The 115,343-nt window shown below is 74.3% G+C and carries 99 protein-coding genes and 1 pseudogene (1 of these 100 running past the window's edge); 48 read left to right on the plus strand and 52 right to left on the minus strand.

The features are described from left to right. Positions 1-91: 91 nt before the first annotated feature. Positions 92-551: pseudogene (locus tag D7193_RS34850) on the minus strand (isochorismatase family protein). A 302-nt stretch (positions 552-853) separates the two neighbouring features. On the opposite strand from D7193_RS34850, the gene D7193_RS13900 reads away from it, so the two are divergent. The 3 genes from D7193_RS13900 (at position 854) to D7193_RS13910 (ending at position 5,786) form a co-directional block, all read left to right on the plus strand. Continuing rightward, positions 854-1,906, plus strand: a complete 1,053-nt coding sequence (locus D7193_RS13900; protein WP_120779895.1) for an AAA family ATPase — start codon at positions 854-856, stop codon at positions 1,904-1,906. Position 1,907: 1 nt separating this feature from the next. Further along, entirely contained in the window at positions 1,908-3,206 is a 1,299-nt protein-coding gene (locus D7193_RS13905) for a DUF58 domain-containing protein (protein ID WP_120779896.1), read from the plus strand. Positions 3,207-3,302: 96 nt separating this feature from the next. Then, entirely contained in the window at positions 3,303-5,786 is a 2,484-nt protein-coding gene (locus D7193_RS13910) for a transglutaminase TgpA family protein (RefSeq protein WP_120779897.1), read from the plus strand. 727 nt (positions 5,787-6,513) lie between these two features. On the opposite strand, the gene D7193_RS13915 is transcribed toward D7193_RS13910, so the two are convergent. From D7193_RS13915 to D7193_RS13945, 8 genes are all read right to left on the minus strand, one after another. Next, on the minus strand, positions 6,514-6,915 hold the full coding sequence (locus tag D7193_RS13915) for a DUF3040 domain-containing protein (protein ID WP_120779898.1): 402 nt from the start codon (positions 6,913-6,915) through the stop codon (positions 6,514-6,516). Positions 6,916-7,030: 115 nt separating this feature from the next. After that, positions 7,031-8,290, minus strand: a complete 1,260-nt coding sequence (locus D7193_RS13920; protein WP_120779899.1) for a DNA polymerase IV — start codon at positions 8,288-8,290, stop codon at positions 7,031-7,033. Positions 8,291-8,434: 144 nt separating this feature from the next. Continuing rightward, on the minus strand, positions 8,435-9,628 hold the full coding sequence (locus D7193_RS13925) for an alkaline phosphatase family protein (RefSeq protein WP_120779900.1): 1,194 nt from the start codon (positions 9,626-9,628) through the stop codon (positions 8,435-8,437). Next, the gene (locus D7193_RS13930) at positions 9,625-10,392 is read right to left on the minus strand and encodes a methyltransferase domain-containing protein (protein WP_120780396.1); all 768 of its coding nucleotides are present in this window, start codon (positions 10,390-10,392) and stop codon (positions 9,625-9,627) included. The genes D7193_RS13925 and D7193_RS13930 overlap by 4 nt, the downstream gene beginning before the upstream one ends. Before the next feature lie 9 nt (positions 10,393-10,401). Next, positions 10,402-11,325, minus strand: coding sequence for a carbohydrate ABC transporter permease (locus tag D7193_RS13935; protein WP_120779901.1), 924 nt, complete (start codon positions 11,323-11,325; stop codon positions 10,402-10,404). Further along, a complete protein-coding gene (locus tag D7193_RS33700; RefSeq protein WP_174242620.1) occupies positions 11,322-11,498 on the minus strand; it encodes a hypothetical protein in 177 nt (58 codons plus the stop codon). The genes D7193_RS13935 and D7193_RS33700 overlap by 4 nt, the downstream gene beginning before the upstream one ends. Further along, positions 11,495-12,460, minus strand: coding sequence for a carbohydrate ABC transporter permease (locus tag D7193_RS13940; protein ID WP_120779902.1), 966 nt, complete (start codon positions 12,458-12,460; stop codon positions 11,495-11,497). The genes D7193_RS33700 and D7193_RS13940 overlap by 4 nt, the downstream gene beginning before the upstream one ends. Positions 12,461-12,466: 6 nt before the next feature. Next, positions 12,467-13,816, minus strand: coding sequence for an extracellular solute-binding protein (locus D7193_RS13945; RefSeq protein ID WP_120779903.1), 1,350 nt, complete (start codon positions 13,814-13,816; stop codon positions 12,467-12,469). Between the two features lie 180 nt (positions 13,817-13,996). On the opposite strand from D7193_RS13945, the gene D7193_RS13950 reads away from it, so the two are divergent. Further along, positions 13,997-14,716, plus strand: a complete 720-nt coding sequence (locus D7193_RS13950; protein WP_158674808.1) for a sulfite exporter TauE/SafE family protein — start codon at positions 13,997-13,999, stop codon at positions 14,714-14,716. A 29-nt stretch (positions 14,717-14,745) separates the two neighbouring features. Here the strand turns inward: D7193_RS13950 and D7193_RS13955 are convergent, their stop codons facing one another. The 4 genes from D7193_RS13955 to D7193_RS13970 all read right to left on the minus strand — a co-directional run bounded on the left by D7193_RS13955 (position 14,746) and on the right by D7193_RS13970 (position 21,325). Beyond that, positions 14,746-18,117, minus strand: coding sequence for an error-prone DNA polymerase (locus D7193_RS13955; RefSeq protein WP_120779905.1), 3,372 nt, complete (start codon positions 18,115-18,117; stop codon positions 14,746-14,748). A 153-nt stretch (positions 18,118-18,270) separates the two neighbouring features. Further along, entirely contained in the window at positions 18,271-19,869 is a 1,599-nt protein-coding gene (locus tag D7193_RS13960) for a DNA polymerase Y family protein (RefSeq protein ID WP_120779906.1), read from the minus strand. Next, positions 19,866-20,651 carry a hypothetical protein gene (locus D7193_RS13965; RefSeq protein WP_241562979.1) on the minus strand — a complete coding sequence of 262 codons (786 nt, stop codon included), beginning with the start codon at positions 20,649-20,651 and terminating at the stop codon, positions 19,866-19,868. Before D7193_RS13965 ends, D7193_RS13960 begins: the two co-directional genes overlap by 4 nt. Before the next feature lie 224 nt (positions 20,652-20,875). Next, positions 20,876-21,325: an SAV_6107 family HEPN domain-containing protein gene (locus D7193_RS13970; protein ID WP_120779907.1), complete on the minus strand. Its 450-nt coding sequence runs from the start codon at positions 21,323-21,325 to the stop codon at positions 20,876-20,878. A 488-nt stretch (positions 21,326-21,813) separates the two neighbouring features. Between D7193_RS13970 and D7193_RS13975 the strand changes: the two genes are divergently transcribed. The 6 genes from D7193_RS13975 to D7193_RS14000 are packed head-to-tail and all read left to right on the plus strand — an operon-like array spanning position 21,814 to position 27,110. Further along, positions 21,814-22,302 (plus strand): YbaK/EbsC family protein, encoded by a 489-nt coding sequence (locus tag D7193_RS13975; protein ID WP_120779908.1) that lies wholly within the window; start codon positions 21,814-21,816, stop codon positions 22,300-22,302. A gap of 13 nt (positions 22,303-22,315) precedes the next feature. After that, on the plus strand, positions 22,316-23,098 hold the full coding sequence (locus D7193_RS13980; RefSeq protein ID WP_120779909.1) for a monooxygenase: 783 nt from the start codon (positions 22,316-22,318) through the stop codon (positions 23,096-23,098). Beyond that, on the plus strand, positions 23,095-23,646 hold the full coding sequence (locus D7193_RS13985; protein ID WP_120780397.1) for a GNAT family N-acetyltransferase: 552 nt from the start codon (positions 23,095-23,097) through the stop codon (positions 23,644-23,646). The genes D7193_RS13980 and D7193_RS13985 overlap by 4 nt, the downstream gene beginning before the upstream one ends. Beyond that, entirely contained in the window at positions 23,643-24,494 is an 852-nt protein-coding gene (locus D7193_RS13990) for a carotenoid biosynthesis protein (RefSeq protein WP_120779910.1), read from the plus strand. Before D7193_RS13985 ends, D7193_RS13990 begins: the two co-directional genes overlap by 4 nt. Next, complete coding sequence (locus tag D7193_RS13995; RefSeq protein ID WP_120780398.1) at positions 24,491-25,618, plus strand: glycosyltransferase family 2 protein; 1,128 nt, start codon at positions 24,491-24,493, stop codon at positions 25,616-25,618. The genes D7193_RS13990 and D7193_RS13995 overlap by 4 nt, the downstream gene beginning before the upstream one ends. Before the next feature lie 10 nt (positions 25,619-25,628). Beyond that, positions 25,629-27,110: a phytoene desaturase family protein gene (locus D7193_RS14000; protein WP_120779911.1), complete on the plus strand. Its 1,482-nt coding sequence runs from the start codon at positions 25,629-25,631 to the stop codon at positions 27,108-27,110. Between the two features lie 102 nt (positions 27,111-27,212). Here D7193_RS14000 and D7193_RS14005 read toward each other — a convergent pair whose 3' ends face one another. Together D7193_RS14005 and metF are read right to left on the minus strand one after the other, a co-directional pair. Continuing rightward, on the minus strand, positions 27,213-27,902 hold the full coding sequence (locus tag D7193_RS14005; protein WP_120779912.1) for a CDP-alcohol phosphatidyltransferase family protein: 690 nt from the start codon (positions 27,900-27,902) through the stop codon (positions 27,213-27,215). A 41-nt stretch (positions 27,903-27,943) separates the two neighbouring features. Beyond that, positions 27,944-28,861, minus strand: a complete 918-nt coding sequence (gene metF, locus D7193_RS14010) for a methylenetetrahydrofolate reductase [NAD(P)H] (protein ID WP_120779913.1) — start codon at positions 28,859-28,861, stop codon at positions 27,944-27,946. 264 nt (positions 28,862-29,125) lie between these two features. Between metF and D7193_RS14015 the strand changes: the two genes are divergently transcribed. Both D7193_RS14015 and D7193_RS14020 read left to right on the plus strand, forming a co-directional pair. Next, positions 29,126-30,577, plus strand: a complete 1,452-nt coding sequence (locus D7193_RS14015) for a helix-turn-helix domain-containing protein (RefSeq protein WP_187356254.1) — start codon at positions 29,126-29,128, stop codon at positions 30,575-30,577. A 9-nt stretch (positions 30,578-30,586) separates the two neighbouring features. After that, positions 30,587-31,669 carry a polyprenyl synthetase family protein gene (locus D7193_RS14020; RefSeq protein ID WP_120779914.1) on the plus strand — a complete coding sequence of 361 codons (1,083 nt, stop codon included), beginning with the start codon at positions 30,587-30,589 and terminating at the stop codon, positions 31,667-31,669. Between the two features lie 188 nt (positions 31,670-31,857). On the opposite strand, the gene D7193_RS14030 is transcribed toward D7193_RS14020, so the two are convergent. Beyond that, a complete protein-coding gene (locus tag D7193_RS14030) occupies positions 31,858-32,226 on the minus strand; it encodes an Rv2175c family DNA-binding protein (protein WP_120780399.1) in 369 nt (122 codons plus the stop codon). Positions 32,227-32,696: 470 nt separating this feature from the next. On the opposite strand from D7193_RS14030, the gene pknB reads away from it, so the two are divergent. Both pknB and D7193_RS14045 read left to right on the plus strand, forming a co-directional pair. Beyond that, entirely contained in the window at positions 32,697-34,679 is a 1,983-nt protein-coding gene (gene pknB / locus D7193_RS14040; protein ID WP_120779916.1) for a Stk1 family PASTA domain-containing Ser/Thr kinase, read from the plus strand. A gap of 1 nt (position 34,680) precedes the next feature. Next, a complete protein-coding gene (locus D7193_RS14045; protein ID WP_120779917.1) occupies positions 34,681-35,547 on the plus strand; it encodes a deoxyribonuclease IV in 867 nt (288 codons plus the stop codon). A gap of 135 nt (positions 35,548-35,682) precedes the next feature. Here D7193_RS14045 and D7193_RS14050 read toward each other — a convergent pair whose 3' ends face one another. From D7193_RS14050 to D7193_RS14065, 4 genes are all read right to left on the minus strand, one after another. After that, positions 35,683-36,702, minus strand: coding sequence for a threonine aldolase family protein (locus D7193_RS14050; RefSeq protein WP_120780400.1), 1,020 nt, complete (start codon positions 36,700-36,702; stop codon positions 35,683-35,685). A gap of 62 nt (positions 36,703-36,764) precedes the next feature. Further along, the gene (locus D7193_RS14055; protein WP_120779918.1) at positions 36,765-38,168 is read right to left on the minus strand and encodes a class II 3-deoxy-7-phosphoheptulonate synthase; all 1,404 of its coding nucleotides are present in this window, start codon (positions 38,166-38,168) and stop codon (positions 36,765-36,767) included. Between the two features lie 98 nt (positions 38,169-38,266). Further along, positions 38,267-38,755 (minus strand): hypothetical protein, encoded by a 489-nt coding sequence (locus D7193_RS14060; protein WP_120779919.1) that lies wholly within the window; start codon positions 38,753-38,755, stop codon positions 38,267-38,269. 168 nt (positions 38,756-38,923) lie between these two features. Next, the gene (locus D7193_RS14065; RefSeq protein WP_120779920.1) at positions 38,924-40,534 is read right to left on the minus strand and encodes a glycosyl hydrolase family 18 protein; all 1,611 of its coding nucleotides are present in this window, start codon (positions 40,532-40,534) and stop codon (positions 38,924-38,926) included. 178 nt (positions 40,535-40,712) lie between these two features. Here D7193_RS14065 and D7193_RS14070 point away from each other — a divergent pair, with 178 nt between their 5' ends. Beyond that, positions 40,713-41,207, plus strand: a complete 495-nt coding sequence (locus D7193_RS14070) for a glutathione peroxidase (RefSeq protein WP_120779921.1) — start codon at positions 40,713-40,715, stop codon at positions 41,205-41,207. A gap of 249 nt (positions 41,208-41,456) precedes the next feature. Beyond that, on the plus strand, positions 41,457-42,137 hold the full coding sequence (locus tag D7193_RS14075) for an NADPH-dependent F420 reductase (protein ID WP_120779922.1): 681 nt from the start codon (positions 41,457-41,459) through the stop codon (positions 42,135-42,137). Positions 42,138-42,192: 55 nt separating this feature from the next. On the opposite strand, the gene D7193_RS14080 is transcribed toward D7193_RS14075, so the two are convergent. After that, positions 42,193-42,999, minus strand: coding sequence for an SGNH/GDSL hydrolase family protein (locus tag D7193_RS14080; protein WP_120779923.1), 807 nt, complete (start codon positions 42,997-42,999; stop codon positions 42,193-42,195). A 229-nt stretch (positions 43,000-43,228) separates the two neighbouring features. Between D7193_RS14080 and D7193_RS14085 the strand changes: the two genes are divergently transcribed. Then, the gene (locus D7193_RS14085; RefSeq protein ID WP_120779924.1) at positions 43,229-44,074 is read left to right on the plus strand and encodes a DUF4397 domain-containing protein; all 846 of its coding nucleotides are present in this window, start codon (positions 43,229-43,231) and stop codon (positions 44,072-44,074) included. Further along, a complete protein-coding gene (locus tag D7193_RS14090; RefSeq protein WP_241562980.1) occupies positions 44,071-44,766 on the plus strand; it encodes a class F sortase in 696 nt (231 codons plus the stop codon). The genes D7193_RS14085 and D7193_RS14090 overlap by 4 nt, the downstream gene beginning before the upstream one ends. 53 nt (positions 44,767-44,819) lie before the next feature. On the opposite strand, the gene D7193_RS14095 is transcribed toward D7193_RS14090, so the two are convergent. Both D7193_RS14095 and D7193_RS14100 read right to left on the minus strand, forming a co-directional pair. After that, a complete protein-coding gene (locus tag D7193_RS14095) occupies positions 44,820-46,112 on the minus strand; it encodes a hypothetical protein (protein ID WP_147434382.1) in 1,293 nt (430 codons plus the stop codon). Positions 46,113-46,132: 20 nt separating this feature from the next. Beyond that, entirely contained in the window at positions 46,133-46,483 is a 351-nt protein-coding gene (locus D7193_RS14100; RefSeq protein WP_120779926.1) for a DUF2203 domain-containing protein, read from the minus strand. 113 nt (positions 46,484-46,596) lie between these two features. Between D7193_RS14100 and D7193_RS14105 the strand changes: the two genes are divergently transcribed. Beyond that, entirely contained in the window at positions 46,597-47,889 is a 1,293-nt protein-coding gene (locus tag D7193_RS14105; protein ID WP_120779927.1) for an exo-beta-N-acetylmuramidase NamZ family protein, read from the plus strand. Between the two features lie 135 nt (positions 47,890-48,024). After that, complete coding sequence (locus tag D7193_RS14110; RefSeq protein ID WP_120779928.1) at positions 48,025-48,612, plus strand: flavoprotein; 588 nt, start codon at positions 48,025-48,027, stop codon at positions 48,610-48,612. 10 nt (positions 48,613-48,622) lie between these two features. Here the strand turns inward: D7193_RS14110 and proC are convergent, their stop codons facing one another. The 4 genes from proC to D7193_RS14130 all read right to left on the minus strand — a co-directional run bounded on the left by proC (position 48,623) and on the right by D7193_RS14130 (position 51,823). Then, a complete protein-coding gene (gene proC / locus D7193_RS14115; RefSeq protein WP_120779929.1) occupies positions 48,623-49,441 on the minus strand; it encodes a pyrroline-5-carboxylate reductase in 819 nt (272 codons plus the stop codon). Positions 49,442-49,513: 72 nt separating this feature from the next. Then, on the minus strand, positions 49,514-50,542 hold the full coding sequence (locus D7193_RS14120) for a 6-phosphofructokinase (protein WP_120779930.1): 1,029 nt from the start codon (positions 50,540-50,542) through the stop codon (positions 49,514-49,516). A 195-nt stretch (positions 50,543-50,737) separates the two neighbouring features. Continuing rightward, positions 50,738-51,238 carry a pyridoxamine 5'-phosphate oxidase family protein gene (locus tag D7193_RS14125; protein ID WP_120779931.1) on the minus strand — a complete coding sequence of 167 codons (501 nt, stop codon included), beginning with the start codon at positions 51,236-51,238 and terminating at the stop codon, positions 50,738-50,740. A gap of 87 nt (positions 51,239-51,325) precedes the next feature. Then, positions 51,326-51,823 carry a polyadenylate-specific 3'-exoribonuclease AS gene (locus D7193_RS14130; RefSeq protein WP_120779932.1) on the minus strand — a complete coding sequence of 166 codons (498 nt, stop codon included), beginning with the start codon at positions 51,821-51,823 and terminating at the stop codon, positions 51,326-51,328. 379 nt (positions 51,824-52,202) lie between these two features. On the opposite strand from D7193_RS14130, the gene D7193_RS14135 reads away from it, so the two are divergent. Next, positions 52,203-52,895 carry a Crp/Fnr family transcriptional regulator gene (locus D7193_RS14135; protein WP_091596564.1) on the plus strand — a complete coding sequence of 231 codons (693 nt, stop codon included), beginning with the start codon at positions 52,203-52,205 and terminating at the stop codon, positions 52,893-52,895. A 117-nt stretch (positions 52,896-53,012) separates the two neighbouring features. On the opposite strand, the gene D7193_RS14140 is transcribed toward D7193_RS14135, so the two are convergent. Further along, positions 53,013-53,264, minus strand: a complete 252-nt coding sequence (locus D7193_RS14140) for a hypothetical protein (RefSeq protein WP_120779933.1) — start codon at positions 53,262-53,264, stop codon at positions 53,013-53,015. A gap of 133 nt (positions 53,265-53,397) precedes the next feature. Between D7193_RS14140 and D7193_RS14145 the strand changes: the two genes are divergently transcribed. Then, positions 53,398-56,883 carry an ATP-binding protein gene (locus D7193_RS14145; RefSeq protein ID WP_377456355.1) on the plus strand — a complete coding sequence of 1,162 codons (3,486 nt, stop codon included), beginning with the start codon at positions 53,398-53,400 and terminating at the stop codon, positions 56,881-56,883. A gap of 596 nt (positions 56,884-57,479) precedes the next feature. On the opposite strand, the gene D7193_RS14150 is transcribed toward D7193_RS14145, so the two are convergent. Continuing rightward, positions 57,480-58,172 carry a lysophospholipid acyltransferase family protein gene (locus tag D7193_RS14150; RefSeq protein ID WP_120779935.1) on the minus strand — a complete coding sequence of 231 codons (693 nt, stop codon included), beginning with the start codon at positions 58,170-58,172 and terminating at the stop codon, positions 57,480-57,482. Between the two features lie 645 nt (positions 58,173-58,817). On the opposite strand from D7193_RS14150, the gene D7193_RS14155 reads away from it, so the two are divergent. Together D7193_RS14155 and D7193_RS14160 are read left to right on the plus strand one after the other, a co-directional pair. Further along, positions 58,818-59,660 (plus strand): DUF308 domain-containing protein, encoded by an 843-nt coding sequence (locus D7193_RS14155; RefSeq protein ID WP_120779936.1) that lies wholly within the window; start codon positions 58,818-58,820, stop codon positions 59,658-59,660. 184 nt (positions 59,661-59,844) lie between these two features. Then, complete coding sequence (locus D7193_RS14160) at positions 59,845-61,332, plus strand: alpha,alpha-trehalose-phosphate synthase (UDP-forming) (protein ID WP_241563114.1); 1,488 nt, start codon at positions 59,845-59,847, stop codon at positions 61,330-61,332. Positions 61,333-61,335: 3 nt separating this feature from the next. Here D7193_RS14160 and D7193_RS14165 read toward each other — a convergent pair whose 3' ends face one another. The 6 genes from D7193_RS14165 to D7193_RS14190 all read right to left on the minus strand — a co-directional run bounded on the left by D7193_RS14165 (position 61,336) and on the right by D7193_RS14190 (position 66,681). Continuing rightward, on the minus strand, positions 61,336-62,130 hold the full coding sequence (locus D7193_RS14165; protein ID WP_120780402.1) for an alpha/beta hydrolase: 795 nt from the start codon (positions 62,128-62,130) through the stop codon (positions 61,336-61,338). A gap of 173 nt (positions 62,131-62,303) precedes the next feature. After that, complete coding sequence (locus D7193_RS14170; protein WP_120779937.1) at positions 62,304-63,704, minus strand: flavin-containing monooxygenase; 1,401 nt, start codon at positions 63,702-63,704, stop codon at positions 62,304-62,306. A 96-nt stretch (positions 63,705-63,800) separates the two neighbouring features. Further along, positions 63,801-64,508 (minus strand): endonuclease/exonuclease/phosphatase family protein, encoded by a 708-nt coding sequence (locus D7193_RS14175; protein WP_120779938.1) that lies wholly within the window; start codon positions 64,506-64,508, stop codon positions 63,801-63,803. 16 nt (positions 64,509-64,524) lie between these two features. Further along, a complete protein-coding gene (locus tag D7193_RS14180) occupies positions 64,525-65,472 on the minus strand; it encodes an ROK family glucokinase (protein ID WP_120779939.1) in 948 nt (315 codons plus the stop codon). 71 nt (positions 65,473-65,543) lie between these two features. Next, positions 65,544-66,185, minus strand: coding sequence for a hypothetical protein (locus D7193_RS14185; protein ID WP_120779940.1), 642 nt, complete (start codon positions 66,183-66,185; stop codon positions 65,544-65,546). Between the two features lie 40 nt (positions 66,186-66,225). After that, positions 66,226-66,681 carry an SRPBCC family protein gene (locus tag D7193_RS14190; RefSeq protein ID WP_120779941.1) on the minus strand — a complete coding sequence of 152 codons (456 nt, stop codon included), beginning with the start codon at positions 66,679-66,681 and terminating at the stop codon, positions 66,226-66,228. A gap of 164 nt (positions 66,682-66,845) precedes the next feature. Here D7193_RS14190 and D7193_RS14195 point away from each other — a divergent pair, with 164 nt between their 5' ends. The 7 genes from D7193_RS14195 to D7193_RS14225 all read left to right on the plus strand — a co-directional run bounded on the left by D7193_RS14195 (position 66,846) and on the right by D7193_RS14225 (position 75,107). Next, a complete protein-coding gene (locus D7193_RS14195) occupies positions 66,846-68,654 on the plus strand; it encodes an AMP-dependent synthetase/ligase (protein WP_120780403.1) in 1,809 nt (602 codons plus the stop codon). Positions 68,655-68,668: 14 nt separating this feature from the next. Next, on the plus strand, positions 68,669-70,360 hold the full coding sequence (locus D7193_RS14200) for a sensor histidine kinase (protein ID WP_120779942.1): 1,692 nt from the start codon (positions 68,669-68,671) through the stop codon (positions 70,358-70,360). 7 nt (positions 70,361-70,367) lie between these two features. Further along, positions 70,368-71,036 carry a response regulator transcription factor gene (locus D7193_RS14205; protein WP_007072219.1) on the plus strand — a complete coding sequence of 223 codons (669 nt, stop codon included), beginning with the start codon at positions 70,368-70,370 and terminating at the stop codon, positions 71,034-71,036. A 195-nt stretch (positions 71,037-71,231) separates the two neighbouring features. Next, complete coding sequence (locus tag D7193_RS14210; protein WP_120779943.1) at positions 71,232-72,041, plus strand: SAM-dependent methyltransferase; 810 nt, start codon at positions 71,232-71,234, stop codon at positions 72,039-72,041. Further along, a complete protein-coding gene (locus D7193_RS14215) occupies positions 72,016-73,797 on the plus strand; it encodes a putative bifunctional diguanylate cyclase/phosphodiesterase (protein ID WP_120779944.1) in 1,782 nt (593 codons plus the stop codon). The genes D7193_RS14210 and D7193_RS14215 overlap by 26 nt, the downstream gene beginning before the upstream one ends. Positions 73,798-73,844: 47 nt before the next feature. Then, entirely contained in the window at positions 73,845-74,426 is a 582-nt protein-coding gene (locus D7193_RS14220; RefSeq protein WP_120779945.1) for a TetR/AcrR family transcriptional regulator, read from the plus strand. 9 nt (positions 74,427-74,435) lie between these two features. Then, positions 74,436-75,107, plus strand: a complete 672-nt coding sequence (locus D7193_RS14225; RefSeq protein ID WP_120779946.1) for a lysophospholipid acyltransferase family protein — start codon at positions 74,436-74,438, stop codon at positions 75,105-75,107. Positions 75,108-75,446: 339 nt separating this feature from the next. On the opposite strand, the gene D7193_RS14230 is transcribed toward D7193_RS14225, so the two are convergent. The 4 genes from D7193_RS14230 to D7193_RS14245 form a co-directional block, all read right to left on the minus strand. Beyond that, the gene (locus D7193_RS14230; protein WP_120779947.1) at positions 75,447-76,571 is read right to left on the minus strand and encodes a glycosyltransferase family 4 protein; all 1,125 of its coding nucleotides are present in this window, start codon (positions 76,569-76,571) and stop codon (positions 75,447-75,449) included. Next, on the minus strand, positions 76,568-77,827 hold the full coding sequence (locus D7193_RS14235) for a M48 family metallopeptidase (RefSeq protein WP_120779948.1): 1,260 nt from the start codon (positions 77,825-77,827) through the stop codon (positions 76,568-76,570). The genes D7193_RS14230 and D7193_RS14235 overlap by 4 nt, the downstream gene beginning before the upstream one ends. Before the next feature lie 332 nt (positions 77,828-78,159). Beyond that, entirely contained in the window at positions 78,160-78,381 is a 222-nt protein-coding gene (locus tag D7193_RS14240; protein ID WP_120779949.1) for a hypothetical protein, read from the minus strand. Positions 78,382-78,662: 281 nt separating this feature from the next. Continuing rightward, positions 78,663-80,090 carry an NYN domain-containing protein gene (locus D7193_RS14245; protein ID WP_120779950.1) on the minus strand — a complete coding sequence of 476 codons (1,428 nt, stop codon included), beginning with the start codon at positions 80,088-80,090 and terminating at the stop codon, positions 78,663-78,665. A 127-nt stretch (positions 80,091-80,217) separates the two neighbouring features. Between D7193_RS14245 and D7193_RS14250 the strand changes: the two genes are divergently transcribed. The 5 genes from D7193_RS14250 to D7193_RS14270 all read left to right on the plus strand — a co-directional run bounded on the left by D7193_RS14250 (position 80,218) and on the right by D7193_RS14270 (position 85,678). Further along, on the plus strand, positions 80,218-81,975 hold the full coding sequence (locus D7193_RS14250) for a DEDD exonuclease domain-containing protein (protein WP_120779951.1): 1,758 nt from the start codon (positions 80,218-80,220) through the stop codon (positions 81,973-81,975). A 130-nt stretch (positions 81,976-82,105) separates the two neighbouring features. After that, a complete protein-coding gene (locus D7193_RS14255; RefSeq protein ID WP_120780404.1) occupies positions 82,106-83,899 on the plus strand; it encodes a RelA/SpoT family protein in 1,794 nt (597 codons plus the stop codon). A 42-nt stretch (positions 83,900-83,941) separates the two neighbouring features. Continuing rightward, a complete protein-coding gene (locus D7193_RS14260; protein WP_120779952.1) occupies positions 83,942-84,484 on the plus strand; it encodes an NUDIX hydrolase in 543 nt (180 codons plus the stop codon). Positions 84,485-84,486: 2 nt separating this feature from the next. Next, positions 84,487-85,356: a nucleotidyltransferase family protein gene (locus D7193_RS14265; protein WP_377456354.1), complete on the plus strand. Its 870-nt coding sequence runs from the start codon at positions 84,487-84,489 to the stop codon at positions 85,354-85,356. Between the two features lie 34 nt (positions 85,357-85,390). Continuing rightward, the gene (locus D7193_RS14270; protein WP_120779953.1) at positions 85,391-85,678 is read left to right on the plus strand and encodes an Lrp/AsnC family transcriptional regulator; all 288 of its coding nucleotides are present in this window, start codon (positions 85,391-85,393) and stop codon (positions 85,676-85,678) included. 208 nt (positions 85,679-85,886) lie between these two features. Here the strand turns inward: D7193_RS14270 and D7193_RS14275 are convergent, their stop codons facing one another. The 5 genes from D7193_RS14275 to ctaE all read right to left on the minus strand — a co-directional run bounded on the left by D7193_RS14275 (position 85,887) and on the right by ctaE (position 91,225). Further along, positions 85,887-86,582, minus strand: coding sequence for a DUF4142 domain-containing protein (locus tag D7193_RS14275; protein ID WP_120779954.1), 696 nt, complete (start codon positions 86,580-86,582; stop codon positions 85,887-85,889). A 354-nt stretch (positions 86,583-86,936) separates the two neighbouring features. After that, positions 86,937-88,565, minus strand: a complete 1,629-nt coding sequence (gene qcrB, locus D7193_RS14280; protein WP_120779955.1) for a cytochrome bc1 complex cytochrome b subunit — start codon at positions 88,563-88,565, stop codon at positions 86,937-86,939. Further along, positions 88,562-89,650, minus strand: coding sequence for a cytochrome bc1 complex Rieske iron-sulfur subunit (qcrA, locus tag D7193_RS14285; protein WP_120779956.1), 1,089 nt, complete (start codon positions 89,648-89,650; stop codon positions 88,562-88,564). Before qcrA ends, qcrB begins: the two co-directional genes overlap by 4 nt. 67 nt (positions 89,651-89,717) lie before the next feature. Beyond that, entirely contained in the window at positions 89,718-90,554 is an 837-nt protein-coding gene (qcrC, locus tag D7193_RS14290; RefSeq protein WP_120779957.1) for a cytochrome bc1 complex diheme cytochrome c subunit, read from the minus strand. Between the two features lie 71 nt (positions 90,555-90,625). Continuing rightward, positions 90,626-91,225 carry an aa3-type cytochrome oxidase subunit III gene (ctaE, locus tag D7193_RS14295; protein ID WP_120779958.1) on the minus strand — a complete coding sequence of 200 codons (600 nt, stop codon included), beginning with the start codon at positions 91,223-91,225 and terminating at the stop codon, positions 90,626-90,628. 108 nt (positions 91,226-91,333) lie between these two features. Between ctaE and D7193_RS14300 the strand changes: the two genes are divergently transcribed. The 4 genes from D7193_RS14300 (at position 91,334) to D7193_RS14315 (ending at position 95,329) form a co-directional block, all read left to right on the plus strand. Next, positions 91,334-92,320: a cytochrome c oxidase assembly protein gene (locus D7193_RS14300; RefSeq protein ID WP_120779959.1), complete on the plus strand. Its 987-nt coding sequence runs from the start codon at positions 91,334-91,336 to the stop codon at positions 92,318-92,320. Positions 92,321-92,490: 170 nt separating this feature from the next. Further along, positions 92,491-92,886: a response regulator gene (locus tag D7193_RS14305; protein ID WP_120779960.1), complete on the plus strand. Its 396-nt coding sequence runs from the start codon at positions 92,491-92,493 to the stop codon at positions 92,884-92,886. 85 nt (positions 92,887-92,971) lie between these two features. Continuing rightward, entirely contained in the window at positions 92,972-94,018 is a 1,047-nt protein-coding gene (gene trpD / locus D7193_RS14310) for an anthranilate phosphoribosyltransferase (RefSeq protein WP_120779961.1), read from the plus strand. A 1,107-nt stretch (positions 94,019-95,125) separates the two neighbouring features. Beyond that, the gene (locus tag D7193_RS14315) at positions 95,126-95,329 is read left to right on the plus strand and encodes a hypothetical protein (protein WP_120779962.1); all 204 of its coding nucleotides are present in this window, start codon (positions 95,126-95,128) and stop codon (positions 95,327-95,329) included. 715 nt (positions 95,330-96,044) lie between these two features. Here D7193_RS14315 and D7193_RS14320 read toward each other — a convergent pair. Beyond that, positions 96,045-96,470 carry a cytochrome c oxidase subunit 4 gene (locus D7193_RS14320; RefSeq protein WP_120779963.1) on the minus strand — a complete coding sequence of 142 codons (426 nt, stop codon included), beginning with the start codon at positions 96,468-96,470 and terminating at the stop codon, positions 96,045-96,047. A gap of 10 nt (positions 96,471-96,480) precedes the next feature. Beyond that, positions 96,481-97,452 (minus strand): aa3-type cytochrome oxidase subunit II, encoded by a 972-nt coding sequence (gene ctaC, locus D7193_RS14325; RefSeq protein ID WP_120779964.1) that lies wholly within the window; start codon positions 97,450-97,452, stop codon positions 96,481-96,483. Between the two features lie 197 nt (positions 97,453-97,649). On the opposite strand from ctaC, the gene D7193_RS14330 reads away from it, so the two are divergent. Further along, positions 97,650-98,801 carry a cysteine desulfurase family protein gene (locus tag D7193_RS14330; protein ID WP_120779965.1) on the plus strand — a complete coding sequence of 384 codons (1,152 nt, stop codon included), beginning with the start codon at positions 97,650-97,652 and terminating at the stop codon, positions 98,799-98,801. Next, a complete protein-coding gene (locus tag D7193_RS14335; RefSeq protein WP_120779966.1) occupies positions 98,798-99,031 on the plus strand; it encodes a sulfurtransferase TusA family protein in 234 nt (77 codons plus the stop codon). Before D7193_RS14330 ends, D7193_RS14335 begins: the two co-directional genes overlap by 4 nt. A gap of 117 nt (positions 99,032-99,148) precedes the next feature. Here the strand turns inward: D7193_RS14335 and D7193_RS14340 are convergent, their stop codons facing one another. The 3 genes from D7193_RS14340 to D7193_RS14350 form a co-directional block, all read right to left on the minus strand. After that, positions 99,149-100,126: a carbohydrate kinase family protein gene (locus tag D7193_RS14340; RefSeq protein WP_120779967.1), complete on the minus strand. Its 978-nt coding sequence runs from the start codon at positions 100,124-100,126 to the stop codon at positions 99,149-99,151. 163 nt (positions 100,127-100,289) lie between these two features. Next, positions 100,290-100,658 carry an iron-sulfur cluster insertion protein ErpA gene (erpA, locus tag D7193_RS14345; protein WP_120779968.1) on the minus strand — a complete coding sequence of 123 codons (369 nt, stop codon included), beginning with the start codon at positions 100,656-100,658 and terminating at the stop codon, positions 100,290-100,292. A 163-nt stretch (positions 100,659-100,821) separates the two neighbouring features. Next, a complete protein-coding gene (locus D7193_RS14350; protein ID WP_174242621.1) occupies positions 100,822-101,979 on the minus strand; it encodes a glycerate kinase family protein in 1,158 nt (385 codons plus the stop codon). A 44-nt stretch (positions 101,980-102,023) separates the two neighbouring features. Between D7193_RS14350 and nadA the strand changes: the two genes are divergently transcribed. The 4 genes from nadA to D7193_RS14370 all read left to right on the plus strand — a co-directional run bounded on the left by nadA (position 102,024) and on the right by D7193_RS14370 (position 106,149). Then, the gene (gene nadA / locus D7193_RS14355; protein ID WP_120779970.1) at positions 102,024-103,223 is read left to right on the plus strand and encodes a quinolinate synthase NadA; all 1,200 of its coding nucleotides are present in this window, start codon (positions 102,024-102,026) and stop codon (positions 103,221-103,223) included. Between the two features lie 212 nt (positions 103,224-103,435). Next, entirely contained in the window at positions 103,436-104,791 is a 1,356-nt protein-coding gene (murA, locus tag D7193_RS14360; protein WP_120779971.1) for a UDP-N-acetylglucosamine 1-carboxyvinyltransferase, read from the plus strand. Positions 104,792-104,868: 77 nt separating this feature from the next. Beyond that, positions 104,869-105,471, plus strand: a complete 603-nt coding sequence (locus D7193_RS14365) for a DUF3043 domain-containing protein (RefSeq protein ID WP_120779972.1) — start codon at positions 104,869-104,871, stop codon at positions 105,469-105,471. 117 nt (positions 105,472-105,588) lie between these two features. Further along, a complete protein-coding gene (locus D7193_RS14370; RefSeq protein ID WP_120779973.1) occupies positions 105,589-106,149 on the plus strand; it encodes a helix-turn-helix domain-containing protein in 561 nt (186 codons plus the stop codon). Positions 106,150-106,156: 7 nt separating this feature from the next. On the opposite strand, the gene D7193_RS14375 is transcribed toward D7193_RS14370, so the two are convergent. From D7193_RS14375 to D7193_RS14385, 3 genes are read right to left on the minus strand one after another with little or no spacing between them, the layout of a single operon-like run. Continuing rightward, positions 106,157-107,269, minus strand: a complete 1,113-nt coding sequence (locus D7193_RS14375; RefSeq protein WP_187356255.1) for an ATP-binding cassette domain-containing protein — start codon at positions 107,267-107,269, stop codon at positions 106,157-106,159. Beyond that, entirely contained in the window at positions 107,266-108,081 is an 816-nt protein-coding gene (locus D7193_RS14380) for an ABC transporter permease (protein ID WP_241562982.1), read from the minus strand. The genes D7193_RS14375 and D7193_RS14380 overlap by 4 nt, the downstream gene beginning before the upstream one ends. Next, a complete protein-coding gene (locus tag D7193_RS14385) occupies positions 108,074-108,925 on the minus strand; it encodes an ABC transporter permease (protein WP_120780407.1) in 852 nt (283 codons plus the stop codon). Before D7193_RS14385 ends, D7193_RS14380 begins: the two co-directional genes overlap by 8 nt. A 239-nt stretch (positions 108,926-109,164) precedes the next feature. On the opposite strand from D7193_RS14385, the gene D7193_RS34235 reads away from it, so the two are divergent. Then, positions 109,165-114,996, plus strand: coding sequence for a WG repeat-containing protein (locus D7193_RS34235; RefSeq protein ID WP_241562984.1), 5,832 nt, complete (start codon positions 109,165-109,167; stop codon positions 114,994-114,996). 88 nt (positions 114,997-115,084) lie between these two features. Next, on the plus strand, positions 115,085-115,343 hold the 5' end (the start) of the coding sequence (locus D7193_RS14405) for an aldo/keto reductase family protein (RefSeq protein ID WP_120779977.1). The gene runs 740 nt beyond the window's last position; the window shows 259 of its 999 coding nt (coding positions 1-259); the start codon lies at positions 115,085-115,087; the stop codon falls past the right edge of the window.

Here is a 115,343-nt window from a genome sequence, read left to right on the forward strand (position 1 = left end):
GACGGGTCATCGGGTGGCGGGCCATCGAATGGCGGGCACAAAAAAGCCCCTCGCGCAGGAGGGGCCGCCGTGCTGTCGCGCGTTCAGCGCATCAGCACGGCTCGGTAAGAAGCAGGAAGACTCCGGCCATGACGGCAGTGTACCCCCAGGCCGGAGGCGGGCGGCGTCCCACGTCCACGCGTCGGGACGCCGGGGCGTCAGCCGCCTCCCGTGAGGTGCGTGGGCTCGGCGAAACGGTCCGTGCTCGGATGCCCTGGGCCCGCAGCACCTGGTCGAGGTGGGTGTCGTGGAAGCCGTTCATCCGGTACTTCGGCACCCGGATGTCGTCGGCCTCGACCAGCTCCCGGAGCTCGTCGACCAGCTCCGCGCCCCACGACCCAGAGGACCGGCATGCCGTGCCGGCGGGCCGCCCGCACCGCCCGCACCGCCCCCGGGACCGCCGCCCGGCAGGCCGTTGGTCCAGGCCCGACCGCTCCGTCCAGCCCCCCGGGTGAGCAGAAGTCGTTTTGGACGTCGATGACCACGAGCGCGCACGCGTCGAGGTCGGCCACGAACGGCAGCAGCTCGGCGTCCCCCGTCGCCCGTGTCGCCGTAGATGTCCCGTTGCCGGTGCATGCCCGCCCCCTCCGCAGCCGATCGGGTTACCCGCATGGGGATCGCTGATGTTCCCCCGACCCGGCGAATATTCGGGGCGTAACCGGCGGTCTCGGTGCGGGGGTCGGCGACGACGAGAAACATGGTTAGCCTGAGAGGCCAGTGAATGGTGCGGCAGACGAGGCTCGGCGTCGCGAACCCAACGGCGGGTCCAGGTGCTCTATTACAGAGCTGCCGTCCGGCGACGAGGAGGAGGCCCGTGACACAACAGACCTGGGACGAGGTCGGCGGCCTGCTGCCGCATGACGAGTTCCGCGCCGCCAGCGAGGCCATCGTGGCCAACATCGAGCAGGTCATCGAGGGCAAGACGGCGACCGTCCGCCTCGCGCTGGCCGTCCTGCTCGCCGAGGGTCACCTCCTCATCGAGGACGTCCCCGGCGTCGGCAAGACGAAGCTCGCCAAGGCCCTGGCCCGGTCCATCGACTGTTCGGTGCGCCGGATCCAGTTCACGCCCGACCTGCTGCCCAGCGACGTCACCGGCGTGAGCGTCTACAACCAGGAGACGCACGACTTCGAGTTCCGTCCGGGCGCGGTCTTCGCCAACCTGGTGGTCGGCGACGAGATCAACCGGGCGTCGCCGAAGACCCAGTCGGCGCTGCTGGAGTGCATGGAGGAGCGCCAGGTCACCGTCGACGGCGTGACCTACCAGCTGCAGACCCCCTTCATGGTGATCGCCACCCAGAACCCGATCGAGATGGAGGGGACCTACCCGCTGCCCGAGGCGCAGCGCGACCGGTTCACCGCCCGGATCGCGATGGGCTACCCGGACGCGGGCGCCGAGCTGGCCATGCTCGACGGCCACGGCGGCACCGACCCGCTCAACGAGCTGCGCCCGGTCTCCGACGCCGACACCGTCCGGCAGCTGATCGCGACGGTCCGCCAGGTGCACGTGGCCGACGCGGTCAAGCAGTACGCCGTCGACCTGGTCACCGCCACCCGCGAGGCCCCCGACCTGCGCCTGGGCGCGTCCCCCCGCGCCACCCTGCAGCTGCTGCGCACGGCGCGCGCCGTGGCCGCCCTCGAGGGACGCGACTACGTGCTCCCCGACGACCTCCAGGTCCTCGCCGTGCCGGTGCTGGCGCACCGCATCATCCCGACCGCCGACGCCCAGCTCGCCCGGCGCACCACGGACGCGATCGTGTCCGAGCTGGTGCACCGGCTGCCGCTGCCGCACGACCGCAAGCGTTCCCCCTACGACACCCGGCCGGCACCCAACAACGGGCGCGGGCCGTACGAGCCGCGGAGGCCGTGACGTGCGCGAAGGGCTCCGCGGGCTGACCACCCGGGGCCGCTCGTTCCTGGCGGCCGCGATCGCCGCGGCCGTCTCGGCGGGGATCCTCGGCGAGAAGGACCTGCTCCGGGTGGCCGTGCTGCTCGCCGTCCTGCCGCTGCTGGCGGCGGCGTACGTCGGCCGCAGCCGCTACAAGCTGGCCTGCAACCGCTCGCTGGACCCGCACCGGGTGCCGGTGGGCGCCAGCTCCCGGGTCGTGCTGCGGTTGCAGAACATGTCCCGCCTGCCCACCGGCACGCTGCTGCTGGAGGACCGGCTGCCGTACGCTCTCGGCAGCCGGCCCCGCGTGGTGCTGGAGCGGCTCGGCGCCCACCAGGCCAGCTCCGTTGCGTACACCGTCCGGGCCGACGTGCGCGGCCGCTACGAGGTGGGGCCGCTCGTGGTCCGGCTGACCGACCCCTTCGGGCTGTGCGAGATGAGCCGTGCCTTCCCGAGCATCGACCACCTCACGGTGATCCCGCAGGTCACGCCGCTGCCCTCGGTGCGACTGCCCGGTGAGTACGCCGGCAGCGGCGACAGCCGGGCCCGGTCGGTGGCCGTGCACGGCGAGGACGACGCGGCGACCCGCGAGTACCGCAGGGGCGACGACCTGCGCCGGGTGCACTGGAAGTCGACGGCGCGCACCGGCGAGCTGATGGTGCGCCGGGAGGAACAGCCCTGGGAGAGCCGGGCGACCGTCGTCCTCGACACCCGCGCGTACGGCCACCGGGGCGACGGGCCGACCGCCAGTTTCGAGTGGGCGGTCTCGGCCACCGCGAGCATCGCCGTGCACCTGCGCCAGGCCGGCTACAAGCTGCGCCTGGTCACCGGCTCCGGCGCGGACGTGGACGCCTCCGAGGCCGGCGGCGACGGGCTGCTGCTCGATCAGCTCGCCGAGGTCCGCCTCGACCAGCGGGCCGAGGTCACGGGCCTGGTGCAGCGGGTCCGGCAACGCGCCGACGGCGGCCTGATCATCGGCGTCTTCGGCTCGCTCACCACGGCCGAGGCGCAGCTGCTGGCCGGGTTGCGCGCCAACGGCGCCACCTGCGTCGGCTTCCTCATGGACAGCACGACCTGGCTCAACCTGCCCGACAAGGCGCGCACCGAGGCCGAGCGGGCGCACGCGGCCGCCGCGCTGGCGCTGCTGCAGAGCGGCTGGCGCGTCATCGGTGTCGACCACGGCAGCCGGCTGCCGGCCATCTGGCCGCAGGCGGCCCGGGGCTCGCAGGGCTTCGCGGTGCGCGCCGCGCTCGCCGAGACGGTGGCCGGAGGGATGCGATGAGCGGAGGGACGCCGACGTGAGCGAGCGGAGCGAGCGAACCATTCGGCACAGCAGCGTGGCGCCTCGCGCCGCCGCGAAGCGGAGCGGAGCGGTGGCGTGAGCGGCAACCGCAACCTGGGCCTGGTGGCGGCCGGGGCGACACTGCTCGCCGCCGCGCCGCTGTCGGCCATCTTCGAGCGCTGGACGTGGCTCATCGAGTCGGCCATCGCGGTCGCCGTGGTGGCCGGCGTGGCCGCCCTGACCCGCGCGCTGCGCGCCCCGCTGTGGGGGCAGGTGCTCGGCATGCTGGCCGGGCTGGTGCTCGCGCTCACCTGGCTGTTCCCCAGCGGCAGCGAGCTGCTCGCCGTCATACCCACCCCGGCCACCCTCTCGCACTTCGGGGAGCTGGTCCGCGGCTCGGTGCAGGACATGCGCTCGTACGGCGTCGAGGTGCCCGACACCGATCCGCTGCTGTTCATCACCGTCCTGGGCGTCGGCGCGGTGGCCGTGGTCGTCGACCTGCTGGCCGTCGGGCTGCGCCGCCCGGCTCTGGCCGGCCTGCCGATGCTCGCCATCTACTCCGTCCCGGTGGCGGTCTACGTCAACAGCGTCCCGCCGGTCCCCTTCGTGATCGGCGCCGTCGGCTACCTCTGGCTCCTCGGGGCCGACAACGTCGACCGCGTCCGCCGGTTCGGCCGGCGCTTCACCGGCGACGGCCGCGACGTGGACGTCTGGGAGGCGTCCCCGCTGGCCGCCGCGGGCCGGCGGCTCGCCGTGCTCGGCGTGGCGGTGGCGGTGCTCCTGCCGCTCGTGCCCGTGCCCGGGATGAGCGGAAGCCTGCTCGACACCCTGACCGCCGGGCCGGGCAACGGCAACGGCAACGGTCGGAACGGCCAGGGCGGCCCACCCGGCCGGATCGACCTGTTCGCCGCGCTCAGCGGCCAACTCAACCAGTCCGAGGTGGCCGACCTCGTGAAGGTCACCACCGACGAGCCGGACCCGTTCTACCTGCGGTTCGGGGTTGCCGACGACCTGGAGCCGGACGGCTTCCGCGTGACCAACCCGAGCGGGCGGCCGGTCAACCGCGACATGCCCGACCCGGCCGCACGCGGCGAGGGCGACGTCCGCCAGCAGCGGTTCCGGGCGACCGTCGAGATCACCCGCGACCTCACCATGCCGCTGCTGCCGATCTACTCGGAGCTGGCCGGCACGGAGGACCTGAACGGCAACTGGCTCTACGACAACGACCGCCAGCTCGTCTACTCCAACCGGGAGAACTCGCGCGGCAAGCGCTACTCCTTCGAGTACGTCCGCTCGACGTACAGTCCGGCGGCGCTGCGGACCGCCCGGCCGCTGCCCGCCGACCACCCGCTGATGCAGCGGCGGCAGACCGAGACCCCGCCGGTGCCCGAGGTGGAGGACCTGGTCAAGCGGCTCGTCCGCGACAAGGCGACCGAGTACGACAAGGTCCGCGCGATCTACGACTACTTCTCGTCGGACAACGGGTTCAGCTACCGGCTGAGCACCGAGGGCGGCACCAGCGGGAAGGACATCGTCGACTTCCTCACCAACAAGGTCGGCTTCTGCCAGCAGTACGCGGCGGCCATGGCCTGGCTGGTGCGCGAGGCCGGCATCCCCGCCCGGGTGGCGTTCGGCTTCACCAACGGCAGCAACCGCAACGGCAACACGTTCACGCTGACGAACCGCAACCTGCATGCCTGGACGGAGGTCTACTTCGACGGGATGGGCTGGGTGCCGTTCGACGCCACCCCGGCGTACGGGGTCGCCGGTTCCACCCGCTCGGCGTGGGCGCCCGACACGGACGCCCCCGACCCGGTCAGCGACGAGCCCGGCGCGCCGAACACCCCGCAGACGGCCGAGGAGTCCCCCGGCGCCGCCGGCCCGGACGCCGCCGACCGGGACACCGACACCGGCCTGTCGGTCGGCTCCGACACCCCGACCGAGCAGGCACCGGTCTGGCCGTGGTGGCTGGCCGGTTCACTGGCCCTGCTCCTGCTGCTGGCCGTACCCGCGCTGCGCCGCCTCACGCTGCGCCGCCGCAGGGGCAACCGGGCGGCGACGCCCGCCGCGGCGTCCGTACCCGACGTGGGGGTCGGCCCGACCGACACCCCGCGGGTGGTGGTGGTCGGCGCCGACGCCGACCAGGCCCGGGCCGACGCGCACGCCGCGTGGGACGAGCTGCTGGACACGCTGGTGGACTACCGGGTGCGGGTCGACCGGACCGAGACGCCCCGGTCCACCGCCGACCGGCTGGTCCGGGACACCCTCTCCGACCACGCCGAGGCCGTCACCGCCGTACGGCTGCTCGGCCGTGCCGAGGAGCGGGCCCGGTACGCGCGCGATCCGCTCGCCGGCCAGCCGCTGGCCCCGGCGCTGCGCGCGGTCCGCGGTGCGCTGGCCGCGGGCGCCGACCGGCGCACCCGGCTGCTCGCCGCGTTCCTCCCGCCGTCGGTGCTGCTGCGCTGGCGGATCGCCCTGGCCGACACGTCCGCCCGCATGGTGGCGCTGACCGGCCGCAACAGGCACCGCCTGCTGCGCTGGAACCCGCGCCGCCTGCTGGCCGACCGCGCCGCCCGCTGACCCGTCCGGGGCCGGGTGGGGGTGACCCGCCCGGCCCCGGCCAGTCCGGGCTCAGACGGTCGCGCGCCTGGCCGGCTGGGCAAGATCGACTCGGGTTCACTGAAGTCGCGGTGTCCCACGCCCCCGGACACCGCGACATCACGGAAGCCGAGTCGATCAAGCGGCCGCGGGCGACGCGCCGGGAACGGACTCGCGCCCGGTCAACCCGCCCGTCGACGCCCAAGATCGACACCAGATCGCCGATACGGCGGTATCCGCACGGCTCGGACCCCGTCACATCGCCGATCTGGCGACGCTGAGCGGCGAGCCGGATGAGCCGGCCGCGCCCGACCGCCGCGGCCCGGTCACGACCCGTATCGACCGGTGACCAGCCGATACGCCGCCGGTCAACGCGGCGGCGGGCCGATCAGCCGGGCGCCCTCGTCGGCGCGGGCATCCCCGGCGGGCACTCGGGAAAGATCGACTCGGGTTCACTGAAGTCGCGGCATCCCACGCCCCCGGACACCGCGGCATCACGGAAGTCGAGTCGATCAAGCGCGTGGAACGCGGCGGCGACGCGGCCGGACAAAACCAGGCCGCCCCCGACGACGCCAGGCCGAACACCGGCCGACTAGAGCCAGGCCACCCGACGAGGGCCGACCCGAACGGCGGTCGGACAAAACAGCGGCCGGCCCGGTGCGACGGCCGGGCCGGTGTGACCGCTGGCTGGTTCAGCGGCCGGGGCTGCTCAGCGGTGTCCCTCCGGGCGCTGACGCCACCGGTCCTCCATGCGGTCGAGGAACGACAGGCGTCGGCCTGTTCGGCTACGACCGCGACCACGACGCCGGCTCGTGGTGCCACCCACCACGTGGAGGTCGGGTGACTGGGCCCGGCGGTGCGACTGCACGGCGAAGGCGGCCGACGCCAACATGACGACGAAACCCGCCACTGCCAGCGGCGGAGTTTTGATCACCGCGCCGTAGACCAGCAGGGCCAGACCAGCGATGATGACGCCGGCAGCGACGAGCAGGCGACGCCGCGCGTGGAAACGCGGGTCGCTGGCGCGCACGGCCGAGGCGAATTTGGGGTCCTCGGCAAGCGACCGCTCGATCTGCTCGAACAGCCGCTGCTCGTGCTCCGAGAGCGGCACGGCACTCCTCCCCGGTCACGTTGGTCGGCCCGTTCGGACCGACAGACCGTGGCAGCCAACCGGCTGCTTACCCGCAAGTCTACGAGGGGGGTCGCGCGTCGGAAAGCGGGACGACCTATGGCCGGCGTGGATTTTCATTTCGGCGAGCATCACGGTTGCCGAGCAGACTGGCCGGACCTATGACGGACCGCCCGAATCGGGCAGCGGCGGCGTCCGCAGCAGCTTCCGCCTCCCGCCAACCCCGCTCGGGAGCGCCGAGGGCGAGCTGCCGGGGGGTGTCGCCCGCCGCGGCGAGCCCTTCCATGCGTACGCCGACGAGCCGCACCCGCTCGCCCGGATCGAGCGCGGTGAAGAGCGCCCACACCGTGTCGAACATCTCCCTGGCCGTGTCGGTCGGCACGGGGAGGGTGCGGGAGCGGGAGAGCGTCCGGAAGTCGGCCAGCCGCACCTTGAGCGACACCGTCCGGCCCACCTGACCTGCCCCGCGCAGCCGGGCGCCGACCTTATCGGCCAGGGCGAGCAGGGCACGGCGGATCTCCAGCGGGTCGGCCACGTCGGCGTCGAAGGTCACCTCCGCCCCGATGGACTTCTCCACGTGCTCGGGGCTCACGGCGCGCGGGTCCCGGCCCCAGGCCAGGGCGTGCAGGTGGCCGGCGGCGGCCTCGCCGAGCGCCTTGCGCAGCATGGCGTACGGCGCCTCGGCGAGATCGCCGATCGTGGCGAGGCCGAGCCGGCGCAGCGCCTCCGCCGAGCGTTCACCGACCCCCCACAGCGCGTCGACGGGCAGCGGGTGGAGGAAGTCGAGCACCCGGTCGGCTGGTACGACGAGCAGGCCGTCGGGCTTGGCCCGGGTCGAGCCGAGTTTCGCCACGAACTTGCTGGGCGCCACCCCGACCGAGCAGGTGAGCTGCTGGTCGGTGGCGACCCGGGCGCGGATCGCGCGGGCGATCTCCGCCGGCGAGCCGAAGAGCCGGCGGGCGCCGGCCACGTCGAGGAACGCCTCGTCGAGGGAGAGCGGCTCCACCAACGGGGTGACGTCGCGGAAGATCTGCATCACGGCGCGGGAGGCGGCCGTGTAGGCGGAGAAGTCGGGCGCCAGGTAGACGGCCTGCGGGCAGAGTGCCCGCGCCCGCATCATCGGCATGGCGCTGCGTACGCCGTAGCGGCGGGCCTCGTAGCTGGCCGAGCTGACGACGCCACGGGCGCCGAGGCCGCCGACGATCACGGGCCGGCCGCGCAGCTCGGGCCGGCTGCGCACCTCGACGGAGGCGAAGAAGGCGTCCATGTCGACGTGCAGGATCGGGCTGCCCGAGTCGTCGGCGTCCGGCCCGAAGCGCGGATCACCGCCTCGTGGCAACGACTGGCTGCGGCCCATCCCGGCAGGTTAGCCCGGGGGTACGACCAGAAGCGGCCAGCCCGGGGGTACGAGAGGAAACGGCCAGCCCGGGGTACGAGAGGAAACGGCCGGCCCCGGACCGGCACGACCGGAAACGGCCCCGGACCGGACCGCCGGGAACGGTCAGCCGCGGACGACCAGCAGCGGGATGGTCATCTCGGCCGCGGTGTCCGACCCGTGGTAGGCCACCAGCCGCGACGCGAGGGGGCTCTCCGACCGGGTGGCCAGAACGGCGTACGTGTCGTTGCACGTCACCACCACGTCGCCGATGCGCGCGAGGTGGTCCTCCGGAACCGGCCCGAACCAGCCGGCCGCGACGGCCTCGTCGCGGGTACGCACCCGCGCGGCGTCACCGAGGACGGCCGACCAGGCGGCCACCACGTCCTCGACGGCTCCCGGCAGCACGTGCAGGTAGCGCACCCGCGCCTCCCCGGCGACGACCTCGATTCCGGCCCGCAGCCGGGGGTCGGTGTCGAGGTCGAACCGGTGCCCGGCCGGCACGTCGAGCTGGCCGTGGTCGGCGGTCACCAGCAGCGCGGCGTCCGGCGGCAGCCCGTCGACGAGCCGGGCCAGCAGCGCGTCCACCTCGGCCGCGGCGACCCGCCACGGCGCCGAGTCGACGCCGGTGAGGTGGCCGTGCCGGTCCAGGTCGGGGTGGTACCCGGAGACGAGGGTGGGGCCGGTGCCGGCGGTCAGCGCGGCGAGCATGGCGTCGCCGAGCGCGTCGACGCCGGCGGCGCCCCGGAAGTCGCCGCCCCGGTTGGCGGCGAGGGTGAGCCCGCTGCCGCCGAACTCGGGCCGGGTCACCACCGTCACCGCGACCCCGGCCGCGCGGGCCCGCTCCAGCTGGGTCGGGACGGGCTGCCAGCGCAGCGGGTCCGGGTCGGCGGCCCACTCGATGTGGCTGAGCACCCGGTCGGTGCCGGGCACCCGGACGGTGAAGCCGAGCACCCCGTGCGCGCCGGGCGCGGCGCCGGTGCCCAGGGTCACCAGGCTCGTGGGGGTGGTCGACGGGAAGCCGGAGGTGAGAGGGCGCCCGACGGTGGCGGCGAGCCCGGCCAGCGTCGGGGCGTACGGCGTGGCGGTGGGGATCTGGTACCAGCCGAGCCCGTCGACGAGCAGCACGGCCACCCGGCGTACGCCGGCGAGCCGCTCGGTCAGGCCGAGCCGGTCGACGGCTCCGGGCACGCCGAGCACGGCGAGCGCGCTGGGCAGCACGTCGGCGAGGCTGCCGTCGCCGTACCGGGGCGCGACGGGCGCGAGCGGGCCCGGGTCGGGGGCCGCCGGGCCGGACGGCGGCGGGGTCTGTCGCGTCATGCGGGCCGGCGGGCGAACAGGTGCAGCTGGGCGGCGAGGTCCCGGTACGGTGGCCGGCCGGCGAGTGCCCGCTCCAGGTCGACGAGGGCGCCCGGCTGGCCGTCGGCGACCGTGGCCGGCAGCAGGTCGGCCAGGACGCGTACGCCGTGGATCTCCTCGACCACGAGCCCGGCGGCGCGCAGCAGCGCGGCGGCGCCGTCGGCGTCGTAGCGGCGGTGCAGCGTGTCCCGGGGGCCGGCGGCGCCGGTCGGGGTGGCGGCCAGGGCGGCCGCGACGTCCAGGTGGCCGTTCATGGCGCGGGCGAGCACGGCGGCGGCCCGGCCGGCCACCAGCACGCTGGCCGCGCCGCCGGGGCGCAGCGCGGTCGCCAGTGCGGCCACCACGGACTCCGGATCGTCGACCACCTCGAGGACCGCGTGGCAGAGCACCAGGTCAGCCGCGGCCGGTTCGACCAGGCCGGCGAGGGCGTCGCCGTCGCCCTGCACGGCACGTACCCGGTCGGCCACCCCCGCCTCGGCGGCCCGGCGGGTCAGCGCGGCGAGCGCGTCGGGGCTCGCGTCGACCACGGTCACCCGGTGCCCGGCCTGGGCGAGCGGGACGGCGAAGCCGCCCGTGCCGCCGCCGACGTCGAGGACGGTGAGGTCGTCGCCGCCCCGCCGGTCGAGTTCGGCGCGCAGCACGGACCAGATCACGGCGGTACGGGGGGTCAGCGGCGGCCCGGCGAACCGGCCTCGGGTCTGCTCCACCCGGTCGAGCCTAGTCACCCGGTCCACTCAGCCCTTGCGACCGGTCGTGGCGATGCCCTCGATGAAGTGGCGCTGCGCAAGGAAGAACAGGATGATCATCGGGACGGTGGCGATCACGCTGCCGGCGAGCACCACCTCCCACTGCTGTTCGCCGCCGTACCCGAACCGGTCCAACACGACCTTGAGCCCGCGGGGCAGGGTGTAGAGGTGCTCGTCGCGGAGGTAGATGAGCGGCTTGAGCAGGTCCGTCCAGCTCGCCTTGAACTCGAAGACGAACGCGACGAGCAGCGCCGGGCGGATCAGCGGGAAGGCCAGTTTCCAGAACAGCTGCGGGTAGCTCGCCCCGTCGACCCGGGCCGCCTCGAAGTACTCGCGGGGCAGCGAGAGCAGGAACTGCCGCAGCAGGAAGATGTAGAAGGCCGAGCCGAACAGGTTGCCCGCCCACAGCGGCACCTGCGTGTCGGTGAGCCGCAGCTCCGACCAGATGAGGTACGTCGGGATCATGGTGACCGCGAACGGCAGCATCATGGTGGCCAGGACCAGCCCGAACAGCAGGTTCCGGCCGGGGAACCGGAAGTACGCGAACCCGAACGCCACCCAGGCGCTGGAGAGCGTGACCGCGGCCGCGGCGGCCACCCCGACCACCACGCTGTTGAGCAGCCAGGTGACCAGGGGCGCCGCGCGCCAGGCGTCGGCGTAGTTGTCCGGCGCGAACGGCACCGGCAGGAACCCGGGCGCGAAGACGTACTCGCGGGGGCGCAGCGAGGCGCCGATCAGCCAGACGAACGGCAACATGAAGATCACCGCGGCGCCCACCAGGGCGCACACGAACAGCACGCGCTGCCACACCGGGCGGCGCCCCTCCTGCGCCGCCGGTCGGCGGAGCGCCGTCCCGGCCGGCTCGACGCCGGATACCGGGGCGACGGCGCTCCGCTCGACCGCGGCCGTCACGACTCGGCCCCCGCCGCCGGGTCGCGCTCGGCCCGGGAACGCCGGGCGTTGGCCACCGGGCCGTCGGTCACCTCGTACTCGCGCGGCTCCGTGTGGTGCTCCGGCACCCAGCCGGCGGCGAGCCGCGTACGACGCGCGTTGGCCACACCGTTGTGGCCGTTGATCCCCGTCACTTGTCTTCCCCTTCGTAGTACACGAACCGGTTGCTGAGCTTCACCTGCACCAGCGTGATCACCATGATGATCAGGAAGAGCAGCCAGGCCATCGCCGAGGCGTACCCCATGTGCAGGAACTGGAAGGCCTCCTGGAACAGGTGGATGACGTAGAACGTCGCGGCGTCGCTGTTGAACCTGTTCTGCGTCTCGCGGTTGCCGAAGTACATGGTGTAGACCTCGGTGAACATCTGCAGCGACGCGATCGTGTTGACGATCAGCGTGAAGAAGAGCGCACCGGAGATCATCGGCAGGGTCACGTGCCGGAACCGGGCCCAGCCGCCGGCCCCGTCGATGCTCGCCGCCTCGTACAGGTCGCGCGGCACGTTCTGCAGCGCCGCCAGGTAGATGATCACGGTGGAGCCGAGGCTCCAGAGACTCATGAGGACGATGCCCGGCATCACCCAGTGCGGGTCCGTGGTCCAGCTCGGGCCGTCGATCCCCACCAGGGCGAGCCCCCGGTTGATGAGGCCGTCCTGGGTGTTGAGCAGCAGCAGGAACAGGATGCCGACGGCCACCGCCGGCGTCATCACCGGCAGGTAGAAGACGGTCCGGAAGAAACCCTGCAACCGTCCCACCCGCTTGAGCAGCAGCGCCAGGCCCAGCGAGATGACCATCACGAGCGGCACGTGCAACGCCGTGTAGTAGACGGTGTTGCCGAGGGCGCGGGCGACCTGCGGGTCCGCCATCAACTCCCGGTAGTTGTCCAGCCCGGTGTACTCCGGCGGGTTGATCACGTCGTACTCGGTGAGGCTCAGCCAGGCGCTCGCGATCATCGGGCCGGCCTGGAACACCAGGAACCCCACGATCCACGGCGCCAGGAACAGCCATGCCCAGCGGGCCTCCCGCCGGGCCAGCGACGGACGACGTCGCCGGCCCGGAGCGGGAGCGCTCGGTGCGGGAGCGCTGACGGTGGTGGCCATGACCGGCTACTTCGCGGCCTTGTCCAGTGCGGCCGTCGCCTCCTGCTGGGCGCGGGCCAGCGCCTCCGCCGGCTGCGCCTGGCCCGCGAGCACCCGGTTCACGGCGTCGTACCAGGCCTTGTCGAACTCGGCGCCGGCTGGCGAGGCCGGCATGGCGAACGCGACGTCCTGGACCGACCGGATGGTCGCCACGGCGTCGTCGAAGCGCTTGTTGCCCGTCGGCTGGTACAGCTCGTCGAAGATCTTCTTGTCGGCCTCGACGTTGCCGGTCCACACCCCTGTGAACGGCTGGCCGGCGGCCTTGCGGGCGTCGGCGCGCGCCTTCGCGGCGGCGAGCCAGGTGTCGGTGGCCGTCATCTGCTTGGCGAAGGCGCAGGCGGCGTCCGGGTTCTTGGCGCCCTTGGTGATCACCCAGGCCTGCCCGGAGGACATGGTCAGCGGCTTGCCCTGCCGATCCACGAACGGCTTGACCACCAGCTCGGCCTTCGGGCTGTTCTTGGACGCCTGGTTGAGGAACCACTCCTCCATCGGCCAGGCGACGATCTGCTTCTTGACCAGCGGGTTCTGCGCCCCGAAGAAGTCGAACGTGTCCCGGAACGACTTGAACCTGCCGAACCCGCCCTGGTCCTGGACGAGCTTCAGGCCGGTGGTCAGCGCCTCGACCACCTTGGGGTCGTCCAGCCTGGCGGTCCGCCCGTCCTGGCTGATCATGTCGACCCCGTTCGCCCTGGCCCACATGGGCAGGAACTCGGGGATCTTCGGGTCTATTCCGATCCGGTCGAGCCGGCCGCCGGAGACGTGCGCGAGCTTCGCGTTGAGCGCCGGCAGGCCAGCCCAGTCGGCCAGGTTCACGTCGGCGGCGGTGAGGCCGGCATCCTTGAGCAGGGACTCGTTGAGGTAGAGCACGCGGACGCTGGAGAACTCGGGGATGCCGTAGACCGTGCCGTCCAGGGTGACCTGGTCCTTGGCGGCCGGCCGGTACTGCGCCATGTCGATGTTCTGCTTCTCGATACAGTCGGTGAGCGGCTGGATCGAGCCCCGGGTGGCGTACGTGCCGATGAGCTTGCGGTCCATGTAGACCAGGTCCGGCGGGTTGCCCGAGGCCACCGCGGAGAGAAACTGCTGCTCGTCGAAGGAACCCTCGGTGATCTTCAGGTCGACGTCCGGGTGGTCACGCTTGAACGCGTCGACCCGGGTGCTGGCGATCTCGTCGGAGAGGCCGAAACCCATCGTGCTGAGCGTGCCCTTGGCGGCGGTGCCACCGCTGTCCTTCCCGCCACCGCCGACTCCCCCGCAACCGCTGACCGCCAGGGCGAGCACCCCGGCGAGCGCGGTCGCCCGCAGTTTCCGTGACATGGCATCCTCCTGAGACCGCACGGGCCACCCTGCCCGCGCGGACCAGCACTTCTCCTCTTCTCCGAAATTTCAAACCCCCGATGCGGCGATTCCGCCTCTGCCGGTAAGCGCCTGTGGCCTGGGTCTCGCGGGAGGTGGGCCGTCGCCCGGTCCGCCGACCCAGCGGTCAGGCTCGTCCGCGTGATCCTGCCGCTCGTCGCGTTCGGCATCGTGCTGCTCGGCGCCTTCGCCCAGGCGGTCAGCGGCTTCGGCTACGCGCTGGTGACCGTACCGTTGCTGGCCGCGACGATCGATCCCCGCTCCGCGGTCGTGGTCTCCGCGCTGACCAGCATCGGGCTGACCCTCACGGCCGCCGTCCGGGAGCGCGCGTACGCCCGGTGGCGGGTCGCGGCGATCCTCAACGCCGCCGCGCTGCTCGGCCTCCCGGTGGGCCTGCTCGTGCTGGCGCGGGCGCCGGAACGGGCGCTCAGCGCGATCATCGCGGTGGTGGTGCTCGGCTGCGTCGCCCTGGTCTGGTCCGGCGTCCGGATCCGCACCGGGCCGGTGGGGCTCGGCGCGGTCGGCGTGCTCGTCGGCGTGCTCACCGCCGCCACCGGCACCAACGGGCCGCCGCTCGTCGCCGCCTTCCACTCGCTCGGCTACGAGCCGCGCGTGTTCCGGGCGACGGTGGCCGCGACGTTCGCCGGCACCGGCCTCATGGGACTGGCGGGATTCCTGCTCGCCGGTCAAGTGCACGCCGACGTGCTGCGGCTCTCCCTCGTCGCGCTGCCCGCCGTGCCCCTGGGCTGGTGGCTGGGCAACCGGGTGTTCCACCGGATCGACCCGAGGGTGTTCCGGCGGATCGTGCTACTGGGGCTGATCGGCAGCGCCGGCACGGCGCTCGCCGCCCTGGCCGGCTGACGGCCGGTCGGCCGCTGCGGGGTGGCGGGTCAGCGGAAGTCGCGGGAGGCCGGGCTGACCGGCGGCTCGATCGCGTCCAGCCGGTCGGCGACCAGGTTGAGCACGCCCTCGTGCCGCTCCAGCCGGCCCCGCACCACGAGACCGGCGCTCGTGCGGGCCACCCGCCGGTAGCGCTGCCACAGCCCCGGCGAGCAGGTCACGTTGAGCATGCCGGTCTCGTCCTCGAGGTTGAGGAAGGTGACCCCGCTGGCGGTCGCCGGCCGCTGCCGGTGGGTCACGATCCCGCCGACCCGGATCCGCTGGCCGGGCTCCACCCGACCGAGCCCGGCGATCGGCACCGCGCCGACGGCGTCCAGCCGGTCACGGATGAACCGGGCCGGGTGACTCTCCGGGGACAGGCCGGTGGCCCAGACGTCGGCGACCAGCCGGTCCACCGCCTCCATCCCGGGCAGGGTGGGCGGGGACGCGCCGGTCACCGTGCCGGGCAGCCGGCCCGGCCGGTCCTGGGCCGCCGCGCCGGCGGCCCAGAGCGCCTGCCGGCGGCTCAGCCCGAAACAGGCGAAGGCGTCCGCGGTGGCCAGCGCCTCCAGCTGCGCGGCGGTCAGGCCGACCCGCCGGGCCAGGTCCGGCATGTCCCGGTACGGCCCGCCGGCCGTCCGCTCGGCCTCGATCCGCTCGGCCACCTCGTCGCCGAGGGTACGCACGCTGGACAGTCCGAGCCGGACGGCGGGCCCGCCCAGCCCCCACGCGTGCGGCGGCTCCCCCGGCACGCTGCCCCAGCGGGTCTGGGGGGTGGACTCCAGCACCGCCTTCGCCCCGCTCGCGTTGATGTCCGGCCGGCGTACCTCCACCCCGTGACGGCGGGCGTCGTCGACCAGGGTCTGCGGCGAGTAGAAGCCCATCGGCTGGGCGTTGAGCAGCGCCGCCAGGAACGGGCCCGGGTGGTAGCGCTTGAGCCACGAACTGGCGTAGACCAGGTAGGCGAAGCTCATCGCGTGGCTCTCCGGGAAGCCGTAGCTCGCGAACGCGGTGAGCTTGCGGTAGACGTCGTCGGCCAGCTCGCCGGTGATGCCCCGCTCCGCCATGCCGGCGTAGAGGCGGTCGGCGATCTTCGCCATCCGCTCCACCGAGCGCTTCGCCCCCATCGCCCGGCGCAACTGGTCGGCGCCGGCCGCGTCGAAGCCGGCCAGGTCTATGGCGAGCTGCATGAGCTGCTCCTGGAACAGCGGCACGCCGAGGGTCTTCTCCAGAGCGTTGCGCATCAGCGGGTGCGCGAAGGTCACCGGCTCCTGGCCGTTGCGGCGCCGGATGTACGGGTGCACCGAGCCGCCCTGGATGGGGCCGGGCCGGATGAGCGCCACCTCGACCACCAGGTCGTAGAACTCGCGGGGCTTGAGCCGGGGCAGGGTGGCCATCTGCGCCCGGCTCTCCACCTGGAACACCCCGACCGAGTCGGCCCGGCAGAGCATGTCGTAGACCTCCGGGTCGTCCAGCGTCATGTCGCCGAGGTCCAGACTCATCCCGATCATGTCGTAGCCGTAGTGCAGCGCGGAGAGCATGCCGAGGCCGAGCAGGTCGAACTTGACCAGGCCGACGGCGGCGCAGTCGTCCTTGTCCCACTGGAGCACGCTGCGGCCGGGCATCCGCCCCCACTCCACCGGGCAGACCTCGATCACCGGACGGTCGCAGATCACCATCCCGCCGGAGTGGATGCCGAGGTGCCGGGGGAACGTCTGCAGTTCGTTGGCGTACTCGACGACCTGCTCGGGGATGTCCGCCACGTCGACCGCGGCGACCGAGCCCCACCGGTCGATCTGCTTGCTCCACGCGTCCTGCTGGCCGGGCGAGAAGCCGAACGCCTTGGCCACGTCCCGCACCGCCGAGCGGGGCCGGTACGAGATGACGTTGGCCACCTGGGCGGTGTGCTCCCGGCCGTAGCGGGTGTAGACGTGCTGGATCACCTCCTCCCGGCGGTCGGACTCGATGTCCACGTCGATGTCCGGCGGCCCGTCCCGCTCCGGTGCGAGGAACCGCTCGAAGAGAAGCTGGTGCCGGACCGCGTCGACGTTGGTGATCCGCAGCGCGTAGCAGACCGCCGAGTTCGCGGCCGAACCCCGGCCCTGGCAGTAGATGTCCTGTTCCCGGCAGAACGTGACGATGTCGTAGACCACCAGGAAGTAGCCGGGGAAGCCCAGCGACTCGATCATGTCCAGTTCGTGGTCGAGCTGCGCGTACGCCGTCGGGTGCGCCTCCCGCGGGCCGTAGCGCTCCCGGGCCCCCTGCTCGGTCAAGTGGCGCAGCCAGCTCATCTCGGTGTGCCCCGGCGGCACCGGGTACGCGGGCAGCTCCGGCGCGACCAGCTGGAGGTCGAAGGCCAGCTCGGCGCCGAACTCCGCGGCCCGGGCCACCGCACCCGGGTACGCGGCGAACCGGGCCGTCATCTCGGCCCCGCTGCGCAGGTGGGCGGTGGCGGCGGCGGGCAGCCAGCCGTCGATCTCGTCCAGGCTGCGCCGGGCCCGGACGGCGGCGACCGTGGTGGCCAGCCGGCGTCGCCCCGGGGTCGCGTAGTGCACGTTGTTGGTGGCCACCGTGGGCAGGCCCGCCGCGGCGGCCAGCTCGGCGAGCGCGTCGTTGCGGTCCGCGTCGACCGGGTGGCCGTGGTCGGTGAGTTCCACCGCGACGGTCTCCGCGCCGAAGAGCGCGGTCAGCCGGTCCAGTTCGCGGGCCGCCGCGTCGACGCCCTCGGTGAGCAGCGCCGCCGGCACGTGCCCCTTGCGGCAGCCGGTGAGCACCAGCACGTGGTCGCGCAGTTCATCGGCCACCTCCTCCAGCTCGCCGTAGACCGGCCGGCCCTTCTCTCCGCCGCGCAGCTGGGCCCGGGCGATCGTGCTGGCCAACCGGGCGTACCCCTCGTGGCCGTGGGCCAGCACCAGCAGGTGCCGCCCGAGCGGGTCCGGTTCCCCGTTCTGCGGGCCGGGCAGGCCGAGGGAGAGTTCGGCGCCGAAGATGGTGGGCAGGTGCAGCGTCCGGGCCGCCTCGGCGAAGCGCACCACGCCGTAGAAGCCGTCGTGGTCGGTGACGGCGAGCGCGGTGAGCCCCAGCCGGGCCGCCTCCTCGGCCAGCTCCTCCGGGTGGCTGGCCCCGTCGAGGAAGCTGAAGTTGGTGTGGGCGTGCAGCTCGGCGTACGGGACCGCGCCCTCCGGGCGGGTCACCGCGGGCGGCTGGTACTGCTCCCGCTTGCGGCTCCAGGCGGGGCTGTCCCCGCCGTCGGCGTCCACCGCCAGCGGGTCGACCACGTGCAGGTGCCGCTCGTCGCGGGACCGCCCCCGGCCGCCGCCGGGGCGGCCGGAGAGCACCCGTTCCAGCTCGGACCAGGGCATCTTCGGGTTGTGGAAGCTCATCCGGCCACCCGTGTCGCCGTCGGCCCACGCCCCGCGGACGGCGCCTTCGACGAGCGTGATGCCTCAGGGGCACAGTGATGCCCCAGAGGCATCAGGTCGTCGGGCGCGGGTGCCCACCGCCGGGACACGCCCGGGCACCACACCCCGCCGTGCTCAGTCATAGACCGCCTCCACCAGCCACTGCCCGGCCTCGACCGCGAGCAGCAGGGCGGTGCCGTCGGCGAGGCCGACCTGGAACCGGGCCCGGCGCCGGGCCTCGACCGGCGCCCACCAACGCTCGTCGACCGGCCACGGCCCCGCCCAGCCGGTGATCTCCACCGGGCGGGCGGTGCCGACGGCCAGCCGGGCGGGGGCGGCGCTCAGCTCGAGCCGCGCGCTGACCACCACGGGCTCGCCGGCGGCATCGTGCACGGTCGCGGTGAGCGGGGCGGGCAGCACCACGGCCGGTGCGGGCGGCGGCAGCCGGCCGGGCCACGGCGGCTCCCCCGGCCGGGCCGGCTCACCGGGCGGCGAGGGCTCACCCGGGCGCGCCGGCAACCGCTCGTCGCCCCACGGCACCAGCCGCACCTGGTCGGCCGGGGACCGCCCGCCGCCGAGCACCGCGGTGAGCACCGCCTCCGGGCCGAGGATGCCCTGCACCCGGCTCAACGCCCGGTGCGCCCGCTCCCGCTCCTCGCCGGTCTCCCCCCACAGGCCGGATTGCAGGCCGGCCTGGGCGATCACCCCGTCGGGGATCAGCCGCAACCGGATGATCCCCGCCGTCGGGCGGGGCCGGCCGGTGCCGCCGCGCCCGCTGCTCCCGGTGAGCCAGCCGTCGAGCTGCCAGCGCACCCGGTCGGCGATGGCCGCGGCGGTGAGCAGGCCGTCGTGCCGCCAGACCCGGTGCAGTTCCTGGCCGTGTGCGGTGACCGCCTCGATGCCGAGCCGGGTGCAGGCCAGCCCGTGCCCGGCCAGCCGGTCGTGCAGCTGTTCGGCCAGCGCCCGGGCGGCGAACGCCGCGGCGTCGACCCGGTCGACCGGCTCGTCGTACTCGGCGGTCACCGTCAGGTCGGCCGGCGGCTGGCGGACGGCGAGCGGGCGGTGGTCGCGCCCGGCGGCCAGCCGGTGGGCGAGCGACCCGTCGAACCCGAACCGGGCCAGCACGTCGCCGGCGGGCAGCGCGGCGAAGTCGCCGAGGGTACGCACCCCGAGCCGGCGCAGCAGGTCGACAAGGGCCGGCCGGCCCAGCGCCTCGACCGGCAGCCCGGCGAGGAACGCCGGGGTCCCGCCGGGCGGCACGATCCGGCCGGTACGGGCCGCCAGCCCGGCGGCGAAGACCCCGTCGGCGATGCCCACCTGGCTCTCCACGGCGCAGGTCTGGGCGACGTGTTCGATGATGCGTTCGGCGGCCGCCTCCTCTCCGCCGAAGTAGCGGCTCGGCCCGCGGGCGGCCAGCGCGCAGGCGCCGGGACGGACCACCTCCACGCCGGCGACCAGTTCCTCCACCGCGGCGAGCACCGGCTCGAACGCCCGGGCGTCCCGCCCCGGGTCGTACTCGACGACGGTCAGCTGGGGGCAGCGCCCCTGCGCCTCCCGTTTGCGCAGGCCCCGTCGCACCCCCTCGGCCCGGGCCCTCTCGGAGCAGGCCACCACCCGGTTGGCGTGCAGGACGGCCACCGGGCCGGTGGCCGGCACCCCGTCGACGATCTCGGCGGCGAGGACCGGCCAGTCCGGGCACCAGAGCAGCAGGGTGCGCGCCGGCGTGTCGGTCATGTCGGGCCGACCAGGGTGAGCGCGCCGCGGCGGGACACCCCGGCGACGGCGCGGCCGGGCGAGGCCACCGGGTGGGGCCGCGTGGCGGCCGGTCGACCGGCGGCGGCTGCCACGGCGCGGGGGATCACCCGGGTCAGCTCGTCGCCGGGCAGCCAGACCCTGATCTCCTTGGGCCGGGCGGCGGCCCCGCGGCCCCGCGCCGAGACGGTGACCTCCCGGCGGCGCAGGCGGCCCCGGCCCGGGCCGAGCCCCTCCCAGGCGCCCCGGACCACCTGCAACGTCACGTCCGCGCCGTCCCACCGGCCGTACGGGACGAGGACGCACCCGCGCTGCCGGGCCCGGGCGGCGAGCCGGTTGGCGACCGAGGCGGAGACCGTGGCGGGCACCGCGGTGACCACGACGTCCACCCCGTCGATCAGCGCGGCGATGACGGTGGCCCAGTCGGGCCCGGGGTTGGGCACCAGGGCGAGCCGGTCCAGGGCGATCCCGAGCTCGGCGGCCGCGGTCGCCCCGAACGTCGGCACGCCCACCACGGCGCACCACGAACCGGCCCGGGACGCCTCGGCGAGCAGGGCCAGCACCAGCGAGGTGCCGCCGCTGCGCCGTGGCTGCCCGGTGGCGACCGCGATCGTGCTGCCCCGGCGCAGCCCCCGGCTGGGCAGCAGCCCGGTCAGCTCGGGGGTCACCGGCAGGACCCGGTGGCCACCCGCCGGATCCGGCGCGCTCGCCGGACGGACCAGACCGGCCAGTGCGGCGGAACCGACCACCATGCGGCCCGCCATCGGACCAACCCCCCGTCGTTGCTGCTGGATCAGGTGTTGCTGTCGGGCCCGGCGCCCGGCCGTCCGGCTCCCCCCGCCGGACGGCCGGCCACCGCGGCCCGCCGTGGCCGGACGCACCGAGGCGCCCGGCTCCCGGCGGGGAGCGGGGCCGGTGGACGTTCCGACCGGGGCGAGGCTTGGACGCTCCGGCCGGTGTGGACCGGCGGACGCGCCGAACCGGCGGGTCAGGCGGCGAGACCGTCGAGTGCCGGTTGGTGGGCCACGCCGAGCGCGGTCTCCACCACCGAGACGAACTGTTCGGCGGCGCGGAGCAGGTCGTCGGCCTCCCGGGCGCTGACCACCCGGGGTATGCCGGCCTCGGCGGCGGCACGCTTGCCGGCCCCGGCGGCGAAGTAACGGGCCCACTCGTCGAGCTCGGGGGCGACGGCGGAGAGGAGGACCCAGACGCTGGTGATGCCGTTGCGCCGGGTGGGCGCGGGCCGGGCGCGGGCGGCGAGCATCGCCGCCGCCGCGCGCAGCGCGGCCAGGTGGGCGGCGGCGTAGCGGAGGCCGTCGGGACGGGTCTGGCCGGCCTCGGTGAGCCCGTGCCGGGCCACCGCGAGGAGCTGGGCGGGGGTGCGGTGCGGCAGCACGTGTGCCGGCACCGTCGGTGGCTGGGCCGGGTTGGTCGGCATGGGACTGTCTCCTCCACGTGGCCGAGGCGGCCGGCCGGCGGCGGACGTTCCGCCGGCGGACGCCGGGTCGAGGTGGTGCGGAGGAAGACGCACCGGGTGTGGGGCCGGCCGGGTGTGGATGCTTCCCCACACCACACCCGGCCGGCGTACCGGCGGGTTCGTCGCCCGCCGCCCGGGGGTCGTGGGCGGCGGGCGACGCTCCTGCCTGGCGGGCCCGGGCTCGCGACTGCCCGGATCCCAGGTGCGGCCCGCGGTGCCGCACCGGCCCGGAGCCGCGCCGCGAAACACCGCTCCGGGGAGGTTGGAACGAACGTTCGAGGCAATCGAACACTCGTTCTAACTACTGCTGACAGTACACCTCCCCTCCGACGAAAATGCAACGTGTGACGCGCCGCTCCGCCAGGCTGGTGGAGAGGTGATCCCGTCGAGGGGGTGGGTGCGGCGTGGCCGGGCGGAGCCGCCCGGAACCGACCAGCGAGAATGACCGCATGCAGCCACACCCGAACGTACGGGCGGTACAGGACGCGCTGGCCGGCGCGGACGCGCGCGACGCGTCCGGCGCCCCCAGCGCCGTACGCCTGCTGCCCGAGGCGGTGCACACCGCGGCGGCGGCCGCCGAGGCCCTCGGCGTCGGCGTCGGCCAGATCGCCAACTCGCTCATCTTCGAGGCCGACGGCGCGCCCCTGCTCGTGCTCACCTCCGGCGCGCACCGCGTGGACACCGCCGGCCTGGCCGCGTCGATCGGGGTCACCCGGCTGCGCCGGGCCACCCCGGAGTTCGTCCGTGACCACACGGGGCAGCCGATCGGCGGCGTGGCCCCGCTCGGGCACCCCCGACCGCTGCGCACGCTGGTGGACACCGCGCTGGCCGCGTACCACGAGATCTGGGCCGCCGGCGGCGTGCCCCAGGCGGTCTTCCCGACGACCTACACCGAGCTGCTGCGGATCACCGGCGGCGCCCCGGCCGAGGTGGCGTGAGCGAGCGGAGCGCATGCACCGTCCGGCGCGGCGGCCGGCCGTCGCGCGGCGGAGCGGCGGCGTGACCGCCGTCCCAGGCCTGGTCACCCTGCACGTGTGGCGGACCGGGCCGGCCGCGCTGCCCCGGGCGCTCGCCCGGATGGCGGTCGATCCGCGCCGCCTGCGCGCCACCCCGGGCGTACGGTTCGCCAAGCTGCTCGGCACCGGGACGGGCACCGGTTTCGGGCCGGGGGACGCCGACCCGACCCGGTGGGCGGCGCTGACCGTCTGGGACTCCCCCGCCGCGGCGGCCGGCTTCGACGCCACGCCCGTCGGCCGGGCCTGGGCCCGGATCGCCCGCTCCGCCGTCCGGGTCGACCTGCGCCCGTTGAGCAGCCGGGGCGAGTGGTCGCGTCGGCGCCCGTTCGGCGAGCCGTCCGGCGGCCGGGTCGACGGCCCGGTGCTGGCGCTGACCCGCGCCCGGCTGCGACCCCGCCGGGCGGTCACCTTCTGGCGGGCGGTCCCGCCGGTGGCCGCCGCCCTGCGCACCGCGCCCGGGCTGCTGGCCCGCTTCGGCGTGGGCGAGGCGCCGCTCGGCTGGCAGGGCACGGTGAGCGTGTGGCGTGCCCCGGCGGACCTCGTGGCGTTCGCGTACCGTCACCCGGAGCACCGTTCGGCGATCACGCGGACCCCCACCGAGGGCTGGTACGCCGAGGAGCTGTTCGCGCGGTTCGAGGTGCGCGACGTGGTCGGTGACCGCACGGTGCTGGGCTGGGTCGCGGACGACGACCGGGACACGAGAGGTGGGTGGGCATGAGGTTGGTGCGGTGGACCCCGGACGATCTCGTCCGACGGCTGGACGACGTGGTGGCCGTCTACGGCGAGGCGATGGGTTACCGGACCGACCTGCTGGAGGCCCGGCGCGGGTACATCGCCACCCACGTACGCCGGCCCGGGTTCCGTGCCGTGGCCAGCCTCACCAGCGAGGGGCACCTCGCCGGGTTCGGGTACGGCTACCTCGGCGCGCCGGGGCAGTGGTGGCACGACCAGGTGCAGCGGGCACTGGACCCGGCGGCCCGGCGGCGCTGGCTGACCGACTGCTTCGAGGTCGTCGAGCTGCACGTCCGCCCGGCGGCGCAGGGGCACGGCCTGGGCGCCGGGCAGCTGCGCGCCCTGCTCAGCATGGCCGAGGGGGCCACCACGCTGCTGTCCACCCCGGAGGCCGACGAACAGACGTCGCGGGCCTGGCGGCTGTACCGCCGGTTCGGTTTCGTGGACCTGCTGCGCGACTTCCACTTCCCGGGCGACGAGCGGCCGTTCGGCGTGCTCGGCCGGGACCTCCCACTCGAGCAACCCGCCGCATGATCCGGCGGCGACTGCCCTGGGCGCTGCTGGCCGTCCTGGTGCTCGCCCAGATCTGCTACCCGCTGACCGCCGGCACGACCCGGGCGCGGCTCACCGTGGCGACCGTCGTCCTCGGCTACCTGCTCTCGGTCGGTCACGCCCTGCTCAGCCGGGGGCCACGGGCCGCCGCGGCGCTGGTCGCGGTGGCCACCGGGGGCGGGTTCGCCGTCGAGGCCGTGGGCGTGGCCACCGGCGTGCCGTTCGGCGGCTACGACTACTCCGGCGAGCTGGGGCCGAAGCTGGCCGGCGTACCGCTGATCATCCCGCTGGCCTGGACGTGGATGGCCTGGCCGGCCTGGCTGGCCGCGGTGCGGCTCACCACGCCGCCCGCCGGGTCGGCGGGTCCGTCCGCGGGCCGGCTCGCGGCCGTACGGGTCACGCTGGCCGCCGTGGGACTCGCCGCCTGGGACCTGTTCCTCGATCCGCAGATGGTCGCCGAGGGCTACTGGCGCTGGCGGGACGCCACCCCGGCCCTGCCCGGCCTGCCCGGCGTCCCGGTCAGCAACTACCTGGGGTGGCTGCTCTTCGCGGTGCTGCTCATGAGCGCGCTGCGGCCCCTCGCCGGGGCCACCGCGGGCGCCACCGACGGCCGGGACGCACCGATGCTCGCGCTCTACCTCTGGACGTACGCCTCCAGCGTGCTGGCCCACGCGGTCTTCCTGGGCCTGCCGGCGTCGGCGCTGTGGGGCGCGCTCGGCATGGGGGTGACCGCCGTGCCGCTGGCGGTCGCGCTGGCGCGGCCCCGGTGGCCGGGCGGCGGGCGCCCGCAGCCGCGACCGCAGCGCTCCGGTGTGGACGCGGCGGCGTGACGTACCTGGTCGCGCTCGCCCTGGGCGTCGCCGTCCTGACCGGCCACACCCTGGTCAACGCCACCCGCTGGCTGCGCCGGCCGGCCGCGCCCCCGGCCGGGGTGGCCGAGCCGGTGGCGGTGCTGCTGCCGCTGCGCGACGAGGCCGCGCGGGTCGGCCCGTGCCTGCGGGCGCTGCTCGCCCAGCGGGACGTGTCCGACCTGCGGATCGTGGTGCTCGACGACGGCTCCACCGACGGCACGGCCGACGTGGTCCGTACGATCGCCGGCGACGATCCGCGGGTCACCCTGCTCACCGGGGCGCCCCCGCCACCGGGCTGGCTGGGCAAGCCGTACGCCTGCTGGCAGCTGGCCACCCGGGCGGACCCGGCGGCCACCGCGCTGGTCTTCGTCGACGCCGACGTGGTGCTCGCCCCGCACGCCGTGGCGGCGGCCGTCGCCGAGCTGCGCGCGGCGGGCGCGGCGCTGCTGTCGCCGTACCCCCGGATCGTGGTGGCGACGGCGGCCGACCGGCTGGTCCAGCCGCTGTTGCAGTGGCTGTGGCTGACCTTCCTGCCGCTGCGGGCCGTGGAACGCTCGTCGCGGCCGTCGCTGGCCGCGGCCGGCGGGCAGTTCCTCGTAATGGACCGGGCCGGCTACCTGCGGGCGGGCGGCCACGGCGCCGTCGCCGACCGGATCCTCGAGGACATCGAGCTGGCCCGCGCCGTCAAACGCTCCGGCGGCCGGGTCGCGCTCGCCGACGGCTCGCGGCTGGCCGACTGCCGGATGTACGCGGACTGGCCGCAGCTGCGCGACGGCTACTCGAAGTCGCTCTGGGCCACCTTCGGGCACCCGGCCGCCGCGACCGTGGTGGTGGCCCTGCTGCTCCTGTTCTACACCGCGCCGCCGCTGCTGGCGGTGGCGGCGCTCGCGGCCGGGTCGGTCCCGGCGGCGCTGGTCGCGCTGGCCGCGTACCTGCTGGGGGCGGCCGGGCGGGTGGTCACGGCCCGGGCCACCGGGGGCCGGTGGTGGCCCGACGCGCTGGCACACCCCGTGTCGGTCGGGTTACTCGGTTGGCTGACCCTGCGGTCGTACCATCTGCGCAAGCGGCGGCTGCTGTCCTGGCGGGGCCGCCCGGTCAGCTAGGAGGCGCGGGATGGCGCGGATCGTGGTCGTCGGCGCCGGCGTGGGCGGGTTGGCCACCGCCGCCCGGCTGGCCGCCATCGGGCACGAGGTGACCGTCTTCGAGCGGGCCGACACGGTCGGCGGCAAGCTGGGCCGCCACGTGCGCGACACCCCCGCCGGCGCATTCCACTTCGACACCGGGCCGAGCCTGCTCACACTCCCCGACGTCTTCACCGACCTGTTCGAGGCCACCGGGGCGAAGCTCGACGAGTACCTGGACCCCGTCCCGCTGGACCCGATCGTCCGGCACGTGTTCCCGGACGGGACGACCCTGGACTCCTGCGCCGACCCGGCCGAGTTCGCCGCCCGGATCGGCGCGGCGCTCGGTGACCGGGCGGCCGCCGACTGGCAGCGGCTGTGGCGCCGGGCCGCCCGGGTGTGGGCCGCCTCCTCCCGGGACGTGCTGCGCCGCCCCGTCGACTCGCCCCGGGACCTCGCCGCGCTGGCCTGGCGGCTCGGCGACCTGGCCGCCATCGCGCCCGGCCGCACGCTGCGCGGGCTCGGCCGCCGGCACCTCACCGACCCGCGGCTGCGGATGCTGCTCGACCGCTACGCCACCTACACGGGCGCCGACCCGCGGCGCGCCCCGGCCGCGCTGGCCGCCGTCCCGTACGCCGAACTGACGTACGGCGGCTGGTACCTGCGGGGCGGGCTGGCCACCCTCGCCGACGCGCTGCTGTCGCGCTGCCTGGACCTGGGCGTGGTCGTGCAGACCGGCGCCACGGTAACCCGCATCGACGCCGCGGGTGGCCGCGTCCACGGCGTACGCCTCGACGGCGCCGCCGTGCCGGTCCCGGCCGACGCGGTGGTGGCCAACTGCGACGCGCTCACCCTCTACCGGGACCTGCTGCCCAACCCGCGCCGGCTGGCTCGGCTCACCGACCGCAGCCTCGCCGGTTTCGTGCTGCTGCTCGGAGTGACCGGCTCCTCCGGGCTGGCCCACCACAGCGTGTTCTTCCCGGGCAACTACGACGCCGAGTTCGACGCGGTCTTCGGCGACCCGGGCCGGGGCGTACGGGCCCGGCCGGCGCCCGACCCGACGGTCTTCGTCACGGTGGCCGACGACCCGCTGGTCCGGCCCGACGGGCACGAGGCGTGGTTCGTGCTGGTCAACGCGCCCCGGCAGGGCAACTCGACGGGCGCCGTGGACTGGCGCCGCCCGGGGCTCGCCGAGGCGTACGCCGATCGGGTCCTCGACGTGCTCGCCGCGCGTGGCGTGGACGTACGCGACCGGCTGCTGTTCCGGGAGATCCGCACCCCGGCCGACCTGGACGCGGCGACCGGCGCGCCGGGCGGGGCGATCTACGGCACCGCGGGCGGCCTGCTCCGGCCGGCCAACCGTGGCCCGGTGCACGGGCTGTGGCTGGTCGGCGGCTCCAGCCACCCCGGCGGCGGCCTGCCGATGGTGACCCTCTCCGCCGAGATAGTCGCCACCGAGATCGGCCCCGCGTAGCTCGCGGCACCCTCTCCTTCTCCCCGCGATCTTGCAGTTTCGGCCCCTGGATCGTGGCTTTTGGGGCGGTATGCCGGGGCAGAAGGTGCAAGATCGCGGGGGTTAGGGTGCTTCCAGGAGCGCACGGCGGACGGCGGCCAGGAGTTGGCCCAGGCCGAAGCCGGCGAGCAGCACCCAGACGGCCGTCGCCATGGTGATGGTGCCGGCCGCGAGATCCGGATCGATCAGTCCGGCGAGCCCGGCCACCAGCAGCCCGCCCAGCGCCACCAGGACCCGGGTCGGGCGCTCCCCCACCGTCACCGCGCCGATCTCCCGCATGCCGGCGGAGACCGCCCGGGCGCGTACGTACTCGTGCAGCCAGGACAGCGCGCCGGCCGCGGCCGCCAGCGCGCCCGGCGCCCCGACCAACCAGAACGCCACCAGCCAGGCGGCCTCGCCGAGCCGGTCGGCCACCGAGTCGTAGACGTAACCGAGCCGCGTGCTGCGGCCAGTCACCACCGCCACCGCCCCGTCGACGCTGTCGGCCACGCCGGCGAGCAGCACGAACAGGGCACCGAGGAAGGGCCCGTCCTCCGGTCGTACGGCGAACACCGGCACGCAGACGCAGAGCAGCACGCCGACCACCGTCACCGCGGTCGGGCCGACCCGCAGCCGACCCAGCACGTACCCGACGTGGTACGCGAACCGCAGCCAGGCGCGCACCACGGGAGCGGCCGAGCGGGGGTCGAAACCTCCGTGCAGCCGCGCCCAGGCCGTGGCGTACTCGTCCCACTTCAGCTGTGTGCCCACCACGGATCAACCGTCGCAGCCGGGCGCAGGTGTCGCGGGGACCTTCACATCCGCGCGTCCACCCGGAGGTTCTGCCAGACCTCACGGGTGGCCGTCGAGCGGTTGAGGGTGATGAAGTGGATGCCCGGCACGCCCTCGTCGAGCAGCCGGCCGCACATCTCGCTGGCCTGCTCGATGCCGAGCCGGCGTACCGCCTCGGGATCGTGCGCCACCCGCGCGAACCGCTCCGCGAGCGCGGGCGGGAACGGCGCCCCGGAGAGCTGGACGGACCGCTCGATGGTGCCCATCTGGGTCACCGGCATCACACCGGCGAGGATCGGGGTGTCGCAGCCGGAGGCGGCCACCCGGTCCCGCAGTCGCAGGTAGTCCTCGGCGTCGAAGAACATCTGGGTGATCGCGAACTCGGCGCCGGCCCGGCACTTGCGGACGAAGTGCGCGGTGTCGGTGGCCACGTCCGGCGAGCGCGGGTGCTTGTACGGGAAGGCCGCGACGCCGACGCTGAAGTCACCGGCGTCGCGGATGAGGCGGACCAGCTCCTCGGCGTACAGCACGCCCTCGGGGTGGCGCACCCACTCGCCGCCCGGGTTGCCCGGCGGGTCGCCGCGCACCGCGAGCACGTTGCGCACCCCGACCCCGGCCAACCGGCCGATCACGTGCCGCAGCTCGGCCACGGAGTGGTTGACCGCGGTGAGGTGGGCCATCGGCAGCAGGGTGGTCTCGGTGGCGATCCGCTCGGTGACCGCGACGGTGGTGTCCCGGGTCGATCCCCCGGCGCCGTAGGTGATCGACACGAAGGACGGGCGCAGCGACTCCAGCTCCCGGATCGCCTGCCAGAGCAGGCGCTCGCCCTCCGGCGTCTTGGGCGGGAAGAACTCGAACGAGAAGGTCGGCTGCCGCTCACGGATCAGCTCCCCGATGGCCGGCTGGGGGTTGGGGAGGACCGAAGGGAGACCGAGCGCCACGTTCCGACTCTAGCGGTCGTGACGCGCCGTCCCACGATCTTCCCATCCCGTGGCGGGCGGGTCGACCCGGTGGGGTGGGCCTCGGGCGTCGGTGTGCCCGGCCGCGCGGGAAAGCGTCGTACCCCCGGGATATCCATACGGAGCGCGGGTGGAGCCGGCCGTGGTGGTCCGGTCTCCGCGGGGGGTCCGCGCGGGGGTCACCACGTCAGCGTCGCCGTCCGGCCGGTCCGGCCGGCGCCGCACCCGTTCCCACCGGAGGGACCGATGACCTCGACCCCGCCAGCCGGCCCGCGGCTGCTCGGGCCGCTGCTCACCCAGCTCCGGCTGGCCCGCGGCTGGAGCCAGCGGCGCCTCGCCGCCGAGCTGTGCGCCGCCGCCGGCGTGCCCACGCTCAGCCGGCACGAGGTGTCCCGCTGGGAACGGCAGGTACGGCTGCCGGGCGACTTCTGGCTGCGCTGGCTCGCGGCGGTCCTCGCCGCGCCGGTCGAGCTGCTGACGGACGCTGCGGCGCGGTCGCGGCGGCTCGCCCCGCCCTCCGCGGAACCGGCCGGGGGCGGTCGCTCCCGCGCGGCACTGCTCGCCCTGGCCCAGCGCTGGCTGGCCGATCCCCACGCCACCCTGCTGGTCGCCGGGCCGGGCCTCGCGGTCGCCCGACCCGACCCCGCCGGGCCGGGCTTCGGGGTCGCCGGGTCCGACCCGGCCGCCGGCCCCGGGCCGTCGGTCGCCATCGGGGGTACGCTCCGCGACCCCCGCCCCGGGCGACCCGTCGACCTGGCCGGGTTACGCCGCCTGGACGACCTCGTGGGCGGCGCCGACCTCGCCCCGCTCGGCGCGGCCGCGCTGGGCCGGGCGGCGCGCGCCCTGCCCCGGTCCGGCCGGACCGGTCGCCGCCGGCTCCTGCCGCTGCTGGCCGAGTCGGCCCAGCTCGCCGGCTGGCTCGCCGCCGACGCGGGCGACCCGGCCGGCGGTCTCGACGCGTACCGTCTCGGGCTGCGCGCCGCGGCGGCGGCCGGGGATCCGGCCCTCGGCGGGCACGTGCTCGGCTCGGCCAGCCACCTGCTCGCCGGGGCCGGCGACGCGGAGGGGGCGCTCGTGCTGGCCCGGACGGCGTACGCGGGCAGCCGCCGGTCGGCCAGCCCGGGCCTCCGCGCCCTGCTGCTGCACCGGGTGGCGCTCGCCGCCGCGCTCGGCGGCCGGCCGGACGCCGGCGCGCGGGCCCTCGACGCCGCCAAACGGGTCACCACGGCGCCCGACCCCCTGTGCGAGCCGCCATGGCTCTACTGGCTCGACGGCGCGGAGCTGGCCGCGATGACCGGCCGGACACTCGTGGCGCTCGGGCGGCCACGGCGGGCCGAGGCGCTGCTGGGCGTGACCCGGGAGCCGGGCCGGCCCCGCCGCGCCGCGATCTACGGCGGCTGGCTGGCGCGCGGCTACCTCCAGCTCGGCGAGGTGGAACTCGCCTGCGAGGCGGCCGGCGCCGCGCTGGTCGACGCGGTCCGCGCGGGGTCGCCCCGGGCGGTGACCGAACTCACCGACGTACGCCGCCGGCTGGCCACCCACCGGCGGGTGCCCGCGGTACGGCGGCACGCGGCGCTGGTGGCGGCGGCCCGCCCGTACCTGCCCCGACCTCCCGCGTCCCCGGCCCGGAGGCGTCCACGGGATCGGGCCGGCCCTTCGGATACCGGCGGGTACCAAATGCGCGACCCGACCGGCTAGCGTTCTGGCGTGACTGACGCTGCTCCCGTCTCCCCGGTCGACCGCGCCGGCCTGCGCCAGAGGATCGACAAGGCTCTCACCGAGTTCCTTGCCAACCAGCGGGTGTGGATGGCCGGTGTCGACGACGCGCTGGCCCCGCTCGCGGAGGCGATCGAGGCGTTCGTGCTGGGTGGCGGCAAGCGGCTCCGCCCCGCGTTCGCCTACTGGGGCTACCGGGGCGCCGGCGGGGTGGACAACGACCACGTGCTGGCCGCCCTGGCCGCACTGGAACTGGTGCAGGCCAGCGCCCTGATCCACGACGACCTGATGGACCGCTCCGACACGCGGCGCGGCGAGCCGGCGGTGCACCGGCGGTTCGCCGCACGGCACCGCAGGTCCGGCTGGGGTGGTGACCCGGACGGCTTCGGCGACGCCGCGGCGATCCTGCTCGGCGATCTCTGCCTGGTCTGGTCCGACGAGCTGCTGCACTCCGCCGGGCTGGACCCGGGCACGGTCGCCCGGGCCCGTCCGGTCTTCGACGAGATGCGCACCGAGGTCACGGTCGGGCAGTACCTCGACGTCCTCACCCAGGTGACCCGCGACACCTCGGTGGAGCGGGCCGGCAAGGTGGCCCGCTACAAGTCCGCGAAGTACACGGTCGAGCGGCCGCTGCTGCTCGGCGCCGCGCTGGCCGCCGCGCCGGCGGACGTCCGGGCGGCGTACTCGGCGTACGGGCTGCCGCTGGGCGAGGCGTTCCAGCTGCGCGACGACGTGCTGGGCGTGTTCGGCGACCCGGCCCAGACGGGCAAGCCGGCCGGGGACGACCTGCGCGAGGGCAAGCGCACCTATCTGGTGGCGGCGGCCCTGGAGGCGCTCGACGACGCCGGGCGCGAGGTGCTCCTCGCCGGTCTCGGCGACCCGGCGCTGGCCGAGGCGGGCGTGACCCGGATGCGCGAGCTGATCACCACAAGCGGAGCCCTCGCCCGTACGGAGCAGCGGATCGACACGCTGACCGACACGGCGCTGGCCGCGCTGGCCACCGTCGACCTCGACACCGAGGCTCACCAGGCGCTGGTCGACCTGGCCATCGCCGCCACCCGCCGCACCGACTAACCCGGCGCCGCCCCACCCGGGTCCCCGCCCGCCCGGCCGGCCCGGCCCGCCCCGCCCCGCCCCGGCCCGGCCCGGCCCGGCCCGGTGATCATGAAGTTATTGTCACGACACGCCGGTGCCGAGGGCAATAACTTCATGATCACCGCGGAGAGAGCGGGGGCGGGGGCGGCAGGCGGGAGGTGCGGGGGTTAGAAGCCGAGGGCTTGGGCTCGGCGTTTGACCTCGCGGGCCTGGTCGCCGCCGAGTGCGGCCGCCGGGGTGCCGGGGAGGGTGTCGTCGGGCTCGTAGAGCCAGCGCAGGGCGGCCTCGTCGTCGTACCCGGCGTCCGCCAGCAGGTTCAGCACGCCGGGCAGGTGCTTGAGTACGGTGCGGTTGGCCACCAGGTCGGCCGGCACCCGGCGGACACCGTCGCGGCGGACCGCCAGCAGCTCCCGGTCGCGGATCATCTGGTGCACCTTGCTGATCGACACGTCGAGGCGCTCGGCGACGTCGGGCAGGGTCAGCCAGCCCGCCGCGTCGGCGGGCCCGGCCTGGTCGGCGGGTACGGATTCGGTCACCCGAACACCCTGCCACGCGGTCACGCCGGCGAGCCACCGGCACCCCGGGACGCCGTCCACACGAGCGGGACCGGCACCGGCCCCGGACACGACCACACCATCGCCACAGCCAGCACTCGGCCCGAGACGCCGCCGGCGCCGCCCACCCGACCGGACCAACGCGGGACACCGCCGACGCCGTCGACCCGACCGGGACCGGCACGGGCCCGGACACCGCCGACCCCGACCAGACCCGGCACGGGCCCGGACACCGCTGGCGCCGCCCACCCCGCCGGCACGGGCCCGGGACACCGCCGACGCCGGCGACCGACCCCGACCAGAACCCCGTCCCCGACCACCCGGAACAGCACGTCCGGGCAGGTCAGGCGGGTGTTCGGCGGGTTGCCGAGCGCGGCGGGACGGGGTGTGTCGCCCTCCGGCTGTAGCATCCTGTTCAACCCTCACCCTCTGGACACATAGACTCCCTGCCGATGGACACACAGGTCGCCGACACGTTGCTGGGCTCGCTGATCGACGGGCGCTACCGCATTCGCGGTCGCGTGGCCCGTGGCGGCATGGCGACCGTGTACACCGCCACGGACGAGCGCCTCGAGCGCACCGTCGCCGTCAAGATCATTCATCCGGCCCAGGCTTCCGAGGCCCGGGCGCGCGTCGCCGGGTTCGTCGAGCGGTTCACCGACGAGGCGAAGACCATCGCCCGGCTCACCCACCCCAACGTGGTGGCGGTCTACGACCAGGGCACCCACGCCGGTCTGCCGTACCTCGTCATGGAGTACGTCCGGGGCCGCACCCTGCGCGAGGTCCTGGCCGAGCGACGGCGGCTCAACCCCGACGAGGCGCTGGCGATCTTCGAGCAGATGCTCGCCGCGATCGCCGCCGCGCACCGGTCCGGCGTGGTGCACCGCGACGTCAAGCCGGAGAACGTCCTGGTCGCCGAGGCGCCCACGGGCGGCATGGCGAACCTGGTGGACAGCGTCGTCAAGGTGGCCGACTTCGGCCTGGCCCGCGCCGTCGAGGCGAGCGCCGAGGAGGAGAGCGGCAACCAGCTCATGGCGACGGTGGCGTACGTCGCTCCGGAGCTGGTCACGAAGGGCCACGCCGACCCGCGGACGGACGTCTACTCGGCGGGCATCGTGCTGTTCGAGATGCTCACGGGTCGCGTGCCCTACGACGGCGGCCGTCCCATCGACATCGCGTGGCAGCACGTCGACCGTGACGTGCCGGCCCCGTCGACCCTCGTACCCGGCCTGCCGCCGGTCCTCGACACCCTGGTCGCCCGGGCCACCCGGCGCGATCCGGGCGCGCGTCCCGTCGACGCGGGCGCGCTGCTGGCCGAGGTGCAGGTGGCGCGCGACGACCTGGGCAACGCCAACAGCCACACCGCGGTGCTGCGCCGGGTCGCCGACGACACGGCGGTGGCCCAGCCCACCATGGTGGTCGCGGCGGTACGCCCGGCCGAGCGCCCCTCGTGGGCCCGGTTGCCCGAGGGCGGCCAGCGGGCCGGCCGGCGCCGGGCCGCGCCCGAGCAGAGCACGGGCCTCTGGTCCCAATTCCAGGAGCTGCGCGCCCGGGTGATGGGCGATCCGCGGGGCCGGGTGGCGGTGCTCGCCTCCGTGGTGGTGCTCGCGCTGGTCGCGGCGGTCGGCGGCTGGTACTTCTCGGTGGGCCGCTACACGGTCGCCCCGGAGCTGGTGAGCCTCAGCAAGGCCGACGCGGAGGCGCGCGCGGAGCGCGCGGGCCTCACCCTGGTGTACGGGGAGCCGCGCTACGACGAGAAGGTCCCGAAGGACAGCGTCCTGCTCCAGGACCCGGCCTCGTCGAGCCGGATCGTCAAGGGCGGCACGGTCACCCTGACGCTGTCCCTCGGCCCGGAGCAGTTCCCGCTGCCGGACGTGGTGGGCAAGGAGTTCGAGCTGGCCGAGGCCGACCTCGTCAACGCGAAGCTGACGGTGGTCAAGGGCGCGGCCCGCTACGACGACAACCTGCCCGCCGGGGTGGTGGTGGACACCAACCCGAAGGTGGGCACCGAGGTCAAGCCGGGCGCCAAGGTGACGGTGATCCTCAGCAAGGGGAAGGCGCCGGCCAGCGTGCCCAACCTGGTCGGCAAGAGCCTCACCGACGCCCGGAACGCCCTGTCCCAGCTCGGCCTGGTCGCGGTCGAGACCTACAAGGACTCGGACAAGCCGAAGGACGAGGTCCTCGGCCAGAGCCCGGCCGACGGCACCGGTGTGGAGAAGGGCACCCAGGTCAAGCTCGACGTCAGCAAGGGCCCGCCGCTGGTGGTCGTCCCCCGGGTGGTGGACCTGCCGTGCCAGCAGGCCCAGCAGCTCTTGCAGAGCCAGGGCTTCCCGGTGCAGGTCCAGTTCAACCCGGCCGCGGTCGTCCGGTTCCAGAGCCCGGGCGAGAACTCGCAGGTGCCCCCGGGCACCCAGATCACGATCGGATGTTTCTGACATGCCCCTGACCCCGGCCCGCCCGGTCGGCGCGCACACGCCGACCTCGGGCGGCCTGGCCAAGGCGGCCCTGCCGTACCTCGACGCGGCCGAGGCCGAGGTGGTGCAGGTCTACGTGTCCAACTCCCGCGGCTGGGCGTTGCCGCCGGGCGACCCGGCGCAGGACGCGCTGTTCCGGGCCGGCTGCGCCGAGCGGGGCATTCCGGTCTTCATCCACGCGTCGCTGCTGGTCAACCTCGGTTCACCGACCGCGGCCACGGTCGAGCGTTCGGCGCAGACCCTGGCCCACGCGCTGCGGCGCGGTGCCGCGATCGGCGCCGAGGCCGTGGTGTTCCACGCCGGCAGCGCGGTCGACGCCGGGCACGCCGAGGCCGCGATGCGGCAGGTCCGGGAGGCGCTGCTGCCGCTGCTCGACTCGGCCGCCGCGTCGGGCGGCCCGATGCTGCTGGTCGAGCCGAGCGCCGGTGGCGGTCGGTCGCTCGCCTCGCGGGTCGAGCACCTCGGGCCGTACCTGGACGCGGTGGACCGGCATCCGCAGCTCGGCGTCTGCTTCGACACCTGCCACGCCTGGGCCGCCGGGCACGACCTGGCCGCCGAGGGCGGCATGACGGCGACCCTGGACGTCCTGGTGGCCACGGTCGGGGCGGACCGGCTGCGGCTGGTGCACGCCAACGACTCGAAGGACCTGTGCGGCTCCACCCGGGACCGGCACGAGAACATCGGCAAGGGCATCATCGGCGAGCCGGCGTTCGCGGAGCTGATGGCCCACCCGGCCACCGCCGGGGTGCCGGTGGTCGTGGAGACCCCCACGGAGAAGCACGTGGGCCACGCCGCGGACATCGCCACCCTCAAGCGCCTCCACCGCTGACCACCCCCGACGACCCCGCCCGCTGGCGACGCCCGGCCCGTAGGGCCCCGGTGATCAAGAGGTTTGCGTCAGGATCCGGGCCGCGGACGACGCAAACCTCTTGATCACCGGAGCGGAAAGGCCGAACGAGAACGGTCAGGCGCGCAGGACGCGGGTGAGCGTGTCGATCGCCTTGTCGATGGCGGCGTCGTCGACGTCCATGTGGGTGACCAGCCGGGCGGTACGCGGGCCGAGCACCGAGATCAGCAGGCCCTCGGCGCGCGCGGCGGCGGCCAGGGCGTGGGCGTCGAGCGGGGACTTGGTGAGGTCCAGCGGCACGATGTTCGTCCGTGCCGCGGTCGCGAGCACGCCGAACGGGGCGATGGCCTCGGCGAGCCGGGCGGCCTTGGCGTGGTCCTCGGCGAGCCGCTCGACGTGATGCGCCAGCGCGTACCGGCCGGCGGCGGCGAGTACGCCGACCTGCCGCATCCCGCCGCCCATCCGCTTGCGGACGAGCCGCGCCCGCTCGATCTTCTCGGCGCTGCCCACGACGAGCGAGCCGACCGGGGCGCCGAGGCCCTTGGAGAGGCAGACCGACATGGTGTCGAAGAGCCGGCCGTACTCGACCAGCGGCACCCCGTCGGCCACGTGGGCGTGCCAGATGCGGGCGCCGTCGCAGTGCAGCGCGAGCTGCGCGTCGTCGGCGATGCGGCGCAGCTGACGCAGGGTGGCCAGCGGGATCACCCCGCCGCCGCCGCGGTTGTGGGTCTGCTCGACGGCGATGGCCCGGGTGGGGACCGCGAAGTATCCGTCGGGCCGGATCATGCCCGCCACCACGTCCGGGTCGATGTCCGCGCCGACCGCCGGCCACGTCCGCGACGAGATGCCGCCGTACGCGGCCGCGGCGCCGATCTCGTACGTGAGCACGTGCGCGTCGGCATCGGCGAGCAGCTCGTTGGCCGGCGGCACGACCAGTTGCAGGGCGATCTGGTTGGCCATCGACCCGCTGGGGGCGAACAGCGCCGCCTCGTGCCCGAACAGCGCCGCGACCTCGGCCTCCAGGGCGTTGACCGTCGGGTCCTCGCCGTAGACGTCGTCGCCCACCTCGGCGGTGGCCATCGCCTCCCGCATCCCGGGGGTTGGCCGGGTCACGGTGTCCGAACGAAGGTCGATCAGCTGTTCAGCCACGATCATCCTTTCGGCTGCGAACTGCGGGGCTCGCAAGCTCACTCCTCGCGTCAGCCACGAAGCATCTCCGCGACCAGGAAGGCCAGCTCCAGCGACTGCTGGGTGTTCAGTCGCGGGTCGCAGGCGGTTTCGTACCGGTCGGGCAGGTCGAGGTCCTCGATGCCCTGGGCGCCGCCGAGGCATTCGGTGACGTCCTCGCCGGTCAGTTCGACGTGCAGGCCACCGGGGTGGGTCTCCAGGCCCCGGTGCACCTCGAAGTAGCCGAGCACCTCGTCCACGATGCGGTCGAAGTGCCGGGTCTTGTAGCCGTTGGACGACTCGTGCGTGTTGCCGTGCATCGGGTCGCACTGCCAGACCACCTTGGCGCCGGCCGCGGTGACCTTGGCGACGATCGGCGGCAGGACGTCGCGTACGCGGTGGTTGCCCATCCGGCTGATCAGGGTGAGCCGGCCGGGGACGTTGTCCGGGTTGAGCTTCTCGCAGAGCTCGATCGCCTCGTCGGGCGTGGTGGTGGGGCCGAGCTTGACGCCGATGGGGTTGGCGATGCGGGAGATGAAGTCGATGTGCGCGCCGTCGAGCTGGCGGGTGCGCTCGCCGATCCAGAGGAAGTGCCCGGACAGCCCGTACGCCCGCCCGCCGGACACCCGCGTCAGCGCCCGGTCGTACTCCAGCGCGAGGGCCTCGTGGGAGCAGTAGAGGGTGACCGTCCGCAGCGCGTCGTCGTCGGTGAGGCCGCAGGCCCGGATGAAGGCCAGCGCCCGGTCGATCTCCCGCGCGATGGCCTCGTAGCGCTCGCCGGCCGGGGAGTTCTTCACGAACCCCTTGTTCCAGTCGTGCACGGCGTGCAGGTCGGCCAGCCCGCCGGCCAGGTACGCCCGAAGCATGTTCATGGCGGCGGCCGAGTTCGCGTACGCCCGGATCATGCGCTGTGGGTCGGCGACCCGCGCCTCGGGCGTGGCCTCCAGCGAGTTGATCATGTCACCGCGGTAGGCGGGCAGGCCCCGGGCGTCGGTCGGCAGCGACCGGGGCTTGGTGTACTGCCCGGCGACCCGGGCCACCTTGACCACCGGCAGGGACGCGCCGTAGGTCAGCACGATGGCCATCTGGAGCAGGGTGCGGGCGTTGGCCAGCAGGTGACTCTCGGTGTTGTCGGCGAAGGTCTCCGCGCAGTCGCCGCCCTGCAGGAGGAAGGCCTTGCCCTCGCAGACCAGTGCGAGCCGCTGCCGGAGCTGGTCGACCTCGTAGGGGGCGACCACCGAGGGCACGGTGTCGAGCACCTTGCAGACCTCGGCCACGGTGGCCTGGTCCGACCAGGGCGGGGTCTGTGCGCGGGGCAGGTCGCGCCAGCGGTCCAGACCGAGGGCCGCGTCCTCGGAGTCGAGGGTCGGACGACTGGTCTGGAGCCCGGGGCTGTCCACCGACGGATGGCTCAGCTGATGCCACTCATGGCGCATGACTGAAAGCCTACGGCGACCGCCAGGGGAGGTGGTCGGCGAGGGGGACCGTTCCGGCAGCTGGGAGATCGCCGGCCCGCCGCCGGCATCGACGCAGCTCAGGCCGCGGGTTTGGCCGTGGGGCTGGTGGCGGCGGTGGCGGGCGCCTCGCCGGCGATGCACCAGTCGGCGCCGTCGCGGGTGACGGTGAACACCAACGGGCGGGTGGCCTTGCGCGAGCCGGCGGTGACCGAGATCGAGACGTTCACCTCCTGCCCGTGCGGGCCGGACCGGATGTCCGTGATCTCCGCCTGCGGCACCTCGAAGTGATCGGCGAAGTCGCCGTTCGGGCCGGTGGCAGCCGCGTCGAAGGCGTCGTGCATGGTCGCGCAGAGCTGGCTGCGCCCGGCGGCCGCGTCCTTGGCGATCATCGCGTCGAGGTACGCCTGCACCCGCTCGCGGGACTTCGCGGACGCCTCCTCGGCGGGCGCCCGGTCGGGCTTGGCGGGCTCCTCGTCCGACCCGCCGAGGCCGCACCCGGCCAGGACGAGCGGCAGGATCGCGAGCGCGGCGGCGGCACCCGCCAGCCTCCGGTGCGTTCCGCCCATCAACCCCTCCCCTCGACAGGTGCGGCATCGAGACATGCCGAGCGGCGAGTCTGTCACATCGGCCTGTGCGACGGGGAGGGTGTCCCGCGACACTCCGGCAGACACGCCGGGCGGGGAGGGACGGTGCATGTCCCTCCCCGCCGTGTGGGTGGTGCGTCGGCCTACGGCTCAGCCGAGACCGCCCTTGATGGCGCCGATCAGCTCGCCGTTGCCCGTGTCACCGGAGAGCTCCCAGAAGAAGGCGCCACCGAGGCCCTGGTTCTTCGCGTACGTCATCTTGCCGTTGATCGTGGTGGGGGTGTCGTAGCTCCACCAGTTGCTGCCGCACTTGGCGTACGCCGTACCGCCGACGGTGCCGGTGGTCGGGCAGCTGTTCTTGAGGACCTTGTAGTCCTCGATGCCCGCCTCGTAGGTGCCCGGGGCGGCGCCGGTGGCGCTGCCACCCGGGGCGGCCTGGGTCACGCCGGTCCAGCCCCGGCCGTAGAAGCCGATGCCGAGCAGCAGCTTGCTGGCCGGGATGCCCTTGCCCTTGAGTTTCTGGATCGCCGCGTCCGACCAGAAGCCCTGCTGCGGGATGCCGGTGTACGAGGTGAGCGGCGAGTGCGGTGCCGTGGGGCCCTGCGGGTTGAAGGCGCCGAAGTAGTCGTACGTCATCGGCATGATCCAGTTGAGGTGCTGCGCCGCGCCCGCGTAGTCGGTCGCGTCGATCTTGCCCCCGTTGCTGCCGTCCGCGGTGATGGCGGCCGTCACCAGGGCGTTGGAGCCGAACTTCGTCCGCAGGGCGGACACCACGTTCCGGAACGCGTTCGGGCCGCTGCTGTCGCAGGTCAGGCCACAGGCGTTGGGGTACTCCCAGTCGACGTCGATGCCGTCGAACACGTCGGCCCAGCGCGGGTCCTCGACGAGGTTGTAGCAGCTCTCGGCGAACGCGGCCGGGTTCTGCGCGGCCTGGGTGAACCCGCCGGACCAGGTCCAGCCGCCGAACGACCAGATCACCTTGAGGTTCGGGTACATCCGCTTGAGCTTGCGCAGCTGGTTGAAGCTGCCGCGCAGCGGCTGGTCCCAGGTGTCCGCGACGCCGTCGACGCTGTCCGCGGCCGTGTACGCCTTCTCGTAGTCGGCGTAGCTGTCACCGATCGAGCAGCGCCCGCCCGTGGTGTTGCCGAAGGCGTAGAGGATGTGGGTCAGCTTCGCGGCCGAGCCGCTCGTGTGGATGTTCTTCACGTGGTAGTTGCGGGCGTACACGCCCCACTCGGCGAAGTAGCCCACGACCTTCTTCCCGGCCGGGTCCGGCGGCGGGGTCGTCGGCGGCGGCGTGGTGGGGGGCGGGGTGGTCGGCGGCGTCGTGGTGGGCGGGGTGGTGGTGGGCGGGGTGCTGCCGCCGCCGCACGAGGCGCCGTTGATGGTGCAGTTCAGCGGCGCCGCGTACGGGCCGCTGCCGTTGTAACCCCAGTTGAACGACGCGCCCGGGGCGAGGCCACCGGCCCAGCTCTTCTTGACCGCCACGTAGTGGTTGCCGCTGCGGGTCACGTCGGCGTCCCAGGAGCTGCTGATGCTGCTGCCGGACGGCAGGTCGAACTCGATGCGCCAGGTGCTCACCGTGGCGTCCGAGCCATTGGTGATCGTCACCCGGGTCTCGTGACCGGTCCCCCAGTCCTGCACCTTCGTGAACGTGGTCGTCACGCTTCCGGCACCGAACGCGCTGGCGACGGGCGCCAACGCGGCGGTCAGCGTGACCACGGCGCCGGCCCAGAGGGCTCGGCGGAGCGATCTCTTCATGCGGCGGCTCCCAAACAGTTAGGAAACTTTCCAAATGTTGGGGAGACGCTACTCACGACGTCATCACTTCGTCAAGATGTGCATGTTTCGATTTCTTGCGGTGCTCGAAACACCGCCGCTCGTCACTGCTCGTCACGTCGCGGCGGGAGCGGGCGTACGGCGGGGGTAGCCTCGGCCCGTGACCGTCTTCGACATCCCGATCGGCGCCCTGAACGGTGGCCCCGCCGATCTCGCCCAGTACGCCGGGCGCGCCCTGCTGGTGGTCAACGTCGCCTCGCGCTGCGGCCTCACACCCCAGTACGCGGGCCTGCAGGCCCTCGCCGAGGAGTACGCCGACCGTGGCCTCGTGGTCCTCGGCGTGCCGTGCAACCAGTTCGGCGGCCAGGAACCGGGCACCGCCGCCGAGATCAGCGACTTCTGTGAGGTCAACTACGGCGTGACCTTCCCGCTCACGGAGAAGGTCGAGGTCAACGGGCCCGGCCGGCACCCGCTCTACGCGGCGCTGGTGGGCACCCCGGACGCCGAGGGCCACACGGGCGACATCCGGTGGAACTTCGAGAAGTTCCTCGTGGCCCCGGACGGCACGGTGGCGGCCCGGTTCGCGCCGACGGTCCAGCCCGACGCGGCCGAGCTGCGGGCCGCCGTCGAGAAGGCGCTGCCCGCCGCGGCCTGACTCGCCGCCGGCGACCGCACGCGCCGGGGTCCACACCACGTCGCCGATGTGGCGAGCTCCTGTCGCACCGGATGCTGGCACATCGGCGATCTGGCGGCGATAGCGTGGGCGGGACGGCCTCCGGCGCGACCGGCCGACGGCGCCGGCGGCCCCGCGGCCGGTCGCGCACCGCCGCGACCCCGCCCTCGGCGTGGATCGGCCGGTGACCGGCCAGGAATGTGGTCACCGTGGACGGAGTTGGCACCAGACATGACGACTGTGGGATTGATCGGCAGCGGCCACATCGGCGGTACGGTGGCCCGGCTCGCCGTGGCCGCCGGTTACGACGTGGTACTCAGCAACTCACGCGGGCCGGAGACGCTGCGCGACCTCGTCGCGGAACTGGGCTCCCGGGCCCGGGCCGGGACCGTCCAGGAGGCGGCCGAGGCCGGTGACCTGGTGGTGGTGAGCGTCCCGCTCAAGGCGTACCGCGACGTGCCGGCGCAGCCGCTGGCCGGCAAGGTCGTGCTCGACACCAACAACTACTACGCGCAGCGTGACGGCCAGATCGCCGAGCTGGACTCGGGCGCCACGACCAGCAGCGAACTGCTCCAGCGCCACCTGCCCACCGCGCGGGTGGTCAAGGTCTTCAACAACATCAACTTCCGGCACCTGGCGACGCTGCCCCGGCCGGCGGGCGCGGCCGACCGCAGCGCCCTGCCCATCGCCGGTGACGACGCGGACGCGAAGGCGGCGACCACCGCGTTCCTGGACCGGATCGGCTACGACGCGGTGGACGCCGGCCCGCTCGCCGAGGGCTGGCGCCAGCAACCCGACACTCCGGTCTACGGGGTCGTCTACGCCGCCGACCCGCAGAACTGGGATCGGGAGAAGCCGGCCGACGCCGCCACCGTGCGGGCCGCGCTGGCCGCCGCCGGCTCCCCCGCCTGAGCCGACCGGCCAGACGGTCCCGGGGGCGGGTACGACCCACCCCCGGGGCCGTCGGTCAGCCGGCGGTGTTGCGGAACACCGGGTAGTAGCCGCCGGACTGGCCGGCAGCGGTCGGGTGGTAGGACACGCCGAGGTTGGTGATGTTCAGGGCGTGCAGCCACTTCTCCCCGTAGCTGCACAGCTGGTGGCCGACGAACGGGGACCGGACGTCGGCGAACGTGAAGCCCGCGGCGAGGGCGGCGGTACGGGTGATGTCGTCCACCAGGTTGATCCCCTCGTTGATCTTCGCCCGGGACGTGTCGCTGAGCCCGACGCAGATCGTGTTGAGCTGATAGAAGACCGGGTAGCCGAGAACCACGACGCGGGCCGAGGGCGCCCGGTTGCGGATTCCCGTGTAGACGTTGCGGAGCAGGGTCGGCAGGTCGGCCCGGGCCTTGTCCTCGGCGGCCTGCACGGCGGCCACGCATTCGGTGGTGCCGTACAGCACGCAGGTCGTCATGATGCTCGAGAAGCCGACGTCGTTGCCGCCGACCGTCACGCTGACCAGCGTCGTCGTGGCGCTGAGCGCCGACAGCTGGCTGTTGATGACGCTGGTGGTGGTGGCGCCGGAGCAGGCCACCGAGCGGTACGACGCGGGTCGCACGTTGGCGGCGTAGAGCGCCGGATAGGCGTTGGTGCTGCGCTGGCAGGAGCCGCTCTCGGCGGTGTAGCTGCCGGCGCCCACGCCGGAGGAGTAGGAGTCGCCGAGGGCGACGTAGTGGTCGCTCGGGGCGGCCTGTGCCGGCGCGGCGCCGAGGACCAGCGCGGCGGACAGGGTGGTGACCAGGCTCAGGGCAAGCGTTGCCAGACGGGATCTCCGCACGTCGCACTCCGGGGGTAGCAGGGACGGTAGGAGATAGATATCACTAAATATTTATTGATGAAAGATTCTTACTGGCGAATTCCCCGTGGCCGCCGGACGCCCCGCCTCGCCGGCGGCGTGTCGCGGCGACCTCGCGGCGTGTCGGGCCGGTGACAGTTGCATGTCAGTCCCATCGACGGGACGCTGTCGGTCGGACGCATCCCGTGACCGGACGCACCCCGGAGGCGACATGCACCTGCCCCGTACCGCGCCGCGCCGACTGCTCGCCGGAGCCGGAGCGCTCCTGCTCGGCGCCGGCCTGCTGACCACCACGGCCACACCGGCCAGCGCGGCGACCGTCGGCTACGTACGGCTCGCCCACCTCTCCCCCGACACCCCGAGCGTCGACGTGTACCTCGCGGCGCCCGACGCCGACGAGCCGCAGGTCTTCCCGGGCGTGGGCTACGGGGTGGTCTCCGACTACCTTCCGCTGCCCGTGGGTCGGTACGCGGTGGCCATGCGGGAGGCGGGCGCGCCAGCCAGCGACCCGCCGGTGCTCACCACCGAGGTCGCGGTGACCGGCGGCGAGGCGTACACCGTGGCCGGTGTGGGCCGCTACGCCGACCTCGGGCTGCGCGTCCTGCACGACGACCTCAGCGCGCCGGACGGTGGCCGGGCGAAGGTCCGCGTCGTACAGGCCTCGGTACGCGCGCCGGTGCTCGACGTGGCCGCGGCCGACGGGCCGACCATCGCCAACGGGGTCCACTTCGCCACGACCACCGACTACCAACTGGTCGAGCCGGGCCGCTGGCGGCTGCGGTTGTCCGGCAGCGGCGGGCCTCCCACGCAGGCGGAGGTCCGGCTGACCGGCGGAGCCGTCTACTCGCTCCTGGTGCTCGATGCGAAGGACGGCGGGCTCACCACCCAGCTACGGCGCGACGCCCAGGGCGGCACGGTCGTGCCGGCCGGCGGGGTGGACACCGGCGCGGGCGGCACCGCCGGGCGCGGGGCGTACCCCCTGGTCGCCGGCGGGTTGGCGGTGCTCGCGGTGGTCACCGGCCTGGCGCTGCTGCGCCGGCGGCGTACCACCTGGTGAGCGGGCGGCGCAGCCCGGCGATCCGGCGGCACCGGCGCCGCCGGACGCCGGTCACGGCGTTGGTGGCGTTCGGTGCCGCGCTCGGCCTGGCCGCCGGGACCGGGGTCGGGCTGGCCACCCCCGCGCCGCCCGCCGCCACCGGGACGACCGAGGCCGCCGCCGGGGCTCCGCCCGCCGCGTCGTGGTCGCCCGGCTGCGCGGGCGACTGCCCGTCGGCCACCGCGTCGCCGTCGCGGCCCGTGCCCGGTGGGAAGCCCACGCGGGTACGCGTCGCGCGCATCGGGGTCGACTCCCCGCTCGCCGTGCTCGGGCTGGACCGCGCGGGCGCCCTCGTGCCACCGGCCGACTTCGCCGTGGCCGGCTGGTACGGCGGCGGCCCCGCCCCCGGCGAACCCGGCCCGGCCGTGCTCGCTGGACACCTCGACTCGCGCCGCGGCCCCGCCGTGTTCGCCCGGCTCGGCGAGCTGCGCCCCGGCGACACGGTCGAGGTGTGGCGCGGCGGGCAGCGGCTGGCGTTCCGGGTGACCGGTTCGCTACGCACCCGCAAGGACCGGTTCCCGACCGCCACCGTGTACGGCCCGACGCCCGGCCCCGAGCTGCGCCTGGTCACCTGCGGTGGCGACTTCGACCGGCGGCGTGGCCACTACACGGACAACGTGGTGGTCTTCGCCGTCGCGGCCCCGGCCGGCTGACCCGCCCTCACCCGGCGAAGGCACCGGCGGGCGGGGATCGGCCCGCGGCGCGGTCAGCCCCGTCGACGCCGACCCACAGCGGTGTACGCGGCGACCAGCAGCCCGGGCGACGCGCCGAGCAGCCACCCCACCGGGCGCGGCGCCTCCACGAGCCGGCCGACCAGCCCGCCGACCCGGGGCACGCCGGCCACCAGGTACTCCCCCGCGTCACCACCGCAGGTGACCGTCCACCGGCCCGGCGTGGGCAGGCGGAAGGTGCCCACCCAGCGGTAGCTCACGCTGTCGCCGTACCGAACGGTGCCGATCACCGGCGACAGCGCCACGCGCGAGCCGTCGGCCGAGGCGGCGCGGCAGTCGCCGACGTCCTCCAGGCCCACCGCGAAGACGGCGAGCCGCCCGGGCGCCGGGACGGGCACCTCCGCCGGCGAGCCCACCGGGGCGGAGGTGCCGATGCTTTCGGCGAACTCGCTGGTGGCGTGCTGCGCGCCCGTCCCGATCACCAGGGGCGCCAGCACCAGCCCGGCGACCACGAGCCCGGCCGCGGGCGCGTACCGGCGGAACAGGCTCGGGCCGGTACGGGTCGCACCGGCCGACTCGGCGTCGCGATCGGCGGGACCGGCCGGCTCGGCCGGCTCGACCGACTCAGTCGGCTCGGCTGGCTCGGCCGGCTCGGCGTCCCCGTTAGCCGGCCAACGTGCGGCCAGCGCGGCGGCCAGCAGCGCGACCAGCACGCCGCCGGCCAGGACCAGCCCGGCGGGCCAGTGCCGGTACGTCCACGTCACGCACTCGGCCGGCACCACGCTCGTGCAACCCGGGATGTCGTGGGGCTGCCCGACGCCGAACAGCCAGTACCGGGCGGCCGAGAACGGGCCGAACCCGACCGGCCCGTGCAGCACCAGCTCGCCGGCGAGCAGCACCACGAGCAGCGACGCGAGGACGGCCGGACGCCGCCACAGCGCGCCGAGGGCGACGCCGAGCGCGCCGGCCAGCAGCGCGAGCACCAGACCCCGTGCTGGCAGCGCACCCGGGGCGCCGTCGACCGCCACCGGCACGACCAGCCGGTGGAAGAGGTGGGCGGCCGCGAGGTAACCGGCGGCGAGCAGCCCGACGCCGGCCAGCGCCACGGCGAGCCGGACCGGGAACCGGCCGGGCGGACGGCGGGCACCGAAGCGGGCTGCCAGCAGGAACGCGCCGGCCGCGGCCACCAGAACCGACGCGGTGGTCACCGTGCGCAGGTCCGCCCGCCAGCCCGCGTACCGGGTGGCGGTCAGCACGGGCAGCGTGAGCAGCAGCGCCGCGGTCGCGGCACCCACGACCCGCGCGGGGTGTGGCAGGAAACCCCGCACGGCGTGAGCCGGCCCGCCGGTCACACCGGCCGGCGGCCGGCGAAGCCGCACTCGACACGGTGGTACCAGCGCACGTCGGTGTCGCCCTCCAGCCAGCACCAGAGCACCGGGCGGCCGTCGCGCTCACCGGGAAAGTCGAGCAGCACCGGGGCGATGCCCTTGATCTGAATGTCGTGCTGGTGCAGCTCGTCGACGACGGCGTGCAGCCGGGCCTCCAGCCCCTTGACCTCGGCCCGGCCGCCCAGCGGGCTCGTGCCGTGCCGGGCCAGGTCGGCGCGCAGCTCGGCGAGGTCGGCGCGGAGCCGGATCAGCTCGTCGACGCGCGGGCGCAGGGTGGCCACCAGATGCCGGGCCTGGGCGAGGGTGAACACCGGGTCAGTATGGCGGTCCCGGCACCGCCCCGGGCACCCCTGCGTGTAGCTAACCTTCCTTGACGGGACATCAACGTGTAGCTAAGTTTCGAACAACCGACGGGAGGTGGACCGTGGAACGCAGACGATTCCTGGCCGGTGCGGGTGCGGTGACCGCGGGAGCGGTCGCGGCGGCGGGCCCCGGTTCACCCGGGGCGGCGGCACCCGGCATCCGCCGGGTCGAGACCGGCCTCGACGCGCTGGTCCGGTCCGACTTCGCGGCGCTGGCCGGCGAGCGGGTCGGCGTGATCTCCAATCCGACCGGTGTGGACTCCGCGTACCGGCACCTGGTCGACCTCATGCACGCCTCCGGCCGGGTCCGGATCGCCGCGGCGTTCGGCCCGGAGCACGGCTTCCGCGGCTCCGCGCAGGCCGGCGGCAGCGAGGGCACCGGCATCGACGCCCGCACCGGCATCACGGTGTACGACGCGTACGGCGCCTCGCAGGCCAGGTGGGAGAGCATGTATGCCGAGGCGGACGTCGACACGGTGGTCTTCGACATCCAGGACGTCGGCGCCCGCTTCTACACCTACATCTGGACGATGTACACCTCGATGGCCGCCGCGGCCCGGGTCGGCCGCCGGTACGTGGTGCTGGACCGGCCGAACCCCATCGGCGGGCGCGCCCGCGGGCCCATGATGACGACCCCCTACACCTCTGGTGTGGGGCTGAAGGAGATCGTCCAGCAGCACGGCATGACCGTGGGCGAGCTGGCCCGCTACTTCAACGCGGAGTTCCTGCCGGCCGAGGTTGGCCGCCGGGTCGACCTGGAGGTCGTCCGGTGCCGGCACTGGAAGCGCGACGCGCTGGCGGCCGACACCGACCTGCCGTGGGTCATGCCCAGCCCGAACATGCCCACTCCGGACACCGCCCTGGTCTACCCGGGCACCGGCCTGTTCGAGGGGGTCGCCTCGATCACCGAGGGTCGGGGCACGTGCCGGCCGTTCGAGCTGATCGGCGGCCTGGCCGAGGACTTCGACTACCACTGGGGCGACCGGCTCAACGCCCGTGGACTGCCCGGGGTGGAGTTCCGGGAGGCGTACTTCACGCCGACCTCGGCCGGTCAGAAGCCGGCGCTGCTCAACAAGCTCTGCGCCGGGGTCGAGGTGAAGGTGGTCGACCGCGCCGTGTACGACCCGATCCGCACGGCCGTGGCGATGCTCGTCGAGGCCCATCGGTATCCCGCGTTCGCGTGGCGGCAGGACTCCTGGGACACCGCCCGGCCGTTCTGGATCGACAAGCTCACCGGCTCGCCCCGCCTGCGCACGATGATCGACGCGGGTGCGGACGTGGACGAGGTGGTCGGGGCCTGGGCCGACGAGCTGGCCGCGTTCGAGCGGCGGCGCCGCCCCCACCTGCTCTACTAGAGACGGACGTTCGGCTGACCGGTCACTCAGCCGACGGGCCGCATCGTACGACGGTTCGGTGGGTGGATCGGAAAACGGCTCGCGTCGGCCGCGCCGTCGATACCCTCGGCTGCGGGACCTGCGATAGGAGCCGCCATGCCCGGGAAATCACGATCTCCTGTCCTGCACCTCGTCGTCTGCGGCGCCGCCGCGACCGAACTCGAACCCTTCATCACGGCCTGCCAGGACCTGAGCTGGGAGGTCCACGTCGTGAGCACACCCGACGCGGTCGACCGTGACGGCCAGGCGAGCCTGGCCGACCTCACGCACCACCCGGTGCGGGAGGACGAACAGGTGGAAGCCCTCAACCCGCTGCCGCCGGCGGACGCCTTCGCCGTCGCGCCGGCCAGCTTCGACCTCGTCAACAAGTGGGCGTACGGGCTGAACGACAACCTCGCCCTGCGCCTGCTCAACGAGGCGACCGCCGTCGGCCTGCCGGTGGTCGTCGTGCCCGCACCGGACCCGGGTCTCGCCCGGCATCCCGCCTTCCGGGAGAACCTGGAACGGCTGCGGCACTGGGGCGTGACCGTCACCGGGCCCGCCGAGCCGACCGAGGTCGACGACCCGCTGCCGTGGCGTGCCGCCACCCAGGTGATCTCGGCCTGGACGCGGTTCGCCCGGGTGCCGGCACAGCCCGGCGCGGACCGGACGTACGGCGAGGAGCTGGCGATGCAGGCCGGCTGACCGGGCCGCCTCAGTCGCTCTGGGCGGCCAGTTCGCGGGCCCGGTCCCGGGCCGCCTCCAGCGCGGCGAGCAGCGCCGCCCGTACGCCGTGCTTCTCCAGCTCGCGCACGGCGGAGATGGTGGTGCCGGCGGGCGAGGTGACCGCCTCGCGCAGCTTCACCGGGTGCTCGCCGGAGTCGCGCAGCATCACGGCCGACCCGATCGCGGTCTGCACGATCAGCTCGTGGGCCACCTGCCGGGGCAGGCCGAGCAGGATGCCGGCGTCGATCATCGCCTCGACCAGCAGGTAGAAGTACGCCGGACCGGAGCCGGACAGCGCCGTGACCGCGTCCTGCTGCGACTCGGGCACGCGGATGGTGGCGCCGAGCGGCTTGAACATCTCCTCGGCGAGCGCCAGGTGGGCCCCGGTTGCGTGGGCGCCGGCCGAGATGGCCGTCATCGCCTCGTCGACCAGGGCCGGGGTGTTGGTCATGACCCGGACCACCGGGGTGCCCTCGGGCAACCGGCGGTTGAAGAAGCTGGTGGGCAGGCCGGCGCAGAGCGAGATCACCAGCTTGCCGGCCGGCACCTTCGGCCCGATCTCGTCCAGCAGCGCGGCGGCGTCCTGCGGCTTGACCGCGATCGCCAGCACCTCGGCCTCATCGACCGCCACGAAGTTGTCGACGACCCGTACGCCGTAGCGCGTGGCCAGTTCCTCGGCCCGGACCTGCCGCCGGGCGGTGGCCAGCAGCCGGTCCGCCGGCCAGCCCGAGCGCAGCAGGCCGGAGAGCATCAGCTCGCCGATCTTGCCGGCGCCGATCACCGCGACGGTGTGCACGCGGGCGGACATCCCGTCGTACCTCCTTCTCGCCGAGCGGCGTCGCGGCGGCCCTGCGGCCGGCCGCGACGCCGTGGCGGTCGATCAGCTGCCGAAGAAGACCTCGGCCTCGGCGTACCGCTCCAGCGGCACGGTCTTCAGCTCGCGGGTCGCCTCGGCCAGCGGCACCCGGACGATGTCGGTGCTCTGCATCGCGACCATCTTGCCCCAGTCGCCCTCGTGCGCGGCGTCGATCGCCTGGAGACCGAGGCGGGTGGCGAGGACCCGGTCGAACGCGGTCGGGGTGCCGCCGCGCTGGATGTGACCCAGCACGACCGTGCGGGCCTCCTTGCCGGTCTTCGCCTCCAGCTGCTCGGCCAGCCACTGGCCGATGCCGCCCAGCCGCACGTGGCCGAACGCGTCCAGCTCCTGGTTCTGCAGGACCATCTGGCCCTCCAGCGGCTGGGCGCCCTCGGCGACGACCACGATCGGGGCGTACTGGTGCTGGAAGCGCTTCTCGACGTAACCGGCGACCTGCTCGACGTCGAAGTTCCGCTCCGGCAGCAGGATCACGTTGGCGCCGCCGGCGAGGCCGGCGTGCAGGGCGATCCAGCCGGCGTGGCGGCCCATGACCTCGACGACCAGGGTGCGGTGGTGGCTCTCCGCGGTGGTGTGCAGCCGGTCGATCGCCTCCATGGCGATGTTGACCGCGGTGTCGAAGCCGAACGTGTAGTCGGTGGCGCCCAGGTCGTTGTCGATCGTCTTCGGCACACCGATGACGTGCACGCCCAGCTCGTAGAGCTTGGTGGCGACGCCGAGGGTGTCCTCGCCACCGATCGCGATCAGGGCGTCCACGCCCTGCGCGGCGAGGTTGTCCTTGATCCGCTCGACGCCGTTCTCGATCTTGAACGGGTTCGTCCGGGACGAGCCGAGGATGGTGCCGCCGCGCGGCAGGATGCCCCGGACGTCCGCGATGCCCAGCGGCTTGGACAGGCCCTCCAGTGGGCCCTTCCAGCCGTCCTGGAAGCCCACGAACTCGTGACCGTACGTGGCCACGCCCTTGCGGACCACCGCGCGGATGACCGCGTTGAGACCAGGGCAGTCGCCACCGCCGGTGAGCACGCCGATTCGCATGATCTGCTCATCCTCCTGGGAGCATCAGGTGTAGCCCGGTTTGCCCCAGGATAGGTGTCGAATCTGACCATCGGCGCCGTTGCCGGCCCGGGGCGGGCCGTCACTGCGAACTGTAGTCCGCCGGCCCGAGCGGCGACAGCGCGCCCTCGCCCCGGCCGTGCCGGCCCGGTTGCCGTCGCCGGGACCCCGCGGGGGTCAGTACCGGACCTCACGGTTCTCGCCCGGCTCCGGTCGCCGGCCGGTGATCGCCGCCCTGGCCAGGCCCAGCAGGTTCACCACCGGGCTGCTGGGCGAGTCCCAGTACTCGGCCGAGACGGCGTGCACCCTGATCATGGTGAGGCCCGGAGTGCCGAGCCCGTCCGGGAACCACGTCTCCAGCAGCGGGTTCCACAGGCGCTCGGCCCCCGCGCGGTCGTAACCCTCCGTAGCCATCCCGGAGATCGATACCCAGGCGTGGCGCCGCTGGTCGGAGAACGACACGTTCACCTCCGGATTGACCCGGATCTGCCGGACCTTGGCCGAGTCGGCGTAGGCGAAGAACCACAGGTCACCGTCGAACTCGGCCTCCTGGAGGCCCATGGGCCGGCTCACCTGCCGGCCGTCGAGGGCGATGGTGGTGAGCATGCAGATCCGGGCGTCGCGGATCAGTTCGGTGACGCGGTTGCGGGCGTCGACGACGCTGGGCGCCTGGCTCATGGCGGTCCTCCTCGCGGGGTTCGTCGGGGGCGGTGCCCCGGACAGAACCGACCAAACCTGCGAGACGCGACCTTTTCCGGCGCGGCCTCAGCGGGCGGTCATCGCCCGGTACCGCGCCAGGTTGTGCCGCGCGTCGACCAGGGCGTCGTGCCGGGCCGCCTCCGCGTTCGGCAACGGTGGCCGTCCCCGGTCGTCCCAGAGCTGCCGCAGTTCCTTGGTGAACCGCGGGATCTCGCGGGGCAGGGCCGGCATCGCCCCCCACAGCTGGGCCAGCACCACGTGGTCGTACGCGGCGTACCACGCCCACAGCTCGAGCTGCTCGCCAGGCCGGTCGCGGATCGGCTCGACCAGGAAGTCGTAGAGGTCCTCCCGGATGCGCTCGCGGGAACGCCAGGCCCGGTCGGCCGGCGAGGGCAGCCGGTCGAGCACGTTGCGGCGCACCCAGGGGATCGCCCGGGAGTCGTCGAACTCGGTGGAGACCGCGTAGAACTCGCGGCCGTACTCGTCGACCACGCCGATCGAGACGAGGTCGATGATCAGGCCGTCCTCGATGAACTCGCAGTCGTAGAAGTAGCGGTAGACCATCCACGCCATCCTCGCCCACGGCCGGTGCGGCGTGGCCGGCGGGGGCGTCTCCTCACCCGGCACGGGTCGTGGCTACCGCCCTGGGTTGCCCCCTGGCGCCGCGGCCGGCGGCGGGACGCTCCCGAGTCCCGCGCGGCCGGCCGCGGCCGGATGCACCCTCCCCAGGCCCCACCGGGTGGATCCGCCATCCCAGCATCGGATCCGTCCCAGCTGGGGACTGTCACGGAAGTGATTTGAGGGGTGTACAGCAAGCGACACGACCGTCATGATCTGATGTGTACCGCTACCGGCGCCGAACCGGTGTCAGTTCGCCCACGTCAGGGGTCGTCAGGTTCACCGGTGTGCGAGTTGTGGTCCTTGACCGGGGAGGGGTTGGGCCGTGGAGGTTCGCCTGCCGGAGCCGGGTGACGCGCTCACGGGTGTCGAGATGTTCGCCGGCCTCGAGCCGGAGGTACGGCAGCGCGTCATCGCCGCCGCCGTGCCGCGGACGTACCGCAAGGGCCAACTGCTGTTCGTGGAGAACGACCCCGGCGAGTCCCTGATCGTGCTGCGCCGCGGCGCGGTCGCGGTCTTCCGCACCGCCCCGACCGGCGAACGCGCGGTGCTGTCGGTCATCCGCCCACCGGACGTGCTGGGCGAGGTCTCGCTGTTGGACGCCTCCACCCGCTCGGCCTCCGCCGAGGCCATCGAGGACTGCACCGCCCTCGCGCTGTCCCGGGGCGCCTTCATGGAGCTGGTGCACTCCAACCCCCGCATCCTCGACGCGGTGATGCGCTCGCTCGGCGGGCTGATCCGCCGGCTCACCGAGCAGAACGCCGACCACGTCTTCCTGGACCTGCCCGGCCGGGTGGCGAAGACCCTGGTCCGGCTGGCCGGCGAGAGCCAGGCTCCGATGATCACCATCGAGCTCAACCAGAGCCAGCTCGCGGAGATGGCCGGCGGCTCCCGGCAGAGCGTCAACCAGGCGATCGGCTCGTTCGCCAACCGGGGCTGGCTGCGCACCGAGGGCCGACGGATCGTGGTGACCGACGTGGCCGCGCTGCGGCGCCGCGCCGGGATGAACGATCGCTGACCTCCGGCCGCTGGCCTCGGGCCGCGGGCCGTCGCGTTCCGAGGGACGGCGTACGCCCGGTGACGGAAACGCGGACGGGGCCGGCGGGCGCCTCGCCCGCCGGCCCCGCCCGGTCGATCAGTTGCCGTCGTCGGCCGGCGGGGCGCCCGGCCCCGGGCCGATCTTCGTCGGGTCGGTCGGCTTCGACGTGGACGTGCTCGGCGAGGTGGTCGTGGTCTCCCCCGACCCGCTCGTCTGGCCCTCGGGCTCTTCCACCATGCCCTGCTCCTCCAGCTCGGCGAGAATGACCGCGTCGACGTCGACGGTGTCCCCCGGTGCCCACACCCTGCCACCCGGATCGGTCCACGCAGTGGACAGTCGCACCTGCACGGCACTCTCCCTGATGTGAAAACTTACTGGTAGGGAAGACTAGCCCCGGCCGATCGGTCGCGATGCCCGCCCGCACGTCGGGTACCCGACTGGCCCCGGCCGCCGCGATACTGGGCTCTCTCGCCTCCGGGAGCTGGACATCGACCTCACCTGTGGACACTGCGCGCGCGCAGCTGGACCGGACGACCGCTTCTGCGGCGGGTGCGGCCAGCCGCTCACCGTCAGCTGCGCGCACTGCGGGCACGCCAACAGCACCGAGGCCAACTTCTGCACCAGCTGCGGGCAACCGTTGCGCGACCCCGTCGTCGTCATCAAGGAGGACCGGCGGCAGGTCAGTGTCCTCTTCGTGGACATCGTGGACTTCACGACGTACGCCGAACGGGCCGACCCGGAGCAGGCTCGCGGCCTGCAACAGGCATACTTCGCCACGGTGCGGCGTGTCGTGCACCAGTACGGCGGGGTGGTCGAGAAGTACATCGGCGACGCCGTGATGGCGCTGTTCGGCGCGCCGGTGGCCACCGACAACGACGCGCTGCGCTGCGTCCGCGCCGGCCTGGAGCTGCAACGCAACCTGGCCCGGCAGCCCGCGGGCCGGCAGCCGCCGCTGAGCTTCCGGGTGGGCATCGCCACCGGCGAGGCCCTGGTGGACCTCTCCGCCACGCAGGACGGCGGCCAGGCGTTCGTCACCGGCGACGTGGTCAACACCGCGTCCCGCCTCCAGTCGCTCGCCCCGCCCGGCGGCGTCGTGGTCGACGAGGCCACCTGGTCGGCCACCCGCCACGAACTGGAGTACGCCGACCGGCCGCCGGTCACCCTCAAGGGCCGTACGGCGGTGAGCCGGATCTGGCTGGCGCTGCGGGTCCGGCCGGACCGCGACCCCCGGACGGCCGAACTCACCCCCATGGTCGACCGGGAACACGAGCGCGGCCTGCTGGTCAACGCGCTGCACCGGATGGTGAATGAGCGGACGTCCCAGCTCGTGACGGTGTTCGGCCCGGCCGGCGTGGGCAAGAGCCGCCTGCTGCGCGAACTCGCCCGGCACGCCGCCAGCCTGCCCGGGCCACCCATCACCTGGTTGGTCGGCAACTGCCCGCCGTTCGGTGAGAACGTCACCTGGGCGGCGCTCACCGACATCGTGAAGGCGTGGGTGGGGGCGCCCGAGGCCGATCCGGTCACCCTGCGCGACCGGCTCCGGGCACGGCTCGCGCAGCTCGCCGACCCCCACGCCGTACGGCTGGCCGAGGCGCTGGGCCCGCTGCTCGGCGTACCCGGCGAACGGCTCGCCCCCGGCGAGACCGAGGCCGCGTGGCGGCGGTTCCTCCTCGTCCTCGCCGACGCCGGGCCGACCGTGCTCGTTTTCGAGGACATGCACTGGGCGGACCAGGCGATGCTCGCGTTCGTCGAACAGCTGGGCGCGACGGCCCGGAGCGTACCGCTGCTGGTCGTCGCGACGGCCCGGCCGGAGCTGCGGGAACGGAACCCGGCCTGGACCGGCACGATCAGCGGCGCCATGTCCATCTCGGTGCCGCCGATGCACGACTCCGACATCGACACCCTCTACTCGCTGCTGCTCGGACAGGCCACGCTGCCGTCGACGCAGCGCGCCCCGCTCATCGAGTTCGCCGACGGCAACCCACTCTACGCGCAGGAGTACGCGCGGATGCTGCTCGACGGCGGCCTGCTCGACCCGGTCAACTCGGCCGGCGCGCCCGACCCGGCCGGTGGCCCGGAGATGCCCCGTACGGTCCAGGCGGTCATCGCGAACCGGCTCGACCTCCTGGACCCGGCCGACCGGGCGGTCCTGCACGCCGCCGCGGTGGTCGGCATCCAGTTCTGGGCCGCGCCCGTGGCGACCGCCCTCGGTCGGCCGGTCGAGTGGGTGGAGCGGGCGCTGGACCGGCTCCAGCGCCGCGACCTGGTGTACGAGCAGGACACCTCGACGATGCCCGGCCAGTCCGAGTACCGGTTCCGGCACATCCTCGTGCGCGACGTCTGCTACCAGCGGCTCCCCCGCGCCGAGCGGGTGGTGCGGCACCAGCGCACCGCCGACTGGCTGGAGCAGCTCGCCGACGGCCGCCTCCACGACCTGGCCGAGGTGCTCGCCAACCACCGCTGGGCGGCGCACGAGATCGCCCGGACGGTCGGCCTCGACACCGGCCCGTACGCCCCGGCCGCGCGGGACGCGCTGCACCGGGCGGCCCGCCGGGCGTACGCGTTGCACGCGCTGGACACCGCGGCCACGCTGGTCGGCCGCGCGCTCGCCCTGGACCTGCCGCCCGACCCGGCGCTGGAACTCCTCGACGCCGAACTGGCGCTGTACCGCGACGGCGACGCGTTCCTCGTCGCCGGTGGGACCGACACGCTCACCCGGCTCGCCGAACGGCTCACCGCCGCCGGCGACCGGACGGGCGCCGCCCGGGCCTGGACCCTGCTGGCCACCGCCGCCTGGAGCCGGGCCGACCGCCCCGCCACCCTGCGCTGCCTGGACCGGGCCATCGGCATCTACGACGAGTTGCCGGACAGCCAGGAGAAGGCCGGCGCGCTGCTGGAACTCGCCCGCGTCCACATGCTCAACGCGGAGAACGAACCGGCCTGCGAGGCGGCCCGGGCGGCGGCAGCCCTCGCCGAGCGGCTCCAACTGCGGGAGGCGCAGGCCAACGCGCGGATCACGCTCGCCGTGGCGCGCTACATCACCGGCTCCGCCGAGGCGTACGCGGAACTGGCCGAGGTGACCGAACACTGCCGGGTGGAGCGGCTGGCGAGCCGCCGGCGGGCGGTGCAGAACCTCGCCTGGGCGTTGCAGGAGGAGGGTGACCTCGCGGGGTCGACGCGCCTCGTGGACGAACAGCGGACCCTCGACCTCGGCGGCGAACACAGCCTCGCCACGAGCTTCGCCGACCAGTGGACCCGGGCGTACTACGCGGGCGAGTGGACGTCGGCCCTGGCCATGGCGGCGGAGTCGACGCGCCGGCCGACCGCCGAGTGGGACCTGCACATCGTGGCGGTGTCCGGGTGGATGCGCGGGCTCGGCGCGGTACGCCGACCGGACCCGCCGGAGCCGGACGGGGACGGCCCCGACCTGGTCGAGCAGGCCGTGGTGGCGGCCCGCCGCAGCGGATTCCACCGCGTGCTGCGGTCGACGTTGGCGCACGCCGCGCTCTGCCGGGCGGTGGAGGGCCGCCGCGCCGAGGCCATGGCGCTGCTGCGCGAACTGGAGGAGGACTGGCGGCGCACCCGGATGATCCCGTTCGCCGAGTGGGTGCCGGCGGTCGGGCACGTCGCCGGTGTGCTGGGCACCGAGGCGGCCCGGCTCGTGCGGACGCTGCTGGACCGGGCGCCCCGGACCACGCCGTGGGCCCGGGCCGCCGGGCAGGTCGCCGACGGCGTGCTGGCCGCGTCCGCCGGGGACGCCCGTACCGCCGCCGACCTGATGCGGGCCGCGGCGCGCAGCTACGCCCGGATGACCGACGTCACCGACGAGATCATCACGACCGCGCTGTCGATCGGGCCGCTGACCGCGGCCGACCCGGCCGGCGCGGCGGCCGCACGGCAGCAGCTCGAGGAGTTCGCCACCCGCAACAAAGCCCCCGGCCTGCTCCGCCTGACCGGTCTCCCCTAACCCCGCGCCCTCCCTCCCCCACGCGCCCTCCCTCACCTCTCCCCCGCGATCTTGCAGTTTGTGCCCCGGCATATGCCGCGAAGACCCTATAACGGGGGCCGAAAGTGCAAGATCGCGGGAGTGGGGGGCGGTGGCGTGGGGCGTGGGGCGTGGGGCGGCGCGGCAGGCACGGCGGTGATCTCGCGGGGTGCTGGTCGGCGGGATGTGGCCGGGCCGGCGAGCCGGTGTAGATCATGGACGGGTGGGCCGGCCTGGCGGTGGGCGGGGGTCGGGGTCTTGATCGGGCTTGGGTGGCGGCTGGTCCGAGGGGATCGACTCCGGTTCCCTGTATGTCGCGGTATCCAACCCTCGCCGACACCGCGACTTCCACGAACCCGAGTCGATCACCCGCTCGTGCGGCAGGCCGGCCCGCTTGATCGACTCCATTTCGCCGATACGGCGGGGTCGACGCGGCCGGGATGCCGCCACATCGGCGATCTGGTGTGGATCACACCCGGCCCGTCCTCGAAGCGGGTCATCACGTCGCACCCTGCCTACGGCGGCCGGCCGCGAGAGCGCGACGGCCGCGAACGGGCACGGACGGGCGACCGCAGCGGTCAGGCTGCTACCGGGGTGGGGGGTTGGGTTTTGATCTTCTGGGCGTAGATGTCGACGTACTCGCGGCCGGACAGCTCCATGAGCTCGTACATGATCTCGTCGGTGACCGCACGCTCGACGAACCGGTCGCCGGCCATGCCGCGGTAGCGGGAGAAGTCCAGCGGGGCGCCGAACCGGATGCGCACCCGCGCGATCTTCGGGATCAGCTTGCCGGGCGGTTGGATCTCGTCGGCGTTGAGCATCACCACGGGCACCACCGGCGCGCCGCTCTCCAGGGCCAGCCGGGCCACGCCGGTCTTGCCCCGGTACAGGCGGCCGTCCGGTGAGCGGGTGCCCTCCGGGTAGATGCCGGCCACCCCGCCGGCCCGCAGCACCCGCAACTGGGTGTCCAGCGCGGCCCGGGCGGCCCGCCCGCCCGAACGGTCGACCGGGATCGTGCCGGTGCCCACGAAGAACATCTTGGTCAGCCAGCCCTTGATCCCCTTGCCGGTGAAGTACTCGGCCTTGGCGACGAAGGTGACCCGCCGCGGCACGATCAGCGGCGTGAAGATCGAGTCGGAGAAGGAGAGGTGGTTGCTGGCCAGGATCACCGGGCCGGTCTCCGGTACGTGGTGCAGGCCCTCCACCTGCGGGCGGAAGATCAGCCTCAGCAGCGGCCCGAGGATCACGTACTTCAGCAGCCAGTACAGCACCGGCGTCCTCTCCCAGTGATGGTCCCGACGGCACGGGACGCCCGGCCCCGGTGCACCGTCGTCGCGCACGAGCCTACGAACCCGGGCCCGCCGCCACAATGGACGCGCGGCCCACCGGCGAGGTCGGGCCACACGCCGCCGGCTCGGTCATTCCTCGGACGGTCGACGAGCCGGCCCGGGCCGACGGCGGGACAGGTGCCGCGCGACGTGCCGCCCGACGTGCCGCAGGGCTGCGGGCTGCGGGCTGCGGACTGCGTGTACCGGGCCACGTCGATCACGCCGAACGCCATCCCGGCGCGCGCTCCGACCGGGCGACGCCACCCGCCACCCGCTATCTTGTCAATTGGGTACCCCTGGCCGGGAAGATACGAATGCGCCCACGCCCGGCGACGACGAGGCCGGCCGACCGGCACCGACACCACCGCCCGCACCGGGCGCTGTCGCCCACCAGCCTCCTGACGCACTTCGCACAAACAGACAAACGGGCGCGGCCACGACCAGCGTGACGGTCGCTGACTTTGGAAGACGCGACACAACGCACTCCCGGAACCGGGTCGGGACGTGTCACGATTCAAGGCACGGCGCGCGTGTCGCGTCGGAGGGGGCTGGGGCGGCCGCGCGGAGGCGCGTTGAGGAGGGTGTCCGGTGTCAGCGGGTGGGGCCCGCCGGGGGCGGCGGGACAACGGGCTCGACGCGAGCGAGTACGCCGTTGCCGGCGACGTCGATCCGCGCGTCGGCGAACACCTGCTGGACGTGCTGGCCGCCGGCGGCATCGCCGCGTACCTCCAACCGTCGGCGGACCTGAACCCGGTCACCCGCACCACCACCGTGCCAGCGCGGCCGGTCGACCGGCTCTACGTCGACCGCACCCACCTGACCACCGCCCGCGACTACCTCAACCAGCTCACCGACGAGGTGTCGCCCGAGCCGGCGCGAGCCGACGAGCCGGACATCGAGGCTGAGTGGGCACGGATCGTGGCCGGTTTCCACGCGACGCCCGCCGCCGGTGACACCCCCTGGCCGGCCGCGGAGGACATCGACGACCCGCCGGAGTCGACCGCGGGGCCGGTAACCCGCTCCGGCACCGACGAGGCCGGGCCCACCGCGACGGACGTCCGCCGGCTGCCGTACGCGGCCGACCTCTCCGGGGTCTCCGTCGGGCGCACCGACCGCACCGACGAGCCGTCGCTGCTCGACGGGCTGGACACCTTCGGCGCCGACCTGCCCGACGACGACGAGGAGGAGGGCTACACGCCGCCTCCGCCTCCGCCGCTGCCCCGGTTCTCGAAGTACGCGGTGGTGGGCGTCCTGGGCGTCGTGGTGGGCTTCGTGCTCTTCCTCTTCCCGTCCCTGCTGCCGGTGGACCGCTCGGTGGTCACGCTGCTCGGCTTCACAGGCATCCTCGCGGGCTTCGTGACGCTCATCTGGCGGCTGCGTCCCGGCGGTGACGACGACGAGCGCGACCCGGACGACGGCGCCGTCGTCTGACCCGCGCACGGATCGCCACCTCAGGGTCACCGACCGCATCGCGGGACGGCCTCGGGTCAACACGGGTGTGACAGTGGTGTAACTTACGGTTAGTAGGAATACCGCCGTACGTCACTTCCTCCGCTGACTGACCGGTTGTTCCTGGCTCGTGGCGGTCAGTCCTCTGCTGATCGGAATGCCCGAGATGCGACAGAGTTCCCTCGTGGTGGTGGCCAACCGCCTGCCCATCGACGACAGTGTGGCCCCGGACGGCGCGTGCGAGTGGCGGCGCAGTCCCGGCGGCCTCGTGAGCGCGCTCCACCCGCTGCTGCGACATACCCCGGCGACCTGGGTCGGCTGGGCCGGCGGCACCGGTCCGGCGCCCACCCTGCCCGACGTGGACGGCGTACGGATGCGCACCGTGCCGCTCACCCCGGACGACCTGCGCGACCACTACGAGGGGTTCGCCAACGCGACCCTCTGGCCGCTCTACCACGACGCGGTCGAGCAGCCGCAGCACCACCGGCGCTGGTGGGAGGCGTACCAGCGGGTCAACCGCCGCTTCGCCGAGACCGCCGCGGAGGTCGCCGAGCCGGGTGCGGTGGTCTGGGTGCAGGACTACCACCTGCACCTCGTGCCGGGCCTGCTCCGGGCGCTGCGACCGGACCTGCGCATCGGGTTCTTCCTGCACGTGCCGTTCCCGCCGCCGGAGCTGTTCATGCAGCTGCCGCGCCGGGCCGAGCTGCTGCGCGGGATGCTCGGCGCGGACCTGGTGGGCTTCCAGCGCGCCCAGGCCGCGCACAACTTCGCCCAGCTGGTGGCGAAGGTGCTGCACCTGCCGGCCACCGACCGGCGGATCGGGATCGACGACCGGGTGGTGCGCATCGGGGCGTTCCCGGTGTCGATCGACACCGCCGAGATGGCCGCGCTGGCCGCCCGGCCCGACGTGGCCGCGCGCGCGGCCCGGCTGCGCCAGGACCTCGGCCGCCCCGAGCACGTGATCCTCAGCGTCGACCGGATGGACTACACCAAGGGCATCGAGCAGCGGCTGAAGGCGTACAGCGAGCTGCTGGTCAGCGGGCACGTCAAGGTCCGCGACACGGTGCTCGTGCAGGTCGCGGTGCCCAGCCGGGAACGGGTCGGCCAGTACCAGATCCTGCGGGAGCGGGTGGAGCGCGAGGTCGGCCGGATCAACGGCGAGTTCGGCCGGGTCGGCGAGCCGGCGATCCACTACCTGACGCAGCCGTTCGACCGGGCCGAGCTGGCCGCGCTGTACCGGGTGGCCGACGTGATGGCGGTGACGCCGCTACGGGACGGGATGAACCTGGTCGCGAAGGAGTACGTGGCCGCCCGCGTCGACGACACCGGCGCCCTGCTGCTCAGCGAGTTCGCCGGGTCCGCGGCCGAACTGCCCCAGGCGTACCTGGTCAACCCGCACGACCTGGAGGGGTTGAAGGAGGGGCTGCTCGCCGCACTGCACGCCGCCCCGGCCGACGTCCGCGAGCGGATGCGGGCCATGCGCGCCCACCTGCGCGAGCACGACATCCGGGCGTGGGCCCGCTCCTACCTCAGCGCGCTGGACCAGACCGGCGCGCTGGTCGACCGGCTCACCACGCCCGGCGACGCCCCGGTCGCCGTGCCCACCCAGCCGGACCGGTCGGCCGTCCGGGCCGACCGGCGCGCCGGTGGCTGAGCCTCAGCGGGCGGCCGGTTCCTTCTCCAGCCAGTCCAGCAGGGCGTCGACGGGTTCCCGCCAGCGGGCGTCGAGCATCAGGTCGTGCCCCATGCCGGGGAACAGCAGCGGCGCCGAGCCGTACCGGCGGGCCGCCCGCGTGAGCGCGGACGCCGGCACGACCCGGTCGTCGGGGCTGCCCAGCACCAGCACCGGCGGGTCACCCACCGCCGGCTCCGGGTCGGGCGCGCTCAGCAGCTGCCACTGAGCGCGTCGGCTCGCCCGGCCCAGCGCCGACACGTACCGGCGGGCCTCGCCCTCGGGCAGCTCGCGGCTGAACAACTGACCACGGCTGAGCCGCAGGCGCCCACCCACCACCGCGGGCAGCGTGCCGGCGGGGTTGCGGCGCAGCGCCGCGCCGAACGTCCCCCAGCCGCCGAGGACCGGCGCCACCAGCACCGCCGCCCGCGCCGGGTAGCGAGCGAGAGCGTGTGCCACCACGAGGGCCCCGGCACCGTGCCCCACGAGCACCGCCTGACGCGGCAGGCCCGCCGCCACCTGCACCACGTCATGGACGTACGCCCGCAGCGACGCCTCCGGCGCCGGCTCGCTGTCGCCGTGCCCGCGCAGGCTGACCGCGTACGCCGGGAAACCGCGCGACGCCGCGTGCCCCAGCCAGTGCTCGGCGAACGCCCAGGCACCGTGCCCGTAGCCGGGTACGAAGAGCAGCGGCGGCCGCCCCTCCTCGAGGTCGGGGGTTGCGCTGCGCACCTCGCGCCGGACCGGCCGCACCGGCCGCGCCCACTCCCGCCCACGCATGATCCGCACGGTGCTCACCGAGCCAACCTTCCGCTCACGACTGCGGGGCTCGCAAGCTCACTCCTCGCGCTCACCGAGCCAACCTTCCGTTCACGACTGCGGGGCTCGCAAGCTCACTCCTCGCGCTCACCGAGCCAACCTTCCGTTCACGACTGCGGGGCTCGCAAGCTCACTCACTTGCCCTCCAGGGTGTCGAGGGCGCGCTGGACGGCGCGCAGGTAGTCGGCGTGGCCCACCTCGAACCAGTGGCGGCTGCTGTCCTTCACCGGGCCCGAGTAGCGTTCGCCCGCCCGGGACTGGACCGTCGCGGCGAACGCGGCCGCCCGCTCGGGACGGGTGCGGCGCGCCTGGAGCAGCCGGGCGAAGAGCACCGCCTGCCAGTGCGACAGGGGGAACACGCCGGAGTCCGGCTGGAGCAGGCCGACCACGGCCAGGGTCGGGTGGCCCGGCGCGAACGCGTTGAGCCAGAGCGTCGGCCGGCCGGTCCCCGCGTCGTCGCCGAGCACCTTCGGGTCGAGGAACTCGAAGCGCGGCAGGTAGCCGGTGGCGAACACGATCAGCTCCGGGTCGATCTGCCGGCCGTCGGTCAGCTCCACCCCGTACGGGCCGAACCGAGCGACGTCCGGCACGGGGGTGATGGCGCCGTGCCCGACGTGGTAGACGAGCTGGCTGTTCGCGATCGGGTGCGTCTCGTAGACCCGGTGGTCCGGCTTCGGCAGGCCGAACCGGGTGAGGTCACCGACGGTCAGGCGCAGTGTCCAGTGGTAGAGCCACTGCCGCACCCGCAGCGGCACCCGCAGGGCGAGCAGGGTGTCGTTGACCTGGTCGGCGGGCCGGCCGAACACGTACTTCGGGGCGTACCAGTACCCGCGGCGGGTGGAGTGCCAGCAGTGCGACGCCTGCTGGGCGGCCTCGACGGCGATGTCGCAGCCGGTGTTGCCCGCGCCGACGACCAGGACGCGCTTGCCGCGCAGCTGCGCCGGGTCCTTGTAGGACGAGGCGTGCATGACCTCGCCGCGGAACTCCTCCAGCCCCTCGTAGCTCGGCAGCTTCGGCGACCAGTTGTGCCCGTTGGCGATCACCACGGCGGCGTAGCGCGAGGTGCGCTCGGGGCCGTACCCGCCGGTGCTGCGGGTGGTGACGTCCCAGCGGTCACCCTCGACCGGCTCGACCCGGATCACCTCCGTGCCGAACCAGATGTGCGCGCGCAGGTCGAAGTGGTCGGCGTACCGCTCGAAGTAGGCGAGCAGCCGGCTGTGGTGCGGGTAGTCCGGCCAGGAGTCCGGCATCGGGAAGTCGGGGAACTGGGTGAACGGCCGGGACGAGATGAGGTGCGTACTCGCGTAGACCGGGCTGCGGTCGTGCCGCCAGTTCCACGCTCCCCCGACGCCCGTCTCCCGTTCGTAGCAGTCGACGCCGAACCCGTGCTCGCGGAGGTTCTTCACGGCGGTCAGGCCGCTGGGGCCGGCGCCGATGACGCAGACCGTGTCGCCCCGGTCGGAGACCGGGCGACCGTCACGGCTCAGGGCGAGCGTGCTCGCCTCCGGATCGGGCCGGTCGGTGGAGGTGGACACCGAATATCTCCTTTTGTGCGGCACGGGTGCCGGGTCGCCGCGAAATCCTCTCCACATCGGAGCCGGTTGTCCAGCCCCGGCACGCCGGGCGACGGGTCAGTCGGTGACCGGCAGCAACAGGTCGACCACGATCGGGAAGTGGTCGCTGGCCCGGCGTGTGAGCGGAGTGTCCACCACGTCGTAGTCGACCACCGTGATCCGCGGGTCGACGAAGAGCGCGTCGATGCGCCGCCGGGGGTCCGCGCAGGAGTAGGTGAGCCGGTCGGCCCGGTCCGCCGCCACCGCCGCGTCGGTCAGCCCGCGCGCCACCGCGGCCCAGGCCGGGCCGTCCGGTCCCTCGTTGAGGTCCGCGCCGGCGATCACGGGCGTACCGGCAGCGTCCAGCTCCCGTTTGAACAGGGCGGCCTGCGCGGGACGTTCGGCGGGGTCGGTGGACAGGTGTGAGCCCGCCACCGTGAAGCGGGCGCCGCCGGCCACGGCGCATTCGGCGTACGCGGCGCCGCGCAGGTGCCGGCCGGGTGTCAGCGGGAAGCGCTGGTCGCGGGTGGCGAGCACCCGGACCCGCAGGCTGGTCAGCAGCAGGTTGCCCAGGGCGGGCAGCCCACCGGCGGCCACCACCAGCCCGAACGCGTCGGCGAGCGTGGCGCAGCGCTGCCGCCAGCGGAACCGCCGCGGCCCCTCCTGCACGATCACCACGTCGGGGGCCGCCTCCCGGACGACCGCGGCCAGCGCGGCCGCGTCGTCCCGCTGGCTGTGGATGTTGTACGAGACGACGCGCAGCGGCACGCCCGAGCTTCGCGTCACCGTCCCGTCCCGGGCCTCAGATCCGGCGCGCCAGGTCGGCGGCGCCGATGACGCCCGCGCGGTTGCCCAGCTCGGCCGGGCGGATCTCGGCGACCGGCAGGCGGCTGCGCTGGGCGAGCGATTCGGTGTACGACCGCCGCGTCGGGCCCATCAGCAGGTCACCGGCGTCGATCACGCCGCCGCCCACGACGAGGACCTGCGGGTCGAGGATCTGGGCCATGTCCGCCAGGCTCGTGCCGAGCCAGCGGCCGACCTGGGCGAACGACTCGGTCGACACCGGGTCCCCGCCCTTGGCCGCCGCGGTCACCATGGGGCCGGTGATCGCCTCGGCCTCCCCGCCGGCCAGCTCCAGCAGCGCGGCGGCCCGGTGCGGTTCCTGCCGGGCGGCCGCGCGGGCGAACCGCACCAGCGCGCTGCCGCTCGCGTACTGCTCGATGCAGCCGAGCCGGCCGCACCCGCACTGGTGGCCGTCCGGCACGGTCAGCATGTGGCCCAGCTCGGCCGCGATGCCGTGGGCGCCGCGGACCAGCTCACCGCCGAGCACGATGCCGCCGCCGACGCCGGTGCCGATGGTGAACATGACCATCGAGTCGTCGGCGTGCCGGGCCGCGCCGTGCCGGAACTCGGCCCAGGCGGCCACGTTGCCGTCGTTCTCGACGATCACCGGCAGGCCGACCTTGCCGCTCACGTAGTCGCGCAGCGGCTCGTCCCGCCAGGCGAGGTTCGGTGCGAACAGCACCGTGGAGCGGCTGGCGTCGATCCAGCCGGCCGCGCCGATGCCGACCGCCTCGATCGACCGCCCGCTGGCCAGCTCGACCACCAGCTCGGTGATGACGTCCCGGGTCTTGGCCACGTCGTCGGCGGGAGTGTCCCGTCGGGCGTGCACGAGCACCGTGCCGGTCTCGTCCACGACACCGCCGGCGACCTTCGTGCCACCGACGTCGATCCCGATGGTCAGCGTCACCGCTGCCGCTCCCCTCTGCTGTGCTGTCCGCCGCGCACCGGAAGTGGCCGGTGAGTGCCGGATGTCCCTGGTCAGGCGCCGTCGCCGGACACGTCCGCGCCCGCGTCGCCGGGCGCCCGCGAGGCGGGCACCACGGGCCGGTCGGCCGCCGACGCGGCCGGCCCGGCCTCGTCGACGGGCGGCGCCGCGGCGGCCGGGACGGTCGTGTCGTCCGCCCGGGTCGCGGCGGACCACACGTCCCCCTCCGACGCCGGCTGAGAATCATGCCCGCTCCGGGTGGCCTCGCGCCAGACGAGATCGTCGTCGGAGCCGGCGGCGGCCGTTGCGGAGGACGCGGCGGCCGGCTCCGGGGGCTCGGCGGGCGGGTTCGCGGAGGCGAAGGCGCGCAGGAAACTGGCCACCCCGGCGGCCAGATCGCCCGCTCCGGTGGCGAGTCGCTCGGCGAATTCGGGACTCGGGTCGCGCAACGCGGCGATACCGCGGCAGACCGGGCACACGCAGCATTCGGGCGCACCGGTGGCGAAAGCCCCCGCGGTGGTGCCGCCCGCGCCACCCGGCTGCGCGCTGTGACCGAGGACACCGGCCACGATCCCGCCGAGTGGGCCCCAGGGACCCGCCGACGGTCCGGCCGTGGCCAGCCGCGCGGTCGCCAGCAGCGTGGCGACGAGCCGCTCCGCCTCCTCCCGGGCCGAGCCCGGATCCGTTGCCACCATGGTCGACTCCTCTACCGTGGCGGCCGGGCCGCCGGGCGCGTCACTGCGCCGCACCGGGTGCTTCTACCCGGCGCTTCAGCTGCTTCAACGCCGTATCCATGATCATTTTCTCGGCCTTGCGGCGGAACATCCCGAGCATTCCCACCGACAGTTCCACCTCCAGGGTGTAGGTCACCGTGGTGGTGCCGTCCGGGTTTCCGACCAGGTCGTACGACCCCCGCTGTGCCTTCTGCATCTTCGACGGCGCCACAAGGTGCCACTCGATGCGGGTCAGGTCTTCCGCGTACTCGTACGCGAGCACGTACTCGTCGGCCATCACACCCGCGTCGATCGTGAAGCGGACCTGGCTGGCGTAGCCGTCCTCGTACTCCTCGACGACCTCCACCCGCCGGACCGCGTCGGTCCACTCCGGGTAACGCGCGAAGTCGCAGATGACGGCCGCCACCTGGTCCGGTGGCGCGCCGACGACGATCGACTGGGTGGAGGAGTCCGCCATGGGGGGAGGCTACCCGGCACGCGGGCGGCCGGGGCCGTCCCGCCCCCCGCCACGCCCCACAGCCAACCTGCCTTCGGCACCGGATCGACCCGCCGGGTAGGTTTCGACAGAGCCGACCCCTGGTGGCGGCCCCGGTCCGCCAGTGCGAGCACGAGGGAGTGCAGGTGCGCGAGTTCTCCGTCCCACCGGTCGTCACCGTCGGCGACGCCGCCAACCTCACCGACCCGGTCTGGGAGAACGCCGAGACCGCGCCCGACACCGTGCAGTTCGTCCGGCCGACCGGCGCGGCGCAGGGGCCGGCCTGGGCCGACGTCACCTGCCGGCAGTTCCGCGACGAGGTCGCGGCGGTGGCCCGCGGCCTGGTGGCGGCCGGTATCCGGCCGGGCGACCGCATCGGCCTCATGAGCCGCACCCGCTACGAGTGGACCCTGGTCGACTACGCGATCTGGGCGGCCGGCGGCGTCACCGTGCCGATCTACGAGACGTCCAGCGCCGAGCAGGCGGCCTGGATCCTCTCCGACTCCGGCGCGGTGGCCTGCGTGGTGGAGACCAACGCGCACGCCACCCTGCTGGCCGGCGTCCGCGACCGGCTGCCCGACCTCGGTCAGGTCTGGCAGATCGACCTCGGCGGCGTGGACGACCTGGTCGCCGCCGGTGAGCAGGTCGACCCCGCGGAGATCGACCGGCGCCGGGCGGGCCTGCGGTCCAGCGACGTGGCCACCATCATCTACACCAGCGGCACCACCGGCCGCCCCAAGGGCTGCGTGCTCACCCACCGCAACATGTACGCCGACATCGCCAACGCGGTGCCGGTGCTGCCGAACCTGTTCAACCCCGGCGCGTCCACCCTGCTCTTCCTCCCGCTCGCGCACGCCTTTGCCCGGCTCATCCAGATCGGCGTCGTGTACGCCCGGGCCACCATGCGGCACTGCGCCGACACCAAGAACCTGGTCGCCGAGCTGCAGGAGTTCCGCCCCACGTTCGTGCTCTCGGTGCCCCGGGTGTTCGAGAAGGTCTACAACGCGGCCAAGCAGAAGGCCGAGGGCGACGGCAAGGGCGGCATCTTCGCGCGGGCCGAGCAGGTCGCCATCGCGTACAGCGAGGCGCTGGAGACCTCGCGCGGGCCCGGCCTCGCGTTGCGCGCCCAGCACGCGGTCTTCGACCGGCTGGTCTACGCCAAGCTGCGCGCCGCGCTCGGCGGGCGGTGCCGGGACGCGATCTCCGGCGGCGCACCGCTCGGCGCCCGGCTCGGTCACTTCTTCCGCGGCATCGGGGTCACCGTGCTGGAGGGCTACGGGCTCACCGAGACGGCTCCGGCCGCCGCGGCCAACCTGCCGTCGGCCACCCGGATCGGCACCGTGGGCCGCCCGCTGCCCGGTGTGAGCATCCGGATCGAGGACGACGGCGAGATCCTCATCTCCGGCGACCTGATCTTCCAGGGCTACTGGCACAACGACGAGGCCACCGCCGACGTGCTGACCGGCGACGGCTGGTTCCGCACCGGCGACCTCGGCCAGCTCGACAACGACGGGTACCTGACCATCACCGGCCGGAAGAAGGAGATCATCGTGACGGCCGGCGGCAAGAACGTCGCCCCGGCCGTGCTGGAGGACCAGGTCCGGGCCCACCCGCTGGTCAGCCAGTGCGTCGTGGTCGGCGACCGGCAGCCGTTCATCGCCGCCCTGGTCACCCTCGACGAGGAGGCGCTGCCGCAGTGGCTGGAGTCGGCCGGGCTGCCCCGCGACACGCCGGTGGAGGAGCTGCGCGGGCACGAGGCGCTGCGGCGTGAGGTCCAGAAGGCCGTCGACGTCGCCAACCAGGCCGTGAGCAAGGCCGAGGCCATCAAGGTGTTCCGGATCCTGCCGCGTGACTTCACCGAGGCGACCGGCGAGCTGACCCCGTCACTCAAGGTCAAGCGCCAGGTCGTGCACAAGACGTACGCGGCGGAGATCGCCGATATCTACCGACGCTGACTACGATCCGTCACGTGCCCGCCTCGACACCCGCCCGTCCCCAACCGCATCCCCTCGCCGCGGCCGCGCGTCTGGTGATGCTGGCGCTGGTCGCCGTCCTCACCCTCTTCGCCACGCACGAGCTGACGCAGCTCTGGTGGATCGCGCTGCTCGCCGTGGCCGGGCTCCCCGCGCTGCTCGCGCCGCAGCACCGGCTCATCGGCCCGCTCAGCCGGGTGGCCGAGGTGGTGGTGCTCGGGCTGGCCGCGAGCCAGGTGGCGGCCGTGGCCCTGGTGGGTGGCTCGATCGACGGCCTCGGCGCGTCGGCGGTGCTGCCGTACCTCGCGGTGCCGGTCACCGTCACCGCGCTGCGCCGCCGGTTCCGCGAGGGCGCCGCGCTGCTCGGCGTGGCCGCGCTCACGCTGCTGCTCGCCGGCGCGCTGACCCAGGTCGACGGCGAACGCCAGCTGACCCAGCCGGGCTACCTGGCCGTCTGCGCGCAGTGGCTCATCCTCGCCGCGCTCGGGCTGTACGCGGCACGCACGCTGCACCGGGTCATCCAGGTGCGCAACGACGGCAAACCCCAGCCGTACGCCGAGGCGACCCGGCTGCTCACCCAGCTGCGGACGGTCGCCCGGCAGCTGCCGGGGGCGACGCTGGACCCGGGCGGCATCGCCGAGCACCTGCTGGAGGAACTGCGCGGCGTGGCCCGCAGCGACCGGGCCGCCGTCCTGTCGGCCAGCGGCGGCGGGCGGCTCGTGGTGCTCGCCCAGGTCGGCGTGGACCGGGTGGACTGGGAGACGACGCTCGACGCGGACTCGGCGATCGCCGACGCCTGGGCCAGCCAGCAGCCGCAGACGGCGGCCCGCTCGCAGGCCCGCTCGCACACCGGCGGCGACGTCTCCGCGCTGATCGTGCCGCTGGTCGCCGGTGTGCGTACGGTCGGGTTGGTCGTGCTGGAGGCCGACGCGGCGCACGCCTACCCGTCGGAGGTGGTCGCCCGGGTGACCGCCCTGACCGGCCCGGCCGCCCTGCGTCTGGAGGCGGCGCTGCTCTTCGACGAGGTGCGCTCGCTGGCCACCAACGAGGAGCGGCAGCGGCTGGCCCGGGAGATCCACGACGGCGTGGCCCAGGAACTCGTGATGGTCGGCTACGGCATCGACAACGCCCTGGCGACCGTGTTCGACGACGCGGAGGAGACCGCCGAGGCGCTGCGGACCCTGCGCGGCGAGGTGACCCGGGTGATCACCGAGCTGCGGCTCAGCCTCTTCGAGCTGCGCAGCGAGGTCGACCGGCACGGCGGGCTGGCCGCCGCGATCGCCGAGTACGCCCGCACGGTCGGCGCGTCCGGCGGTCTCCGGGTGCACCTGTCGCTCGACGAGTCGACGGCGCGGCTCCCCGCCGCCACCGAGGCCGAGTTGCTGCGCATCGCCCAGGAGGCCGTCACCAACGCGCGCAAGCACGCCGGGGCGTCCAATCTGTGGGTCACGTGTGAGGTCGACCCGCCGTACGCGCAAATCGAAGTGTCGGATGACGGTCAGGGGATCGCTGACCAGCGGCCCGACGGGCGGTACGGTCTTGCGATCATGGCCGAGAGGGCGGAACGTATCCGGGGCCGGTTGGAGATCCGACCCCGGCAACCGAGCGGCACGACCGTGGCGGTGGTTCTCGGCACCTCGCCCCGGCGCGATAACGTGCGCGGTAGCGCAGCAGCAGAAGGGGAGTAACCCGAGGATGACCACAAGCCCGACACCGGCCACCCGCACCAAGGTCCTCCTTGTCGACGATCACGACCTCATCCGCAAGGGCCTGCGGCACGCCTTCGAGCGCGACCGGCAGTTCGAGGTCGTCGGCGAGGCCGCCACGGCGGCGGAGGGGGTCCGCCAGGCCGGGGCGCTGCAGCCGGACGTGGTGATCATGGATCTCCGGCTGCCCGACGGCAGCGGTCTCGAGGCCACCCGGGCGCTGCGCAAGTCCAGCGCCTCGATGGGCATCGTGGTGCTGACCATGTACGCCGGCGACGACCAGCTCTTCGGTGCCCTGGAGGCCGGTGCCAGCGCGTTCGTGCCGAAGACGGCGCCCGCCGACGAGGTCGTGGCCGCCGCCCGGCACGCCGCCTCCTCCCCCAGCGCGTTCACCGCCGCCGACCTGGCCGAGGCCATGAAGCGCCGGCTTGCCCCGTCCGGCCCGCAGCTCTCGCCCCGGGAGGGGCAGGTGCTGCGGCTGCTCGCCGACGGCATGAGCGTGGCCGGGATCGCCAAGCAGCTCTTCGTCAGCGAGTCGACGGCCAAGACCCACATCTCGAAGCTCTACGAGAAGCTGGGCGCGGCCAACCGGGCGCAGGCGCTCATGACGGCCCTGCGGCTGGGCCTGCTCGAGGCGCCGGACGCCCCGAAGTTCTGACCGGAGCCGCCGGCACGGCGGCTCCGACGTACGGTGCGATCCGCGCCGGCCTGGGGGCCGGCGCGGATTTCACATATCGACCGACGTCTGCCTGATCGCGCGATCGGAGTATGGTCACCCGGGCGGTCGGAGGGGCAGAATACCGCGGTGGTCCGCGGGCGACGGTGCCCGCGCCGTCGACACGAGGGGTGAGGCATGCAGCGGCCGGACTGGGCACCCGAGACGATCGACATCGAGCGCCCGAGCGTCGCCCGCATGTACGACTACTACCTCGGCGGCTCGCACAACTTCGCCGCCGACCGGGCCGCCGCCCAGGCGATGGTGGCCGCCGTGCCCGAGGCGCCGCTGATGGCCCAGGCCAACCGGGCATTCCTGCGCCGGGCGGTGCACTACCTCACCGGGATGGGCGTCCGGCAGTTCCTGGACATCGGTTCGGGCATCCCGACCGTGGGCAACGTCCACGAGATCGCCCAGCACGACGCCGCCGACTCCCGGGTCGTGTACGTGGACGTGGACCCGGTGGCGGTCGCGCACAGCCGGGAGATCCTCGCCGGCGACGACCGGGCCGTCGTGGTGCAGGAGGACCTTCGCAACCCGGAGCGGATCCTCGCCCATCCGGAGGTACGCGGGCTGCTCGACTTCGACCAGCCGGTGGCCGTGATGGTCGTGGCGGTGCTGCACTTCGTCTCCGACGAGGACGATCCGGCCCGGATCCTGCGCACCCTGCGCGACGCGCTGGCCCCCGGCAGCCACCTGGTGCTCTCCCAGGCCAGCGACGACGGGCGCAGTGAGGAGGAGCGGGCCGAGGCGGAGCGGGTCTACCGGCGTACCGACAATCCGCTGTGGGTGCGCAGCCGGGCCGAGCTGACCGCGTTCTTCGACGGGTTCACGCTGGTGGAGCCCGGCGTGGTGTGGGTACCGCAGTGGCGTCCGGAGTCGCCGGACAGCGCGGAGGACGCCGAGCGGGCCGTCTTCATGGGTGGGGTCGGGCGGCTCGGTGGCTGAGCCGGCGGCGGCGGTGCAGGCGCGGTCCCGCCCCGGGACCTTCGCCCGCGCGTGGGCCAAGGCGGTCTCCGGCACCAGTTTCCTGCCCATGACGCAGGAGCAGCTGGAGGCGCTGCTGCAACGGCTCACCGACGACCTCGCCGCCGCGCTGCTGGCCGAGCCGTTCGATCTGCGCCCGGGCCACCGCGTCGGCACGGAGCTGGTCGCCCACCACATCGCGTCGGCCGAGGGGCTCGGGCGCACCGTGGAGGTCGTCCAGCTCCGGCTGGTGCGCGACCTCGGCCTCGTCGCCGACGACGTCGAGGACCGGATGGCCCGGCTGCTCGCCGCGGTCGCCACCGGGTACGCGCGGGCCTTGCGCGACCGCACGCTGGACGAGCAGGAGTCGATCCGGCGGGCCGTGATGAAGGCCCGTACGCAGGCCGAGCGCGCGTTGCGCGACAGCGAGGCCCGCTTCCGCCACCAGGCCACCCACGACCCACTCACCGACCTGCCCAACCGGGTGCTGTTCACCGAGCGGCTCACCGCCGCGCTCAACGAGCCCGGCCGCGGCGCGCGCCGCGTCGGGCTCTGCTTCCTCGACCTGGACCGGTTCAAGGTGGTCAACGACTCGCTCGGCCACCAGGTCGGCGACCGGCTGCTCGCCGCGGTGGCCGACCGGCTCCGGCGCGCCCTCGACGGGCACCTCGTGGCCCGCCTCGGCGGCGACGAGTTCGTCGTCCTGGTCGAGGGCACCGGCGGCACCGACGACGTCGTCGCGGTGGCCGACGCCGCCCTGGCGGCGGTCGGCGAACCCGCCCTCGTCGACGGTCACGAGCTGAGCGTCACGGCGAGCATCGGCATCGTGGAGCGGCAGATCGCCGGCACGACCCCCGGGGACCTGATGCGGGCCGCCGACAGCACGCTGCACTGGGCCAAGGCCGCCGGCGGCGCCCGCTGGGAGCTGTTCGACGCCGAACGCAACCGGCGGGAGCTGGCCCGGTACGCGCTCTCCGCGGCCATCCCCGCGGCGCTGGAGCGGGGCGAGTTCTACCTGGACTACCAGCCGCTCACCTCGTTGCGCGACGGCCGCCTGCTCGGTGTGGAGGCGCTGGTGCGGTGGCGACACCCGGAGCTGGGAGTACTGCGTCCGGACAGCTTCATCGGGTTGGCCGAGGAGACCGGGCTCATCGTGCCGCTCGGCGGCTGGGTGCTGGCCGAGGCGTGCCGGGAGGCGGAAGGCTGGTCGGCGCACGGCGGGTCGGCGCCGTTCGTGAGCGTGAACCTGGCCGTGCGCCAGGTGCACCGGCCGGGCCTCGTGCAGGAGGTACGTGGGCTGCTGGAGCGCACCGGGTTGCCGCCGGAACGGCTCCAACTGGAGATCACCGAGAGCACCATGATGAGCACCACCGAGGAGCCGGTACGCGCGCTGCGGGTGCTCGCCGACCTCGGCGTACGGATCGCCATCGACGACTTCGGCACCGGGTACAGCAATCTCGCGTACCTGCGTGACCTGCCGGTGACCGAGCTGAAGGTGGCCGGGGAGTTCGTGGCGGGGCTGCGCGCGCCGGCCGTCGAGCCGGCCAGCCGCACCGACGAGCGGATCCTCGCCTCACTGGTGTCCCTGGCACACGCGCTGGACCTCACGGTCACCGCCGAGGGGGTGGAGACGGCCAGGCAGGCCGAACGCCTGCGGGCCATCGGGTGCGACGCCGGCCAGGGCTGGCACTTCGGTCGCCCGGCCCCGGCCCGGCGCATCCTGGAGCGGATCGGCTGATCGCCCGCTCGTAGACAACGTCTACGCCGCTCTGGTAGACACTGTCTATGAACGACGCCGACCTCCGGTCCCGCCTGGTCGCCGCCGGCGTCGACCTGGTCCGCCGCGAGGGGCACGCCGCGGTGTCCCTACGCGAGATCGCCCGCCGCGCCGGCGTGTCCCACGGCGCGCCCCGGCGATACTTCCCCACCCACCTCGACCTGCTGTCCGCGATCGCCCGCGAGGGCTACGCCGACCTCGCCGCCCGCATCGCCTCGACCGTGCGCGACGCCGGACCCGCCCCGTACGACCGGCTGCTGGCCCTCGGCCGCGCCTACCTCGACTACGCCGCCGCCCACCGCGGCATGTTCGAGCTGATGTTCCGGCACGACCTGCTCAAGAGCGGCCGGCTCGGGCTCCGCGACACCAGCCTGCCGCTGTTCGTCCACCTCGTCGACCTCGTGGCGCTCGTACGGCGACCGACCGACGCGGCAGCACCCGTCCTCGCCGGCGCGCTCTGGGCCAACCTGCACGGCCTCGCCCAGCTCTGGGCCTGGGGCAGCCTCCAACTCGCCACCGGCGAGGCCGACGACGACGCCCTTTTGCGGGCCGCGCTGGACGCCCACCTCGGCCCCCGCCCGACGCCCTGAGGAGACACCGTGCCCCTCCTGTACGACCTCGGCAAACTGACCGTCGGCACCGCCCTGCGGGTGGGCTGGCGCCCACGCGTGGAAGGGCTCACGCACGTACCCCGCCACGGCGGCGCGATCCTCGCCGGAAACCACCTCTCGGTCGCCGACGAGCTGTTCCTGGCCACCCTCACGCCGCGACACGTCGCATTCTGGGCCAAGTCCGAGTACTTCTCCGGCACCGGCCCGCGCGGCTGGCTCAGCCGGCGGATCGTCAGCGGCATGGGCGCGATCCGGGTGGAGCGCGGCGGCGGCCGGGCCGCCCTCACCGCGTTCGACGCGGCGATCCCGGTCCTGCGCGCCGGCGGCCTCGTGGCCGTCTACCCGGAGGGCACCCGCTCCCCCGACGGACGGCTGCACCGCGGCCGCACCGGAGTGGTCCGGCTCGCCCGCGACGCCGGCGTCCCGATCATCCCCGTCGGCGTGCTCGGCACCGCCGAGGTGCTGCCCATCGACGCGCGGCTGCCCCGCCGCCACCCGGTGACGCTGCGGTTCGGCCCGCCGATCCCGGTGGCCGGCCGCATCCACGGCCCGCGCGACATCCGCACGCTCACCGACGAGGTGATGGCGGCGATTCAGCGGCTGACCGGCCAGGAGTACGTCCCCCGGTACGCCCCGAAGCGCGACTCCCTGGCCGCCTGACCGCGCAGCCCCGCGGCCCCGGCCGGCGCCGGGCCGCGCTGGGCCGCGTCGCGTTGTGGCGTCGTCGGGCCGTCGGGTCGTCGGGTCGTCGCGCCGAAGATCGTGCTCGATTGTGGATGTAGTGGCATCCAGTCGCACGGGACCGCACTACATCCATGATCGAGCGTGATCTTGCCGGTCGGGCGGGCGCGGGGTGCCAGCGGGCGCGGGGTGCCGGCGGGCACGGGGCGGTGCCGACGGACCCGGGAGGTGCCGCCGGACACGGGGTGCCAGCGGACACGGGGCGGTGCCGGCGGACACGGGGTGCCGGCGCCCGGTCTTCCGGCTGCGCGCTGCCTGTCAGCCGGCGAGGAGGCCGGCCATCCGTTCGGCCTGCGTCTCCCAGCGCCACTCCCGCTCGACCCAGGCCCGGCCGGACGCGCCGAGCTGGCGGGCCAGGTCCCGGTCGGCGAGCAGCCGGGAGACCCGGTCGGCGAGCTGGGCGACGTCGTGGCCGCGTACCACGTAGCCGGTCTCGCCCGCGCGGACGGCATCCGGGGCGCCGCCGGAGTCACCGGCGACCACGGGCAGGCCGGTCGCGGACGCCTCCAGGTAGACGATGCCGAGGCCCTCCACGTCCAGGCCACGGTTGCGGGTGCGGCACGGCATGGCGTACACGTCACCGGCCGCGTAGTGCGCCGGCAGGTCGGCCGCCGGCACCGACCCGGTGAACACGACGTCCCGGTCCACGCCGGCCTGCCGGGCCAGCTTCTCCAGCGCGGCACGGTACGGCCCGCCGCCCACCACCAGCAACGCGGCGTCGGGCACCCGGCGCCGGATCTCCGGCATGGCCCGGATCAGCATGTCCTGGCCCTTGCGGGGCACCAGCCGCGACACGCAGACCACGACCGGGCGGTCGGACAGCCCCAGGCGCGTCCGCACCGGTTCGCCGTCGACGTCCGGGTGGTAGGTGTCCACGTCGACGCCGGGCGCGAGCCGGTGCAGCTCGGTCAGCCCGTCCAGCGCGCGGGCCAGCCGCGTCCGGGTGTACTCGCCGAGGTACGTGACCACGTCGGCCCCGCGCCCGATCCGGCGCAACGCGGCCCGCGCACCGGGCAGCGCCGCCCAGCCGACCTCGTGCCCGTGCGTGAGCGCCACCACCCGGCGGATGCCGGCCCGGCGGCGCAGTCCGGCGGCGAGCAGCCCGAGCGGGGCCGCCGCACCGAACCACACCGTGTCGCAGTCGTACGCCCGCGCCAGCCGCGCGGCGCGGCGCGCCACCAGCGGGGTGGGCAGCAGCACCCGGGTGCGTTCCCGGATCACCTCGAACGGCTGGTCGGCGTCGAACTTGTCGGCCCCGCGCCAGCTCGACGCGTACACCACCACGGAGCCGGTGGGCTGGCGTACGGCGAGGTTGTGCACGAAGGACTGGATGCCGCCGGGACGGGGCGGAAAGTCGTTGGTGATCAGCAGCGTACGGGTCACCTGCCGGCCTCCCTGGCGTAGGCGCGGGCGGCGGCCATCCGCTCGACCGTGGACGGGTGGGTGGCGGAGTAGAGGTACTCCCAGCGCGGCGGGTCGGGGTCGGCGAGGTTGACACCGGCCAGCCGCCGTTGCATGGCCTCGAAGGCGGCCGGGTCACCGGTGAGCGTGAGCGCGTGCGCGTCGGCACGGGCCTCCACCCGCCGGGAGATCAGCGCCTGCACCGGCGCGGTCACCAGACCGACCACCGTGACCAGGGCCACCAGCAGCGGAAACGCGCGCGGTTGGGCGACCGAGTCGACGCCGGCCAGCCGCAGCAGTGGGGCCCACGACCCGATCAGGTAGAGCGCAACCACCGCCGCGGCGGCGCCCAGCGCGCCGGTCAGCGTGCCCACCGTGACGTCGCGGTCCCGGGCGTGCCCCAGCTCGTGCGCGACCACGGCGGTCACCTCCTCCGGCGGGGCCTCGCGCAGCAGGGTGTCGTAGACCACCACCCGCCGCGTCGGCCCGATGCCCGAGACGTACGCGTTCACGGCCCGGGTGCGGCGCGAGGCGTCGGCGACCAGCACGTCCCGCACGGGCACCCCGTCGCGCGCGGCCATCGCCATCAGCTCGGTACGCAGCGGGCCCTGCTCCATCGGGGTGAACCGGTTGAACACCGGCTCCACGAGCACCGGCAGCACGAACGACAGCAGCACCACGAGGCCGGCCGCTCCGGCCGCCCCGAACGCCCACCACCAGCGTGGCGAGAGCCGGACGACGGTGTAGAAGCCGAGCAGCGCCACCGCGCCGATCACGGCGCTCACGGCGTACGACTTGAGCAGGTCCACCGTCCAGCCGCCCCAGCCGTTGGTGCTCAGCCCGTAGCGGGTGAGCACCGCCTGCCGCCAGGCGGCGAACGGGAGGGTGACCAGGTCGGCGACGAGCACCACGGCGAGCCCGCCGAGCACCGCCTGGGCCACCCAGTTGCCACCGAACGGCCGGCCGACCAGCTCGACCAGGCGACCGCCCAGCGGGGTGAGGCCGAGCGCCAGCGCGATCAGCAGGCCCACCACGAGCGCGGCGTAGCCGCCGGGGCGCAGGGCGGACCGGAACTCCCGGCCCCGGGCGACCTCGTCGCCGGGGAGGTCGCGCAGGGCCGCCAACTGGTCGGCGCGGGGCGCCGGCGGGCGGTGCCACGGGATGAGCAGCGCCACGGTCACCACCAGCGCGAGGGCGAGCCCGGCCAGCGCCAGCAGGGCCCAGCCGCGGGGGCTCATCCGGGCACCCCCGGGCGCGGGCGCCCGCTGCCGCCCCGCGATACCCGCGTCATCCGCTCTCCTCCCGCCGTGACCGCCCATCCTAGGGCTCCCGCGCCGAACCGCACCCGCGACGGCCGGGCCCGACCGCCGCAGGGCCGGACGGCGGCGCCCACGCACCCGACGGGAGCCCGCGCCCCTCCTCCGACGGTCCCGCTACGCCCCAGGCCGGCGCTCACCGGCGCGACCTCGGGCGGGCCGTCCCGACCAAGTCGCCTAAGTCGAGGCCGGCGCGCAAGGCGGTCAGGCCATCCCGACCGAGCCGCCGAAGCGGCGGCCGGAGCGCGCAGAGGTCAGGCGACCCGGCGACGGCGGGCCGTACGCGGCCGGACGGCGGGGCGGCGCGGCGCGGGCAGCACCTCCACGTCGAACCCGGCCCGGATGAACACCTCGATCGCCCGGTGCTCGGCGGCACCGAGGTCGGCGGCCGGGGAGCCGTCGTCGAGCAGCGCGGTCACGAGGCAGCCGGAACAGCCGGCGCCCCGGACCGCGCACCGGTCGCAGTCGATGAGCATGAAGCCTCCTGACGGGCTGCGGCGGCCGAGGGCGACGCATCCGTCGCCACCCGACCACCGTCGGTCACATCGACCCTAGGCGTGGGGTACGACAGAACCGGACAACGGCCTTCCAGCCGCCCCGAACCCGATCAAGCCGGCCGCCATCCGGCGCCACGCCCGAACGCGCGCCCGGTCGTGAGCGGCGCGCTGGACCGACACCGGATCGCCGATGTCGCGGTGTCCCGGCGTTCCGGACACCGCACCATCGGCGGAACGGAGTGGATCGAGCCGGACGCCGGTCAGGAGCGGGCCAGGCGGCGCAGCAGCGAGTCGGCGCCGAGCGGGTACGCGCCGTGGCGGCGTACGCCGTCGGCGACCTCGCGGTCGGAGGAGATCACCACGACCGGCCGGCCCGGCGGTTCCGCGCGGACCAGGCGGCGGATCAGCTCGTCGGCCGTCTCGCCCTTGCGGGAGAACAGCACCCGCACACCGCGCGGGGCGGGCGGGAGCCCGGGGATGCGCTCGGCGCCGTCGAAGACCACCGTGACCTCGTCGCCGGTCTGGGCGGCGATCCCGCCCAGACCGCTGATCAGGCGCTTGCGCTGCTGTTCCAGGGACATCTCGCCGAAGCCGCGCTTGGTGACGTTGTAGCCGTCCACCACGAGGTGCGCGCGGGGCAGCGCGAGCAGCTGGTCGAGCCGGGCCGGGTCGTCGGTGTCGCGGGCGCGGGTGGCCGCTCCGCTCACGGCGCCGGGCTGGTCGGCGGACGTTTCGGCCACGAAGTCGGCCGGCAGCTTGTCGACGGGGTCGAGCGCGAGCTCCCGGCGCAGCCCGACCGCGGCCTGGCCGATGGTCTCCAGCAGCAGCCACAGCCGGGCGTCGTCGACGGAGCGCGCCTCCTTGGCGCTGGTGCGCGCGGCGCCCGCGGCGGCCTCCGCCTCGGCCAGCCGGGCCCGGGCCCGGCGCAGCTCGGCGTCGGCGTCGGCGGTCGCCCGGGCGGCCCGGCCACGCTCGGTGGCGAGCAACTCGTTCGCCCGGCGCTCCCGGGCCTGCGTCTCGCGCAGGGTACGGGCGAGCTGCCGGGACTCCTCGCGGAGCTGGCCGAGTTCCTCGCGTACCCGGGCCAGCTCGTCGCGGAGCTTCTCGGCCTCGACCCGGGCCACGGCCCGGTCGTGTTCGGCGCGGGTGGCCCGCTGCTCCGCCTCCCGGACCAGCTCGGCGATGACGGCGCTCTCGGCCTCGGCGCGGACCGCGGCGCCGCTCGCCTCGATGAGGTCCCGCCAGCCGCGCGGGCGGGCCAGGTACGCGAGCGCGGCCACCTCGACCGGGTCGGCGGCGGCCGGCGCGGTGCCCTCCACCACGGCCGCGCCCAGGTCGCCGGCGTCGGCGAGCACCCGGGCGGTGACCCGCTGCCGGAAGAGCGGGTCGGCGGTGAGCTGGGCGGCGATCGCCGGGGCGCCGAGGCGGGCCCGCCGGTTGGGGGCGAACTTGGCCACCCGGCGCAGCGGCACGGGCACCTCGTCGCCGGGCAGGCCGGGCAGCACAGCGGCGGTGAGGGCCACGATGCGCTGCCGTACGGGCTCGGGAAGGACCGGCTCGGGCTCGGGCGCCGCTGCGGCGCCGTCGGGGTCGTCGACGGGGTCCGCGCCCACCTCACCGGCCTCGCGCGCAGCGTCGGACCGGTCCTCCGGAGGGAGGTGGTCGTCGTACGGCTCGGTGAGGGGCATGTGGCAAGTCTCCCACCGCGACCGGGCCCACCGCCCGGTGAGTGAGCTGATCTCTCATCCTAACGCTGTGGGGGTCGGTGGGGCTGCTGAGACGCGAGTGTCGGACCCCGGCGCTAGCGTGCCGCGGATGGCACAGGCGGAGTACGTGCAGCAGGCCCTGGCCGGTCTCGACACCATCCCCGGCGGCGGCGTCGACCCGGCGCTGCCGCTGTACGCGACCACGTTCGTGGTGGTCGACCTGGAGACCACCGGCGGCGCCCCCGACGGCGGCGGGATCACCGAGATCGGCGCGGTCAAGGTGCGCGGCGGCGAGGAGCTGGGCGTGCTCGGCACCCTGGTCAACCCGGGGCAGCCGATCCCGCCGTTCATCACGGTGCTGACCGGGATCACCCAGGCCATGGTGGTGCCCGCCCCGCCGATCGAGCAGGTGCTGCCGAGCTTCCTGGAGTTCATCACCGACGCCGTGCTGGTGGCGCACAACGCTCCCTACGACGTCGGCTTCCTCAAGGCCGCCTGCGCCCGCCACGGCTACCGCTGGCCCAACCCGCGGGTGCTGGACACCGCCGCGCTGGCCCGCCGGGTGCTGACCCGGGACGAGGTGCCCAACCGGAAGCTGGGCACCCTGGCGGCCTACTTCCGCACCGCCGTCCAGCCCACCCACCGGGCCCTGGACGACGCCAGGGCCACGGTCGACGTGCTGCACGCGCTCATCGGCCGGCTCGGCGGGCACCGCGTGGAGACCGTCGGCGACGCCATCGAGTTCGCCCGGGCGGTCACGCCCACCCAGCGCCGCAAACGGCACCTGGCGGACGGGCTGCCGAAGGTTCCCGGCGTCTACATCTTCCGCGCCGCCGACGACCGGCCGCTCTACGTGGGCACGTCCGGGGACATCGCCACCCGGGTACGCAGCTACTTCACGGCGGCCGAGAAGCGGGCCCGGATCTCGGAGATGCTCGCGGCCGCCGAGCGGGTCGAGGCGGTGGAGTGCGCGCACTCGCTGGAGGCGGAGGTCCGCGAGCTGCGGCTGATCGCCGCGCACGCCCCGCCGTACAACCGGCGGTCGAAGTTTCCCGAGCGGATGCTGTGGCTGAAGCTCACCGACGAGCACTACCCGCGGCTGTCGGTGGTCCGCGACCTCTCCCCCACCGACCACGCCTACCTCGGGCCGTTCACCTCGCGGCGGGCCGCCGAGCAGGCCGCCGCGGGCTTCCACGACGCGGTGCCGCTGCGCCAGTGCACCCACCGGCTCTCGCTGCGTACCGTCACGCCGGCCTGCGCGCTGGCCGAGCTGGGTCGCTGCCCGGCGCCCTGCGAGCACCGGATCACCCCGGAGGCGTACGACGAGCGCGCCGCCGCGCCGTTCCGCACCGCCACCGCCGACGACCCTCAGGTGGTGGTGGACGCGCTGCTGGCCAGGATCGAGGTGCTCTCCCGCGACCAGCGCTACGAGGAGGCGGCGGTGGTCCGCGCCCGGCTGGCGGCGGTGCTGCGGGCCGCGGTCCGGATGCAGCGGCTGGCCGCGCTCACGGGAATCGCCGAGCTGGCCGCGGCCCGCCCCGCGGCACGGGGCGGGTGGGAGCTCGCGCTGGTCCGGCACGGCCGGCTGGCCGGGGCCGGGGTGTCCCCGCCCGGTGTCCATCCACGACCGACGCTGGCCGTGATCCGGGCCACCGCCGAGACCGTGACGGCCGGCCACGGCCCGGTCCCGGCGGCGACGGCCGAGGAGTCCGAACGGATCCTGTCCTGGTTGGAACGTCCGGAGACGCGGCTGGTCGAGATGTCGTCCGGTTGGTCGTCGCCGATCCGTGGCGCGGCGCGGTTCCGCGACCTCCTGGCCAAGGCCGAGGCCGCCGCGTCCCACCAACTCTCGACCGAACGCTCATGACCAACTGACCGATCGGACTACGTCGACTCCCTTAGGCTGTTAGAGAAGTGCAGTCCTGCCCGATTCGTGGGCCTGCTCCCGGTTGCCGGTCGCCCGGTGGCCGCGGGGCCGGGGTGAGGAGGTGTCCCTCGTGGACGTCGACGCCGGACACGGCGCCGCCCTGGGGGGCGCCCTTCCGACCCAGCCGGGCGAGCTGCCGCTGACCCGCCGGCTCCGGTCGTTGCTCGCCTGGCCGACCGCCGAGACCGACCCGGTCAGCCACCTCGTCCGCACCCACCGCGGCATCCACGCGGGCGCCGACCCGTCGGTGCTGCGCCGGGCGTACACCATCGCGGAGAACATGCACCGCGGTCAGTTCCGCAAGAGCGGCGAGCCCTACATCACCCATCCCCTGGCCGTCGCCCAGATCTGCGCCGACCTGGGGATGGACACGACGACGCTGGTGGCGGCGCTGCTGCACGACACGGTGGAGGACACCCGCTACACGCTCCAGGCGCTGCACGAGGACTTCGGCCGCGAGGTGGCCCACCTGGTCGACGGCGTCACCAAGTTCGACAAGGCGTTCTACGGCAAGGCCGCCGAGGCCGAGACGATCCGCAAGATGATCATCGCGGCCGGCCGGGACGTCCGCGTCCTGATCATCAAGCTGGCCGACCGGCTGCACAACATGCGCACCCTCGGCGTACGCTCCGCCGCCTCCCGCGAGCGGATCGCCCGCAAGACCGAGGAGGTGCTCATCCCGCTCTGCGACCGTCTGGGCATCCAGACCCTCAAGCGGGAGCTGGACGACGTGGTGCTGCTGCACCTGCATCCGGAGGAGCACGCCCGCATCGCCCGGCACGTGCACGACCGGCCCGGCTGGGACGCGTACCTCGAGGACGTGGTCGCGCAGGTCCGGGTGGCCCTGCGCCGCAACCGGGTCGACGCCGACGTGAGCCCCCGCCCGCGGCACCTCTACTCGATCTGGAAGGACACCGTGGCCGGCGGCCACAGCAGCCCGTACGACCTGCCGCGCATCGCCATCGTGGTGGACGGCCCGGCCACCGACTGCTATGCCGCGCTGGGCTCCGTCCACGGGCTCTGGCGCCCGGTGCCGGGCCGCTTCAAGGACTACATCGCCTCGCCGAAGAACAACCTCTACCGCTCCCTGCACACGAGCGTCTGCGGCCCGAAGGACCGCACCGTCGAGGTACTGATCCGCACCGAGGAGATGCACCGCTCCGCCGAGTACGGCATCGCGGCCGACTACCGCTTCCCCCGCGCGGGCGGCGGCGCGGCAGCGGCGCGCGACGAGCAGCTGGCCTGGCTGCACCGGGTGCTCGACTGGGAGCAGGACGCGGCCGACCCGGCCCAGTTCCTCGAGTCGCTGCGTTGCGACCTGTCCGAGTCACAGATCCAGGTGTTCGCCGACGGGCGCCAGGTCGTGCTGCCCGCCGGCGCGACCCCTGTCGACCTCGCGTACGAGCTGGGCACCGACCGGGGCGACCACTGCCTCGCCGCCCGGATCAACGGCCGGCTCGCACCGCTCTCCTCCGAGCTGGAGGAGGGCGACGTGGTGGAGATCTTCACCGAGAACGACGCCGACAACGGCTTCGAGGCCGAGACCGCGCCGCGCGGGCCGCGCCGGGAGTGGCTCGGCTTCGTGAAGTCCCCGCAGGCGCAGATGCAGATCAACCGCTGGTTCGCCGAGCACACCGAGCCGGGCATCTCGATCAGCGACAAGGTACGCCTCGGCCGCGCCACCATCGGGCTCGCCCTGCGTCAGCACAACCGCGGGCTGGCCAGCGACCTGCCGCTGCTGCGCCTCTCCGAGGAACTGGGCTACCCGGACCTGGAGACGCTGCTGGTCGCGGTCTTCGACCGGGTCATCGAGCCGGACGAGGTGGTCCGGCAGCTCATCGACCTCGTCGACCACCGCCAGTGACCGCCGGGCGCGAGCCGCACTCGTGCCCACTAGCCTGGAGCCATGATCCCCCGCTCTCGCGCCACCGGCCGGGCCGTCGCCTACCAGGTCTTCTACCGGCTACCGCTGCCGTTGCGCCGCCGCCTGGTGCGGCTGGCCGTGCCGAAGTACATCGTCGGCGCGGTCACCCTCGTCCGGGACACGGAGGCGGAGGGCGCGGGCCGGCTGCTCCTGCTCCGGCAGCCGCCCGGCCACAGCTGGACGCTCCCGGCGGGGCTGCTGCAACGCGGTGAGTCGCCGGTCGTGGGCGCGGCCCGCGAGCTGCACGAGGAGACGGGCATCCGGCTGGCCCCCGCCCGGCTGCGCCCGGCCGTGCCGAACGCCGTGGTGCACGCGAAGGGCTGGGTCGACTGCGTCTTCGAAGTCGAGGTGCCGGCCTCCACGACCGAGCTGACGGTCGACGGCGCCGAGGTCTACGAGGCCGCCTGGCACCCGCTGGACGACCTGCCCCGGCTGAGCTGGCCGACGGCGCGGCTGCTCGCGTACTACGGGATCGGCCCGCTGGTGGGGCAGTTCCCGCCGCCGGTGCCGGACGCGGAGCGGTGAGCGTGTCCCCGGCCGGCGCGGGCGACGTCTGCGCGGTGGTGCTCGCCGCCGGCGAGGGGACACGACTGCGGCCGTTGACCGAGCGGCTGCCCAAGGCGCTCTGCCCGGTCGGCAACGTGACGCTGCTGGACCGGGCGCTGGCCCGGCTGGCCGGCCTCGGCCTGGCGGGGCCGGACCGGGTCGCCGTGAACGCCTGCTACCTGGCCGGGCAGGTCGTCGCGCACGTGGGCGACCGGGCCCACCTGTCGGTCGAGCCGGGTGACCCGCTGGGCACCGCCGGCGGGGTGGCGAACCTGCGGGACTGGATCGCGGGCCGGCCGGTGCTGGTCGGCAACGCGGACGCGTACCTGGCCGACCCGGCCGCCGCCCCCGGCCCGGACATCGCGGCGCTGCTGGCCGGCTGGGACGGCCACGAGGTACGCCTGCTCGGTCAGCCGGCCGCCGACCCGTCGGCGCCCGGCACGTTCGACGGGCACGCCTTCACGGGATTCTCGTTGCTGCCGTGGCGCCTGGTCCAGGACCTGCCGCCCGGCTTCGGCGACCTGGTACGCGCGGTCTGGCGGCCGGCCGAGGCGGACGGGGCGCTCACCGTGGTCCCCTTCCCCGGCACGTTCTACGACACCGGCACCCCGGCCGACTACCTGGCGGCCAACCTGCACGCGGCCGGCGGCAACCTGGTGGACCCGGCCGCCACGGTCACCGGCCGCTCCCGCGACTCGGTGGTCGGCGCGGGCGCCACCGTACGCGGCGAGGTCGTCCGGTCCGTCGTCTGGCCGGGCGCGAGCGTCGCCGCCGACGAGCGGCTGTACGAGGTGATCCGGGCCGGCGACGACCTCACGGTGCCGGCCGCCCGGTCATCCGCGAGGATCTAGCATTGGACGACGCCGACGAACGGAGAAATGCCCCGTGATCACCGCGATCGTGCTGATCGACTGCGCCACCGACTCGATTCCCGAGGTGGCCGAGACCTTGGCCAACCTTCCCGGCGTCAGCGAGGTCTACTCGGTGGCCGGGCACGTCGACCTGATCGCCATCGTCCGGGTGCGTGAGTTCGACCAGATCGCCCAGGTCATCGCCGGCAGCATCTCGAAGGTGCCCGGCGTCATCAACACCGAGTCGCACATCGCGTTCCGGGCGTACTCCCAGCACGACCTGGAGGAGGCGTTCGCGATCGGCCTCGCGAACGCCGACTGACATCCAGCCCGGCTCTGCGCCGGCCGCCGCCGCGATCGGGGCCGAACCTGCTGCCAGCCCGCGCCGTGCGGGGCCGGTCCTGCGGCAAGGCCGGCGCCGTGCGGGGCCGGTCCTGCGGCCGGCGGGCGTCGTGCGGGGCCGGCGGAGGCCCTGGACAGCCGACGGCCGGCCCATCCCGTGGATGGACCGGCCGTTTCGCTGCCCGAGGTCAGCTCTGACCCGGTGCCGGCGACTCGGTGGTGCCGCCGCCGCCCGGAGCCGGCGACTCGGTCTCGGTGCCGCCCGGAGCCGGCGACTCGGTCTCGGTGCCGCCCGGAGCCGGCGACTCGGTGCCGGTGCCACCGGGGCTCGGCGTACCGCTGGCGCTGGCCTGCGGGACCGGGATGCCCAGCTGCTGGGCCAGCTGCACGAGTTCGTCGTAGTGCGCCTGGAGCGTCGGCAGCGCGGTCTGCGCCAGCTGGATCACCGACTGCTCGGAGCCCTGCGAGATCTCCGTCTGGGTGGCCTGGATGGCCTGGACGTGACCGGCCAGCTGCGCCGTCACCCACTCACGGTCGAAGTTCGCCCCGCTCGCGTTGTTCAGCCGGTCCAGCACGGACTGCTGGTCCGCGTTCGGCCCGTTGGGCAGCTGCACGTTGAGCTGCTGGGCGGTCTGCTGCACCGTCTGGTCCAGCTGCGTGTGGTCCGTCACGAACATCTTGCCGAGATCCTTGACCCGCTGGTTCTGGCCCTTCTGCTGGGCCAGTTCGCCCGCCGTGATCTCGAACAGGTTGACCTGGTGAATCGCCTGCAGGTACTGCGTGTCCTGCGACGACGGTTGCGCCGCGGCCTGCGCCGCGGCGGCCGGTGCGACACCCACCACCACCAGCGCGGCCAGCAGGCCGAGACGTTTGATACCCAACATGCTTCCCCCCCTTGAGACGTTGGACCGCGCACGGATACCCGACTCACCGGGGTTATTCCTGCGATCCCCGCCTGCCAGGGGACGGCCGGGTCAGGTCCCGCCGTCCCGCTCCGGACGCTGCCGGTGTGCCGGGAGCGCCCGAACGGGCCGCGGCGGGGCCGGTGTCGACCGTACGGGCCGCACGGGGCCTACGACGGCCGGACGGGCTCAAGGGGCCCACGGCCACTGGACGGGCCGGAAAGGGGCGCGCGGTCCCCGGACGCACCGGAAAGGCGCGCCGGAGACCGCACGGGGCGGAAACGGACGTGGCGCCCGCCGGGTTACCGGCGGGCGCCACGTCGAGGCGGGTCGGGGTCAGCGGCGCGACTCGCCGCTGCCGATCTCCTCGCGTTCCGGTCGCGGCTCGACCGGCGGGTGCCCCGGCGAGACCGGCGCCTCGGCCGGCTTCTCGATCGGGTAGAAGAAGCCCCGGACAGCCGGGCCGAGGGCGCCGAGCCGGTTCATCTTCTTCGGCACGACCCAGCCGGTGTACTCCAGCTCGCCGTGGCCGTCGCCGTGCGGGGCCGCGCTGAGCGGCTGGTGCACCTCGACGAACCGGCCGTCCGGCATCCGCCGGATGATGCCGGTCTCCACGCCGTGCGCGAGCACCTCCCGGTCGTGCTGCTGCAGACCGAGGCACAGCCGGTAGGTCACGTAGTACGCGAGCGGCGGCACGATCAGCAGGCCGATCCGGCCGGCCCAGGTCATCGCGTTCAGGCTGATCTGGAACTTGTCCGCGATGACGTCGTTGGCCCCGGAGAGGGTCAGCACCACGTAGAACGAGACGGCCATGGCGCCGGCCGCGGTCCGGGCCGGAACGTCCCGGGGCCGCTGGAGCAGGTTGTGGCTCTTGCGGTCCTTGAGATGCCGCGCCTCGAGGAACGGATACAGCGTCGACAGGCCCACCAGGATGCCGGGTAGCACGACCGTCGGCCAGAACAGCGGCGGGATCACGTACCCGTCGCCGATCGGGATGTTGATCTGCCAGGCCGGCATGAGTCGGGTCGAGCCGTCCAGGAACATGACGTACCAGTCCGGCTGGCTGGCGGCCGAGACCACCCACGCCTCGTACGGGCCGAACAGCCAGATCGGGTTGATCTGGAACAGACCGCCCATCAGCGCGATCACGCCGAAGACGACCATGAAGAAGCCGCCCTGCTTGATCGCGTACCGCGGGAACATCCGCTCGCCGACCACGTTGCCGTTGGTCCGGCCGGGGCCGGGCCACTGGGTGTGCTTCTGCTTGAAGACCAGACCCAGGTGGACGCTGATGAGCGCGAGCAGCAGCGCCGGGATGAGCAGCACGTGGGCGATGAAGAACCGGCTGATGATGATCGTGCCGGGGAACTCCCCGCCGAAGATCGACGAGGTGACCCAGGAGCCGATCACCGGGATGGACAGCATGATCGCCGAGGCGATCCGCAGGCCGGTGCCGGAGAGGCCGTCGTCCGGCAGCGAGTAGCCGGTGAAGCCGGCCAGGAAGCCGACCCAGAACAGCAGCGAACCGATGATCCAGTTCGTCTCACGCGGCTTGCGGAACGCGCCCGTGAAGAACACGCGCAGCATGTGCACGACGATCGCGGCCATGAACAGCAGCGCCGCCCAGTGGTGCATCTGCCGCATGATCAGCCCGCCGCGGACCTCGAAGGAGAGGTCCAGGCTGGAGGCGTACGCCGCGGACATCGGCGTGCCGCGCAGCGGGGCGTAGCTGCCGTCGTAGACCACCTCGGTCATCGACGGCTCGAAGAAGAAGGTCAGGAACGTACCGGTCAGCAGCAGCACGATGAACGAGAAGAGCGCGATCTCACCGAGCAGGAACGACCAGTGGTCCGGGAAGACCTTGTTCAGCAGCCGGCGCAGCGGGGTGGCCACCTGGAAGCGGTCGTCCAGTGCCACCGCGGAATTGCCCGGCACCGCCGCCAGGTCGAACTTACGACGCTTCATGGCCGCTCCCAGAAGTCGGGCCCGACGGTCTCGGTGTAGTCGGACTTCGCCACGAAGAAGCCCTCGGAGTCCACCTCGATCGGCAGCTGCGGCAACCGCCGGCTGGCGGGGCCGAAGACTGGCCGGGCGTTGTCGGTGATCAGGAACTGCGACTGGTGGCACGGGCAGAGCAGCCGGTTGGTCTGCTGCTCGTAGAGGCTGGCCGGGCAACCCGCGTGCGTGCAGATCTTGGAGAACGCCGCGTAGTTGCCCCACATGTAGTCGCCGTGGCCGACCCGCTCGTTGGCCTTGCGCGACTCCTGCGCGTCGGAGTCACGCAGGTGGATCAGCAGCGTCGGCGAGTCGGCGTGCCGGTTGCTCACGCCGTGCTCGACGCCCGGGAAGACGGTGAGCTGGCCGCCGGCGCTGATGTCCGACGGGCGCACCGGCCGGCCGTCCTCGCGGATCAGGCGGATCTTCTGGCCGCCCTCGGCCGGGGCGAACCCCGTGGTGAACATCTGGTTGTTTTTGTGCGGGTCGGAGATCAGCCCACCGACCAGCGGCGCCGCCGCGACCGCGCCGACCGGCGCGAGACCCAGCAGCAGCGAGGCGCCCAGCAGCGGGCGGCGCTTCACGCCCAGCTCGTCGGCCATGTAGACCATGGTCTGGCCGGTGATGGTGCGCTCGTCCTCGGCGACCGCGCCCTCGTGCCGGTCCTGGATCGAGACCTCCTTGGGCAGCAGCTTCTTGCCCCAGGCCAGGATGCCGAAGCCGACGCCGAGCAGGGAGAGGCCGAGGGTGACGCCGAGCAGCGGCGTGAAGTACTTGTCGCTGCCCCGGCCCGGCGCGTACTCCCACGGCCACCAGATGTAGATGACCAGGAAGGCGGTCGCCAGCAGGCCGGTGAGCAGGAAGAGCCCGGCGACCAGCCGGACCAGCCGACGCTCGGCCTTGCTGCCCGCCACGACCTGCGGCTCGTAGTGGACGATCTCGATGTCGTCCCGGCGGGCGCCCTCGCGGACGATGTCGAAGCGGGTAAGCCCGGGGGTGTTCACGTCGAGCGGCTCCCGACCCTGCTGGGCCTGGTGCTCGGTGTGCGTGCTCATGCCGTCACCTCGTTACCGGCGGTGCCACGCCGCGGCACCACAGCACTGAATCGAATGGTCCGCCCGGTCACGACTTGCCTGCAATCCACAGGCTGGCGAAGACCAGCGCGACGATGCCGACCAGGAAGATCGCCAGGCCCTCGGTGGAGGGGCCGTACCGGCCGAGGTTGAAGCCGCCCGGGTCCTGGTCGTGCTTCAGCGTCTCCTGGATGTAGGCGATGATGTCGGCCTTCTGGTCCGGGCGGAGCTGGTTGTCGCCGAACACCGGCATGTTCTGCGGACCGCTCAGCATCGCGGCGTAGATCTGCCGGTCGCTCGCCGGGCGCAGGCTCGGGGCGAACTTGCCCGAGGAGAGGGCGCCACCGCCACCGCCGAAGGCGTGGCACTGCGAGCAGTTGATCCGGAACAGCTCGCCGCCGGCCGCGACGTTGCCCTCCTCGTGCAGGTTGTCACCCTCGGGCACCACGGGGCCGCCGCCGAGCTCCTGGATGTACTGCGCGAGCTGGCGGGTCTGCTCGTCGGTGAACAGCGGGGGCTTGCGGTGCGCCTGGGCCTCCTGCCGGGCCAGCGGCATCCGGCCGCTGCTGACCTGGAACTCCACCGAGGCCGCGCCCACGCCGATCAGGCTCGGGCCGCGTCCCTCGACACCCTGCGCGTTGCGACCGTGACAGGTCACACAGCTCACGTCGAACAGCGCCTTGCCCTCGGCGGCGGCGCCGCTCAGCGGGGCGCTGTCCTGCGCCTGAGCGCCGGGGGCGAAGAGGGTGTACGCGCCGCCGGCCAGCGCCAGCGCGGCGAGCAGCCGGACCGCGGCACCCAGCCGGCGGCGGCCCCTGCTGCGCGCCGCGGGCCGCCCACGCAGCCGCGCGAGCAGACCGCGTGGGCGGTCGTTCTCAGAAGTCATGACCTGTGTCCTTAACCGGTTGGACCTTACTCAGGGGACGGGGCAACGGCGTGGTTCGTGACGCGCCAAGATCACTGGAGCCAGTAGATCATGAGGTAGAGCCCGATCCACACGACGTCGACGAAGTGCCAGTAGTACGACACGACGATCGCCGACGTGGCCTGCGCCGGCGTGAACCGGCCCATCGTGGTGCGGATCATGAAGATGATGAAGGCGACCAGACCGCCGGTCACGTGCAGACCGTGGAAGCCGGTGGTCAGGTAGAACATCGACCCGTAACCGTCTTCGTTGATCTTCACACCCTCGTGCACCAGGTTGCGGTACTCGTTGAGCTGACCGAGTACGAAGATCAGCCCCATCACGAAGGTGATCGTGAACCAGCGCCGCAGCGCGTGCACGTCACCCCGCTCAGCCGCGAAGACACCGAGCTGGCAGGTCACCGAGGACAACACCAGGATCACCGTGAAGGTGGTCGCGTACGGGATGTTGAGGATCTCGGTGTGCTTCTCCCACTGCTCCGGCGCCGCCGCGCGGATGGAGAAGTACATCGCGAACAGCGCCGCGAAGAACATGAGTTCGCTGGAGAGCCACACGATCGTCCCGACGCTGACCATGTTGGGTCGGGTCAGGGAGTGGATCCGGCTCTTGTCAATGGCTGGGGCCGCAGTCACGCGGTCATTATTGCCCCTGACCGGCGTCGGCGATCAGCGGGGTGGCAAACCGGTGGTCCTGGTGGCCCGATCGTGGAGGTCCGGTTCGCCTGGCCTAGCCTGAAAAGCGTGCTGCACGTCGATCCGATCTTCGCCGCCACCTCGGCCGTCCCGTCGAGCGTGGCCGTCACCACCCCGGCCGGCCCGTCGGTCCTGGCCGCGGGCGGCGAGAGCGTCCCGCCACCGTTCAGCGTCAGCGCGCTGGTGACCGGGACCCGGCTGGACAGCTGGCTGGCCCTCGGGCTGGTCCTCGCCGCCGGGCTCTACCTCTACGGCGTGTACCGGCTACGGATCCGCGGCGACCGCTGGCCGGTGGCCCGGACGGTCTTCTTCCTCGGCCCCGGCCTGGGCGGTATCGCGCTGGTCACCGTGAGCGGGCTGCACGCGTACGACACGACGCTGCTGAGCGTGCACATGGTCCAGCACATGGTGCTGTCGATGGTGTCGCCGATCTTCCTGGCGCTGGGCGCGCCCATGACGCTGGCGCTGCGTACGTTGCCGCAGGCGCCCCGCAAGAGGCTGCTGGCGATCGTGCACAGCCGGATCGCCCGCGTCTACAGCTTCCCGCTGGTGGCGTTCGCCATCTTCGTGGTCAACCCGTTCGTGCTCTACTTCACCGACCTCTACCGGTACACGCTGGAGCACGCCTGGGCGCACGAGCTGGTGCACGCCCACTTCATCATGACCGGCTGCGTGTTCTTCTGGCCACTGCTCGGCCTGGACCCGCTGCCCGGCCGGTGGCCGTACCCGGCCCGCGCGCTGCTCATGCTGCTGTCGGTGCCGTTCCACACCGTGCTCGGGCTCACGATCATGCAGAGCAGCACGCTCTTCGGCGGCGACTGGTACCCCTCGCTCAACCTCGGCTGGGCCGACCCCTGGGACGACCAGGTGCTCGCCGGCGGCATCCTCTGGGCCGGCGGGGAGTTCGTCAGTGTGACCATGCTCGCCGTGCTCGTGGTGCAGTGGGTCAAGCAGTCGGAGCGGGAGGCCCGCCGGATCGACCGCGAGCTGGACCGCCAGGAGGCCCGCCAGCGCGCCGCCGAATCCGCGGCCTGAGCTGCCCGGACGCCCGCCCCGCCGGCCGGCGCCGGGCGGGATGTCGGGTGCGTCACGCCGACCGGTACGATCAGCGGGCAGTACGAGGTGGGAGCCAGTCCAGCCATGAGCGAGCGCAGCGAGCGAACGACCATGCCTCATGGCGGCACGGAGCGAAGCGGAGTGTCGGCATGAGCGATCGTCAGTGCACCGTCCTGCTCTACAGCGACGACCCGAAGGTCCGTGACCGGATGCGGCTGGCCGTCGGCACCCGTCCGGCGCCGGGCCTGGAGCTGGAGTTCGTCGAGGCCTCGACGTACGACGAGGTCGTACGCCTGGTGGACGACTACGAGATCGACCTGCTGCTGCTCGACGGCGAGGCGTCCCCCGGCGGCGGCATCGGCATCGCCCGCCAGATCAAGGACGACCGGGACGACGCTCCCCCGACCTGCGTGGTGATCGCCCGCGCCGCGGACCGATGGCTCGCCGCGTACGCCGAGGTCGACGCCACCCTGGTGCACCCCCTCGACCCGGTGACCACCGGCACCACGGTGGCCGAGCTGCTGCGGACGCACGCACCCGCCTGACGTCCCCCGCTCCGGCACCGCCACGGCGCCGGACCCTCCGGCGCCGGTTCATCCCACCCTCATCCGCACGCTCGGGAGGCCCGCGATGGGCGATCGGACCTGGCCGCACCTGCTCAACACGCTGCTACGTGGCGACGAGCTCTCCACCGCCGACACCGCCTGGGCGATGGGCGAGATCATGGCCGGCTCCGCGACCGGGGCGCAGGTCGCCGGGCTCGCCGTGGGGCTGCGGGCCAAGGGTGAGACCCCTGCCGAGCTGGCCGGGTTCGTCGAGGCGATGCTCACCCGGGCGGTGCCGGTCGCGCTGCCCGAGGAGGTACGGGCGACCGCCCTGGACGTGGTCGGCACCGGAGGCGACCTCGCCCACACCGTCAACATCTCCACCATGGCCGCCATGGTGGTGGCCGGCGCCGGCGTACGCGTGGTGAAGCACGGCAACCGCGCCGCCTCGTCCTCGTGCGGCACGGCGGACCTGCTGGAGTTCCTCGGCGTACCGCTCGACCTCGGTCCCGAGGGGGTGGCCCGCTGCGTGACGGAGGCCGGCATCGGCTTCTGCTTCGCGGCCCGGTTCCACCCCGGCATGCGGCACACCGGGCCGATCCGGCGCGAGCTGGGCGTACCCACCGTGTTCAACTTCCTCGGCCCGCTGAGCAACCCGGCCCGGCCGCGCGCCGGCGCGGTCGGTTGCTTCGACCCGCGGATGGCCCCCGTCATGGCCGCCGTGTTCGCGGCCCGGGGCGACTCGGTGCTCGTGATGCGGGGCGAGGACGGGCTCGACGAGTTCACGACCGCCGCGCCCACCCGGGTCTGGGCGGCACAGGGCGGCACCGTCCGCGAGGCGACGCTCGACGCGGTCGACCTGGGAGTGCCCCGGTCCACCATCGGCGACCTGCGGGGCGGCGACGCGGCCTTCAACGCCGACGTGGCGCGCCGCGTGCTGGCCGGTGAGGCCGGCCCGGTGCGGGACGCCGTCCTCGTCAACGCGGCGGCGGCACTGGCCACGCAGGGCCCCCTGGACGGCGACCTCACCGAGGCGCTACGTGCCGGCATGGCCCGCGCCGCCGAGTCGATCGACTCCGGCGCGGCGGCCGCGACCCTGGACCGCTGGATCGAGGTCGCCCGGGCGATCTGACGCGCGGGTCTCTTGGGCGCGGCTCTCGCGCTCTTCCGCGAGGCTCTTGGGCGGGGCTGTTGCGCGTGGCTCTTCACGGGGCTAATGGGCGGGCTCTTGCGCGCGCTCGCGCGCGGGGCTCTTGGGCGGGCTCTTGCGCGGGGCTCTTGGGCGGGCTGTTGCGCGCGGCTCGCGCGCGAGGCTCTTGGGCGGGGCTGTTGCGCGCGGCTCTTCGCGGGCTAACGGGCGCGGCGCTTGCGCGGGGCTCTTGAGCGGGGCTCGGCACCGGCTGCTCGCCGGATCCCGGTGATGCTCGACGGCCCGGTCGGCGTGGCGGCCGGTCTGGTGCCGGTCGTGCCCCAACCGGAGGTGACTCCTCGCGCATGATCGACTCGACTTCCTTGAAGTCGCGCTCTCAAGACGGGCGGGACACCGCGACTTCCTGGAACCCGAGTCGATCAACCGCCTCGGCGGGCCATGATCGACACCAGATCGCCGGAATGGCGGTGTCCGACGCGCCGGAACCCCGCCGCATCGCCGAAACGGAGTCGATCACGCTTGCGCCATGCGTGGCATCGGCAGTCGCGGTCTCGCCAGCCGGCTACGCCCGGTCGTCCGGCGCGGCGGGTGGGCGAACGCCCGGTCGGCCGGTGTCACGTGCCGCGCCCACCCGGTGGGCGGTGCCTGCCCCGTGGGCGACGCCTACCCCGTGGGCGGTGCCTACCCGGTGGGCGGTGCCTGCCCCGTGGGCGACGCCTACCCCGTGGGCGGTGCCTACCCGGTGGGCGGTGCCTACCCCGTGGCGACGCCTACCCCGTGGGTCGCCTGCCCAGTTGGCAGTGCCTGCCCAGTGGGTGCACGAGGCGCGGGTTGAGGCGTCGGATCGGTGCCGGGCCGTGCCGGAGGCGTCTGCTCGCGCATGATCGACTCGACTTCCTTGAAGTCGCGCTGTCGAGACGGGCGGGACACCGCGACTTCCTGGAACCGGAGTCGATCAATCGGCTCGGCGGGGTGCCACCCCGCCCGCGGCAGCGGTCCTGTCGGTGGGGCGTGCCAAACTACACGGGAGTGATTCAGCCACCGCCACGGCGGCACCGCCGGCGGTCGGGAGCGCGAGAGGAGACGCCCGTGACGGACCGCGAGCTCTACTGCGACGTTTGCGAGGGCGTGCAGCCGTTCGAGGCGCCGCCGTGCGCCGACGGCCACGGCGCCGACTGCCCCGAGCTGATCTGCACCGGGTGCGGCGCCGCCGTGCTGATCGCGACCTTCGCCTTTCACGCTCCCCGGCTCCGCGCCCGCCCCCGCCCGCCGGCCCACCGCCGCGCCGCCTGAGGCGACCCGACCCCGCGAGCTCCGCGTCACCACCGCCGGCCGCGCAGCCCGCATCCCCGACGCCCCTGGGCCACCGCCGCCCGCGTCACCACCACCGGCCTGCGGCGATACTCCCCCGGCCGCCTGACGCGACCCGACCACCCGCCGGCCCACCGCCTGACCCGACCCCACCCGCCGGGCCCCGCCGCCTGACGCGACCGCCCCCGCCGCGCATCACCACCTCCGGCCGTGCAGCGAGCGTCCCCGGACGCCCCTGGGCCACCGCCACCCCGCGTCACCACCACCGGCCGCGAAGCGAGCATCCCCAACGCCCGGACCACCGCCGTCCCACGTCGCCAACTGTGTGCGGCGAGCGTCCCCACCGCCCCCGCCTACCACCGCCTGACCCGACCCGAACACCCGCCGCCGCCCGTCGCCCGGCCGGCGGGCGCAGCGAGCATCCCCAACGCCCGGGCCACCGCCGCCTAGCGTCACCACCGCCAGCCCGGCGGCGAGCGTCCCCTGCCGGCTCACCGCTGCGCCGCCTGACGCGACCCGACCACCCGCCACCCCGCCAGCACCGCCTGACCCGACCCCACCACCGCCGCGCCGCCTGACGCCCCCCGACGAACGCCCGGCCCCGCGCAGCGAGCATCCCCGCCCGCCCCCTCACATGACGAAAAGGCCCGCCTCCATCAGGAGGCGGGCCTTCGTCGTGGTCCGGTGTACGCCCGGGTCAGTGCTCCGCGGTGCGCCGCGTACCGCTGTAGTACTCGAACAGGAGCCCGCAGGCGGCGAAGATGACGGCCACGAGGCCGGCGCCGAGCAGCCAGAACTGCCAGAACACCAGGCCGAGGCCGGCCAGGGCGGCGGCGAGCGCCAGCCCGAACGGCCAGTAGCTGCCCGGGCTGAAGAAGCCGATCTCACCGGCGCCGTCGGCAATCTCCGCGTCCGCCCGGTCCTCCGGACGGAGGTCGATGCGGCGGGAGACGAACCAGAAGAAGCCGCCGCACATCGAGCAGAGCAGGAACGACAGCAGCAGGGCCACGGTGCCGACCCACTCGATGCTGCCGCTCTCACCGGCCGTCCAGGCGCCGTAGAGGATGGTCGCGCCGGCGAGGAACGTCGCGATGACGAGGAAGATCTTCCACTCGGTCTTCATGCCCGCTCCCTCAGCTTCCCGAGCCGGCCGGAACGTCGTCCGGGTTGAAGTTGCTCTGCGTGCGCCGGGTCTCGAACGGCTTCGTGGTCTGCGCGTACGGGTCCTCGCCGATTGCGCTCAGCGCCTCCTGCGTGGTCTTGCCACCCTGCTTGGCCGCGAGGAACTGGTCGTACTTCTCCGGCGACACGACGCGCAGCTCGAAGTTCATGAACGCGTGGTACGTGCCGCAGAGTTCCGCGCACCGGCCGACGTAGGCGCCCTCGGTCTCCAGGCTGGAGACCTCGAACACGTTGCGGATCTTGCCGGGGAAGACGTCGCGCTTGAACAGCAGCTCCGGCACCCAGAACGAGTGGATGACGTCCCGGCTGGTCTCCTCGAACCGGATGGACCGGTTGGTCGGCAGCACCAGGATCGGGATGACCTCGCTGGTGCCGAGCGTCGAGGCGACGGTGTTGGCGTCCCGGCCCTGGCCGTCGCGGTAGTTGAACTGCCAGTTCCACTTGAAGGCGACGACCTCGACGGTGACGTCCGGGTTCTTCGTCGTCTTGTTCACGTCCGTCTGCACGACCGCCGTGTAGTAGAACAGCACGGAGACGACGAGGATCGGCGCGATGGTGTAGAGGAACTCCATCGGCATGTTGTAGCGGGTCTGCACGGGCAGGTCGTTGCCCCGCTTCCGGTAACGCACCACGCACCAGAAGATCAGGCCCCAGACGAAGATGCCGACCGCGAGCGCCGCGATGCAGGACGCGATCCACAGGTCGTACATCCGGCGGGACTCGGCGGAGATCCCGCCCTGCGGCCAGCCGAAGCCGTGGAACGTCGCGCCGACGTCACAGCCCGTGAGCAGGACGAGCAGCGCCGCGCCGCCGAGACCGAGCCCGGCGATCCGACCAGCACCACGCCGCCGGCGCCCGCCGGCTCCTGGGGAAGCGCTGTGCCGTACGGCCGACGGCCGTACCTCCGAACTCCTTGCGACCACCTGGTCCTGCCTCCCTAGCGCGCCGCGGTGTCTGTCTTGTCCTGCCGGCCTCCGACCTGCGGAGCGACAGCACCGGCGGCAAAGGCGTCACCGACGGTCGCAGATTACTCGACCATGACCGGCTGGACCGTGTTGGGGTCACTGTCCGCCCCCCAACGGGGGATCTTGACGCGTTCCGCGCGATAGCGTTGGCATCCGTGAGCGCTTCCCCGGTCTACCTGGACGCCGCCACGGCGGCGCCGCTGCACCCGGTCGCCCGACAGGCGCTGCTGGCCGCCCTCGACGACGGCTGGGCCGACCCGGGCAAGCTCTACACGCAGGCCCGCCGGGCACGCCAGCTGCTCGACGCGGCGCGGGCCGCGGCCGCCGAGACGCTGGGCGTACGCCCCGACGAGTTGTCCTTCACCCCCAGCGGTACGGCCGCCGCGCACGCCGCCGTGCTGGGCGGCCTGGCGGGGCGGCGTCGCGTGGGCCGGCGGCTGGTGCACTCGGCCATCGAGCACTCGGCGGTGCTGCACGCGGCGGAACGGCACGTGGCCGACGGTGGCGAAGCGACCTCCGTACCCGTGGACCGGCTCGGCGGGCTGGACGTGGACGTCTGGGCGGCCGCGGTGCGCGCGCCCGGTGTGGCGCTGGCCGCGCTGATCGCCGCCAGTCACGAGGTGGGGACGCTCCAGCCGGTGTCCGAGGCGGCCGCCGCGTGCGCCGACGCGGGGGTGCCGCTCTACGTCGACGCGGCGCAGGCGGTGGGCCGCGTCCCGGTGCCGGGCGGCTGGTCGGTGCTGAGCGCGAGCGCGCACAAGTGGGGCGGTCCGGCCGGGGTGGGGCTTCTCGTGGTCCGCAAGGGCACCCGGTGGGAGTCGCCCTATCCGGCCGACGAGCGGGAGTCGGGCCGTACGCCCGGCGCGCTGAACCTGCCCGCGGTCGTCGCCGCGGCGGCGAGCCTGCGCGCGGTGGCGGCCGACGCCGCGGCCGAGGCGGCCCGCCTGTCCCCACTGGTCGACCTGATCCGGTCGCGGGTGGCGGCGGAGGTGCCGGACGTCGAGGTGGTCGGCGACCCGGAGCGGCGGCTGCCGCACCTGGTCACGTTCTCCTGCCTGTACGTGGACGGCGAGGCGCTGCTGCACGCCCTGGACCGGCGGGGCTTCGCGGTCTCGTCCGGCTCGTCGTGCACCTCCTCGACGTTGCGCCCGTCGCACGTGCTGGAGGCGATGGGGGTGCTGTCGCACGGCAACGTACGGATCTCGCTGCACCGGGAGACGTCGGCGGCGGACGTGGAGCGGTTCCTCGCCGAGCTGCCCGGCATCGTGGCCGCGTTGCGGGCCGAGGCGGGGGTGGTGGGGCTGTGACGATGCCGGACGAGGTGCTGGACTGCCGGGGTCAACGCTGCCCGCTGCCGGTGATCGCGGTGGCCCGGCGGATGCCGGAGCTGCCGGTCGGCACGGTGGTGCGGGTGCTGGCCGACGACCCGGCGGCGGCCGTGGACATCCCGGCCTGGTGCCGCATGCGCGGCCAGGAGTTCCTGGGCACGGTGACCGGGCCCGACGGCCCCGCGTACGACGTCCGCCGCCACCACTGACCTGCCACCACTGACCCCCGCGATCTTGCACTTTGTGCCCCGACGAACCGGGACAACTGCCGCAAACCAAGGGCAGAAACTGCAAGATCGCGGGGGTGGGGGGCGGGGGGTGATGGGTCAGGGCAGCAGGTGGGGGCGGACCTCTTCGGCGGCGACGTCGCCGTAGGACTCGCCGAGGCGCTTCACGAACAGGTCACGGCGCACCTGGTACTCCTGCGTGCCGACGGTCTCCAGCACGAGCGTGGCGAGCAGGGAGCCCACCTGGGCGGCCCGCTCCAGGCCCAGGCCCCAGGACAGCGCGGTGAAGAAGCCGGCGCGGAAGCCGTCACCGACGCCGGTCGGGTCGACGGCCCGGATCTCCCGCGCGATCGGCACGTGGATCGGGTCCACCCCGCGCCCGGCGATCTCGACGCCGTGCTTGCCGAGCGTGGTGACGCGGACCTTCACGAGGTCGAGCAGCTGCTCGTCGCTCAGCCCGGCCTTGCTCTGCAGCAGCGACTTCTCGTAGTCGTTGGTCATCAGGTAGTCGGCGCCCTCGATGAGCGCGACCACGTCCTCGCCGGGCATCCGGGCGAGCTGCTGGGAGGGGTCGGCGGCGAACGGGTAGCCGCGCTCGCGGCACTCGGCCGAGTGACGCAGCATCGCCTCGGGGTCGTTCGCACCGACCAGGACCAGGTCGAGCCCGTCAAGACGGTCCGCGACCGGGGCGAGCTCGATGTTGCGCGCCTCGCTCATGGCCCCCGCGTAGAAGGAGGCGATCTGGCACATGTCGGTGTCGGTGGTGCAGACGAAACGGGCGGTGTGCGCCACCTCGCTGATGTGCACCGAGTCGCAGTCGACGCCGTGCCGCTCCAGCCAGGACCGGTAGTCGGCGAAGTCGGCGCCGACCGCGCCCACCAGCACCGGGTGCAGGCCGAGCTGGCCCATGCCGAAGGCGATGTTCGCCGCCACGCCGCCGCGGCGCAGCACCAGGTCGTCCACCAGGAAGGAGAGCGACACCTTGTGCAGCTGGTCGGCGATGAGCTGGTCGGCGAAGCGGCCGGGGAAGCTCATCAGGTGGTCGGTGGCGATCGAACCGGTCACCGCGATCTTCATGTCAACCCTCGGGGTCGGGAGCAGGGCGCGGTCAGCCTACCGGGCCGGCAACCGTACGGCCTCCGGTCGGTCGTACCACGGCCATCCCCCGGAAACCGGGACGCAAACGGCGACGGGGCCGCCCACCAGGGGCGGCCCCGTCGCCGATGACGCGGAGGTCGACTCAGCTGAAGGAGTCGCCGCAGGCGCAGGAGTTGCCCGCGTTCGGGTTGTCGATCGTGAAGCCCTGGGCGTCGATCCGGTCGGCGAAGTCGATCGTGGCGCCGGTCAGGTAGGGGGCGCTCATCCGGTCGACGACGACCTCGACACCGCCGAAGTCGGAGACGATGTCACCGTCGAGCGACCGCTCGTCGAAGAACAGCTGGTACCGCAGGCCGGAACAGCCGCCCGGCTGCACCGCGACGCGGAGCCGCAGGTCGTCGCGGCCCTCCTGCTCGATCAGGGCCTTGACCTTCTGCGCCGCGACGTCGGTGAGGACGACGGTGGTAGGGGCCTTGGCCTCGGTCGACTCGGTCTGCGCTGGCGTGGTCACGTGGAATTCTCCCTGCGCGCGATGGTGTGGTCGTCCCGACCAACGTCACCCGCCGGTCAGCGATTCCCACTGTGGTCCAATTTCTGATTGTAGGCCGCTTCCGGCGCCCTGACCCGCTGACGTGACCTCGGGGTCGTCCCGCGCGGCGCGCGTCACACCCCGGTCACCGGCTCCACTGCCGCGCCAGCCGGGCGCCCAGCTCGCGCAGACCCTCGGCGGGCCGGCCGAGCGCCGCCGCCAGGCCACGCTCCGCACCCCCGAAGTGCTCCACGAGGCTGTACGCGTCGGTCACACCGGCCGCCGCGGCCTCCCGCCGGCCGGTGCTCACCTGCCCGGCGAGCACCACGCACGGCAGCCCCCGGTCCCGGGCGGCGCCGGCCACCCCGGCGACCACCTTGCCGCGCAGCGACTGGTGGTCGAAGGAGCCCTCCCCGGTGATCACGAGGTCGGCGTCGTCGAGCGCGGCGTCCAGGTCGATGGCCCGGGTCACCAGGCCGATGCCGGACTCGCAGCGACCGCCGAGGGCGAGGATCGCGGCGCCGATGCCGCCCGCGGCCCCGCCGCCCGGGAGCGTGCCCAACGGTGTGGGGCACCCGGGCAGGTCCCGTTCCAGCACGGCCGCGAAGCGTTCGAGCGCGGCGTCCAGCAGCAGCACGTCGGCCCGGTCGGCGCCCTTCTGGGGGCCGAACACGTTGCTGGCGCCGTGCAGGCCGAGCAGCGGGTTGTCGACGTCCGTGGCGGCGACCGGCAGCGCGCCGCGCAGCCGGGGGGCGCCGTCGAGCGCCTCGACGGCGGCCAGCGCGGCCCCGCCGTACGGGAGGGCGCTGCCCACCCCATCGAGCGGGGTGACGCCGAGCGCGGTGAGCATGCCGGCGCCGCCGTCGTTGGTGGCCGAGCCGCCCAGCCCGATCACCACGGTCCGCGCGCCCCGCTCGACGGCGGCCGCGACCAGCAGCCCCAGACCGAACGAGGTGGTCACCGTCGGGTCCCGCTCCTCCGGCGTCAGCAGGTGCAGGCCGCACGCCTGGGCGCTCTCCAGGTACGCCGTGCCGTCGCCGGTGAGCAGGATCTCACCGCTGGCCGGGCGGCCGAGCGGATCGACCGTCGGCACCGTCACCCGGTGGCCGTCCAGCGCGTCGGCGAGCACGTCGACGAAGCCGGGACCGCCGTCGGCGAGCGGCCGGATCACCAGGTCGTCACGGTCGGTCACCTGACGCCAACCGTCGGCCACGGCGGCGGCCACCTCGGGGGCGGGCAGGGTGCCGGCGAACTTGTCCGGGCAGAGCAGCACGCGCATGCCGAGCAGTGTGGCAGCACACATCGCGGGCGGCTGCGCCGCGCCCGCGCTGTGGGACCATGGAGGGCGTGACTTCGACCTGGGTGGAACCCTCCAACACCGCGACGGCACTGCTGCTGCTCGGCCGGGGCAGCGACCCGGCGGCCGAGCGTGGCGTCGAATGTCCGGGCGACCTGCCGGCGCCCAGCGACCCGGATCTCGTGGCGCGGGCGGCGGCCGCCAAGGCGGCGCTGGGCAGCAAGGTGTTCGTGCTGGGCCACCACTACCAACGCGACGAGGTGATCCAGTTCGCCGACGTCACCGGCGACTCGTTCAAGCTGGCCCGGGAGGCGGCGGCCCGGCCGGACGCGGAGTACATCGTCTTCTGCGGTGTGCACTTCATGGCCGAGAGCGCCGACATCCTCACCTCGGACGCCCAGAAGGTGGTCCTGCCCGACCTGGCGGCCGGCTGTTCGATGGCCGACATGGCGGTCCTCGGTCAGGTCGAGGCGGCGTGGGACGTGCTCAGCGAGCTGGGCCTGGGCGAGCAGACGGTCCCCGTGACGTACATGAACTCGTCGGCCGACATCAAGGGTTTCGTCGGCCGGCACGGTGGCGTGGTGTGCACCTCGTCCAACGCCAAGCGCGCGCTGGACTGGGCGTTCGAGCAGGGCTCGAAGGTGCTGTTCCTGCCCGACCAGCACCTCGGCCGCAACACGGCGGTGCTGGAGATGGGCTACTCGCTGGACGACTGCGTCCTGTACGACCCGCACAAGCCGAACGGCGGGCTGACCCCGCAGCAGCTGCGCGACGCGAAGATGATCCTCTGGCGCGGGCACTGCTCCGTGCACGGCCGCTTCACGCTGGACAGCGTCAACGACGTCCGCGAGCGGGTCCCGGGGGTGAACGTGCTGGTCCACCCGGAGTGCCGGCACGAGGTGGTCACGGCCGCCGACTACGTGGGCTCGACCGAGTACATCATCAAGACCATCGAGGCGGCGCCGGCCGGCTCGGCCTGGGCCGTCGGCACCGAGCTCAACCTGGTGCGCCGGCTGGCGCTGGCCCACCCGGACAAGCAGATCATGTTCCTCGACAGGGCGGTCTGCTACTGCTCGACCATGAACCGGATCGACCTGCCGCACCTGGTGTGGGCGCTGGAGGAACTGGTGGCCGGCCGGGTGGTGAACCAGATCACCGTGGACGCCGACACCGCCCGTCACGCCCGCGCCGCGCTGGACCAGATGCTCGCGCTTCCCGGTGCCGACACTCCGGCGCCGAGCGCCGCGTGATCACGCTGAGTAGCGCCCTTGATACCCAATAGTGCCGGATCACCCAATTAACACTCTGCGGGTGGTGTGACCGGTTCCATTCTCGTCACTGAGGACTATGCTGCCGGAGCAACGACGCAGGCGGTCCGTTTCGACATGGCCGCATCCGGGGTAGCGGTGAGCATCGTGGGCCCCACCATCAACACGGCAGCACCGACGCGCTGGAGGTTGCGTTGACCGACGACGTCCTGGTCGTGCACGGAGGCACTCCGCTGGAAGGGCGGATCCGCGTGCGCGGCGCGAAGAACCTGGTCTCCAAGGCGATGGTCGCCGCGCTGCTCGGCGACACCCCGAGCCGGCTGTTCGACGTGCCCAACATCCGTGACGTCGAGGTGGTCCGCGGCCTGCTCGGCCTGCACGGTGTGAAGGTCACCGACGGTGAGGAGGAGGGCGAACTCGTCTTCGACCCCGCCAACGTCGAGAGCGCCAGCACCGACCAGATCAACGTGCACGCGGGGTCGAGCCGGATCCCGATCCTGTTCTGCGGGCCGCTGCTGCACCGGCTCGGGCACGCGTTCATCCCCGACCTGGGCGGCTGCCACATCGGGCCGCGGCCGATCGACTTCCACCTCCAGGCGCTGCGCGAGTTCGGCGCGACCGTCGACAAGCGGCCGGAGGGCCTGCACCTCTCCGCCCCCAACGGCCTGCACGGCACGAAGTTCTCGCTGCCCTACCCGAGCGTCGGCGCCACGGAGCAGGTGCTGCTCACCGCGGTGATGGCCGAGGGCGTCACCGAGCTGCGCAACGCCGCCGTGGAGCCGGAGATCATCGACCTCATCTGCGTCCTGCAGAAGATGGGCGCGATCATCAAGGTGCACACCGACCGGGTGATCGAGATCCAGGGCGTGCCCAAGCTGCACGGCTACACCCACCGGCCGATCCCGGACCGGATCGAGGCGGCGAGCTGGGCGGCGGCCGCGCTGGCCACCCGCGGTCACGTCGAGGTGCTCGGCGCGCAGCAGGCCGACATGATGACCTTCCTGAACATCTTCCGGTCGGTCGGCGGCGAGTACGAGGTGACCGACCTGCGGCCCCCGCGCCACGGCGACGCGGGCCAGGAGGGTGGCATCCGGTTCTGGCACCCGGGCGGGGAGCTGAAGTCGGTCGCGCTGGAGACCGACGTGCACCCCGGCTTCATGACCGACTGGCAGCAGCCGCTCGTGGTGGCGCTCACCCAGGCCCGGGGCCTGTCGATCGTCCACGAGACGGTCTACGAGCAGCGGCTGGGCTACACCGAGGCGCTGAACACGATGGGCGCCAACATCCAGGTCTACCGCGACTGCCTGGGTGGCACCCCGTGCCGCTTCGGCCGGCGCAACTTCAAGCACTCCGCGGTGATCGCCGGCCCCAGCAAGCTGCACGCGGCCGACCTGGTCATCCCCGACCTGCGGGCCGGGTTCAGCCACCTGATCGCGGCGCTCGCCGCCGAGGGCACCTCCCGGGTGTACGGCGTCGACCTGATCAACCGCGGCTACGAGGACTTCGAGGCGAAGCTCGCCGACCTGGGCGCGCACGTCGAGCGCCCGTAACGCCGCTCTCCCCCTCGAATTCGCGCCCGGTGCACCGCGATGTGCACCGGGCGCCGTCGTTTGGCTACCCTTTCCGCGTGCCGTCGCTGTTTCGCCGCAAGTCCGCCGACCTCGCCGACGAGGCCGTCACCTCCGTGACGCCCGACGAGGAGTCCGAGTCCGCCCGCCCCCGTGGCTACACGCCCGCCAAGGGGCGCGAGACCCCGAAGCGGCCGAGCGTCGGCCGGCGTCCGGGCGGTGTCTCCTCCAAGCCCATGACGAAGGAGGAGTCGCGCGAGCGCCGCCGGCAGCTACGCGCCGAGGCGGCGGCCGAGTTCCGCCGCGAGGGCGGCCCGCGTGACCGCGGCCCGGAGCGGCTGCTGGCCCGCAACGTGGTCGACTCCCGGCGTACGGTCGGTACCTGGTTCTTCGGCGGCGCGCTGATCGTGCTGATCGGCTCGAACGCGGCGATGCCGCCGATCGTGCGGCTGGTCTCCAACCTGCTCTGGGGCGCGCTGGCGCTGGGCGTGGTGATCGACTCGATCCTGATCTGCCGCAAGATCGGCAAGCTGGTCCGCAAGCGGTTCCCCAACACCGACCAGCGGATGGGCTCCCTCTACCTGTACGCGATCATGCGGGGCATCACGTTCCGCAGGATGCGGACCCCCGCCCCGCGCGTGAACATCGGCGACCCGGTCTGACGCGTCCGCACGTCGCCGGGCGCGGTGGCGGCGAGCGGCACCCCGGCACGCTCCGCACGGTGTAGCGTACGGATGGTCACCAGGCGGAACGCGCCGACCAGACCGACGGAGTGACCGATGCCCGCCCAAGGCGCTGCCCCGCTGGCCGTCGTCGCCGCCGCGCTGCGTCGGGAGCGTGAGCACGCCGGTCTGTCGCGGGCCGAGCTGGCGCACCGCGCCGGCATCGCGGAATCCACGCTCGCCCAGCTCGAGGCGGGCAGCGGCGACCCCGGCGTCGAGGCGCTCGGATCGCTCGCCACCACGCTCGGCGTGCCGCTCAGCCGGCTCGTCGAGCCGCCCACACCCGCCGTCCACGTCGTCCGGGCCGGGCACGGCCCCCGCGTCCGCTCCGAGCACGCCGACTTCACCGGGACCCTGCTCAGCGCCGGCTCCGCGGGCGCCCGCCGGGACATCTACCTGATCCGCCTCGAACCCGGCGCGGTGCGCACCGCCGACGCGCACACACCGGGCAGCGTCGAGCACGTCGTGGTGGCGGCCGGGAGCCTGCGGGCCGGCCCCGAGTGGGGTCCCGCCGAACTCGGCCCGGGCGACTACGCGGTGTTCCCCGGCGACGCCCCGCACCGGTACGAGGCGCTGGCGCCGGGCACGTTCGCCGTGCTGGTCCTCGAGCACCCCTGACGCGGGCTCACCCGGTCGCCGCCGTCTCCGCCGGGCCGCCCGCCGTCGGCGCGGACTCCGGCGGGTCAGCCGCCTGCGTGGGAGACGGGCCCACCGGATCCGCCGGGCCCGCCACCTGCGCGGAGGCCGGACCCGCCGGATCAGCCGCCTGCGCGGGGTCCGCAGGGCTCCGGTAGAGCCGCGCCACCACCTCCTCGATGTCCGGCTCGACGACCGCGACGTCGCGCAGGCTCGCCACACCGGCGAGGCCGGCCACGACGTCCGCCACCCCGGCCGACTCCAGCGCGTACACCAGCCGGTGGCCGTCGGCCGCCACCTGCCGCAGGGGCGCGCCGGGCAGCACGGGCGGCTGCGGCAACGGGACGTCCAGGTCGGCGACGACCAGCCGGCGCGACCCGTACCGCCGGTGGAGGTCGGCGATCGTGCCGTCGTGCACGATCCGGCCGTGGTCGACCACCACGAGCCGCCGGCAGAGCCGCTCGATGTCGGCGAGGTCGTGCGTGGTCAGCACGAGCGTCGTGTCGCCTGCCCGACCCAGCTCGGCGAGGAAACCCCGCACCGCCTGCCGGCTCACCACGTCCAGGCCGATCGTCGGCTCGTCGAGGAAGAGCACCTCCGGGCCGTGCAGGAGCGCCGCCGTCAGCTCGCCGCGCATGCGCTGGCCCAGCGACAGTTGGCGCACCGGGACCGCCAGGAAGCCGTCGAGGTCGAGCAGGGCCCGGCAGCGGCGCAGCCGGGCCGCGTGCTCGGCGGCCGGGACCCGGTAGACGTGCCGCAGCAGGTCGAAGGACTCCCGCAGCGGAAGGTCCCACCACAGTTGCGACCGCTGGCCGAACACCACGCCGATGCGCAGCGCGAGTCGGGTGCGCTGCGCGACGGGACGCAGCCCACACACCCGTACGTCACCGGCGGTGGGCGTGAGCACGCCGGTGAGCATCTTCAGGGTGGTGGACTTGCCGGCGCCGTTCGGCCCGATGTAGCCGAGCATCTCGCCCCGCTCCACCCGCAGGTCGAGCCCGTCGACCGCGGCCCGCACCTGGGTCACGCGGCGCAGCCGGCCGGCCTTGACGCGTACCGTGAACTCCTTGCGCAGCCCGCGCGCGGATATGACCTCGGTCATGAGCCCGTACTCCGGTAGTGACGGATGCCGAACCGCCAGGCGAGCGCGGCCGCCGCGGCGGCGACCAGCGCCACGCCAGGCGCGGCCCAGCCCACCCAGGCGGGCAGGCCGAGCGGGTCGGCGCGGCCCAGCAGCGCCAGCGCCGGGTGGTAGCTCACGAAGGCGAACCCCAGGCCGTACGCGAAGAGCCCGCGGAACCAGCCGCCGTAGACGGTGACGGGGTACGAGGTGAAGTCGCGCCCGCCGTAGGTGAGCGAGTTGGCCAGCTCGCCCGACTCGATCCAGAAGAACGACACGGTCGCCGCGGCCACGAAGATCGAGCCGAAGAACACCACGCCGGCCAGCGGGGCGACCACCACCAGCAGTGCCCGCCCCGGCGTCCAGTCGACGTCGGCCGAGGCGACCGCCACGACCCAGACGGCGAGCCCGAACAGCGCCCGGGACACCTTGCGCAGCGGCAGGTCCATGAGCAGCAGTTGCGGCAGCGCGCCGAGCGGCCGCAGCAGTACCGCGTCCAGCGTGCCGGTGCGCACGTACCGGGGGATCCGCTCGATGTTGCCGACCAGCAGGTCCGCGGTCGCGAACGCGCACGCGGACAGCCCGACCATGACCAGCGTCTCGCGCAGCGTGAACCCGCCCAGCTCCCGCGTCACGCCGAAGAGGACCAGCACGGTGAGCACGTCGAAGACCGTGGCGCCGACGTTGCCCACCAGGTCGACCACGAACGACACCCGGTACGCGGTCTGCGACCGGGCCTGCGCGCCGAGCAGCGCCCGGTACGCGGCCAGCGTGCCGCCGGGCCGGTCAGCCACCCTGCACCACCAGCCGGCGTTCGGCGCGGCGCTGCACCAGCCGACAGGCCGCGAGCAGCAGCACGGCCCAGCCGAGCTGAACGGCGACCAGTGCCACCTGCACGGGAAGCGGATCCCGCTCGACCAGCACGTCGAGCGGGGTCTGCAGGAGGCTCGGGAACGGCGTGGCGATCCACAGTGGCACGTAGACGGCCTCGGGCAGGAACCGCAGCGGGAAGTAGAGCCCCGCCAGGACGCCCGAGCCGAGCGTCCACAGGATCAGCGGCCCCCGCACGTCGGTCAGCCAGTAGGCGGTGGCGTTGACCAGGTAGCGGCAGGCGAAGCAGAGGACCACGGCGGCGGTGACCGCGCCGACGGCGAGCGGCAGGGTCGACCAGCGGGTCGGCACGTACACGTCGAAGAAGAGCGGGCCCACCAGCGCCGGCGGCACCAGCCGGGCGAGCGCCGCGTAGCCGGCGCGGCCCAGGTCGGTGGCCAGGTAGGCGGTCACCGGATTGACCGGCCGGAGCAGGTCACCGGTGATGTCGCCGGTGCGGATGCGGTCGGCCAGCTCGGTCCAACCCCAGAGCAGGATGACGGTGAGCAGGCCCTGTCCGACCCAGACGAACGTGGCGAGTTGACGGCGGTCGTACCCGGCCGCGGCCCCGGCGCCACCGGCGACGGCGAGCAGCACGTAACAGCGGAGGAAACCGAACACGACGTTGGTCACGATCCCGGCCACCGCCGCCTGTCGATAGGTGGAGTATCGTCGGAAACCGGATGCGGTTATAGCCCTAAATGTCCGGAACCATAGGATAACGTTTGGGGTGGTGGACGGTGCCACAGTGGCGGTGACCGAGCCCACGCCGTTACCCTCCAACCGCAGCCACACCCTGCCGGAACGGGCGACTCTACCGGCAGGTCGGGTGCCCAGCGCGACAATTGGCAACGAGGTGACAACGCCGTGACCCAGCGGACGCGAGCCGGCCACCGGGGCGCGGTCCTCAGCGGCCCGTCACGCGGTGGTCACCTGCGCGCGACCGCGGCCGGACGGCACGGCGCGGACACCGGCACGGGGCCCGCACGTGGCGACAGGCAGCCCGGATGAGCAGCCGTTACGCCGACCGGTGGCAGGACCCGGCCGAACCGTCCTGGATGGTCGAACCGACCCACGAGTGGCACCCGCAGTTCCCCGGTCAGCGTTACCCCGGCGACATCGGCGTGCAGCACGCGCCGCCGCCCCGCGGCCGCGCCAGCGTGGTCGGCCGCGCCGACGTGCCCCCGCTCGCACCGACCCGCCCCGACGGCACGTACCTGGGCCGGTCCTGGGACGACGAGCCGCTGCCCGACGAGCCGCACGGCTGGGACCGCCGGCAGGACGGCCTCGACGGGCGGCGGCACGGCGACGAGCCGTACCGCCGCCCGCATGCCGAACCGGCCTGGCCCGACGAGCGGCCGGCGGCCAGACCGCCGGGCCCCGACAGCCGGCCCGGCCCGGACAGCCGGACCCAGTGGGCCGACCGCCGCTCGCGCGGCGAGGAGCGGACGAGCCGGGACAACGGCTGGCACTGGGAGGGTCCGCCGCCCGAGCGGCACGACCCGCGCCCGTCCCGGGCGGAGCGCGGCCCCGCGTACCCTCCCGCGCCGCCGGTGTCCCCCGCGCCCCGGCTGGACAACGGTTGGATGCCCGAGCCGGACGAGGCGCCACCGCCCCGCCGGCGGGAGGCGGGCCGGCCGGCGGCCGACCACGAACGCCACCCGGCGGAGGGCGGTGCCCGTCCCCGCTACCCGTGGGGTCACGCCGAGCGGGACCTCCACCCCGACGACCTGCGCCGTCCCGACGAGTTCCGGCGTCCCGACGGCCCTCGCCGCACCGACGGGCATTCCCGCTCCGACGGGCGTCGGTACGCCGACGAGCCCGGGTGGGCCGGCCCGATGCGGCACAGCGAGCAGTCGCGGTACGCCGACACCGCCCGCTACACCGACGACGTCCGTCATATCGACGACGTCCGTCATATCGACGACGTCCGCTACCCCGGCGACGTCCGCTACAGCGACGACGCCCGCGCCGGGTCGGCCTCGCGGGCCGGTGAGCCGCCGCGCTACGACGACCGGCCGCAGCACCCGGTCACACGCCCCCGTCCGGAGGAGGAACGCTTCCGGCGGCCCGAGCACGAGCGCGACGGCCAGCGCCGCCACGAGGATGACCGGCCCTACCGCAGCGGGCCGCCCCGACCCGAGGACGACCAGCAGCGGCACCCGCGCGAGGCGGCCGGCCGCGCCGAGCCGTACACCGATCGGCGGTCGCGCGGGGAGGCCCGCCCCGAGGCGTACCGCGAACCGCGCCCGCACCCGGAACACGAGGGTGGCCTGCCCTGGCCGCCGCCCGGCCCGGTGCGCCCCGGGTGGGGCGCCGGTCACCGCCCCGAACCGCGGCCGGACCAGCGCCGCCCGGTCGAGCCCGACCAGCCGTCGCGCGGCGTCGAGCGCCAGGACCTGCCGCCCCGGTACGACGATCCGCAACGCGCGCCCGGCCGGCCTCGCTCCGGCGCGCCCGCGGGCGGACCGGCCCGGGACGTGCCGATCTCGGGCCCGCCCGTGTCCCCCGCGCCGCCGGCCGGCCGACCCGTGTCGCCCGCCCCGGACGCCGGCCGTCCGGTGTCGCCCGCACCGCCCGCGGGTCGACCGGTGTCGCCCGCACCGCCCGCTGGCCGCTCCGTGCCACCCGGCTCGGACGCCGGCCGACCCGTGTCGCCCGCATCGCCCGCGGGCCGACCCGTGTCACCTGCACCGCCAGCCGGCCGTCCGGTGCCATCCGGCTCGGACGCCGGCCGACCCGTGTCGCCGGAACCGCCGGCCGGTCGTCCCGTGTCGCCCGCGCCGCCCGCCGGTCGTCCCGTGTCGCCCGCTGCGGCTGGCGGCCCGGTGCCGCCCGTTCCCGGCCGGCCCCAGCCGCCGGTCCCGCCGTCGCACCCTGCCGCGCCGGCCCGCCCGGGCGGCCAGCGGCCCGTCGGCGAGGCGCCGGTCTCCCCGGCGCCCGTGTCACCGGCGTCGACCGGTCCGGCGCCGACGGCGCCCCCGGCCGGCACCGCCCACCGCCCGCCCCACGGGCCCGTGTCCCCGGCGCCGGTGTCCCCCGCGGCCGCCGGACCGGTCCCGATGCCGCCCGGCGCCGCCCACCGCCCACCCGACCGTCCCGTCTCCGCGACGCCCGTCTCACCCGCCTCCGGCCCGACACCAGTCACCGCCCACCGTCCGCCGCAGGGTCCGATGTCCGGACCACCCGCGGGCCGCCCCGGGGCGGGGTTCCCGCGCGCGCCGGAACCGCCGGCCGCAGCGGAAGCGCCCACCGCGGCCCCACCCGCGGCGAACCACCCGAGCGCGCCGCCGCCGTATCCCGGCGTGCGCGCCGAGGAGCGTCGGGACGTCCACCCACCGGCAGCCGGCCGACCGGCGTCCACACCGGCCGATCGCGCCGAAGACAGGTACCCGCGCCCACCGACAGCCGACCGGCCCGCCCCGGCGGCGCCGACCGACCGCCCGCCCGCGCGGCCCACGGACGTCCCGCTCTCGACACCAGGGACCACGCCGGCAGGGACGACGCAGGCAGGGACGACGCCGGCCGGGTCGGGCGCGCATCCGGCGCCCACCACCGAGCCGGCGGCCCCGCCCCGCCCCGGCGCACCCCGGGTGTACGTGCCACCGCCCCCCTCGGAGCCGACCGCCCCCGCCTTCCCGCGGGAGCCGGACGCCGGTGGGGCGGGCGCCTGGTTCGGGCAGGCCCAGCCGGCGGCGGACGAGACCGGATCCGCCACGACCACCGCCCCGCCCGAGCCGACCGGCACACGGCCGACGGACAGCCAGCCGGCCGACGCGCAGCCGACGGACCGGCAGCCGGCCGACGCGCGGCCGAGCGAGACGCAGCCGGTCGAGGCGCCGCCAGCCGATGCGCGGCAGACCGATGCGCCGCCAGCCGATGTGCGGCCGACGGGTGCACGGCCCACGGAGGCCCGCCCCACCGAGGCGCGCCCCACCGAGGCGCGGCCGACGGATGCGCCGCCGACCGGCACGGAGCCGACCGATGCGCGGCCGGTGGACAGGCAGCCAACAGACGCGCGGCCGGCCGACACGCTCGCGGACGTCGCCCTGCTGAACGATGCCCAGCTGGGCGACGCGCCGCGAGTCGACGCGCCGTGGACCGACGCGCCGCGGACCGACGCGCCGCCGGCCGTGTCGCCGGGGCCGAGCGGTCCCGACGGAAGCGGCGCTGCCTCCGGGACCGCGGGCGCCCCGCCCGCCTGGACGGCCGGCGCGCCCGCCGCGGAAGCGGTAAGGACGACCTCCCAGCAACTCCCGGGCGAGCAGCACCGCGGTGAACCACCGGCGGCGACCGACCGCACGGTCGACACCCCGCGGAACGCCGAGCCGGCCGACCCGCCCCCAGCGTGGGACGCCGGGCCGGTCAGCACGCCGCCCGCGTGGAGCACCGCGACGGCCGACACGCCGCCCGCGTGGATCGCCGACCCGGTCGACACGCCAGCCCACCAGCCGCACAGCGCCGACCCGCACCCGCCCATGCCGGCGGAACCATCGGTCCCGCTCTCGACCGCCGGTGCCGCCGACCACGGTCACCCGGTTCCCGGCCACGACGAGGGCGGTCGGGAGGGCGACCAGGCTGCGTTTATCCCGGACGCGGCACCGGAGCCGGATGCCCGTTCGTTCCGCACGGAGCCCGACGAGTACCGGAACGCCACACCGCCGCCCGAACACCGGGCGGGTCCGGTCTCGGCGCCACCCGTCGAGGCCCGTTCCGGTGAGCCGCCGCATCCGGTGTCCGCGCCACCGGGCCCGGCCACCTCGTCGTCCACCCGTCCCGTCTCCGCGCCCCCGACCGCCCCGTCGGCAGAACCGGCTCGCCCGGTTTCCGCACCGCCCGCGGTGACACCGCCTTCGACGATGCTCGGGGAGAACCAGCCCGACGTGTCCGAGCCCTCCGCCAGCCCGGAGGCCACCGCACAGGCCGTCCCCGATCAGCGCGCCGCGGCCGAGCCGCCGCCCGCCCGGCCCGTGTCCGCCCCGCCGGCCGCACCCGTGTCGGGCGCGCCGGTGTCGGCAGTACCCGTGTCGGCAGTACCCGTGTCCGCCGCACCAGTGTCGGCAGTACCCGTGTCCGCCCTACCCGTGTCCGCCGCGCCGGTGTCGGCTGCGCCCGCCGGTTCCTCCGCCGCTCTGGACGCCGAGCCGCCCGCCGCGAATGCCGCCGAGCCCGTCTCGGCACCGCCCGCAGCACCCGTCCCGGCGCCGCCGGCACCCTCCGTGCCGGGACCGGCCGCCAGTCCCGTCTCGGCACCGCCCGCCGCGTCCGTCTCCGCACCGCCCGCCGGACCCGTGTCCGCGCCACCGGCCGGACCGGTATCCGCACCACCGGACAGGCCCGTCTCCGCGCCACCGGCCGCCTTCGTTTCCGCGCCACCCGCCGAGCAGGTCTCGGCACCACCGGCCGCCTCCGTCTCCGCACCACCCGCCGCCTCCGTCTCCGCACCACCCGCCGAGCAGGTCTCGGCACCACCCGCCGCGTCCGTCTCGGCACCACCGGCCGGACCCGTCTCCGCACCACCGGCCGGGCCGGGTCGGGTCGAGCAGGGCGACCCCGAGCAGGTGCTGGCGGCGTACCGCTGGCAGCTCGACCCGGCGACCCTCCGCGAGATCGTGGAGGAGCCCGACGAGCTGCGGACGGTACGGCGGCGGCTGACCGAGAAGCTGGGTACGGCCGTCGACAACCGGGCCCGCGCCCGGCTGCTCAGCCTGCGCGCGGTGGTGTCGCGGATCCTCGGCGAGCTGGACGACGCGCTCGCCGACGCGCGGCTGGCCCTCACGTACGCGGAGGCGACCGGGGAGCTGCGCCGAATCGCGCTCGCGCAGGCGCGGCTGGCGCACGTGCTCCGCTGGCGCGGCGAGTTCACCGAGGCGGACCAGCTCTTCGCGCGGGCCACCTCGCCGGAGCTGCCCGACCGGCTGCGGGCCGCGCTGCACGAACACGCCGGGCGGTCCTGCTTCGACCAGGGCCGGTACATGGAGGCGTGCCAGCACTTCGAGCAGGCGCTCGACCTGCGGGGCTCCGGGGACCCGGACCTGCTGGCCCGGGTCCGGCTCGCGCTCGACGCGGTGGCCGAGCGGGTCGCGACGGCGGGCTTCGGGCCGTACCCCCGCAGCCGGGACGAGGTGCTGGAGCGGATCCAACCCCCGGTGCCCGTGCGCGACGGCGGTCTCTGGGGTTACACGGACCCGGACGGCGACCTGGTGGTCCCGGCCCGGTACGCCGACGCCCAGCCGTTCGCCGAGGGGCTGGCGTGGGTGCGCCGGCCGCAGACCGAACGCTGGTCGTTGATCGCCCTGACCGGCACGACGGTGATCGAGCCGTCGTTCCTCGCGGTGCGCGCGTTCTCCGAGGGGCTCGCCTGGGTGGTGCGGGACGGCGCGGAGGGTTGGCTGGCCATCGACCCCACCGGCAATGTGGTGATCCCGCCGGGCTTCGCCGACGTACGCCCGTTCCGCCGTGGCGTGGCCGCGGTACGCCGCGAGGGGTGGGGCGCGGTCGACCGGACCGGGCGGATCGTGGTGCCGACCCGGTACCACAGTTTCCGCACCCCGCTGGCCGACGGACGCCACGTCGACGGCTTCACCGACGAGGGCCTGGCCGTGGTGGAGCTGGCCGGCCGGCACGGTGTCGTGGACCACACGGGAGCCATGCTCGTGCCGCCGGTGCACCCGACGCTGGTCATCCACCCCGTCGCGTTCCTGGTGGGCACCGGCGCCGGTCGGTGGGGCGCGCTCGACCGGCGCGGCAACCCGCTGATCGACCCGGTGCACCGCAGCGCCGAGGACCTGCTCGAGGAGATCGAGCGGCTGCTCACCGACGCGAACCCGGTGCTCTGAGACGGCCGAGCCGGGCGGCGGGTGACGGCCACAGCACACCGCGGGCGGCCCGTTGGGGCCTGCCGGGGGCCGGGTCTAGGGTCGGGTCATGGAATTCCGTCACCTTGGCCGCTCCGGCCTGATGGTCAGTGAAATCTCGTACGGCAACTGGATCACCCACGGCTCGCAGGTCGAGGAGGACGCCGCGTTCGCCTGCGTCCGGGCCGCCCTCGACGCCGGCATCACCACCTTCGACACCGCCGACGTGTACGCGGGCACCCGGGCGGAGGACGTGCTCGGCCGCGCGCTCGCCGACGAGCGGCGCGAAGGGCTGGAGATCTTCACCAAGGTGTACTGGCCGACGGGGC

This window comes from Micromonospora costi, assembly GCF_003626655.1.
Lineage (GTDB): Bacteria > Actinomycetota > Actinomycetes > Mycobacteriales > Micromonosporaceae > Micromonospora > Micromonospora costi.

Bases quoted from the DNA above. Each gene is read 5' to 3' on its own strand.
- D7193_RS13920 (WP_120779899.1), bottom strand. From the start codon at position 8,290: ATGGGCCGCAGCCAGTCGTTGCCACGAGGCGGTGATCCGCGCTTCGGG.
- D7193_RS13925 (WP_120779900.1), bottom strand. From the start codon at position 9,628: ATGACGCGACAGACCCCGCCGCCGTCCGGCCCGGCGGCCCCCGACCCG.
- D7193_RS13940 (WP_120779902.1), bottom strand. From the start codon at position 12,460: ATGGCCACCACCGTCAGCGCTCCCGCACCGAGCGCTCCCGCTCCGGGC.
- D7193_RS13945 (WP_120779903.1), bottom strand. From the start codon at position 13,816: ATGTCACGGAAACTGCGGGCGACCGCGCTCGCCGGGGTGCTCGCCCTG.
- D7193_RS13955 (WP_120779905.1), bottom strand. From the start codon at position 18,117: ATGAGCTTCCACAACCCGAAGATGCCCTGGTCCGAGCTGGAACGGGTG.
- D7193_RS13960 (WP_120779906.1), bottom strand. From the start codon at position 19,869: ATGACCGACACGCCGGCGCGCACCCTGCTGCTCTGGTGCCCGGACTGG.
- D7193_RS13965 (WP_241562979.1), bottom strand. From the start codon at position 20,651: ATGGCGGGCCGCATGGTGGTCGGTTCCGCCGCACTGGCCGGTCTGGTC.
- D7193_RS13970 (WP_120779907.1), bottom strand. From the start codon at position 21,325: ATGCCGACCAACCCGGCCCAGCCACCGACGGTGCCGGCACACGTGCTG.
- D7193_RS13975 (WP_120779908.1), top strand. From the start codon at position 21,814: ATGCAGCCACACCCGAACGTACGGGCGGTACAGGACGCGCTGGCCGGC.
- D7193_RS13980 (WP_120779909.1), top strand. From the start codon at position 22,316: ATGCACCGTCCGGCGCGGCGGCCGGCCGTCGCGCGGCGGAGCGGCGGC.
- D7193_RS13985 (WP_120780397.1), top strand. From the start codon at position 23,095: ATGAGGTTGGTGCGGTGGACCCCGGACGATCTCGTCCGACGGCTGGAC.
- D7193_RS13990 (WP_120779910.1), top strand. From the start codon at position 23,643: ATGATCCGGCGGCGACTGCCCTGGGCGCTGCTGGCCGTCCTGGTGCTC.
- D7193_RS14000 (WP_120779911.1), top strand. From the start codon at position 25,629: ATGGCGCGGATCGTGGTCGTCGGCGCCGGCGTGGGCGGGTTGGCCACC.
- D7193_RS14015 (WP_187356254.1), top strand. From the start codon at position 29,126: ATGACCTCGACCCCGCCAGCCGGCCCGCGGCTGCTCGGGCCGCTGCTC.
- pknB (WP_120779916.1), top strand. From the start codon at position 32,697: ATGGACACACAGGTCGCCGACACGTTGCTGGGCTCGCTGATCGACGGG.
- D7193_RS14045 (WP_120779917.1), top strand. From the start codon at position 34,681: ATGCCCCTGACCCCGGCCCGCCCGGTCGGCGCGCACACGCCGACCTCG.
- D7193_RS14055 (WP_120779918.1), bottom strand. From the start codon at position 38,168: ATGCGCCATGAGTGGCATCAGCTGAGCCATCCGTCGGTGGACAGCCCC.
- D7193_RS14060 (WP_120779919.1), bottom strand. From the start codon at position 38,755: ATGGGCGGAACGCACCGGAGGCTGGCGGGTGCCGCCGCCGCGCTCGCG.
- D7193_RS14065 (WP_120779920.1), bottom strand. From the start codon at position 40,534: ATGAAGAGATCGCTCCGCCGAGCCCTCTGGGCCGGCGCCGTGGTCACG.
- D7193_RS14075 (WP_120779922.1), top strand. From the start codon at position 41,457: ATGACGACTGTGGGATTGATCGGCAGCGGCCACATCGGCGGTACGGTG.
- D7193_RS14085 (WP_120779924.1), top strand. From the start codon at position 43,229: ATGCACCTGCCCCGTACCGCGCCGCGCCGACTGCTCGCCGGAGCCGGA.
- D7193_RS14110 (WP_120779928.1), top strand. From the start codon at position 48,025: ATGCCCGGGAAATCACGATCTCCTGTCCTGCACCTCGTCGTCTGCGGC.
- proC (WP_120779929.1), bottom strand. From the start codon at position 49,441: ATGTCCGCCCGCGTGCACACCGTCGCGGTGATCGGCGCCGGCAAGATC.
- D7193_RS14120 (WP_120779930.1), bottom strand. From the start codon at position 50,542: ATGCGAATCGGCGTGCTCACCGGCGGTGGCGACTGCCCTGGTCTCAAC.
- D7193_RS14125 (WP_120779931.1), bottom strand. From the start codon at position 51,238: ATGAGCCAGGCGCCCAGCGTCGTCGACGCCCGCAACCGCGTCACCGAA.
- D7193_RS14130 (WP_120779932.1), bottom strand. From the start codon at position 51,823: ATGGTCTACCGCTACTTCTACGACTGCGAGTTCATCGAGGACGGCCTG.
- D7193_RS14160 (WP_241563114.1), top strand. From the start codon at position 59,845: ATGCGACAGAGTTCCCTCGTGGTGGTGGCCAACCGCCTGCCCATCGAC.
- D7193_RS14165 (WP_120780402.1), bottom strand. From the start codon at position 62,130: ATGCGTGGGCGGGAGTGGGCGCGGCCGGTGCGGCCGGTCCGGCGCGAG.
- D7193_RS14185 (WP_120779940.1), bottom strand. From the start codon at position 66,185: ATGGTGGCAACGGATCCGGGCTCGGCCCGGGAGGAGGCGGAGCGGCTC.
- D7193_RS14190 (WP_120779941.1), bottom strand. From the start codon at position 66,681: ATGGCGGACTCCTCCACCCAGTCGATCGTCGTCGGCGCGCCACCGGAC.
- D7193_RS14205 (WP_007072219.1), top strand. From the start codon at position 70,368: ATGACCACAAGCCCGACACCGGCCACCCGCACCAAGGTCCTCCTTGTC.
- D7193_RS14210 (WP_120779943.1), top strand. From the start codon at position 71,232: ATGCAGCGGCCGGACTGGGCACCCGAGACGATCGACATCGAGCGCCCG.
- D7193_RS14220 (WP_120779945.1), top strand. From the start codon at position 73,845: ATGAACGACGCCGACCTCCGGTCCCGCCTGGTCGCCGCCGGCGTCGAC.
- D7193_RS14235 (WP_120779948.1), bottom strand. From the start codon at position 77,827: ATGAGCCCCCGCGGCTGGGCCCTGCTGGCGCTGGCCGGGCTCGCCCTC.
- D7193_RS14240 (WP_120779949.1), bottom strand. From the start codon at position 78,381: ATGCTCATCGACTGCGACCGGTGCGCGGTCCGGGGCGCCGGCTGTTCC.
- D7193_RS14245 (WP_120779950.1), bottom strand. From the start codon at position 80,090: ATGCCCCTCACCGAGCCGTACGACGACCACCTCCCTCCGGAGGACCGG.
- D7193_RS14250 (WP_120779951.1), top strand. From the start codon at position 80,218: ATGGCACAGGCGGAGTACGTGCAGCAGGCCCTGGCCGGTCTCGACACC.
- D7193_RS14260 (WP_120779952.1), top strand. From the start codon at position 83,942: ATGATCCCCCGCTCTCGCGCCACCGGCCGGGCCGTCGCCTACCAGGTC.
- D7193_RS14275 (WP_120779954.1), bottom strand. From the start codon at position 86,582: ATGTTGGGTATCAAACGTCTCGGCCTGCTGGCCGCGCTGGTGGTGGTG.
- qcrB (WP_120779955.1), bottom strand. From the start codon at position 88,565: ATGAAGCGTCGTAAGTTCGACCTGGCGGCGGTGCCGGGCAATTCCGCG.
- qcrA (WP_120779956.1), bottom strand. From the start codon at position 89,650: ATGAGCACGCACACCGAGCACCAGGCCCAGCAGGGTCGGGAGCCGCTC.
- qcrC (WP_120779957.1), bottom strand. From the start codon at position 90,554: ATGACTTCTGAGAACGACCGCCCACGCGGTCTGCTCGCGCGGCTGCGT.
- D7193_RS14305 (WP_120779960.1), top strand. From the start codon at position 92,491: ATGAGCGATCGTCAGTGCACCGTCCTGCTCTACAGCGACGACCCGAAG.
- trpD (WP_120779961.1), top strand. From the start codon at position 92,972: ATGGGCGATCGGACCTGGCCGCACCTGCTCAACACGCTGCTACGTGGC.
- D7193_RS14320 (WP_120779963.1), bottom strand. From the start codon at position 96,470: ATGAAGACCGAGTGGAAGATCTTCCTCGTCATCGCGACGTTCCTCGCC.
- D7193_RS14340 (WP_120779967.1), bottom strand. From the start codon at position 100,126: ATGAAGATCGCGGTGACCGGTTCGATCGCCACCGACCACCTGATGAGC.
- D7193_RS14350 (WP_174242621.1), bottom strand. From the start codon at position 101,979: ATGTGTGCTGCCACACTGCTCGGCATGCGCGTGCTGCTCTGCCCGGAC.
- D7193_RS14370 (WP_120779973.1), top strand. From the start codon at position 105,589: ATGCCCGCCCAAGGCGCTGCCCCGCTGGCCGTCGTCGCCGCCGCGCTG.
- D7193_RS14375 (WP_187356255.1), bottom strand. From the start codon at position 107,269: ATGACCGAGGTCATATCCGCGCGCGGGCTGCGCAAGGAGTTCACGGTA.
- D7193_RS34235 (WP_241562984.1), top strand. From the start codon at position 109,165: ATGAGCAGCCGTTACGCCGACCGGTGGCAGGACCCGGCCGAACCGTCC.